We start from the raw sequence: 92,959 nt of genomic DNA on the forward strand, positions 1-92,959 counted from the left end.
CTCGTCAGCCCCGAAGCACAAAACCACTTTGCCAACGGCAACAACGAGTGGCCCGTCGTCAAAGGCTTGAAGCTGGACAACCCTGCCCTCAAAGCCATGACCGGCGGCAGCTTCAAAAGCGAGCTGGTCCCTATCAGCGCAGTCGGTATGAATCAAATCAAGGTGCAACAAATGTTGGACCGTGTGGGGTTCAAGTAACACCTGCATCACGCGCCGCACAGCAAGTGCGGTGCTCAGCACTTAGGCGCCAAATATAGAAATTTTTGCGCCTGTTTTCTCGGCCAGCCAACAAACCCCGTGTTTGTCGCCCTACGTGCAAGGGCGTGTAGCCAGCCTCTGATCACAACTGCCGACTTCGTTCGGCGACTACTTTCGGAGCTTCTTCCATGGCGACCACTCGTTCGCGGCTCAACCGACGCCGCCTGTCTTTCGCTGCGCCTCGCACCACGCAAGCCGCGCAGACCCGCAAACTCTTGCCCTTGGGTGCCATGTTGTTGGCGGCCAGTTTTGCAACGTCTGTGCATGCGCAAGATGAAAAAACGCTCAACACCGTCACCGTGCGCGAAAAAGCCGAAGTGGCCGAAGGCAAAGACAGCCTGCGTGCCACCGACACCCGCATTGGCAAAGGCCAACAAAAGCTGCGTGACATTCCGCAATCCATCACCGTCGTCACCGAGCGCATGATGGACGACCGCAACCTCGACACTGTCAAAGACGCGCTCAAGCAAACGGCGGGCATCACATTCCAAGCGGCCGAAGGTGGTGAAGAAGACATTCGCTTGCGCGGCTTTGCACTCTCCACCACGGGCGACATTTTTGTGGACGGCTTGCGCGACCCCGCGTTTTACGACCGCGACACCTTCAACCTCGACCGCGTCGAACTCTTGCGCGGCTCGGCCTCGATGTTGTTTGGCCGCGGCTCCACCGGTGGTGCGGTCAACATGGTCAACAAAGTGCCGCGCTTGATGGACGAAAACCAAATCGACATGACTGTGGGCAGCCACAACCACCGCCGCGTGGTGGGCGACTTCAACCAACAAACCGGTGAGAGCTCGGCCCTGCGCGTGAGCGCCATGAAAACCACCGCCGACAACAACGGCGCAGGCAGCAGCATCGACAAACAAGGCTTGGCTGGCAGCTACCGCTGGGGCATTGGCGAACGTGATGAATTCACCGCGAGCCTCTACCGCTTAGAAAACAACAACGGCATCAATTACGGCATGCCGTGGATCAAACCCACCAGCGCCAGCCCAGTCAGCGCCACCACTTTGTTGCCCGTGAGCTCCACCAGCAACTACGGCATGGCCAGCGACTACAACAACGGCACAGCCACCTACGCCACGCTGGCACACACGCACCGCTTTGACGGCGAGACCGAACTCACCACCCGTGTGCGCCGCGGCGCTTACACGCGCGACCAACGCGCCAGCACGATTCGCTTAACCGCTGGCGAAGACTTGTCTAACTTTGGGGCCAACACCACACTCACGCGCGGCACGCAAAACAAAATTCAAGATCTTGATTCGGTTTACCTGCAAAGTGATCTGAGCGCCAAATTCGACGCACTCGGGATGCGGCACGAATTGCTAAGCGGCATCGATGTGGCGCGTGAGCAAAAAACTGTTTATGCCGCACGCACCGCCGCCCAAGGCTTGGGCGGCGTTGACCTGGTCAAACCCAACACCACCATTGGCACCCCTGACGACGGCGCTTGGGTCAATGAAGGTTCACGCGTTTTGCGGGTGAACAACCAATACACCTCTACCGCTTGGGGCGCGTACGCACAAGACTTAGTGCAAATTGCTCCGCACTGGAAGCTATTGGGTGGCTTGCGTTACGACAGCTTGAGCGGCAACTACGACACGTTTGCAGCACCGGCCGCCAACGCCAGCAACGGCACGTTGACCAATTACAAAATGAACGTGGGCGAATGGAGCAAACGCGTGGGCGCTTTGTTCCAACCCAGCGAACGTGAGTCGTATCACTTATCTGCCGCCACCTCGTTCAACACCTCGGGCGATGCCTATTCTTTGGGGGCAAGCAACGCCGATGTGCCGCCCGAACAAAGCATCAACTTAGAGCTGGGTGCCAAGATCGATTCAGCCGACAAAAACTTCACCACGCGCTACGCCTTGTTTCGCTCCACCAAACTGCACGAGCGCAACACCGACCCCTTGGTCGACGTGGCCGTGTTGTCAGGCAAGCGCCACGCCACGGGTTTGGAGATGGATTTCACAGGTCGCATCACACCGCGCTGGGAGGCTTATGGCTCGTTCATGTGGATTCCAGATGCACGCATTGACGAAGCCTACAAATCGCCCACGGGCAGTGACAACGAACGCACCGGTGCGCGCCCCTCGCTCACGCCACGCGTCAGCGCCACGCTGTGGAACACCTACCAAATCAATGGCCAGTGGCGCGTGGGCGCAGGCCTGAACCACCGCGGTGCGCAAACGCCTAACCGCAACCCCGGCTGGGAAGCCCCCGCCTTCACCACCACCGATGTGATGGCCGAGTACCGCGTGGACGAGCAGCTCACCTTCAAAGGCAACGTGAGCAACCTGACCAACAAGCTTTATGCAGACCAGCTTTACAGCGGCCACTACGTGCCGGGTGCGGGGCGCTTGGTGCAGGTGACGGGCTCTTACAAGTTTTAAGTTTCAAAGGACACAAACATGCTGCTGACCTTGCCCGATGTGCTGTCACCCGAACAGCTATGCCAAGCCCGCGCTTGGCTCAAAGACGCGCCGTGGGAGCCTGGCCTTGGCACGGCTGGCCGTCAAGCGGCAATGGTCAAACATAACGAGCAACTGCCGCAAACTTGCGACGCAGCGGTAAACATTCGCGAAATGGTGCTCAAGGCACTCAACGCCAACCCCACCTTCTTCTCGGCCACGCTGCCGAAGAAAATTTACACACCGCGCATCAACCGCTACGCGGGCGACAGCAATTACTTTGGCAAACACATTGACGGCTCCATCCGTATGCTGAGCCACGACAAACGCATGCGCACCGACATTTCGTGCACTGTGTTTTTGAGCGACCCCGACAGCTACGACGGCGGCGAGCTGACCATTGCCGACACCTATGGCGAGCAACGCATCAAGCTGCCCGCAGGCAGCATCGTCATTTACCCCGGCACGAGCTTGCACGAAGTCAAACCGGTCACACGCGGTGAACGCTTGGCTTGCTTTTTTTGGATTGAAAGCTTGGTGCGCAGCGACGAGCAACGCCGCTTGTTGTATGAGCTGGACATGAGCCTGCTGAGCTTGCGCACCCAATACGGCGAGATTCCTGAAGCAGTCACGCAAACCGGCGTCTATCACAACCTCTTGCGCATGTGGGCGGACACGTGATGCTGCAATTCACCTATGCGCACGCGCAGCGCACAGCCCCTGCCGTGGTGCTGTGTGTGATGGCCTTGCATGTGTTGGCCATCGGCGCATTGCTGTTGCCACCCGCAGCACCGCGGCTCGACAGCCCCAACAGCGTGGCAATAGAAATGGTGCTGACCCCCACCAGCCACACGTCCCCGACGGCGCCAGCGGTCATGCCGACACCAAAAGTCACAGCGAAGCCTGAATCCGCCTCGACAAAGGCGGCGGCAACGACGACCAGCGCAGCAACTGCAACCCATGCCTCCCCGACACCAGCCACGGCTCCGCCCAGCACGGATGGGACACAGACCCCGGTGGCGAGCTCTGCGGCAGCGTCAGCCCGTCCACCCTCCAGCCATTCCGGCACACCTGCCTTCAGCCTGCCCAGCAGTGAAGCACAGGGTTTGAACAATCCTCAACCGGTTTATCCGCGTCTTAGCCGACGCTTGAACGAGCAAGGGCAAGTGCTCATTCGTGTGCTGGTGGCCGCCGACGGTTCGCCGCAGCAAGGCGAGATCAAAACCAGCAGCGGTTTCGACCGCTTAGACCAAGAAGCCCTGCGCACCGTGCTGCGCTGGCGTTTTGTGCCAGGCCAACGTTTGGGCGTGCCAGAAGCCATGTGGTTCAACGTCCCCGTCAATTTTGTTTTGGAATAACTTTTGGAAACTGTCATGGAAAACCAACCCGGCATCTTGAATTTTTGGCAACAAGGTGACGTCATCACCCACATCGTGGCATTGCTCTTGATCGGCATGTCTGTGTTGTCGTGGGTCGTCATCGTCATGAAGGTGCTCGATATCGTGCGCTTGAAACGCATGGCACAACACATCGAATCGTTTTGGCACAGCAGCAACCTGGACGAAGGCTTAACCGCCTTAGATGGCACCGCCGCGCATGTTGCCAACACCAACCCGTTTTACAGCTTGGCCAAACAAGGCCACGAAGCCTCCGCTCACCACCGCGCCACACAAGAACAGCTGCACGACAGCTTGGACGTGAGTGATTGGGTCACCCGCAGTTTGCGCAATGCGATTGACGACTCGACCGCCCGCTTGCAAGCTGGCTTGGCGGTGTTGGCGTCCATTGGTTCTACTGCGCCATTTGTCGGTTTGTTCGGCACGGTGTGGGGCATTTATCACGCACTCATTGGCATTGGCGCTTCGGGCCAAGTCGGCATGGACCGCGTGGCGGGCCCGATTGGCGAAGCGCTGATCATGACGGCCTTGGGGCTGGTGGTGGCGGTGCCTGCGGTGCTGGGTTACAACGCCTTGGTGCGCGGCAACAAATTCATCTTGGGCCAGCTCAATCGCTTTGCACACGACCTGCATGCCTTTTTGGTCACAGGTGCACGCGTGGGCCAACGCGACAAAGCTGGGGTTTGACCATGTCCTTCTTACCCGCCCACGACGATGACGAGGTGATGACCGAAATCAACATGACGCCGTTGATCGACGTGATGTTGGTGCTGTTGATTGTGTTCATCTTGGCCGTACCTGCCATCCACAGCGCGATTCCCTTGACACTGCCACGCACCAGCAGCGCAGCACCGCAACAGCACGCCGAGCCCGTGCGCTTGGACATCGACGCGCAAGGCCACGCCTATTGGAATGGCCAAGCTGTCAAAGACGACACGCTCAAAGTTCAAGCCCAACAAGTCGCCGCACACGAGCCTCAGCCCGTGGTTCAGCTCAGCGGTGACCGCGCCGTGCCCTATGAACGCGTGCTGCAAACGCTCAGCACGTTGCAAAGCGCAGGCTTGGCCAAGGTGAATTTCATCGCGCAAAAGCCTTGATGCGTCTTCCGTAAAGCCATGAGCACTCACCCCCCAGCATCGGCCTCAAAGGCCACGTCAGCAACGCAACATGCGCCTGCGCCCGTCACGTCCACCATAGCACCACTGCGCGTGGACAGTGCCGCGCTGATGGGTGGTCAGCGGATGCTAGAAATCGTACATTTAGGCGAGGTGTACCGCCTGCAAACCACGCGTTTTGGCAAGTTGATTTTGACCAAGTGATGACACAAAGACCGCTTGGCGCAAGGTTGTCTCAATCGGTCTCATTGAGACAAACAATCACCAAGCCATGGTTTCTTGGCTAACATTCACCTCAATGAGTTCGACTCATTCGATAGTTTTTAACAACCCAAAGGAATCCACATGTCTTTGATCAACACACAAGTTCAGCCTTTCAAAAACCAAGCTTTCCACAACGGCAAGTTCATCGAAGTGACCGAAGCCACGCTCAAGGGCAAGTGGAACGTGTTCATCTTCATGCCAGCCGCTTTCACCTTCAACTGCCCCACCGAAATCGAAGACGCAGCTGACAACTACGCTGCGTTCCAAAAAGCCGGCGCTGAGGTGTACATCATCACCACCGACACCCACTTCTCGCACAAAGTGTGGCACGAGACTTCGCCTGCTGTGGGCAAAGCCAAGTTCCCATTGGTCGGCGACCCTACACACAAGTTGACTCGCGCTTTTGGCGTGCACATTGAAGAAGATGGCCTGGCTTTGCGCGGCACGTTCGTGATCAACCCAGAAGGCATGATCAAAACCATGGAAGTCCATTCCAACGAAATCGCCCGTGACGTGTCTGAAACACTGCGCAAGTTGACGGCTGCTCAGTACACCGCCGCCAACCCAGGCCAAGTGTGCCCAGCAAAGTGGAAAGAAGGCGCGAAGACTTTGGCTCCTTCCATCGACTTGGTCGGCAAGATCTAATTTTTTCCTTCCAGATCGCACCTTGCGCAAGCAAGGCGGCATCTGGAACACCCTGCAACCGCAGGGCGTTGAGCGCAGCGCACACCCGTCACAAGCTGGCGTGCGCTGTACCCAGCGAATCCCACCCCACATCATCACCAAGGTCCGCGTGTTTCAAGCGTGGCCTAGGGTTTTTGCACCCTGAAATAGGAGAACACCATGCTCGACGACGCGCTCAAAGCCCAACTTCAACAGTACCTCGCCCTGCTGCGCCAGCCCATTCGCTTGATCGCCTCGTTGGACGACAGCGAAACAGGCCAAGACATGGGCGAATTGCTCAACACCATCGTGGGCCTGTCTGACAAAGTCACGCTCGACACATCGGGCACCGATGCACGCACACCATCATTCGTGGTCGTGCGCGAGAACGAAACACAAGGCGTGCGCTTTGCAGGCTTGCCTCTGGGCCACGAGTTCACCTCGCTGGTATTGGCTCTGTTGTGGACCGGCGGCCACCCCCCCAAGGTGGAACAAGATGTGATTGACAGCATCAAGACGCTGGACGGTGACTTCAACTTTGAGGTCTACATGTCCCTGAGCTGCCACAACTGCCCCGACGTGGTGCAAGCACTCTCGCTCATGGCCATCGTCAACCCCAAGGTCAAGACGGTGGTGATTGAAGGCGGTGCGTTCCAGAAGGAAGTGGAAGAGCGCCAAATCATGGCCGTGCCCATGGTGTTCTTGAACGGCCAAGTGTTTGGCTCAGGCCGCATGAGCGTGGAAGAAATCGTGGCCAAGCTCGATACCAATGCCGCGGCTCGCGATGCCGCCAAACTCAACGAGAAAGCCCCCTACGACATGCTCATCGTTGGCGGTGGCCCTGCCGGCGCGGCGGCTGCGGTGTACGCCGCACGCAAAGGCATTCGCGTGGGCGTGGCGGCAGAGCGCTTTGGCGGTCAAGTCAACGACACGATGGCGATTGAAAACTACATCTCGGTGTTAGAGACCGATGGCCCCAAGCTCGCGGCCGCCTTGGAAGCCCAAGTGCGCCACTACAACGTGGACATCATGAACTTGCAGCGCGCCGACAAAATCGTGCCTGCCACCGCGGTGGGCGGCTTGATCGAAGTGCAAATGGCCAACGGCGGCGTACTCAAAGCGCGCAGCGTCATCTTGTCCACCGGCGCACGCTGGCGCAATGTGAACGTGCCCGGCGAAGCCGAGTACAAAAACAAAGGCGTGGCCTATTGCCCACACTGCGACGGCCCGTTGTTCAAAGGCAAGCGCGTGGCGGTGATTGGTGGCGGCAACTCAGGCGTCGAGGCAGCGATTGATTTGGCAGGCATCGTCGAGCACGTCAGCTTGGTGGAATTTGCCGATGCCTTGAAGGCCGATGCCGTGCTGGTCAACAAGCTCAAGAGCTTGCCCAACGTGAGCATTCATGTGAACGCGCAAACCACCGAAATCACCGGCGACGGCCAAAAAGTCAACGGCCTGAGCTACAAAGACCGTGCCACCGAAGCCGTGCATCACGTCGAACTCGAGGGCGTGTTTGTTCAAATCGGTTTGGTGCCCAACACCGAGTTTTTGAAGGGCACTTTAGAGCTGAGCAAGTTCGGCGAGATCGTGGTGGACGCGAAGTGCCACACCAACTTGCCCGGCGTGTTTGCCGCAGGCGACGTGACCACCGTGCCGTACAAGCAGATCGTGATCGCAGCAGGCGAAGGCGCGAAAGCGGCTTTGTCAGCCTTTGACTATTTGATTCGCCAGCCCGTGGTGGCTTAAGGCGCAGAAGCCTTGGGCTTGAGGGTGAGCAACTCCACATCCACTTGGTCTTGCTCACGCTGCGGCTCTTGAACCACCTTCGGTCCTAGCCCCAGCACGCGCAGGTCTTCGTGGCTCCAAAGCCAAAAGAAGACGTTGGCGGCGAGAAGCACCCACGTGGCGTTGCGCCAAAAAGTATTGTTTTTCATACCGTCGTTCGAGGTCGCACACTCACCTCAGCGCTGGTGATCGCCTCTTGGCCTTGCTCGGTGTCCACCAGCAAAGCACCGCTTGCATCGACCCCACGCGCAATGCCAAAACGGCCATCGCTCAAGCTGACGGACATGTCTTGCAAGGCATCGCGGGCGTTGAACGCATTTTGCAAGGGGGCGAAACCGCCTAGCTCAAACGCCAACAAAGTGGCCAACAAGGGCGTTGCCACCTTGGCCAAGGCCTCAGGTGCGCTCATGCCCGTTTGCAGGTCTTGCAGGCCCAATGGCGCGGTCGACAAGCCCTCGGCTTGCGGCGGCGCGATGTTGATGCCTACCCCCACCACGCAATAACGGGTTTGGGCGGGTGGCGAGCCCCATGCAGCGCTGGACGCAGACGGCGCAGTGGCATGACCTGTGGCAACTGCCGTTTCAATCAAGATACCGGCCAACTTGCCCCAGCCCTGCGGCGTACCCGGACGGGCCACCCACAAATCGTTGGGCCACTTCAAGCGCACGCCTAAGTCACCTTGCGGGTCTAGGCTGCGTGCCAAAGACAGGCCCACTGCCAACGACAAGCCAGACCAATCCTGCGGCGTCAGGAGCAAACCGAGTGAAAAAGTCAGGGCGCTGCCTGCTTCACCATGCCAAGCACGGCCTAAACGACCACGACCTGCTGTTTGCGCCTCGGCCACCAGCAGAACAGGGTCGGTTTGCCCTGCCCGAGCGCGGCGCATGAGCTCGGTGTTGGTGGAGTCGATGTTGGGCAACACCTCCACCGTCAAGCCCGGCAACAAGGCCACCATCGCCAGCCACAGGTCTTCAGCGGGCCAAATCAGGGGCGTGGTGAGCTTAGACATGCACGGGCAGGGTAGGAGCAGCCACGACGCGCGATCAGCGCTTTTTCGCTTTGCGGGCTTTGGGGGCGGCGGACAGCTCTGCCGACGATGCCAGCAAAGTGCCACGGCAGGTCTTAGCGCCACACCAACAGGGGTACTCCGCTTTGAGCTTGTCGGTCATCGGCTCGTCAATCACCAAACCGTAGTCGTAATTGAGTTCTTCGCCCGCCAAGATGTTGCGGCGGGCTTTGATGAAGATACGGCCATTGATCTCATCGGGCTCGCAATTGGGCTTGCACGAGTGGTTGATCCAACGCGAAGAGTTGCCGCCGTACTTGGCGTCGATCACATGACCTTCGTCGATGTGAAAGTAAAACGTGTGGTTGGGATCTTGCGGATCGTGCGGGTGGCGGCGCAAGGCCTCTTTCCACGTGATGATCTCGCCCACATATTCAATGATGGTTTCGCCTTGCGCAAAGTCAGAGACCGCAAACACGCCCTTGCCGTGCACGCCAGAGCGGCGAGTTTGAATACGTCGACCGGAAATGGGGGCAGGGGCTTTTGTGGACACGGATTTTTTTCTGTTAACTTAAATACATGCGCATGTGTGCGTGTGCGCCCGTGGGCGCGCGTGCGCACGCGAGAGACGCAAATTGTAGTGGTGAGTTTTCTAAGGAACGTTGAAATGAGTAAAACCCTCGTGATTGCCGAAAAACCTTCGGTCGCGCAAGACATCGTGCGCGCACTCACGCCTGTGGCGGGGAAGTTCGAAAAACACGACGACCACTTTGAGAGCGACACCTATGTGGTGTCCAGTGCCGTCGGTCACTTGGTGGAAATCCAAGCGCCCGAAGAGTTCGACGTCAAACGCGGCAAGTGGAGCTTTGCCAACTTGCCCGTCATTCCGCCTTACTTCGATCTGAAGCCCGTCGAAAAAACCAAGACGCGTTTGAACGCCGTCGTCAAACTGGCCAAACGCAAAGACGTGACCGCCCTCATCAACGCCTGTGACGCGGGCCGCGAAGGTGAATTGATCTTCCGTTTGATCGAGCAATACGCAGGCGGCAAGAAACCGCTCGACAAGCCCGTCAAACGTCTGTGGTTGCAGTCCATGACCCCGCAAGCGATTCGCGATGGCTTCGACTCCTTGCGCAGCGAAAAACAAATGCAAGGCCTGGCCGATGCCGCCCGCAGCCGCTCGGAAGCCGACTGGCTGGTAGGCATCAACGGCACACGCGCCTTGACCGCCTTCAACTCGCGCGAAGGTGGCTTCTTCTTGACCACCGTGGGCCGTGTGCAAACGCCAACCCTCAGCGTGGTGGTGGAGCGCGAAGAACAAATTCGCAAGTTCGTCAGCCGTGACTTCTGGGAAATTCACGCCGCATTCAAGGTGGAAGCGGGCAGCTACCCCGCCAAATGGTTCAACCCCGAGCACAAAAAAGACGCCGAAGACGCCGAGAAAAAACACGACCGCGTGTGGAGCGAAGCCGAGGCTTTGGCCATTGCTGACGCCGTGCGCAACCAGCTTGCCACCGTCACCGAAGAAAGCAAGCCCACCACCAAAGCCAGCCCCGGTTTGTTCGACTTGACCTCGCTGCAACGCGAAGCCAACGGCCGCTTTGGCTTCTCGGCCAAAACCACCTTGGCGCTCGCGCAAAGCTTGTACGAACGCCACAAGGCACTGACTTACCCACGTACCGACTCACGCCATTTGCCTGAAGACTACGTGCCCGTGGTCAAGCAAACCTTCGAGATGCTGGCTGACAGCCCCATGAAGCACTTGGCCCCCCACGCCTTGGTGGGCCTGAACAACAACTACGTGCGCAAACTGCCCCGCGTGTTTGACAACAAAAAGGTCAGCGATCACTTCGCCATCATCCCCACCTTGCAGGCCCCCAGCGGTTTGTCAGACGCCGAGCAAAAGCTGTACGACTTGGTGGTGCGCCGCTTCTTGGCGGTGTTCTTTCCCAGCGCTGAATACATGGTGACCACGCGCATCAGCACCGTCAAAGCGGCGGGCAAAGAGCACAACTTCCGCACCGAAGGCAAAGTGCTGGTCAACGCCGGTTGGATGGCCGTGTACGGCAAAGATGCCGCACAAGAAGCCACCGACAACGAAGAAGACGGCAAGACGCTCGTGGCCTTGACAGCAGGCGAGTCCGCCAAAAACGAATCGGCGGACGCCAAAGGCCTCAAAACCCGCCCCCCCGCACGCTACAGCGAAGCCACCTTGCTGGGCGCGATGGAAGGCGCAGGCAAATTGGTGGAAGACGACGAGTTCCGCGAAGCCATGCAAGAAAAAGGCTTGGGCACACCTGCCACGCGTGCGTCCATCATCGAAGGCTTGATCAACGAAAAATACCTGCTGCGCGATGGCCGCGAAATGATTCCGACCGCCAAAGCGTTCCAGCTGTTCACGCTGCTGCGCGGCTTGGGCGTGGAAGAGTTGTCCAAGCCCGAACTCACGGGCGGCTGGGAACACAAACTGTCGCAAATGGAGCACGGCCAATTGAGCCGAGAAGCCTTCATGCGCGAGATTGCCGAGATGACCGAACACATCGTCAAAAAGGCCAAAGAGTTTGACCGCGACACCATCCCCGGTGACTACGCCACGCTGAAAACACCGTGCCCCAAATGCGGCGGCGTGGTGAAAGAAAACTACCGCCGCTACGCCTGCGTGGGCAAAGACGGCACGGCGTCTGACTCCGGTGAAAACGGCACGGGTTGCGGCTTCTCGATCAGCAAAATTCCAGGTGGCCGCACCTTTGACGTGGCCGAAGTGGAGCAGTTTTTGACGGACAAAAAAATTGGTCCGTTGGAAGGCTTCCGCTCGAAAGCGGGCTGGCCATTCACCGCCGAAATTGCCCTCAAGTACAGCGAAGAAGATCAGAACTGGAAACTCGAATTCGACTTCGGCGATGACAAAAATGGCGAGTCGGGCGAGATCGTTGAGTTTGGCGATACCCCCAGTTTGGGCAACTGCCCCAAGTGCGGCAGCCCCGTGCACGAACACGGCAGCAACTACGTGTGCAGCAAAGCCTTGCCCACACACGCACAAGCCACACCGAGCTGCGACTTCAAGAGCGGCAAGATCATCTTGCAGCAACCCGTCGCGCCTGAGCAAATGACCAAGTTGCTGAGCGAAGGCAAAACCGACTTGCTCGACAAGTTTGTGTCCATGCGCACGCGCCGTGCCTTCAAAGCGTTCTTGCAATGGGACGCCGAGGCCGGCAAAGTCAACTTCGCCTTCGAACCACGCACCAGCAAGTACCCGCCCAAAGGTGGCAAAACGCCCACGACCAACGCGCTGATCAAAGCTGCTGGCAAAAAAGTGCCCGCCAAGGCCACGAAAGCCAAAGCTGAAAAGCCTGCCAAGGTGGCCAAAGAGAAAGCACCGCGCAAAGTCACCGCCGGGTATTTGCCCAGCGCCGACCTCGCCGCCGTGATTGGCAATGAGGCCGTGGCCCGCACCGAAGTGATCAAAAAACTGTGGGACTACATCAAGGCCAACGGTTTGCAAGACGCCACCAACAAACGCGCCATCAACGCGGACGCCAAACTCAAACCCGTGTTTGGCAAAGACCAAGTGACCATGTTTGAACTCGCCGGCATCGCAGGCAAACACCTGCGCCCCGTGGGTGAGTAATTCTGGTGAACCAACAAGAGTGAACGCATGCCTTTGAATGCAGCCCCCGACAGCGCCCTGCTGATCGCCACACCACAGACCATGCACTTCAGCGACGTGCTGGCCCTGCAAAGTGGCGCCAGCCTGCGCGACTACACCCTGGCCTATGAAACCTACGGCACCTTGAACGCCGACTGCTCCAACGCCGTGTTGGTGTGCCACGCGCTCAACGCCTCGCACCACGTGGCGGGCGTCTATGCAGGCCAAGACAAAAGTGAAGGCTGGTGGGACAACATGATTGGCCCCGACAAGCCCGTCGACACCAACCACTTCTTTGTGATTGGCGTCAACAACCTCGGCTCTTGCTTTGGCTCCACCGGCCCCATGCACACCAACCCCGACACGGGTCGCGTCTACGGCGCGGACTTCCCCGTGGTGACCGTCGAAGACTGGGTCAACGCCCAAGCCTTGTTGCTCGACCGCTTGGGCATCGCCCAACTGGCGGCCGTTTTAGGCGGCAGCTTAGGCGGCATGCAAGCCCTGAGCTGGACGCTGCAGCACCCCGAGCGCGTGCGTCACGCCGTGGTGGTGGCCAGCGCGCCCAACCTCACGGCGGAGAACATCGCCTTCAACGAAGTGGCGCGTCGCGCCATCGTGACCGATCCAGACTTTCATGGCGGCCACTTCTACCAACACGGCGTGGTGCCGCAACGCGGTTTGCGCATTGCGCGCATGGTGGGTCACATCACGTACCTCAGCGACGATGTGATGAACGAAAAGTTCGGACGCCAACTGCGCGATGCAGTAGTTGGCAGCGCCACCGGCTACAAGTACTCGACGCAAGACGTGGAGTTTCAAATCGAAAGCTACCTGCGCTACCAAGGCGACAAGTTCAGCGAGTACTTTGATGCCAACACCTACTTGCTCATCACCCGAGCCCTCGACTACTTCGACCCAGCCCGCACCTACGGCGGCGATTTGTCAGCGGCGTTTGCGCGCACCGCTGCGAAGTTTTTGCTGGTCAGCTTCACCACCGACTGGCGCTTCTCCCCTGAGCGCAGCCGCGAGATGGTGCAAGCCTTGCTCGACAACCAACGCGATGTGAGCTATGCCGAAATCGACGCCCCCCACGGCCACGATGCCTTCTTGCTCGACGACGCCCGCTACATGAACGTGGTGCGCTCTTACTTTGAACGCATCAGCAGCGAGTTTTCTAAGAGCGGCGCGCAACCCGCCTTGACGGCACACACCGGAGGTGCCGCATGACGCACGACAACTTGCTGGCCATCGCCGCGCTGGTGCCCCACGGCAGCCGCGTGCTCGACCTTGGCTGTGGCGACGGCGCTTTGCTGGCCCACCTGCAACAACACAAGGCCTGCACCGGCTACGGGGTAGAGCTAGACGACAGCAACGTGCTCGCCTGCGTGCAACGCGGCGTGAACGTGTTGCAACTCAACCTCGACAAAGGGCTGCGTGTCTTTGGCGATCAGTCGTTTGATGTGGTGCTGCAAATCGACACTTTGCAACATTTGCGCAATGCGGAAACCATGCTGCGCGAAACCGCGCGCGTGGGCAAAACTGGCATCGTCGCCTTCCCTAACTTCGCACATTGGCCCAACCGTTTGAGCATTCTGCAAGGCCGCATGCCCGTGACCAAACGCTTGCCCTACCAGTGGTACGACACGCCGAATATTCGCGTGGGCACGTTTGCCGACTTTGGTGTGCTGGCCCACAAAAACGGACTGCGCGTGCTCGACGCGTTCGGCCTGCAAGACGGCCAACGCGTCGATGTGTGGCCCAACTTGATGGCGGGCACTGCCGTCTTTAAATTGCAAAAATAACTCAGGAGTTGCAGATGAATGCACGCGCCCCCGCCCTCGACACCCACGCCTTGCTGCAATCGGTGACCCAAGCGTGGGACAGCGACATCGTCGCGCAGCTCACCGACTACATCGCCATTCCCGCCAAGTCGCCCGCGTTTGACGCCGACTGGGCGCAGCACGGCCACATCGACCAGGTGGTGCAACGCGCCGCCGATTGGGTGTTGGCGCAAAAAGTAGCGGGGCTGTCGCTAGAAGTGATCCGTTTGCCCAACCGCACGCCTGTGCTGTTCTTTGAAGTGGCCGCGACCCGCCCCAGCGACGCGCAGAGCGAAACGGTGCTGATGTACGGCCACCTCGACAAGCAACCTGAGTTCAGCGGATGGCGCAACGACCTCGGGCCTTGGACGCCTAAATTTGAAGACGGCAAGCTCTACGGGCGCGGCGGCGCGGACGACGGCTACGCCATCTACGCCAGCATCGCAGCCATCCAAGCACTCAAAGCACAAAACACGCCCCACCCGCGCATCGTGGGTTTGATTGAGACCTGCGAAGAATCGGGCTCTTACGACTTGCTGCCCTACGTGGACGCCCTGCGCACGCGCTTGGGCAACGTCGGCTTGGTGATGTGCCTCGACAGCGGCGCGGGCAACTACGACCAGCTGTGGCTCACCACCAGCTTGCGCGGCATGGCCAGCGGCGTGTTGAAGGTGGAGGTACTCAGCGAAGGCGTGCATTCAGGCGATGCCTCGGGCGTGGTGCCGTCGAGTTTTCGCATCATGCGTCAGGTGCTGGACCGCTTGGAAGACAGCGCCACAGGCCGCTTGTTGCCTGCGCAGTTCCACGTCGAGGTGCCCGCTGACCGCTTGCGCCAAGCACAGGCCACCGCCGCCTTGCTGGGTGACGAACTGTACAAACGTTTTCCTTGGGCCCACCACGACTGCGGCGGCGCCAACTTGGTCACCTTGCCCATGACGCAAGACCCGCTGCAAGCCCTGTTGCAGCGCACCTGGGCACCCACGCTGAGCGTCACCGGCGCCGAAGGCCTTCCAGCCTTCAAAGACGCTGGTAATGTGCTGCGCCCCTCCACGGCCTTCAAGCTCAGCCTGCGCTTGCCACCGCTGGTGAACGCCGCCCAGGCCGTGCAAGACCTCAAGGCCTTGCTCGAAGACAACGCCCCTTACCAAGCCAACGTGACCTTTCACGCCGAAGGCTCAGCCAACGGCTGGAACGCCCCCACCTCCGCGCCTTGGTTTGAACAAGCTTTGGATGCAGCCAGCTTGGCCCACTTCGGCGCACCTTGCGCCACGATTGGCCAAGGCGGCACCATCCCGCTGATGAACATGCTCAGCCAAGGTTTCCCCAAAGCGCAAATGATGGTGTGTGGCGTACTCGGGCCCAAGAGCAATGCCCACGGACCGAACGAGTTCTTGCATGTGCCATTTGCCACGAAGCTCACGGCCGCGGTGGCGCAAGTGATGGCGGCGATGCCTTAAGGCGTCAAAGTCAACAGCGCCAACGCGCCCAAGGCCGCGGTTTCGGCGCGCAACACGCGGTTGCCCAAGCTCACGGCCGCAAAGCCTTTGGCGCGGGCTGCGGCGTCTTCCGTATCGTTCAAGCCGCCTTCGGGACCGTTAAGCAACACCCAAGTTTTTGGCATGGGTGAGGCAGGCATTTCAGCCAGGGCTGCCAATGCCGTGGCATTTTCATGTGACGCATCGGAAACCTTCTGCGCTTCCATCAGAGCTTGCATAAGTGCGTTCAACGGCTGCGTGCTGGCGTGCAGCGACAACACGGCGTGCACAGTGACCTCACCGCCTTGCGAAGCATCGCTTGGTGCCGTTGTCGTTTGTTGTGCGCCAACCGTTTGGCGCGCCAGCCAAGTGTCCAAACGCTCGGGCAAGTCGATCACAGGCACGCGGTTGCGCCCGCATTGCTCGCAGGCGCTGGCCGCGACGGCTTGCCAGTGGGCTTGTTTTTTCTCGGCACGTTCGCCGGTCAAGCGAATCACGCTGCGCTCGGTCATCAGCGGGGTGATGCGGTGCACGCCGAGTTCGGTGGCTTTTTCAACCAACCAATCCATGCGCTCGTTGGCGGGCATGCCGACCGCCAAATGCACACGCTGGGCGGCTTCTCGCTCTTGGGCGATGTGCTCGCGCACGACCACGCGCACATCGCTGCGGCCCATGTGCTCGACCTCGGCGATGTACTCACCGCCCTCGCCGTTGAACAAGGTCAGCGTGTGGCCAGGCTGCATGCGCAGCACTTGCACATGCCGAGCGGCGGTGGCGGGCAAATCCAGCACCAAACCGACGGACAAGGGCAGGGGACAGTGAAAACGCGCCATGTTTAAACCTTGCGACCAGGGGTGAGGCGCGGGAAGGCCAAGCTGATGGCGGGCTCGGTGCCCTCGACCTTGTCGATCAAACGCAGCAGGGGCGTGAGCTCGCTGTATCGGCTGGCGGTTGAGCGGATGTAGTGGATGAAACGCGGCGCATCGGCCAAGTACTTGGGCTTGCCATCGCGCAAGGTGAGGCGGGCGAAGATGCCGGCCACTTTGAGGTGGCGTTGCAGACCCATCCATTCCACAGCGCGGAAGAACTCGCCGAAGTCTTGCGACCAACCGTCATGGTCCATCAAACCGACTTTGCGGGCGCGCTCCCAATAGCGGATGGTGATGTCGAGCACAAAGTCTTCGTCCCACGTCAAAAAGGCATCGCGCATCAGGCTGGCGATGTCGTAGGTGACGGGGCCGTAAACGGCGTCTTGAAAGTCCAACACGCCCAAGCGAGACTCTGCGGGGTCACGCGGCATCATCAAGTTGCGGGGCATGAAGTCGCGGTGCACGTACACGCTGGGCGCGGCCAAATTGCGTTGAACGATGGTCTCAAAGGTTTTGCCCAACATGTCGCGTTGGGTACTGTCGAGCTGCAACTGGCGGTGCTGGGTCAAATACCAATCGGGGAACAGCGACAGCTCGCGTTTCAACAGCGCGTCGTCGTAGGCGGGCAGCACGCCGGGGCGGCTGCTTTGTTGCAAGGCCAGCAGGGCGTCGAGCGCGCGCATGTACAGGCCGTGGTTGGCTTGTGGGTTCTCGCGGTCGATGACCTCCATCATGGTTTGATGGCCAATGTCATCGAGCAGCATGAAGCCTTGGGGCTCGTCCCACGCCAAGATGCGGGGCACATACAAGCCGGCGTCTTGCATCAAGCGTGCAATGCGCACAAACGGTTCGCAGTTTTCTTTGTCGGGCGGGGCGTCCATGATGACGCACGACGGGGCAGCCGAGCCGGGCGCTAAATCGACCCGAAAGTAACGCCTGAAGCTGGCATCGGCCGACGCGGCACGCACGGTGGCGGGCAACACGCCGTGGGCCTGCGCGAGGGGCTGGAGCCACTGATGAAATGCCGCCGCGCGTTCGGGCTGAGCCCATTCAATGGCGGGGAAAGAGGGGGTGCCCGAAGGCTGGGAGTTAGGCTGAGTGCTCATGGATAATCTAAATTCTACAAATCAGCCTCGGTCGGCCCATTTTTGGGCGCATCTTGACCTCGCGCTGTGCTCTTTTTAAGGTTGTCCCGCGTTCATGTTGCTGCCCGATTTTCCTCGCCGTGCTTGTGCCTTGTCTTGGCTGGCGTTGGGCTTGCTGAGCAACGGCGCTGTGTTGGCGCAAGCGCAGAGCGCCGAGCCCGCCGTGAGCGCACCGCCTTTGGTGCTGCGGCCCAGCAGTTTGCTGCAAGAAAAAATCACCGACGACACACGCCAGCAATTGCCCTCGTTTTTGCAAAGCGACAGCGTGAGCGGCCGCACCGATGTGCAATCGGTGCTGGACGGGCATGTCCAATTTCGCCGTGGCGATTTGCTGCTCAAAGCCGATCACCTCGAATACAACCAAATTGAAGACCTCGCCAAAGCACGTGGCAACGTGTACATCAACCGCGCCGGCAACGTCTACCAAGGGCCCGCGCTCGATTTGCATTTGGATGCCTTTGAGGGCTTTTTCACGCAACCCAGCTACCAGCTGCTGAAAAACAAAGCACACGGGCAAGCGGAGCGAATCGACTTCATCGACAGCGCCAACACGGTGCTCTACAAAGCCGACTTCACCACCTGCCAACGTAAGCCCGGCCCGAGCTGGATGCCCGATTGGTTTTTCAAAGCCGACAAAATCACCTTGGACACAGACCGCAACGTGGGCGTGGCCGAAGGCGCGTCGCTGCGATTCAAGGGTGTGCCCATCTTGCCCGTGCCCTCGGTGGCGTTTCCGCTGAGCGAAGAGCGCAAATCAGGCTTGCTGCCGCCGACCATTGGCGTGGACAACATTGGCGGCTTGGAATACACGCAGCCGTATTACATCAACCTCGCGCCCAACCGCGACGTGACCTTCTTCCCCACGTATTGGAGCAAGCGCGGTCTGAACTTTGGCACCGAGTTCCGCTACCTAGAAAGCGCAGCGCCACAGCCGGTCTTCCAAGGCCAACTGCGCTTGGACTACATGGAAAAAGACCTGCTGCGTGAATCGCGCCGCTGGAGCATGCAATACAACCACACGGGCATTCTCAACCCCAGCTACGCCGGTGGACAACTGGGCCTGACGCTGAGCATGAACCGCGTCAGCGACGACGATTATTGGAAAGACTTTTCCCTGATCGGCAACTCAGGCATCCAGCGCTTGCTCAACAACGACGCCAACCTGAACTGGACCGACGGCACGTACAGCACCGGCATGCGCGTGCAACGCTGGCAAACCTTGCAAGACTTGACGAACGCCAGCAACCGCATCACACCGCCGTTTGACCGTGCGCCGCAGTTCACGGCACGCATGCAGCGTCACAGCGTGGGTGGCTTTGATTTCAGCGTGGACGGTGACTTGACGCGCTTTGAGTCGATCCGTGACATTGACTGCACGGCCGCATCCAGCAGCACGACCTACAACAACTGCGCGCCCAACGCCAACCGTGCCGTGTCGTGGGTGCAGCTGAGCCGCCCCTTTGTCTCGCCCTATGGCTACATCACGCCCAAAGTGCAAATGCACGGACGCAGCTATCAATTTGATGGCGGCTTGCCCAACGCGCAGTTTTATGGCGCACACCAAGGCCAAACCGGCGCTAGCGTGACGGTGCCCACCTTCAGCCTTGACAGCGGCATGGCCTTCGAGCGCAACAGCCGCTGGTTTGACCGCGCATGGGTGCAAACCTTGGAGCCACGTGCGTTTTATGTCTATACGCCTTACCGCGAACAAAACTACCTGCCCAACTACGACTCGGGCGGCAATGCCTTCAACTTCGCCAGCATCTTCACCGAGAACGCCTTTGGTGGACATGACCGCATCTCCGACAGCAAGCTCTTAACGCTGGGCCTGACCTCGCGCCTGCTCGACCCCGAAACTGGCGCTGAAGGCGCCCGCTTTGGCGTGGCCCAACGCCTGCGCATGCAAGAGCAGCGCGTGACCTTGCCGGACGACCCGACCGCCAAATCCGGTATCAGCGAAATCTTGGCCGGCGCCACGCTCAACCTCAACCGCACGTGGGCCTTGGACTCTGCCGTTCAGTACAACCAAAAAACCTCCAACATGCTGCGTCGCATGGTGGCCGGACGCTACAACCCAGGCTCCTACCGCGTCATCAACGCCGCAGTTCGCACGCAAAACGACGAAAACGGTGAACCGCTGTCCAAACAAGTTGACGTCGGCTGGCAATGGCCTTTGCATGACCTGTGGGGCGGCGCCGACGATGACAGCGCCGAAGGCCGCGGTTTGGGCGAGGGACGTTGGTACAGCGTGGCCCGCCTGAACTACAGCCCGATGGACAAACGGGTGGTCGAGTCCATCATTGGCTTCGAATACGATGCAGGCTGCTGGATCAGCCGCGTGGTGACCGAGCGTTTGCAAGTGGCCGATGGTTTGGCCCGCCAACGCTTGTTGTTCCAACTTGAATTTGTAGGCTTCTCGCGCATTGGCACCAACGCCATGGGCTCGCTGCGCACCAATGTGCCGCGCTACCAACCGTTGCGCCAGCCTTCCATGACACCTAGCCGCTTCGGCAATTACGATTGATGTTGACCATGCCCAATTTCCTCCAGCGCACCGCGCTTTGCTCTTGCCTGCTGTTGGCGTTGCTCACGCTGACTGGCCTAGGTGCCAACGCGCAAACCAACAGCGCCGCTGCCTCGTCAGGGCGCAACTTCATCGTGGCCGTGGTCGACACCGCGCCCATCACCAACCTCGACGTGCAACGTCGCGTGGCACAAATGCGCCAGCAGATGACCGCACAAGCCCGCAGCGCCAGCACCCCCGCCAGCCTGATGCGCGAAGCCTTAGAGCGCTTGATCGATGAAAAAGCGCAACTGCAATTTGCCAAAGAAACAGGCGTAGACGTCGATGCCGCTGCCGTTGAACAAGCCGAGCAACGCTTGGCTGCGCAAAGCCAAATCACGGTCGACGAGCTGCACAAAAAGGCCAAGGCCGAAGGCACCTCCATCACCCAATTGCGCCAAGACCTGCGCGATCAACTCACGTTGCAACGCTTGGCTGAACGCAATGTGCCAGCGCGCATCAAAATCAGCGACGTGGAAATTGCGCAAGCCATGCAAGAGCGCCAAACGCAAAGCGCCAACACCAACCCCACGGTCGAGCTGGGTCACATCTTGATCGCCGTCCCAGAGACCGCCAGCCCTGCGCAAGTTGCTGCCTTGCAAGCCAAAGCTGAAAGCACACTCGCCCAACTGAAAAAAGGTGAGAGCTTTGCCGCCGTGGCCAAAGACGTGTCGGAGGGCGCCGAGCGCGACAAAGGTGGTTTGATGGGCGCACGCCCTGCCGACCGTTACCCGTCCCTGTTTGTCGACGCGACCCAAAAGCTGGCCGTGGGCGAGCTCAGCAACATCGTGCGCTCCGGCGCTGGTTTTCACATCTTGAAGCTGGTCAGCAAGCAAGGCAACGCGGTGGCCACCATCACCGAAACGCGTGCTCGACACATCTTGTTGCGCTTGAGTAGTCAACTCAGTCCTGCTGCTGCACGTGCGCAGTTGGCCGGCTACAAGCGCCAAATTGAAGCGGGCAAGGCCGACTTTGCCAAACTGGCCCAAGAGCATTCACAAGACGCCAGCGGCCCCAATGGGGGTGACTTGGGATGGGTCGCGCCGGGCATGTTTGTGCCTGAGTTTGAAACCGTCATGAACGCCCTGAAGATTGGCGAAATCGCAGACCCCATGGTGTCGCGCTTTGGCGTGCATTTGATTCAAGTGCTTGCACGCCGCGAAGCGCCCATCACCGAGCGCGAATTGCGTGAATTGGTGCGCAACAAATTACGTGACAGCAAGTACGAAGAGACCTACCAAATCTGGGCGCAGGAAATGCGCGGTCGCGCCTACGTCGAATACCGCGACGCCCCGCAATAAAGCACAAAGCACACCTTGAAACACATTGCCCGCAAACGCTTCGGCCAGCATTTTTTAACCGACGGCGCCATCATTGAAGGCATCATCGATGCCATCGCCCCCCAAGCCGGTGAGCCCATGGTCGAAATCGGCCCCGGCTTGGCAGCGATGACGCAACCCTTGGTCGAGCGCTTGGGTCACCTCCATGTGATCGAGCTAGACCGCGACTTGGCTGCGCGCCTGCGCGAACACCCACACTTGAGCGTGATTGAGTCGGATGTCTTGCGGGTTGACTTCACCCAGCTGGCCGCAGCGTTGAAGGCACGCAAGTTGCGCGTGGTGGGCAACCTGCCGTACAACATCTCGTCGCCCATCCTGTTTCACCTGCTCGAGCACGTGGCTGTGGTGCAAGACCAGCACTTCATGCTGCAAAAAGAGGTGATTGACCGCATGGTCGCCAAGCCCAGCACCAGCGACTACAGCCGCCTGAGCGTGATGCTGCAATGGCGCTACGACATGGAAAACGTGCTGTTTGTACCGCCTGAGTCGTTTGACCCACCGCCTCGGGTAGACAGCGCGGTGGTGCGCATGGTGCCGCTGGCTGCGCCCCCCATCATCAATGTCAAGTTGATGGAGGAGATGGTCAAAATCGCCTTCAGCCAACGCCGCAAGCTGTTGCGTCACACCTTGGGCCGCTGGCTAGAAGGGCGCAATTTTGCAGGCCAGTTCGATGTGCAGCGCCGCGCCGAAGAGGTACCCGTCGCTGAATACGTGGCGTTGGTGCAAAGCCTTTGAAACAAAAAACCCGCCTGCAGTGACTGCGGCGGGTTTTGTTTTTCAGCACAGCGGTTCGTCTGAACCGCAAGCCGCGTCTTAGGCGGTGGCCGCTTGCCAGTAACCCGCGTTGAAGGGGCTGCTCATGCGCAAGGCCATGGGCGACACGTCCACCAGTTTGTCTGTCGGCATTTTTTCGCCGTCTTCCAAGCCATCTAAGCTATCGAGCGCAACACCGGCCTTGTCAACCGATGGCGCACGCGCCACGGAGAACGAGTAGAAGCAGCGGAACGGCACTTTGCGATCCGACCAAAAGTCAGAGGCTTCGCGAAAGATGTCCAGCAGCTGTTCGCGGGCTTCTTTGTCAAACTTGGCGTGAGCGGGAATGTGCTCCAACACCACGATGAAACCAGGCTGGCTGCCAGACTTGTGCAACACGTCGGTCAAGCCATCCGACAAGGAGTCAAAGTTTTTGCTGGCTTGGGCTGAAAACGTGAACTCTTTCGCAATCAGATCCAAAATGTCTTGTTTGCTTTGTGTTTGTGCCAGATTGGCATACAAAAAGTGATGGCCCAAGGCTTGAGCAGCCTCTTGCAATTGGGGCACGCGGAAAGCGCGGATCGACTGAACGATATTCGTCTTGACAGTACGCAGTGGCATATCTATCGCCGTTTCTTGTAACTAGGGAAATTTTGAAGTAGCTCTTCGGGTAAACCCGAAAAAAGTGAAGCGCAAGTGTTACAGAAACGCTACAAAAAAGCAAGGGCCCGCCCAAATCTGAGCGAGCCCCGAGGGTTATTACTTAAATTCAGTAAATTTAGAGTAGGAAAACCCGAATCACCTCAACGCACGGCGCTGGCATCGGCCACCGTGAGCGCCGTCATGTTGACGATACGACGCACCGTGGTGCTCGCAGTCAAGATGTGCACAGGCTTGGCAGCACCCAACAACACGGGGCCAATGGCAATGTTGCCGCCAGCCGCTGTTTTGAGCAGGTTGTAGGCAATATTGGCCGCATCTAAGTTTGGCAACACCAACAAATTGGCGTCCCCAATCAAGGTCGTACTGGGCATTTGCAAGCCACGTGCATGGCCATCCAAGGCCACATCGCCGTGCATTTCGCCGTCAATTTCAAGCCAAGGCGCCTTTTTCTGCACCAATGCCAGCGTTTCGCGCATTTTGATGGCGGAAGGCTGGTTGCTGCTGCCAAAGTTCGAGTGAGACAACAACGCGGCTTTGGGATGGATACCAAAACGACGCATTTCCTCAGCCGCCATGACCGTGATCTCGGCCAACTGCTCAGCCGTGGGGTCGTAGTTGATGTGCGTATCGACCAAGAACACTTGGCGATCGGGCAGCAACAAACCATTCATACACGCATAGGTGCTGATGCCTGACCGGTTGCCGATCACTTGGTCCACATAGTTCAAGTGGGTGTGCGGGGTGCTCCAAGTGCCGCAAATCAGGCCATCGACCTCGCCTTTGTGCAGCATCATGGTGCCAATCAGCGACAAACGGCGGCGCATGTCGATCTTGGCCAACTGCTCGGTGACGCCTTTGCGGGCGGTCATCTTGTAATAGGTTTGCCAAAAATCGCGATAGCGGTGATCTTGCTCCACATTGACCACTTCGTAGTCCACACCTTGCTTGAGGCGCAGGCCGAAGTTTTCAATGCGCTGCGCAATCACGGCGGGGCGGCCAATCAAGGTGGGCTTGGCCAAGCCTTCGTCCACCACGATTTGCACGGCGCGCAACACGCGCTCTTCTTCGCCCTCGGCGTAGCACACGCGCTTTTTGCTGGCACGCTTGGCGGCCGCATAAATCGGCTTCATGATCGAACCGGAGGCATACACAAAGCCTTGCAGCTTCTCAATGTAGGCTTCCATGTCTTGGATGGGGCGCGTGGCCACACCGCTGTCTGCGGCGGCCTTGGCCACGGCAGGAGCAATCTTCATCATCAAACGTGGATCGAACGGCTTGGGGATGAGGTACTCAGGGCCAAAGGCCAAAGTCTCTCCCGCGTAAGCAGCGGCCACCACTTCGCTTTGCTCGGCTTGCGCCAATTCAGCGATGGCGTACACCGCGGCAATTTCCATCTCGTCGGTGATGGTGGAGGCACCCGCATCCAACGCACCGCGGAAGATGTAGGGGAAACACAGCACGTTGTTCACTTGGTTGTGATAGTCGCTGCGACCAGTGGCAATGATCGCGTCATCGCGCACAGCCTTCACTTCTTCAGGCGTGATTTCTGGGTTCGGGTTGGCCAAGGCCATGATGATGGGCTTAGACGCCATCTTCTTGACCATCTCTGGCTTCAACACACCGCCCGCAGACAGACCCAAGAACACGTCCGCACCTTCGATGATGTCGCTCAAGGTGCGTGCATCGGTTTTTTGTGCGAACTGGATCTTGTCTTCGTCCATCAACTCGGTGCGGCCTTCATAGACCACGCCCGCCAAGTCGGTGACATAAATATTTTTGCGAGGCATGCCCATTTTGAGCAACAGGCCCAAACAAGCCAGCGCTGCCGCGCCCGCGCCAGAAGTGACGAGCTTGACGTTTTTGATGTCTTTGCCCGCGACCTTGAGGCCGTTCAAAATAGCCGCGCCCACAGTAATGGCGGTGCCGTGTTGGTCGTCGTGGAAGACGGGAATCTTCATGCGCTCGCGCAACTTGCGCTCAACGTAGAAGCAATCGGGCGCCTTGATGTCTTCGAGGTTGATGCCACCAAAAGTGGGCTCCAACGACGCAATGATGTCCACCAACTTGTCGAGGTTCTTCTCGTCAATTTCCAAGTCGAACACGTCGATGCCCGCAAACTTCTTGAACAGAACGCCCTTGCCTTCCATCACGGGCTTCGACGCCAAGGGGCCAATATCGCCCAAGCCCAGCACCGCGGTGCCGTTGGTGATCACGGCCACCAAGTTGCCACGGCTGGTGTATTTGAAAGCGTTGTTGGGGTCTTTGACGATCTCTTCGCAGGGCGCCGCCACGCCAGGCGAGTAGGCCAACGCCAAGTCGTGCTGGTTGACCAGTTGCTTGGTGGCGTGGATCGCAATTTTTCCAGGGGTGGGGAACTCGTGGTATTCGAGGGCGGCACGGCGTAATTCGGCACGGGCCTCAGCGCTGTTGTGGGAGGGGTTTGAGCTCAATGAAATCTCCTAATAATGCAAGGGGTCGCTGCTTCTGTGACGAAGCAACAACCCCGAGCTGGTCGTTTCATTTTAGGCCCGCCATCTACCCCACTGATGGGGGGATGTGCTTACGCAAGTGACGACGCTTTTTACTTATTCACAAAAGTGAACTTAAGCGGTCACCAGTTTCGCTTGCTCCATGCGCCGACTGGTGCTGCTGCCGCTCAGCACAAAGCCACGCACTTGGCCCTCTGCTGCGACGAAATGCCACAGCCCTTCGTCGACCGCTTGCCAAGCACCCGCCGTGCCCGGCGCGGCGGACGCCACCACCAAAGGCAGCGCAGGGGTTTTGATGGCCACAGGCATCAGCGGAAACTGCACCGCCGTGGGCGTGCCCGCCAAAGTTTGCGCCAAGGCTTTACCCGCATGCATGATCGGCAACACATACGGCAAGGTGCGCGCCGCGCCTCCCACCGAATCCGATGCGTATTGCGTGTTGTCACCCAAGGCATACACATGGGCGGCGCTGGTTTGCAGCTGCGCGTCCACCACAATGCCGCGCTCGGTGGTCAAACCCGCCGCTTGCGCCAAGGCCACGTCGGCACGCAAACCCACCGCGCTGAGCACCACGTCCACCTCGGTCTGTTGGCCGTTGGCAAAAGTCACCACCAAGCCGTCGTCCAAGCGGTCCACCGTTTGGACCGATGTGCCGAAGCGCCATTGCACGCCCAGCGCCTGCAGGGCCGCTTGCAATTGCGCGCCCACCGCCTCGGGCAACAAAGCCGCCAAGGGCACGGCGTTGGGATCGACGACCTGCACCGCGTAATGCTTGGCCACCAAATCGTTGGCAAATTCGCAGCCGATCAAGCCCGCACCGATCACCAACACCCGCGCTTGAGGCGACAGGCTTTGGCGAAACACGGTGTAACTGGCCAAGTCGTTGACGGACATGACCTCGGCAGCCGCGTTGCCACCAAGATCCAAACGAATGGGGTGCGCGCCCGTGGCCAAGACCAAGTCGCGGTAAGTCAACACCCCTTCCGAGGTGTGCACGGCTTGCGCCTGCACGTCCAAGCGCGTGATGTGGGTGTGCGCCATCACCGTCACATTCAGGGTTTCACGCATCTGTTCCGCAGGCATGGTGACCAACTGGGCTGGTGTGCGCCCCTGCGCAAGTGCAGTCGACAAGGCGGGCTTGCCATAAAAGTCGCCCGTGTCAGCGGTGACCAACACCACCGGCGTGATGGCGTCGAGTTTGCGAAATTCGCGCACCGCAGTCCACCCTGCCAAACCCGACCCCACGACCAACACGGGGCCGTCTGGGTGACGTTGTGCCGTCATGGTCGGCCCCTTAGAAATCGACCAATTCGAAATCGGCTTTGGCAACGCCGCACTCGGGGCAAGCCCAGTCTTCAGGCACATCGGCCCAAGCGGTACCAGCGGCAATGCCGTCTTCGGGTCGGCCTGCGGCCTCGTCGTACACAAAACCGCAAACGATGCAGACGTATGTTTTGAAAGTAGGAGTGCTCATGGTGTGCTTTCTTTGAATCTTGAAATGATTGAATTGAATTTTCGTGGGATTTGTAAGGCCCTTTGCCGGCGCCTAAATCGAGCTTGGCAAGGCGTTAAGCCTGTGCCGTCACTTTGTTGAGCTGCGCTTGGTAGTGGTTGGCGTGGCGCTCTTCCACCTTGGCCAGGGCGGCGAAACGCTTTTGGGCCTTCACCAAGGTGGCTGTGAATTGGGCCGCGTGCACTTTGGACTCTTCAATTTGCTCATCCATCTCGGCCACAGCCGCCGCATTGCCCTCAGCTTCGGCGGTTTTGCGGAAGGTGGGGTACATCTCGGTGTACTCGTAGGTTTCCCCGCCGATGGCAATTTGCAAAGCCTTCGCTGGCGTCAGCGTGGCCTTGGGGTAGAGCAAGTCGAGGTGGCCAAAGGCGTGCATCACTTCTTGATCGGCCGTTTCTTCAAACGTGCGTGCGGTTTCTTCATCGCCCATTTCGCGTGCAATCTTGGCGAAGTAGCGGTACTTGATGTGGGCCATCGATTCGCCAGCAAATGCAGCTTCGAGGTTGGCCATGGTCTTGATCTCGGGGCGGGTTTGTGCAGTCATTTGGAACTCCTTCAGTTAACGAAATTAATCGGGACAGGAGGAATGATAGGCACAAACAATTGATTTGACCAATTGAAAAAATTGAACCAATCGATAGCGTCTATCAAGGTGCTCGAAATTTAAAGCCATCGACGCACTCGGTTGCAGTAGGCTGAGTAATCGTCGCCATGTAACGCTGCCAGATGCACTTCTTCCAAACGTACTTGTATTTGCATTAATAACTCGCCAGCCACCAAAGCCACTAGCGTTACCGTGGTTGGCAGCACAAACAACAAGCCCAGCAAATTCACTCGCATGGATAAAAAAATGGGGTTTCTTGAAACGCCAAACAGACCTGTTGATACAAGCCTAGTTTTGTTTGCTGAATCGATACCGATTCGCCATGAGTTACCCATTTGGTACTGCGCAATCAATAACCACGCCAGTGACGCCATCAACAAGCACCAACCGCCCCATACAGCAGTTGATGATGCGAACAATGTCAGAGGAACGAGCATCTCAAACCAAGGGGCGCCCAGTGATTGAAAAAGCACAGAAACGGCAATCAATGCCATCACCCACTTAAACGCGCGCCCCACATAACCATGCGCGTTGTCTTCTTGAGGCAAAACCACTGGATTAAGCTTTGTTCGTTGATAAACAACCCACGAGCGCCAAGCAAACGCAAAGAAAAAATAACTTACGAAATAGACAAACAACGTCATTGCGACTCCGGATAGTAAAAATAAAACTATCGTATTCAAAATACGTTGTCCTCAGTCTTTCTAAGGATGTCTAAAAATCAACCCCGCATCAACGCCTCAATCTCTTGCGCAAGCACAGGCACACCCCGCGTGATGAGCTCGCAGCCGTCCTCGGTGACGATGGCATCGTCTTCAATGCGGATGCCAATGTTCCAAAAGGCTTCGGGCACATCGTGCGCAGGGCGCACGTACAAACCGGGCTCAATGGTGAGCACCATGCCTGGGCGCAAGATGCGGCTGGGACGATTGACGATGGTTTCGCCAGACAGCGGGTCTTTGCGAACGCTGTGTTCCTCCGCTTCAACAGGCTCCACATAACTGCCGCAGTCATGCACATCCATGCCCAGCCAGTGACCCGTGCGGTGCATGTAAAACGGAAAGTAAGCGCGTTGCTCAATCACGTCTTGGGCGCTGCCGTGTTTGGTTTTGCTCAGCAAGCCAAGGTCTAACAAGCCCTGCGCCAGCACTTGCACGGTGGCGTCGTGCGGGTCGGTGAACCGTGCGCCCGCATGGGTCGCGGCCACGGCGGCGTCTTGGCTGGCCAGCACCAAGTTATACAGATCGCGTTGCGGTCCGGTGAAGGTCCCGTTGGCGGGAAACGTGCGGGTGATGTCAGAGGCGTAACCGTCGAGCTCGCACCCCGCGTCGATCAACACCAACTCACCATCGCGAACAGGCGCCGCATCGGCGCGGTAGTGCAGCACGCAAGCATTGGCGCCTGCCGCGACGATGGAGGTATAGGCGGGGAACTGCGAGCCATGCATGCGGAACTCGTGCAGCAACTCGGCGTCCAAGTGGTACTCGCGCACATCTTGGCCTGCCCGCAACATGCGGGCGCTGGTTTGCATGGCGCGAACATGCGCTTGGGCACTGATGCGCGAAGCGCGTCGCATGATGTCTTGCTCGTGCGCGTCTTTGATCAAGCGCATGTCATCCAACGGGCCGCACAAATCCCGCTGCATGGCGGGACATGCCACACCAAAACGCACGCGCGCACGCACAGCGTTGAGCCAACCATCCACGCGTGTCTCCAACCCTTTGTGGGTCGCAAACGGGTACCAAACGGTGAGTTGGTTCTCGAGCAATTTAGGCAACTGCTTGTCCAGCTCAGCCACAGAAACCGCGGCATTCACATCCAACGTGGCCACGGCGACATCGGGGCCGAGTCGGTACCCATCCCAAATTTCGCGTTCCAAATCTTTGGGTTGGCAAAACAAGGTGCTGCGGCCTGTGGCGTCGATGACCAACCACGCATTGGGTTCGGTAAAGCCCGTCAAGTAATAGAAGTAACTGTCGTGGCGATACGGAAAATCACTGTCGCGGTTGCGCGCATGCTCGGGCGCGGTCGGGATGATGGCCACGCCACCATGGCCCAACTGGGCGGCCAAGCGGGCTCGACGGGCTGCGTAAAGAGAAGGGCTGGTAGTCATTTGGGGATTGTAGGAGTGGGATGTCATCAGCGGATCTGATGCGCGGCTCTGTGTAGATGAGAAATAAAGTGACGAATGGCAGGGGACACCGCAGAACTGCTGCGGATGATGATGCCCACGCTCAGGGCAAGCCCCGTCTCTTCTAACGGGACTCGAACAATGTTTTGCCCCAGTGGATGGGCGATGATTTGCTCAGGCATCAACCCCAACAAGTCCGCAGAACCAAGCAACGCCAGCAAGGCCAAAGTGGAATTCACCATCGCGCCAGCTGGCGGAGGTGGAAGGCCGTGTGTCTCAAATAGACGCGAGACATAGCCTGTTTGTTGCGAGTTTCCCGTGTAGATCCAAGCTTCATTTGCCAAATCTGCCAATTTCTTGGCTCGGACATGGCGACTGCCTTTTCGCGCGACAACCACCATGCGTGTTTCCATCAAAGATTCCGTGATGAATTCACCCAGCGGCAAGCCCTCGGGTATGCCGCCCACCACCATGTCCACCTCGCCTTTCCTGAGTTTTTGAAGTTGCTCCACAAACATCTCTTCACTCACGCGCAATTGAATTTCAGGAAACGCGCGGCTGTACGTTCGCAGTGTCTCGGGAATCAGCAACATCATGGCAACGGGAACCGCAGCGACGTTCAGATTGCCCTTCATCTGCCCACCCATTTGTTGAATCAACTCGGTGGCCGTCGCCAACTCACTGACGACTTTCAACGCATGCTCAAACAACACTTGACCTTGCGCCGTGGGCCTCACGCCTTTGGAATGACGACGCAATAAGGGGCTAGCGAGCTCCAACTCAAGCTCGCGAACGAGTTTGGTCAACGCAGGTTGAGACACGTGAAGACGGCGCGCAGCCGCACGCAAACTGCCCTCTTCAATGGCGGCCACCAAGGCCTGTAAAGCAGTGAGTTTGATGGCGTAACCCCTAAAAAGCGATAACAAAATGATATCGCGAGCTTGAATCTGACATCTGTGCAGGACGTCCTAGGTTTTTCACAATCACGCTGCATTTGAAAACCCGACATGACCCTCTCAAAAATCAGGAGCTCTCACACATGATCCGTCGCATTCTTTCTGTTTTGGCGCTCAGCCTCACGCTCACGGCCCAAGCTCAGACCTTCCCGTCCAAACCCGTTCGCATCTTGACCCCATTCCCCGTGGGCAGCGGCCCCGAAGGCGTCGCGCGTTTGGTGGCCGATAAGCTCTCCAAAACTTGGGGCCAACCCGTCACGGTAGAGAACCGCCCCGGTGGCAATGGCTTCATTGCCATCGACGCCTTCAAGCGCGGCGCGACCGACGGCACCGACCTGATCCAGCTCGACAACGTGCACCTGACGGCCTACCCGCACCTGTTCAAAAAGTTGCCCTACAACGCCGCGGCTGACTTTGATGTGCTGCTGCCGCTGTTCAAGACCTATTTCTTCTTCACCACGGCGACCGATAGCAAATACAAAAACGTGGGCGACCTCATCGCAGACGCCAAAGCCAACCCCGGCAAGCTCAACTACGGCTCCTGGTCGGTGGGCAACCCCGTGCACTTAGGCTCGGCCTTGTTCGAAACCGTGACCGGTACCGAGATGCAACACGTGGTTTACAAAGAAACCAGCCAGCTCTACACCGGCGTAGCCACCGGAGAATTGGCCTTTGCGATGGGCACCAGCGCCACAGCGGGCCCGCTCTACCGTGCGGGTAAGCTGAAATTCTTGGCGATTGCCGCGCCCAAGCGCCTGCCCGCTTACAAAGATGTGCCCACCGTGGCCGAGGCCGGTGGCCCCAAGGACTTTGAAGTCAGCGGTTGGACCGCGATCGCTGCGCCCAAGGGCCTGCCCAAAGCCGTGGCCGACAAGATCAACGCCGACATCGCCAAGGCCCTGGCCGAGCCCGATGTGCGCGAGAAGTTTGTCTCGTTCGGCTACGAGCCTTTCACGCCCACACGCGAGCAGTTCAACGCCTACATCCAGGCCGAATCGACCAAGCTGGCGGCTGTGATCATCAAGGCCAAAGCAGCCCTCGACTGACCCAGCGCAGAAAGCAACACATGGCACGCATCGTCGGAGGCATTGGCGCCTCGCACTCGCCCACCATCGGTTTTGCCAAAGACACCGGCAAGCACAACGACCCGGCGTGGAAGCCGATTTTTGATGGCTTCGACGCCATCCGAGACTGGGTGCATGCCAAGAAGATCGACGTGATCTTCATGATCTACAACGACCACATTACATCGTTCTTCCTCGACCATTACTCGGCCTTTGTGCTGGGCATCGACGACCGTTATGTGGCCGCTGACGAAGGCGGTGGCCCACGTGATGTGGCCCCAGCCATGGGGCACTTGGGGCTGTCGCAGCACATCGGCATGTCACTGGTGGCCGACGAGTTCGACATGTCGTTCTTTCAGGGCAAGCCGGTGGACCACGGGTTTTTGTCGCCGCTGTCCATGCTGGGTGACGAGCGCGGCCCCTGGCCCGGCCAGGTGGTGCCGCTGCAAGTGGGCGTGCTGCAACTGCCCGTGCCCAGTGCCAAACGCATGTGGAAACTGGGTCAGGCGCTGCGCCGCGCCATCGAGAGCTACCCCGAAGACCTGAACGTGGCCATCATGGCCACGGGCGGGTTGTCGCACCAGGTGCATGGCGAGCGTGCGGGTTTTTTGAACGAAGCCTGGGACAACGAATTCCTCAACCTGCTCGAAAAAGCCCCCGAACAACTGGTGAACATGCGCATCGCCGAGTACGCGGCCAAGGGCGGCATGGAAGGCGCCGAGGTCATCATGTGGCTGATCATGCGCGGCGCGCTGTCAGATCGGGTCCAGTTGGTCCATAAACAGACCTATGCGCCCTCCATGACCAACATCGCCACGCTGGTGTTCGAAGACCTAGGCGACGAGCCCGATGCCGCAGTCGTCGAAGCGCACCGAAAGCACATGGGCTATGAGCTAGAAGGCGCGAGCAACCTGCAAGGCACCTACCCCTTCACGCACGCACGCAGCCACGCCAACTTACGCATCAACCGCTTTTTGCATGCTTTGACACGGCCAGAGCATCGCGCGCGTTTTATGAATGACTTTGAAGCGCTGGCCAGCGAGCACGGTCTATTTGAAGAAGAAAAAGACTTGATTCGTGGCCGGAAGTGGATCGAAATGATCCGCCGCGGTGTGATTTTTTTCGTGCTCGAAAAAATGGCGGCTGTGTTGGGTGTGTCCAACCCCGAGGTCTACGCCGCTTTCCGGGGTGAGACCATCGAGCAGTTCCAAGCCACACGCAAGGTGTCCATGCGTTACTCGGTGGCAGGGGGTGACAAGGTCAAGGCCATCGACAAGTCTTGATTCGCTTGAGACTCAGCCCTCATTGAGTTGCGCCAATCGCTGGGGCGTCCCCACATCCGTCCATGCCCCCGCGTAAAGCGACGCACTCACCGCCCCTTGATCCATCGCTGCGCGGAGCATGGGTGCCAAAGGGGCTTTGATGCCCGCTGGATTACCCGCAGGAATGTCACACCAAGCGGCTTCAAAAAACGCGCGTTTGTACAACGCAATGGTGCTGAAGGTGAAGCGCGGGGCTTCGCCCACCGCGGCAGGTGCGGTGAGCTTGGGCAAATTCAGCGCCAAACCCTCAGCCGACACACCAAAGTCACCGCCCACGTTGTGCGCCGGATTGGGCACCAGCCACACATGGGCCAGCTGTGGGCTGGCTTTGAAACGCTCAAACGTGTGTGATGAAAACTCAAATTCGGGCGCAAACACATCACCTGCGGCCCCCCAAAACACATCGTCCAATTGGGGCAGGGCGCGAACAATGCCGCCTGCGGTTTCAAGCGCACCGCCAAAATCTACGCCCTCGTGGGAGTAGCGCAAACGCAGGGGCGCCCAATTGGGCGTGGCCAACACATCGCCAAAATACTGCGGTATTTGTGCGCCCAGCCAATCGGTGTTGATGAGCAACTGCTGCACACCTCCGCGCTGCAAACCTTCCATGGCCCATTGCATCAGCGGCTTCCCGCGCACGGCCAGCATGGGTTTGGGGTGTGCATCGGTCAACGGGCGCATGCGCTCACCACGTCCTGCGGCGAGCAAAAAGGCAGTGGCTTTGCGAGGCTCGGAGGCGGCGTCAGCGGGGGAAATAGAGCTAAAAGTCGTGTTCACAACCGCAGTGTAGCGAGGGGGTCACGCGGCCAAGAACGGTTCGGTCAGGCTGGGGTAGGGCGGCTCGCTAAAATCTTCGTTTTCCCTTATTACCCCACCGGAGCCGCCTGACATGGCAAACACCCAACAAATGGCCAGCGCAATTCGCGCCTTGGCAATGGACGCTGTACAACAAGCCAACTCAGGACACCCCGGCGCGCCCATGGGCATGGCCGATATGGCTGTCGCTTTGTGGGGCGACCACCTGCGCCACAACCCCAAGAACCCCCATTGGTTGAACCGCGACCGCTTTGTGCTGTCCAACGGCCACGGCTCGATGCTGATTTACGCCTTGTTGCACCTCACCGGCTACGACTTGCCGATGGACGAGTTGAAAAACTTCCGCGTGTTGCACAGCAAAACTGCGGGCCACCCTGAAGTGGGCGTGACCCCTGGTGTCGAAACCACCACCGGCCCCTTGGGCCAAGGCATCACCAACGCGGTGGGCATGGCGCTGGCTGAAAAGCTGTTGGCGTCGGAGTTCAACCGCGAAGGTCACGACATCGTCGACCACCACACCTACGCCTTCATGGGCGACGGTTGTTTGATGGAAGGCATCAGCCACGAAGCGTGCTCATTGGCAGGCGCTTGGAAGCTGAACAAACTCATCGCCCTGTACGACGACAACGGCATTTCCATCGACGGCCAAGTGGCCCCTTGGTTTGCGGACAACACGCCTGAGCGTTTCAAAGCCTATGGCTGGCAAGTCATCGGCCCCATCGACGGCCACGACGCTGCCGTGGTCAGCCAAGCCATCGCCACCGCCAAACTGAGCGCTGACAAGCCCACCTTGATCGTGTGCAAAACCAGCATCGGCAAAGGCAGCCCCAACCGCGCGGACACCGCCAAGGCCCACGGCGAACCTTTGGGCGCCGACGAAATTGCCCTGACCCGCGCCGCCATCGGCTGGAACCACGCGCCGTTTGAAATGCCCAAAGAGGTGTACGCCGATTGGAATGCCGCCGCCAAAGGCAAGGCCCAAGAAGCCGAATGGAAAACAGCGTTCGCTGCCTACAAAGCCGCTCACCCTGCCTTGGCCAAAGAACTACTGCGCCGCATGGCCGGCGAGTTGCCCAAGAACTTTGCACAAACCGTGGTCGACACCGTCATCGGTGCCCACACCAAAGCCGAAACCGTGGCCAGCCGCAAGGCCAGCCAATTGGCACTGGAAGCCTTCACCGCCGCCTTGCCCGAGCTCTTGGGTGGCAGCGCCGACTTGACCGGCTCCAACCTGACCAACACCAAATCCACCCCCAACCTGCGCTTTGACCTGGCAGGCAACGTGGTGAAGAACGAAGTAGGCGTCGGTGGCCGTCACATCAACTACGGCGTGCGCGAATTCGGCATGGCCGCCATCATGAACGGCGTGGCTTTGCACGGCGGCTTCATCCCTTACGGCGGCACCTTCTTGACGTTCAGCGACTACTCACGCAACGCCATCCGCATGGCGGCGCTGATGAAGCAACGCATCATCCATGTGTTCACCCACGACTCCATCGGCTTGGGCGAAGACGGCCCGACACACCAGTCCATCGAACACGCGGCCTCGCTGCGTTTGATCCCTAACTTGGACGTGTGGCGTCCCGCTGACACAGCCGAAACGGCCGTGGCATGGGCTGTGGCTTTGCAAAACAAAAACAAGCCGACGGCCTTGCTGTTGAGCCGTCAAAACCTGCCTTACTTGCCCAAAGGCGATGTGGTGGCCACCAAAGCCACCGAAGCTGCTGGCGACATTTCGGGCTTGGACGCCATCAACAAAGGCGCCTACGTGTTGGCAGAACCCTCGGAAGTGGGCCTCAAGAAAAAGGCGCAAGCCGTCATCTTGGCCACGGGCTCTGAAGTGCAATTGGCATTGAAAGCACAAGCCTTGCTGGCCGCGCAAAAGATTGCGGTGCGCGTGGTGTCGGTGCCCAGCACCACCACCTTCGACCGCCAAAGCGTGGCCTACAAAGCCGCCGTGTTGCCCGCTGACGTGCCCCGCATTGCGGTGGAAATGGGCTCGACCGATGGCTGGTGGAAATATGGCGTGTCGGCCGTGGTCGGCATTGACACCTACGGTGAGTCGGCCCCTGCGCCGGTGTTGTTCAAACACTTCGGCTTCACCCCTGAGAACGTGGCTGAAACGGTGCAAGCCGTGTTGGCCAAATAAGCAAGTTTTTTGATTTTTAACTTTAGAAGGGTAATTCCATGACTATCAAGATCGGTATCAACGGCTTTGGCCGTATCGGACGTATGGTGTTTCGCGCTGCCGTGCAAAACTTCCAAGACATCGAAGTCGTTGGCATCAACGACTTGTTGGAGCCTGACTACTTGGCTTACATGCTCAAGTACGACAGCGTGCATGGCCGCTTCAAAGGTGAGGTCTCTGTGGACAACGGCGCACTGGTCGTCAACGGCAAGAAAATTCGCCTGACCCAAGAGCGTGATCCTTCTGCCTTGAAGTGGAACGAAATCGGCGCCGACATCGTGATCGAAGCCACCGGCCTGTTCTTGGACAAGCCCACCGCTGAAAAGCACTTGGCCGCAGGCGCCAAGAAAGTGTTGTTGTCTGCGCCTTCCAAAGACGACACCCCCATGTTCGTGTTCGGCGTGAACCACGCCACATACGCTGGCCAAACCATCGTGTCCAACGCCTCGTGCACCACCAACTGCTTGGCGCCTGTGGCCAAGGTGTTGAACGACAAATGGGGCATCAAGCGCGGTTTGATGACCACCGTGCACGCTGCCACCGCCACACAAAAAACCGTGGACGGCCCTTCCAACAAAGACTGGCGCGGCGGCCGTGGCATCTTGGAAAACATCATCCCTTCCAGCACTGGCGCAGCCAAAGCGGTGGGCGTGGTGATTCCTGAGCTGAACAAAAAGCTGACCGGCATGTCGTTCCGCGTGCCCACCAGCGACGTGTCTGTTGTTGACTTGACCGTTGAGCTCAACAAAGAAGCCTCTTACGCCGAAATCTGCGCTGAAATGAAAGCCCAGAGCCAAGGCGCTTTGAAAGGCGTGTTGGGCTACACCGAAGACAAAGTGGTGGCCACTGACTTCCGTGGCGAGCCATGCACCTCGGTATTCGATGCCGATGCAGGCATCGCACTGGACAGCACCTTCGTCAAGATCGTCAGCTGGTACGACAACGAGTGGGGTTACTCGAACAAGTGCTTGGAAATGGTGCGCGTCATCGCCAAGTAATCAGCCTCTGCGCTGAGCACCTCGCGTGCTTGGCGGCTGAAGAACAACGCCAGTGCTGCGAAGCCCTGGCGTTTTTTTATGCCAGCAACACCAGCACGCCCAACACCACAAACACCACCGCGCTGATGCGGTGTACCCACGTCAGCGGAATCAGGCGCGTGATGCGCTCGCCAAACCACACCACGGGCGCATTGGCCAACATCATGCCCAGTGTGGTGCCGGCGACCACCCACCACCAAGCGTGGTATTCGGCGGCCAACATGACGGTGGCAATTTGCGTTTTGTCGCCCATCTCCGCCAAAAAGAAGGCCACCAAGGTGGTGCCAAACACGCCGAATCTGGGGGCGATGGCCGTGTCGTCCTCGTCCAATTGATCGGGCACCAACATCCACGCCGCCATGGCCAAAAATGACACGCCCAAACCCCAGCGCAAATACGTGGGGTTGATCAATTGGGTCAGCCACGCGCCCAAGCTGCCCGCCAACGCGTGGTTGGCCAGCGTCGCGGCGAAGATGCCCCACACGATGGGCCAAGGCTTGCGAAATCGCGCCGCCAAAACCAAGGCCAAGAGTTGTGTTTTATCGCCCATTTCGGCGAGCGCGACGATGCCCGTCGAGATCAAAAAAGCTTCCAACATTCATCCCAAAATGACAAGACGCCCAACTCAGGCGGTGCCGATCCAAATGATCGACGACCGAGGCGACTCTGCCCAGTTTAAGTGAGCGCGTTTGTGCGTTAGATTACCCACGACTGCCCTTCACACACACAGGATCTTGATATGTCCCACGGAATCGAAATTCATCCCCGTCACGAAGCGTTCGCCGAAGGCGTGCGTGCTTTAAGTGGTTTGCCCTCCTCCGTCATCAGCGACGTGATGGGTCGCTTGGTCGGCACCACAGGTCTGCATCCGGTCAACCGTTCGACCGTCAGCGTGTGCGGCAACGCCTTCACCGTGCGCGTGCGCGCTGGCGACAACTTGCTCATTCACAAAGCCTTGGACATGTTGATGCCGGGCGACGTGTTGGTGGTGGACGGTGAGGGCGATGTGTCGCGCGCCCTGGTTGGCGAAATCATGATGACCTCCGCACGCACACGCGGTGCCGTTGCGTTTGTGATGGACGGCGCCGTGCGCGATGTCGATGCGTTTGAAACCCATCAATTTCCGTGCTGGGCGCGCGGCGTGAATCTGCGCGGCCCCTACAAAGATGGGCCGGGCAGCATCAACGTGACCGTCAACGTGGGCGGCATGCAGGTGAACCCCGGCGACATCATCGTGGGCGATGCCGATGGCTTGGTGGCGGTGTCGCCTGCACAAGCGCTAGAGATTGCCCGCTTGTCCCACGACAAAGTGGCCCATGAACAGGCCACGATTGCTGAAATTCTCAATGGCACGTATTCATCGGCTTGGGTCGATGCTGCGTTGAAAGCGAAAGGTGTTTGACATGACACATGCCCCACATCCATTCACCCGCCGCAACGCGCTGGTCGCCGCTGCCCTCTGCGCCTTGTCAGGCCTGTCTTGGGCGGCTTACCCCGACAAGCCCATCAAAATCATGGTGCCTTGGGCCGCAGGCGGTGCCACCGATCAAATTGCGCGCATGTTGGCCCAACCCCTGTCGCAAGCCATGGGCGTGCCCGTGGTGGTGGACAACAAGGGCGGGGCGGGAGGTGTCATTGGCACGCAAACGTTCGTCAAAGAAAAAGCCGATGGTTATGTGCTGCTCTTGGCCACCAGCTCCACCAACGCGGCGGCACCGCACTTGTACAGCAAGCTCGGGTTTGACCCCGCGGCCGACTTCTCGCCCGTGGTCGCCCTATGCGAAATACCCAACGTCATGGTGGTACCCGCCAAGTCACCGTGGAACAGCCTGAAAGACATCGTGAGCGCCGCCAAGCAAGCACCGGGCAAGTTCACCTACGGCTCTGCGGGCATCGGCGGCTCGCAACATTTGGCAGGCGCGCAGTTCAAAACGGCCGCCAACATCGACATCCAACATGTGCCCTACAAAGGCAGCGGCCCCGCCGCACAAGACCTGATTGCCGGCCACCTTGACCTGATGATCGACACCGGCTCATTGGGCAGCATTCGTGGTGGCTTGCTCAAACCCATCGCCGTGGCATCCAGCAAACGCTTGACGGCCCTGCCCCAAGTGCCCACCTTCAACGAAGCCGGCACGCCCATGCTGGCCTCGGCTTGGTACGGCGTGATGTTGCCCGCACGCGCGCCTGCCGAAGTGGTGGAGCGCTTGAACACCGAGCTCAACAAACTGCTGAAACAACCCGACATTCGCCAACGCCTCAGCGACATGGGTGCAGAAGTCATGGGTGGCACCTCCAGCGAGTTTGCCAAGTTCACGTTGTCTGAAATCAAACGCTACGAGGGCATCGTCAAAGATTCTGGCGCGCCCAAAGAGTGACACACCGCATGATGGCGACAAGACTGCCCGAGGTGCTGATCAGCGAAGTGGGTTTGCGCGACGGCCTGCAATCGGTGAAGGCCACCATGGCCACCGCCGACAAGCTGGCGTGGCTTGATGCCTTGGTGGCCGCTGGTTTGCAAGAGCTTGAAGTGGGCTCGTTTGTACCCGCCAAGCTGCTGCCGCAAATGGCCGACACCGCCGAGGTCGTGCGCCACGCGCTCACCCACTCCGGCCTGACCGTGATGGCCTTGGTGCCCAATGTGCGCGGCGCAGAAGCGGCCTTGCGTGCGGGGGTGCACAAACTCACCATTCCGGTGTCGGCGAGCGCGGCCCACTCCATGGCCAATGTGCGCAAGACCCGGGAAGAGATGGTGGCCGAGGTGCGCGCCATCGTGGCACTGAAAAACCAACTGGCACCACACGTGAAAGTAGAGGCTGGCATTTCAACCGCCTTTGGCTGCACGCTGCAAGGCGACGTCAGCGAAGACGACGTGGTGTGGCTGGCCGAATCGGTGGTGCAAGCGGGTGCCGATGAAACGGGTCTGTCTGACACCACGGGCATGGCCAACCCCGCACAAGTGCGCCGCTTGTTCCAGCGCGTGCGCACGGCCATTGGCGAACGCACCGGTGCCGCCCACATGCACAACACGCGTGGCCTCGGCCTCGCCAATTGCTTGGCCGCTTATGACGTGGGTGTGCGCACCTTTGACAGCTCACTGGCAGGCTTAGGCGGCTGCCCTTATGCGCCAGGGGCCTCGGGCAATGTGGTGACCGAAGACTTGGTCTTCATGTTCGAGGCCATGGGCATCCACACCGGTGTCAACCTTGAACGACTCTTTGCCGCACGCGCCCCGCTGCAACACGGCCTGCCCCACGAGCCGCTGTACGGCATGACGCCCGAAGCCGGTTTGCCCAAGGGCTGGATTTAAATTCATACACACCATGCACACCGAAACCCCCTCTTTGCCCTACACCGGCCTGCGCGTCGTTGAGTTCACCCACATGGTGATGGGCCCCACCTGCGGCATGGTGCTGGCTGATTTGGGGGCCGAAGTGATCAAGGTCGAACCGATTGGCCACGGCCGAAACGGCGACGCCACGCGCCAGCTCTTGGGCTCTGGCGCGGGGTTTTTTCCGATGTTCAACCGCAACAAAAAAAGCCTCGCGCTCGACCTTCAAACGCCCGAGGGCAAAGAAGCCGCATTGCGCTTGATCGCCACCGCCGATGTGGTCAGCGAGAACTTCAAACCCGGCACCATGCAAAAACTGGGGCTGGATTACAACAGCCTCAAAGCCCTCAATCCACGTCTGATTTACGTCAGCCACAAAGGCTTCTTGCCCGGCCCCTACGAGCACCGCACCGCCCTCGATGAGGTGGTGCAAATGATGGGCGGCTTGGCCTACATGACGGGCCGCCCCGGCGACCCCTTGCGAGCGGGCACCAGCGTGAACGACATCATGGGTGGCCTGTTCGGTGCATTGGGCGCGATGGCCGCTCTGGCGCAACGCGAGAAAACAGGCTGCGGCCAAGAAGTGCAAAGCGCCTTGTTTGAAAACAATGTGTTCTTGATGGCACAACACATGATGCAATTTGCCGTCACTGGCAAAGCGCCTGCGCCCATGCCTGCACGCATTTCAGCGTGGGGCATCTACGACATTTTCAAGGTCAAAGACGACGCGCAAATTTTCTTGGCTGTGGTCAGCGATGGCGCTTGGGTCACCTTCTGCAATGCCTTTGGCTTTGCCGACCTCAAAGCCGATGAACGCCTGCGCACCAACAACGGTCGCGTCACGAACCGCGAATGGATGATGCCCATCTTGCGCGAACGCTTGCGCGTGCACAGCGCCGACATGCTGGCCACCACCTTTGAGGCCCAAGGCTTGCCCTTCGCCCCCATCACGCGCCCCGAAGAACTGCTGGACGACCCCCACCTCAACGCCAGCGGTGGCTTGGCCCCCATCACCTTGCCCGATGGCCGCGAAACCAAAACCGTGTTGATGCCGGTGCTGCTCGACGGCCAGCGCTTGGGCGTGCGCTTGTCGCCACCGAAGTTGGGTGAACACAACGCCGAGTTGTTGGCAGCGTTGGGTTACTCAGCGCAAGAAATCGCCCAACTCAGCCAGCCCACCTGAGTCGCACGGACTACTCCACCGCGATCTTGGCGTCGCGAATCACGCGCGCCCACTTCTCGGTGTCGCGCTTGGTCCACTGCAACACCTCGTCGGGTGAGCCCGCATGCAACTCGGTGCCCGCCGGTTCAATCTTGGCGATCAAAGCCGGATTTTTCAAGGCACGACTCAGCGCCTGGTTGATCTTGTCCACCAAAGCAGGCGGCGTGGCCACGGGCGCGTACATGGCGTACCACGTGGAATACTCGTAACCCGGCAAGGCCGCCGACATCAGGGGCAATGATTTCGTCGCGGGGGTGTTGCTGGGCGCCGTGGCCGCCAACACGCGGATGTAGCCCTTGTCGACCAAGCCCTGCAAGGAAGGCAAGCTGCTGAACAATGCTGACACTTGGCCCGAAATCAAGTCATTCACCGAACCCGAACTGCCTTTGTAGGGCACATGGATCACGTCCGTTTTGGACATGGCCTTGAACATCTCCATGCCCAAATGCGAGGTGCCGCCGGTGCCTGCCGACGCAAAGCTGATTTGCCCCGGGTTCGCACGCGCGTAGTCCATCAATTCCGCCACTGTTTTGATGGGTAATTTGCTAGACACCACCAAGACATGCGGCGCCGTTGAAATGGTGGACACGGGTTTGAGCTTGGCAATCAAGTCCGACCCACCGTGCTTGCTGAGCAAGGGCTGCAGCACCACATTGCCAAACGCCGCCAAGAGCAGCGTGTGACCATCGGGCTCGGCCCTCGCGACGGCGCCCAAAGCAGGAACGCCCATGGCCCCGCCCGAGTTCTCCACCGTGACCGCTTGCTTGAGATCGGCCGTCAGCGTTTGTGCCAGCTCACGCGCTACCAAATCGGCAGGACCGCCTGCGGCATACGGCACCACAAGCTTGATGGTTTTGGTGGGCCACGTTGTGCTGCTTTGGCCATGGGCGGCAAAGGACAGCGCCAACACACAAGACCCGAAAAGCAGCGACTGGATGCGCTGAAGCTTGTACGCAGGGAACATGAAAGCTCTTTCTGAAAGTACACAAACGGAAGTGCTTGTGCCCATCGGCCTAGCCTACGCGGGTGTCACACCAAACACACGCAAATGTGTGACACACCTCGCGACGAAATGCTGCCCTCAATACACCGGCTGGTGCTGCTTCAGGCTGTCGATGACTTCCGCCGTCAGCACAAACCCCGCCCCATACTTTGCGGCCAATTCAGCGCAGCGCTTGGCAAACGCCTCCACACCTTGACCGTAGATGAACTGCAGCGCGCCACCTGTCCAGGCCGGAAAGCCGATGCCGAAGATCGAGCCGATGTTGCCGTCGTGCACCGAGGTCAGCACGCCTTCTTGCAGGCAGCGGGCGGTCTCCACCGCCTGGCGGTACAGCAGGCGGTCCTTGATGTCTTGCAGGTTGAGCGCCACGTCGGCTTTTTCAAAGCGGGTTTTCAGTTCAGGCCACAGCACTTTTTTCTGGCCAGCGGGGTAGTCGTAAAAACCACCACCTGCGGCGCGGCCGGGGCGCTTGAGTTCTTTGACCATGCGCTCCACAAACAGCTCGCCAGGTGTGGCGGTGTAGGTCTTGCCTTCTTTGGTGAAGTCTTCACGGGTTTGGTCGAGCACATGCACCGACAGCGACAGCGCTGTTTCGTCCAGCACGGCCAGCGGGCCGACGGGCATGCCCACTTGCATGGCCAGGTTTTCGATCACGGGGGCGGGGATGCCCTCGCCCAACATGGCCGCGCCTTCCATCACAAAGGTGCCAAAGGTGCGGCTGGTGTAAAAGCCGCGTGAGTCGTTCACCACAATCGGCAGCTTGCCCAGCGCCTGCACATAGTCATACGCACGGGCGATGGTTTCGTCGTCGGTCTGTGCGCCGCGAATGATCTCCACCAGCTGCATCTTGTCGACGGGGCTGAAGAAATGGATGCCGACAAATTTATTCGCATTGGCGCTGGCTGTGGCCAGGCCGCTGATGGGCAAGGTGGAGGTGTTGCTGGCAAAGAAACCACCTTCGACGAGCATCGGCTCGGCCTCTTGCGTGACGCGGGCCTTGAGTTCGCGGTTTTCAAACACGGCTTCGATGATCAGGTCGCAACCTTTCAGGTCAGCAGCGCTGGCGGTGGGCTGGATCAGTGACAACAAGGCCGCTTGTTTGTCCACCGCCATGCGGCCTTTGTCCACGCGTTTTTGGGTGAGCTTGTGGCTGTAGGCCTTGCCTTTTTCAGCGGCCTCGACGCTCACGTCTTTCAGCACGGTGGCGATGCCCCGGCTGGCTTGTGAATACGCAATGCCCGAGCCCATCATGCCCGCGCCCAAGATGCCCACCTTTTGCGGCTTGTAGCGCGGCGCAGCCTTGGGGCGGCTTTGGCCGCCCTTGATGCTGTTCATGTTGAAGAAGAAGGTGTTGATCATGTTGCGCGCCACCTGGCTGGTCATGAGACCTGCCAGATATCGGCTTTCGATGCGCATGGCGGTGTCAAAGTCCACCATCGCGCCTTCAACCATGGCGGCCAGCGCCGCTTCGGGTGCGGGGTAGAGGCCGCGTGTTTTTTGCTTGAGCACGGCTGGGGCCACGCTCAACATGCCCGCGATCTTGGGGTTGCTGGGGGTGCCGCCGGGCATCTTGTAATCCTTGCGGTCCCACACATGCTGGGCGGCTTCGGGCTGGCCTTGCGATGCATCGATGTAAGCCAAAGCGCGTGCACGCAATTGCTCGTCGCTGTCCACCAACTCATGCACCAAGCCGAGCTTGACCGCTTCGTCGGGGCCAAACAATTTGCTTTCCAGCACATAAGGCTGGGCGGCCAGCAGGCCCAGCAGGCGGGTCATCTTGGTGATGCCACCCGCGCCAGGAATCAGACCCAGCGTGATTTCGGGCAAGCCCAATTGGGTTTTCGGGTTGCGCGTGGCGATGCGGTGGTGACCCACCAACGCCACTTCCCAACCGCCCCCCAAGGCCGAACCATTCAGGCAAGTGACCACGGGCACGCCCTGTGTTTCAAGCGTGCGAAAGCATTGTTTGATGCGCTGAATTTCAGCAAAGACACGCGGACCGTCTGTGGCCTGCGAGCGCATCACGCCCTTGAGGTCAGCGCCGGCAAAGAAGGTGGACTTGGCCGACGCCAAAACGATGCCTTTCAGGCCTGCCTTGTCTTTCAGCACTTGCTCGGTCGCTTGCGCAAAGTCTTCTTGCCATTGCAGGCACATGGTGTTGACCGGCGAGCCTTGCTCGTCAAAGGTGAGGGTGGCGATGCCGTCGGCCAGTTCGTAGCGCAGTGTTTTCAAAATGATGTTGCTCATGGTGTTCTTTTCCCAATCAAACGCGTTCAACGATGGTGGCAATGCCCATGCCGCCGCCCACACACAAAGTGGCCATGCCATAACGCAACTTGCGGCGGTGCAGCTCGTCAATCAAGATGCCCATGATCATCGCGCCCGTGGCCCCCAGCGGGTGGCCCATGGCAATCGCGCCGCCGTTGACGTTGACCTTGTCGTGCGGCACACCCATCTCTTGCATGAACTTCATGGGCACGGCAGCAAAGGCTTCGTTGATCTCGAACAAATCGATCTGATCAATCGTGAGGCCCGCCTTGGCCAGTGCCTTGCGGGCAGCAGGCATGGGGCCTGTGAGCATGATGGTCGGGTCAGCGCCCGACAGGGCCACCGACACGATGCGGGCACGCGGCGTGAGGCCATGGGTTTTACCAGCGGCCTCTGACCCGATCAGCACCGCCGCTGCGCCGTCCACGATGCCCGAGGAGTTACCCGCGTGGTGCACATGGTGGATGCGCTCGACCTGCGGGTAGCGCTGCAAGGCCACCGCGTCAAAACCCATCGCGCCCAGTTGCTCGAACGAGGCTTTGAGGCCGCCCAGTGTTTCCACCGTGGTGTTGGGCTTGATGAATTCGTCTTGCGCCAGGATGACTTGGCCCAGCTTGTCTTTGACCGGCACGACCGAGCCATCAAAGTAGCCCGCCGCACGCGCGGCCGTGGCGCGCTTTTGCGATTCGACCGCAAAGGCATCCACATCGTGGCGGGTGAAGCCGCTCAGGGTGGCGATCAGGTCAGCGCCAATGCCTTGCGGCACAAACAGCGTGGCGCTGTTGGTCTCGGGGTCTTGCGCCCAAGCGCCACCGTCCGAGCCAATCGGCACGCGGCTCATGCTCTCTAGGCCACCGGCCACCACCAAGTCTTCCCAGCCGCTGCGCACTTTCATGGCGGCCATGTTGACCGCTTCTAACCCCGAGGCGCAAAAGCGGTTGAGCTGCACGCCCGAGCAACGCCAGTCCCAACCTGCAACCAGTGCCGCCACTTTAGGGACCACCGAACCCTGCTCACCAATGGGTGAGACCACGCCCATGACCACATCGTCCACCGCAGCGGTGTCAAGCTGGTTACGACTTTGCAGCTCGCGCAACACGCCTGCCAACAAGTTAACGGGTTTGACCTCATGCAGACGGCCGTCTTTTTTGCCCTTGCCACGCGGCGTGCGTATGGCGTCATAAACAAATGCTTCGCTCATGAATGTCTCCTGAATGTCATCAAGGGTTAGACCCTGTGTTGCTGGAATTTCGAATCAGTATACTTTTTACAAAGCAAACGCTCTGTATAAATAAACCCTAGTTTTTTGCAAGGAACCGCCATGATTGAACGCACGCTTTTTACCCCCGACCACGAAGCCTTCCGCGACAGCTTTCGCCGCTTCATGGACAAAGAAATTGCACCCCACCATGAAGCTTGGGAAGAGCAAGGCTATGTGGACCGTGCGGTATGGCACAAAGCGGGCGAAAACGGCTTTTTGTGCATGACCCTGCCCGAGGCCTATGGCGGCTCGGATGCCGACAAGCTGTATTCGGTGGTGCAGATGGAAGAGCTGTCACGCGCCGGTTTCAGTGGCATTGGCTATGGTTTGCACAGCGAGATCGTCGCCCCTTACATCCTGCATTACGGCACCGAGGCACAAAAACAAAAATACCTGCCCAAGCTGACCAGCGGCGAGATGGTGGGCGCGATTGCCATGAGCGAACCGGCTGCGGGCTCAGACCTGCAAGGCGTCAAAACCACAGCCATGCTGCAACCCGATGGCACTTACCTCATCAACGGCAGCAAGACCTTCATCACCAACGGCTGGCACGCCGATCTGGTGATTCTGGTGGCCAAGACCGACCCGGCCGCAGGCGCCAAAGGCACCAGCCTGTTCCTGATTGAGCGCGGCATGCCCGGCTTTGAAAAAGGCAAGCGCTTGAAGAAGCTGGGCCTGAAAGCCCAAGACACGTCTGAGCTGTTCTTTGACAACGTGAAGGTCAGCGCCGACCAGCTGCTGGGCGGCACCGCCATGCAAGGCAAGGGCTTCATTTGCCTGATGGAGCAGCTGCCTTGGGAACGCCTGCAAATCGCGATTGGTGGCATTGCCGCAGCGCAAGCGGCCATCGATTGGACGGTGCAATACGTGAAAGACCGCAAGGTGTTTGGCCAGGCCGTGGGCAACTACCAAAACACACGTTACACCTTGGCCGAGCTGCAAACCGAGGTGCAAGTCGCCCGCGTTTTTGTGGACAAGTGCAGCGAACTGTTGCTGCAAGACAAGCTGGACACGGCGACCGCCAGCATGGCCAAGTACTGGTGCTCGGACCTGCAATGCAAGGTGATGGACGAATGCGTGCAGCTGCACGGCGGCTATGGCTACATGTGGGAATACCCCATCACCCGCGCCTATGCCGACGCCCGCGTGCAACGCATCTATGGCGGTACCAACGAGATCATGAAAGAAGTGATCTCGCGCAGCATGGGTTTGGCGGGGCGCTGACAATACAACCCGTGACAACCCCAGACACCACCACCAAACGCGCGCGCGGTCGACCCAAAAAAACCGAAGACGAGCGCGACGACGGCAACCGCCGCCAAGCCCTCATTTCGGCCGCTGCGCAGCTTTTCAAACTTAAAGGTTATGACGCCACCAGCACGCGAGAAATCGCCACCAAAGTGGGTATGCAAGCGGGCTCGCCTTTCTACCATTTCGGCAACAAGCAAGACTTGCTGTTGGCGGTGATGGTCGAGGGCATGAAGCAGGCCATTGCGCGCCAACACCGCGTGCTCGATGCCCTGCTTTTACAAGCCCCGCACACCACGCCACGGGCGCGATTGCAAGCACTCGTGCGCCATCACTTTGATGTTTTGCTCGGCCCTGACAGCGACTTCATTCCCGTCATGTTGTACGAATGGCGCTCACTCAACCCCACACAAAGCCAAGCCATCACCGCCCTCAAAGACGACTACGAGGCCGCTTGGATTCCGGTGTTGCAAGCGCTGCATGACAGCGGAGATTTAAGAGCGCCGGTGGGCTTGGCGCGGCTGATGATTTTTGGGGCACTCAACTGGTCGGTGCAATGGTACGAAGCACCGCTGGCAACGGCGAACAAGCGCCAAGCCGCCAAACACGCCACCTTGGATGACCTCACCGCAGCGGCGTTGGATTTGTTTTTAATGACGCCTGCTGCGCAAAGTCTGTGAAGGCAACTCGGCAAACAAGGCTTTGTAATCTTGCGCAAAACGTCCGAGGTGAAAAAAGCCCCAACGCATCGCCACATCGGTGATGGACGCGTGAGACTCGCGACGCAACAGTTCACGCCGCACAGCGGCCAAGCGCCGCAAAGTCAAATAACGGCGTGGGCTGACACCAAAGGTCTCACGAAAGGCACGCTCTAAGCGAGACAAACTCGTGCAAGCGGCTTGACACAAGTCTTCCATGCGCACGGACTGCTCATCGCGCCCCTCCAAATACAACTCTGCGCGACGCACCACATGATGACGTTCGGTAGGCCCCAGCGGCGTCTCGACCGACCCTGCTGCGCTCAAACGCGCGAGCTGTGCAAACAAGCCATCCACCAGTTGATCATGGGCCCATGCGACGGCTGCACTGTCGTAGGTTTCGGCGCTGGGCATGGGGGCCAAAACGGGGGCCAAACTGGCTAAGGTGCGGTACAACTCCGGTGCCTCGCCCGCATTGATGCGATGGGCTTGACTCGGGCTGTAGGCATGCACAGCCAAGCCCGCTGCGTCTAAGCGCTCACGCGAGACTTGCACCGACAACCATTGCGCTTGCGGCGGCAAAGCAGCCAACAACTCGCCGCGTTCAGGAAACACCACGATGTCACCCGTCAAGGCACTGGCCCCCTGCAAACGCCAGTCGCCTTGGCCCTGCAAGGCCATGGCAATCGTCACGCGGTCGCGGCTCAAATCCCCGCGCGCCAAAACCGACAAGGTGTAGCGCCCCCAATCCACCCAACTCTCTGGCGCGGCGGTGTGCGCGATTTGTCCACTGAACTGCCCACACTCCAATTGCACATGCTCTAGCACGCCATCCTGAATGGCCACACTCATCACCTCCGGATCGAAGTCGAGCATGTGCGTGGCCCGCAAAGAAGCAGGCGAGGCAGAAGATTCACACAGCAAGGGCATGCCCATAAAGCAAGGAGTAGGCGTTGAAGCGCTTCATAAATTTATTAAATTTGAGGTTAATCAAAAGCCCTGCCATCGGGCATGCAGGATTTCCCTAGGTGCCAACGCAGCAATCTCACGAAAAACGGATAGTGGTCACCGCAAGGTGTTTCTAAAGTGAAGACATACCACTGGGAGACCACATGACCAAACAACATTGGCTGGCGAGCTACGGCAGCATTCCGCACCACATTCAGCCCCAGGCTTACAGCTCCATGCTGGCGATGATGGAAGCCGCCATGCAGCGCTTCGCGAACTTACCCGCCGTACGCTGCGCCGGTCAAACCCTGACCTACGCCGACCTCGACCGACTTTCGCGAGACTTCGCTGCTTACTTGCAAACCCATTTAGGCATTCGCAAGGGCGACCGCATCGCCGTGATGACCCCAAATTTGCTGGCCTTTCCCATCGCGTTTTTAGGCATCTTGCGCACAGGCGCCGTGCAAGTAAACGTGAACCCGCTGTACACGCCACGCGAGTTGGAACATCAACTCAACGACGCGGGTGCGCAAACCATCCTCGTCTTCAACGGCGTGTCTGCCACCGTGGCCGAGGTGATGGCCAAAACTCAACTGCGTCATGTCATCACGGCGGGTGTGGGTGACGGCAGCGGCGCGAACTTGCCGAGCCCACCCGTCGATGCACGCCTCACGCACGCCGTGGCGCTGACCGAGGCCTTGGCACAAGGTGCGCACATGAGCCTCACACCGGTTGACGTGCAAAGCGACGACTTGCTGTTTTTGCAATACACCGGTGGCACGACGGGCCTGTCCAAAGGCGCGGCCTTGTCACACGGCAACTTGGTGGCCAACACCGAGCAATTCAAATGCTTCATGCCGCAAGCGCTGCGCCCCGGCGAAGAGGTGATCGTCACCGCCATTCCGCTGTATCACATCTTCGCGTTGATGGTGAACTTCATCACCTACTTCTCAGTCGGCGCTGACAACTGGCTGGTGCCCAACCCGCGCGACTTTGACAGCTTTGTAGGCACCTTGAAAGCCGCACGCCCGACGGTGTTCATGGGCGTGAACACCTTGTATGCCGGACTGGTCATGCACCCCGCCACGCGCGAGGTCGATTGGTCGCGTTTGCGTTTGGCGGGCGGGGGTGGCGCGGCTGTGATTGGCGCGGTGTCGGACAAGTGGCAAGCCATCACCGGCACGTTCATTCGCGAAGGCTACGGCTTGTCAGAAACCGGTCCGGTGTTGAGCTTCAACCCCTCACACATCCAAAGCTTTAACGGCACCACGGGCCTGCCCATGCCCTCGACCGACATCAAATTGTTGGATGACCAAGGGCACGAAGTGGCCCTCGGACAAGAAGGTGAAATTTGCGCCAAAGGCCCTCAAGTCATGCGCGGGTATTGGAACCAGCCCGAGGCCAATGCTGCGTCATTCACGCCTGACGGGTATTTCAAAACTGGCGACATTGGCACCTTCGATGCTCAAGGGTTTTTGAAAATCGTGGACCGCAAGAAAGACATGATTTTGGTGTCGGGCTTCAACGTCTATCCCAATGAAATTGAAGCGGTGGCCACCGCATGCGCGGGCGTTGCTGAATGTGCGTGCGTGGGCTTTGCCGATGACAAAACGGGCGAAGCCGTCAAGCTGTTCGTGGTCAAGTCAGCCAACGCAGCCCTGAGCGAAGACGATCTGATCGCGCATTGCCGCCAATCGCTAGCCGCCTACAAAGTTCCCAAAGTCGTGCGCTTCGTTGAGGCGCTGCCCAAGTCCACCGTTGGAAAAATTTTGCGTCGCGAATTGCGCGATGTGGCTTAACGCCTTCAGCCCTGAATTCAGAAAGAACCTCATGAAGAAAATCAACACCCTGTTCACCACCACCGTTTTGGCGCTGGCCACACACGCCGCTTGGGCCCAAGCCCCTGCTGCACCACAAGCCAAAGACGCCACCGCAGCCACGCGCGCCGCCAACCAAAGTGCACGCGCCCAAATGCCCTTGGGTGACAAGCAGTCGTTTGAAGACGCCAAGCGCGGCCTGATCGAATCGGCCACCGACCAGCTCATCTTGGGCCCCACCGGCCGCCCCGTCTGGACGCTCAAAGGCTATGAGTTTTTATCGAAAGAAGACGCGCCCGACACCGTGCATCCTGGCCTGTGGCGCCATGCCCGCGTGAACATGGCGAACGGTTTGTTCAAAGTGACCGACCGCATGTACCAAGTGCGTGGCTTTGATTTGTCGAACATGACCATCATTGAAGGCGACACGGGCTTGATCGTGGTCGACCCTTTGGTGTCCACCGAAACAGCCAAAGCAGCGCTTAATTTGTTTTACAAACACCGCCCCCGCAAACCCGTGGTGGCCGTGATTTATTCGCACAGCCATGTGGACCACTTTGGCGGCGTGCGCGGCGTGGTCAACGGCGACGATGTGGCGGCAGGCAAAGTGAAAATCATTGCGCCGGCAGGCTTCATGGAAGAAGCGGTGGGGGAGAACGTGATCGCGGGCAACGCCATGTCACGTCGTGCCATGTACCAGTTTGGCATGCTCTTGCCGCGCAATGAAAAGGGCCAAGTCGATGCGGGTTTGGGCAAGCCCACAGCACCAGGCACCATCAGTTTGATCGCCCCCACGCAACTGATTGAAAAGCCCGTGGAGAAGCATCGCATCGATGGCATTGATATCGTCTTTGAACTCACACCCGGCGCCGAAGCCCCCGCCGAAATGATCATGTACCACCCCCAATTCAAGGTGTTGAACATGACCGAGATCGCCACCCAAAACATGCACAACCTCTTGCCCATGCGTGGCGCGTTGGTGCGTGATGCCCTGTCGTGGTCCAAGTACATCGGTGGCGCGCTGCAACGCTACGGTGACAAAAGCGACGTGATGATTGCCCAACACAACTGGCCCGTGTGGGGTGGCGACCGCCTGCAGCGCACACTGAAAAACCAGCGCGACACCTACAAGTTTTTGCATGACCAAACCGTGCGCTTGATGAACCACGGTTACGTGGCGTCTGAAATTGCTGAGAACATTCAAATGCCACCGAGCTTGTCGCAAGACTGGTCCACACACCCGTTTTATGGCCACCTGAAACACAACATCAAAGCCATCTACCAACGTTATTTGGGCTACTACGACGGCAACCCCGTCAACCTCGAAGCCTTGCCCCCCGCACCCGCAGCCAAGAAAACCATCGAGTACATGGGCGGTGCCGATGCCGTGCTCAAACGTGCGCGTGAAGACTTTGCGCGCGGCGAATACCGCTGGGTGGCACAGGTCACCTCACAGCTGGTATTTGCAGACGCTACCAACCAAGAAGCCCGCACCTTGGGGGCTGAAGCCTATGAGCAGTTGGGTTACCAAATGGAGTCCGCCACCGCACGCAACGCGTTCTTGCAAGGCGCCGCGGAGTTGCGCAACGGCGTGCCTAAGTTGCCCTCGTTTGTCTCGGCCTCGCCCGACGTGATTCGTGCGCTGCCGCTCGACATGTTCTTTGACTTCTTGGGCGTGCGCTTGAACGGTGACAAAGCGCAAGGCAAAACCATGGCCTTCAACTGGCACTTCACAGACACCCAGCAAAAGTACGTGCTCAACCTTGAAAACAGTGCGCTGACCTACATGGCAGATGCCCAAGTTCCCAACGCCGATGCGACCTTGACACTCAGCCGCGCCACGCTGGATGACATCTCGTTGCAAAAAACCACCTTCCCTGCGGCACTGCAAGCAGGCTTGATTGTGGTCTCCGGCAAGCGTGAAAAAGTGGGGGAATTGCTGGGCATGTTGGAGTCGTTCAGCGTGGGCTTCCCCATGGTTGAACCTCGCACCCCGCGCTAAGGAATCACCATGGACCAAAGCTATGACTACATCGTGGTCGGTGCGGGCTCCGCAGGTTGCGTGTTGGCCAGCCGCCTGAGCGAAGACCCCAGCGTCAGCGTCTGCTTGCTGGAGGTGGGCGGACCCGACAGCAGCATGCTGATTCACATGCCCGCAGGCATCGTGGCGATGGTGCCCACCAAGATCAACAACTGGGCCTTCAACACCGTGCCTCAACCCGGCTTGAACGGCCGACGGGGCTACCAGCCGCGCGGCAAAACCTTGGGCGGCTCCAGCTCTATCAACGCCATGCTGTACGTGCGCGGCCACCGCAGTGACTACGACCATTGGGCCTCGTTGGGCAACACCGGTTGGTCTTACGACGAGGTGCTGCCGTATTTCAAAAAGTCAGAGCACAACGAAACACACCAAGACGCGTTTCACGGCCAGGGCGGTCCGCTCAACGTGGCAGAGTTGCGCCAAGCAAGCTCACTCAATGCGATGTTTTTGGAATCCGCGCATTTGTGTGGCATTCCGGCGGTCCACGACTACAACGGTGCCACGCAATTCGGCGCGTTCATGTACCAAGTGACGCAAAAAAATGGCGAGCGTTGCAGCGCAGCCAAAGGCTACCTCACCCCGAACTTGAACCGGTCGAACTTGACCGTGATGACCGGCGCCTTGACGCAAAAAATTGTGTTGGAAGGTCGCCATGCTGTCGGTGTCCAAGCGCGCGTCAAGGGACAAGACTTCACGCTGAAAGCGCGTCGTGAGGTGCTGCTGAGTTCGGGCGCTTTTGGCTCACCGCAGCTGCTGCAACTCTCAGGCATCGGGCCTGGGGCGTTGCTGCAATCGAAGGGCATTGCCACCGCCGTCGACTTGCCCGGCGTTGGCCAGAATTTGCAAGACCACATTGACTACGTCTTCAGCTACCGCACAACCAGCAACACCGATACCTTGGGGCTGTCGCTGCCAGGCGCCGTCCGCGTGATGAAGGGCATCGCGCAATGGAAACGTGAGCGTCAAGGCATGATGACGTCGTCGATTGCCGAATCAGGTGCGTTCTTTCGCAGCCGCCCCGACGTGGACGTGCCCGACCTGCAACTGGTGTTTGTGCAAGGCATCGTCGATGACCACGCACGCAAACAGCACCTCGGTCATGGCTACAGCTGCCACGTCACGGTGCTGCGTCCGCAAAGTCGCGGCACGGTGGAAATTGCGTCACCCGACGCCTCCGACCACCCACGGATTGACCCCCAATTTTTAAGCGCCTCCGCAGATTTCGACACCCTGTTGGCTGGGGCTCACGCACAACGCCGCATTCTCGATGCATCACCCTTTGATGGGGTGCGTGGCAAAGCGCTTTACGCGCTAGATCAAAACGATGCACGCGCCGTCGAACAAGACATTCGCAACCGCGCAGACACCCAATATCACCCCGTGGGCACTTGCAAAATGGGCCACGATTTGATGGCGGTGGTCGACGATCAGCTGCGGGTGCACGGCGTGCAAGGCCTGCGGGTGGTGGATGCGTCGATCATGCCCACCTTGATTGGCGGCAACACCAATGCGCCCACCCTCATGATTGCGGAGAAGGCGGCGGACTTGATTCGCGCTGCGCACTGAGCGTCTGCCCCATCGCCCAACGGCAGGCCAGTGCACCCCACACGCTGGCCATGCCAACGCCTAGCGCAAGCAGCAGTTGCTCAGCGTCTAGCGATGCAAACTTAAGCGGCTCGACAAACCACGGCACATACAGGCATGACAACACGCCCGCAAGCGTGCAGCCCATCACCCAAGCCGACACATCGTTGCGCACGCTCAAACCTTGCAACAGTTGCCCCGCCTGTGTGCGGTTGACCCACATGAGCATGATGTTGGACATGACCAAGGTGGTGAAGACCATGGCACGGCTGTGCGCAGGTGACAAACCCAACGCCAACACATACGTCACTCCGGTGGCGACCATGACCGACAAGCCTTGACCGAACGCCCCCAGCACAGCGCGTGTGCCAAAGAGCGGGGCGTACCGATCGCGCGGCGGGCGTTGCATGACATCGGCATCGGCGGGCTCGTTTTCAAAGGCGATGGAACACGAGGGGTCGATGATGAGTTCTAGCAATGCAATATGCAGCGGCATCAACAACGGTGGCAACGCAAACAACATGGGCACCAAGGCCAAGCAGGCAATTGGAATGTGGATGGCAAAGATGTAGGCCATCGATTTTTGCAAGTTGCCATAAATGCGTCGTCCTGCGCGAATGCCCTGAACAATGGAGGCAAAGTTGTCGTCCACCAACACCAAAGAAGCGGCTTCGCGGGCGACATCGGTGCCACGCAAACCCATGGCGACACCGACGTGCGCGGCGCGCAGTGCGGGCGCATCGTTCACACCATCGCCGGTCATCGCGACCACGTCCCCGTTGCGTTTGAGAGCCTCCACGATTCGCAGTTTTTGATGGGGGGAGATGCGCGCACACACACGGGTCTCGCGAATCGTCTGACTCAGCGCCTCATCCGACATCGCATCGATGTCATCACCGGTCAAGGTCACGCCGCTGCGCAGGCCCGCTTGGTTAGCGATGACGCGCGCCGTCGCAGGATAGTCACCGGTGATCATGATCACCTGAATCCCTGCCGAGTAAGCATCTGCCACGGCTTGCGGAATTTCTGCCCGCAACGGGTCGCTCAGCCCCACCAAGCCCAACCACGCAAACTCAAAGTCGTGCTCAGACGCGGGCCAGTCATGGCCTTCAAACACACCTTGCGCCACAGCCAATACGCGCAAGCCTTGGGCCGCCATGTCATTCACCGCGTGGGCCCACTGCGCTTGAAGCTCGGGCGACATGTGGCACAAACCCATCACCGCTTCAGGGGCACCTTTCGCCGACACCGTCTGCACATCGCCTTCGCGGGCCTGCCAAACATGCGACATGGCGCGCAACGCGGGGCTGAGGGCATAGGTTTGCACCAAGCGCCAGTCGCGGTGCAGATGCTCGGTGTCCTGTAAAAACTGTTGGCCGAGCTGATGAAACGCCACTTCCATCGGGTCAAACGGGCGCTCGGCGCTGGCCAAAATCGCGTGTTCCACCAAACCGTGAAACGCCTCGGGCAAAACCTCATCTGGCTTGCCTTTGACGCTGAGTTGGGCCAAGTTCAACACGGTGGGTTGGTGCGCGTTGCCCACGGCCAAGGCCGATACCGTCATGCGGTTTTCGGTCAAGGTGCCGGTTTTGTCGGTACACAACACGGTGATCGCGCCCAAGGTTTCGATGGCATTGAGGCGGCGGGTCAGCACACCTTCTTGCGCCAAGCGACGCGCCCCCAAAGCGGGCATCAAAGCCAAGACCACGGGGTATTCCTCGGGCAAGATGGCCATCGCCAAGGCGATGCCCGACAACAACGCAGGCACCCACGCGCCATCTCGCAGCCCCAAGGTGAACACCATCACCCCACACAAAAAGAGTGTGATGAATGCCAACACTTTGACCAACTGCGCTGTTTGCTCTTGCAGCGGTGTGACCTCGTCTCCGATTTGATTCAGTGTGGCGCCGATGCGGCCCATTTGACCGCGCATACCCGTGGCAGTCACCCGCAAGGTGCCGTGCCCACGCACCACAAACGTGCCCGCAAACACAGTCGGTTGATCGTCGCCACCGATGGATGGTTTTGCTGCGGCCGCCGCATCAAAGTCAGCACCGAGTTTGCCAACCGTGACCGATTCACCCGTCAACATCGACTCGTCGACCAGCATTTGGTCCGCTTGAATCAACCAGCCATCTGCGGCGATGCGATCGCCCTCTGAGATCAACAGCCAGTCGCCCACCACGACCTCGCGTGACGGAATTTTCAGACGCTGCCCATCGCGTACCACCTGTGCAAAAGGTTGACTCAATTGGCGCAATGCATCAATGGCAGCTTCTGATTTGCCTTCTTGATAAAACGTCAACACCAACACCGCCAAGACGAACACACACAGCGTCACACCCTCGGCCAAATCACCCAAGACAAGATAAAGCACAGCCGCCAGCACGAGCAGCGCAAACATCGGCTGACGCAACATACCCCACAAGCGGCGCAGCAATCCCAGACGATGCGTGGCATCGAGCTCATTCGGACCGTCGATGGCGAGTTGTTCGCGGGCTTGCTCAGCGGTCAGTCCGGTGTGTGGTTCAAATGTGTGTGTCATTTCGAAATGATGCACCGTAACGTCGGCACAACCCTCCACCATGTTCATCTTTCATACATTTACTTGCAACTCTTTGTACGGTAAAAAACAGTCACGCACCATCTTCTCGGCTAGATTCAAGTGCGTTTATTTTTAAAGGGGAACTGCCATGATTCAAAAAACAGCTGTATTCACACACATCGGCCTTGCAACGTGCACCGTTGCGGCTTTGTTAACGGGCTGTGCCACAGCAACCCCTGAGCAAAAGGGCGCCGGTACGGGGGCACTGATCGGTGCCGTGGCCGGCCAAATTTTGGGCCACGATTCACGCTCTACCGCCATCGGTGCGGGCCTGGGCGCTCTGGGCGGTTATGTCTGGTCGAAGAACATGGAAGACAAAAAACGCGCCATGGAACAAGCCACGGCAGGCACGGGCACGGTGGTCACACAAACCGCAGACAACCAGCTCAAGCTGACGATTCCGAACGACATCTCGTTTGACACGGGACGCCATGACATCAAGCCCAATTTGCGCCCGATCTTGGACCAATTCGCCCAAGGTCTCGCCCAACAGCCAAGCACCGAAGTGCGCATCATCGGGCACACCGACAACACAGGCAGCGATGCGGTCAATAACCCACTGTCACTGAACCGGGCACAAAGCGCACGCGACTATTTGGTGTCACGCGGCGTGAGTGCCAACCGCATCACCATCGATGGCCGCGGCGAGCGCGAACCCATTGCCGACAACTCAACCGAAGCCGGTCGCGCCCGTAACCGTCGGATCGAGATTTTCTTGGCTGAACGTGCACAGGGGCGGTGACGATAAGATTCGACCTATGAAACATCGCTGCGCCCTCCAGTCACCTCCACTGAAATGATGTCGTGACTTCGCCGCTCTCCGTCGACCAATGGCTACTGTTTCTTCAGATCGCGGAGTGCGGCAGCTTGACGGTCACTGCTGCGGCACGCGATGTAGCGCAATCGGCCATCAGCCGTCAGCTTGGCGCCATCGAACGCGCGTGTGGCGGAAAGCTCTTTGAACGCACGGCGCGCGGTGTGCGCCTGAACGAGATCGGGCAGCGGCTCTACCCGCGCGTCAAGACATGGGTGACGGCGGGACAACTCCTCACCGAAGACGCGACGGGCTTGCTCAGAGAGCCCGCTGGGGTGGTTCGCATCGGCATCATCGACTCTTTGGCCGAATCGCTGTGTGGTCCGATCCACGCCAAAATGGAACGCCTGTTCCCCAAGGTCCGGTTGCATTTGGTCAGCGGCATGAGCGGTCGCGTTTCTGCTCGCCTTGAAAACGGAGAGCTCGACATCGCGCTTTTTTCCGAAAACACACGAGGTCGCAGTGGAAGAGGAGACGGTATTGCCAGAATGCCGCATGTCTTGATCAGCGCACCCGGAGACCCGTTGACGGCCGCAGAGACGATCCCGTTCGACCAGTTGCACAACATGCCGTTGGTCATTCCAGGTCGCCCCTATGCTTTTCACAACGTTCTAGAGCATTGGGCTGGACGTCGCGGCATTCAACTCAACATCCGACTCGAATGCGACAGCCTGAATCTTCAAAAGAAATTGGTCGGCGCTGGTGGTATTTATGCCATCGTCGGCATGAGCGCCATACGCGCGGAAGTTGCGCGGCATGAACTGCAGGCGGCCCGCATCGTCCAGCCGAGCTTGGACCGCAACATCGTGCTGCGGCTTTCGTCACACGCGGCACCAACGGAGGCATGCCAAGCAGTTCACGCCGTTGTGAGCCGTCATGTGAAACAAGTGTTGCCCACATTGACGCAATGGATGTCCGAAGGACATCAGCCTTAGCGAATCGGCATCAGTCAGGTATATCTTCAGAAGCATGGGTCTCGTGCTTGTCGAGGTAATACCTGACGAAAAATCGCGGCATAAGATCACAAAGTGCTTGGCAATGTGAGCCCTGTTTCGGCACATCAATCACGGAGACACCCCATGAGATTCGTCACTGGTCGATCGCTGCGTTTGGGCGAGGGCTTCACGCAAGCCCCCTTCAAGCGTCGCACCTTGCTTCACGCGACATCCGCAGCCCTAGCCGCAGCCATGTTGCCCACAACCGTTCGGGCGCAGTCCCTCTATCCAACCAAAGCCATCACGCTGATTGTCCCGAACCCACCCGGTGGCAACACGGACATCTTGGCCCGCATTTTTTCGGTGCCGCTGGCCAAGGCACTCGGCCAGCCCGTGGTCGTTGAAAACCGCGCAGGTGCTGGCGGCGTGATCGGCATGACGGCCGCAGCCCGCGCCACCGCCGATGGTCACACCCTCGGGCTTGGCAACCTGAGCGACCTGGTGGTGAGCCGTTACGCGCAGCCCAACGTGCCCTACGATCCGGCGAAAAACTTTGCCCCAGTGTCGACCTTGGCGAAAGTGTCCATCGTCGTGACTTGCCTGCCGACTTTTCCGGCGAAGTCGTTTCAGGAATTTCTGACACTGGCCAAGGCCAACCCGGGCAAGTACAAGTGCGGCACGGCAGGCAATGGCACCATGGGCCATCTGTGCCTCGAAGCGTTGCAGGCAGCGGCGGGTCTCGACATCGTGCATGTCCCGTACCGTGGTGGTGCGCCAGCGCTCAATGACTTGCTCGGCGGGCATATTGATTTGTTGATTGATGGCAGCGCCTTGTCGCAGGTCAAGGCTGGCAAACTGAAAGCGCTCGCCGTGACCGCTGAACGCGTTGCGGTGCTGCCGAACGTGCCCACGATCGGGGAATCGGGCGTGCCGGGCTTCTCGTTCGGCAACTACTGGGGCTTGCTGATGCCGGCCGGCTCGCCCGCAACGGCAGTGACACGGATCAATGCCGAGATCAAGCGCCTCTTGGAGCAGCCTGAAATCCGCCAGCAACTGGAAAGCGCAGGATTCTCCCCATTCGCATCAACGCCCGTGGAGTATGGCCAAGCGTTGCAAAAGTCTTACGAGCAAATTGGTCAACTCGTGAAAAAGGCCAAGATCACCTTCGACTGATCCCCAGACACCAAGCGGTGCCTATTGAATTCAAGACACATGGCAAACAAACCCAACGTACTCCTGATCCTGGCCGATGACATGGGGTTCTCCGACATCGGCTGTTACGGCAGCGAGATTGAAACGCCCCACATCGACCGATTGGCCGCAGGGGGTGTGCGTTTTTCACAGTTCTACAACACAGCACGTTGCAGCCCATCTAGGGCCTCGTTGTTGACGGGCTTGCATCCGCACCAGACGGGAATTGGCATCCTCACGAAAGACGATCGCCCGCATGGTTACCCGGGCTCTCTCAATGACCGTTGCATCACCGTTGCTGAAATTCTGTCCGACGCTGGGTATGCGACATCTCTCGTTGGGAAGTGGCATCTGGCCTCGAACATTCGGCAGGTCAACGATGCATGGCCGACGCGACGCGGGTTCGGTCACTTTTACGGAACGCTCGCGGGGTCGTGCTCGTATTTCCAGCCCGCATCACTCACGCGCGGTGAACGCAACGTCGAAGCTGAAGCGACGGAAAAGTCGGACTACTACTACACCGACGCGATCACCCAAGAAGCCTGCGCCTTTGTGCGTGAACAGTCAGAGGTCGGCCAGCCGTTCTTCATGTATGTCGCCTACACCGCGCCGCACTGGCCTTTGCAGGCGAGCGAAGAGGACATCGCCAAATTCCGTGGCCGTTACGACGAAGGCTGGGATGTGCTGCGTGAACGGCGAATGCAGCGGCTGCGTGAATCCGGCCTGCTGGCGGATGCGGTGAAGGAATGCGAGCGCGATCCCGCGGAGCCTGCCTGGGAAGATGCGCAGGACAAAGCTTGGGAGGCTCGTCGCATGGAGGTGTATGCAGCGCAAATACACCGGATGGACCAAGGAATCGGCGGCATTCTGGCCACACTCGAAGAAACGGGTCAGCTTGAGAACACCCTGGTGTTCTTCATGTCGGACAACGGGGCTTGCGCTGAAGTGCTTCCGCTGGACGGCAGTGCCGAAGCGTTTATCAAGCGCAGGCCGGACCTCGATCGTCTGAAGCCACGCAATGGCCGTGATCTGAAGGTCGGCAACGAACCGGCCATCGTTCCGGGTCCGGAGGACACCTATGCAAGCTATGGCCGCGCTTGGGCCAACCTGTCCAATACGCCTTTTCGGCTCTACAAGCGCTGGACGCATGAGGGGGGCATCTCCACCCCCTTGATCGTGCACTGGCCTGCAGGTGGACTGATCAATGGCGCCATTGTTCGGGCACCCTTTCAGCTCACCGATGTGTTGCCAACCATCTTGGAAGCCACGCAAGTCCCCTACCCAGACAACAACAGGGTCCGCGATATTCCGCCAGGCGAAGGCTGCAGCCTCCTGTCGGCTTTGCGCGGCCACCAGCCCACCGACCACACCTTGTATTGGGAACACACCGGCAACGCTGCGATCCGTCGCGGGCGCTGGAAACTGGTGCGCGAGTATCCCAACCCTTGGGAGCTTTATGACATGGACACGGATCGGGCCGAGAACACGAACCTAACGACACAACAGCCGGTCATCGTCGACGAACTGATCGCGCAGTGGAAGACCTGGGCTCAACGGGTGGGGGCGGTGCCGTGGGATGACGTGTTGGCGGGTTACCGCGCCGATGGAAAAGACGAGGCAGAAGCGGCCGGTTGATCGGCCTAGAAACTCAAAATCCAAACCCAAGGGAAAGCATCGCCTTCATACGTGGCTATGGCGATTTCCCTCCGTCAATACGGGTGGCCAGTGATGGCTCAATGGGTAAATAACGTCCTAAGACAGTCGTACCAATGGATGCACGGTCAACGCCATTGAAATACAAAGTTGAATGACGTTTAGCAAACGCGCCACCACTTAAATCCCCAAATTGCGGCAATCCCTCTCCATTTGGTGCATTTTTTGCTTAAATCCGGTGCGCCTCTTTGGAGGCCGCCAAATACGCACCAAAAAAGAACATTTAAGACAGGGAAATAGTTATGGACGCACACAAACAGGGCGCGGATGCTTTGTTCATTCTGCTCGGCGCAATCATGGTGCTTGCCATGCACGCCGGCTTCGCATTTTTAGAGCTGGGCACAGTTCGGAAAAAAAACCAAGTCAACGCCTTGGTCAAAATTTTGGTGGACTTTTGCGTGTCCACCGTGGCTTATTTTGTGGTCGGCTATGGCGTGGCTTACGGCGCGAGTTTCATGGTCGGCGCGGAATCATTGGCTGATAAAAATGGCTATGAGTTGGTGAAGTTTTTCTTCCTTCTGACCTTTGCCGCAGCCATTCCCGCCATCATTTCGGGCGGTATCGCAGAACGTGCCAAATTTTGGCCACAACTGTTGGCAACCGCCGTGATTGTGGGTTTTGTGTACCCCTTCTTTGAAGGCATTGCATGGAACCAGCACTTTGGCTTTCAAGCATGGCTGAAGGCCTTCACCGGCGAAGAGTTTCACGATTTTGCAGGCTCTGTGGTCGTGCACGCCGTGGGCGGCTGGATTGCTTTGCCCGCGGTGCTGTTGCTTGGCGCACGCAGCAACCGTTACCGCAAGGACGGCGCGATTTCGGCGCATCCCCCTTCAAGCATTCCATTCCTCGCTTTGGGCGCATGGATTTTGATCGTGGGCTGGTTTGGCTTCAACGTGATGAGCGCACAAACTCTGGACAAAATTTCAGGCTTGGTGGCGGTCAACTCATTGATGGCCATGGTCGGTGGCACATTGGTGGCCTTGCTCTTGGGCAAAAACGACCCAGGCTTTGTGCACAACGGCCCCTTGGCCGGCCTGGTGGCTGTCTGTGCGGGTTCTGACTTGATGCACCCCATGGGCGCCTTGGTGGTGGGCGCTGTGGCCGGTGCCATCTTTGTGGTGATGTTCACCTTGACCCAAAACAAATGGCGCATTGACGATGTGTTGGGCGTGTGGCCCTTGCACGGGCTTTGCGGCACTTGGGGTGGCATTGCCGCCGGTATTTTTGGTGCCCAATCGATGGGTGGCTTAGGCGGCGTGAGCCTCACGGCTCAATTGGCAGGCACGGTACTGGGTGTGGCTTGGGCGCTGCTAGGTGGCTTTGTGGTCTACGGCGTGCTGAAAATGACACTCGGTTTACGCATGAGCCAAGAAGAAGAATTTGAAGGCGCTGACCTGTCTATCCACAAGATCAGCGCGTCGCCAGACCGGGAATCGAGCTGGTAAGCCGCATGAATTGTGGTTTTTCAGAGATTTATTCGTTCGAATACTGGAAAACGCTTGGTTTTATGGGGTGCTTGTGCCCCATAATGACCGTTGCCGTGTTTAAACCTGAGTTTTGACACGGTGTATTTGGTGATCGGTCAGTTTCGGTTCGGGACTCCATCGCTTTGTTTTTGTGTTTTAAGGAGTCCCTTTCATGGGCAATAAATTGTACGTCGGCAACTTGCCGTATTCGGTTCGCGACAGCGACCTCGAGCAGTCTTTCGGACAGTTCGGTACTGTGACCAGCGCTAAAGTCATGATGGAACGCGACACCGGTCGCTCCAAAGGTTTTGGCTTTGTGGAAATGGGCAGCGATGCCGAAGCTTTGGCTGCGGTTGAAGGCATGAACGGCGCACCTTTGGGTGGTCGTAGCCTCGTGGTGAACGAAGCCCGTCCAATGGAGGCACGTCCTCCCCGCACTGGTGGCGGTGGCTACGGTGGTGGCGGTGGCGGCTACGGTGGTGGCGGTCGCGAAGGCGGCGGCGGTGGCGGCGGTTTCCGTAGCCCCTACGGTGGCGGCGGTGCTGGCGGTGGCCGTAGTGGTGGTGGCGGCGGCGGTGGTCGCGGCGGCTTTGGCGGCGGTGGCAACAGCTACTGATCTGCTTAACTGCACATCAAAAAGGCTCCCTCGGGAGCCTTTTTTTATGGGTTCGTTTTTTCAGCTACTTGAGATCTCGGCGCAATCGTGCCGCGGACACGGCCATGGAGTTGGATCACACGGTCTAGGTTGTCGTAATCCATGCGATCTGCGGTAAAGCGATCCCCTGTGCCACGCAACATCTCAACAGGCAAATGCGAGCGCACGTTCTCTGTGTTGGCAAAAAGATGCAAGAAGTCACTGCGCAACTCGGTACGGGGCAACACCACGCCTTGCGGTGTTTTCGCCGCTTCCCGCACGATCTGCGCCTTGTTGAACAGCTGCGCTTCTGAACCATCCGCATTGATCACACCACGTTCAGCCCTTGAGATGGTGAGCCGACCTTCTGAAGAAAAGGCTCGAATGTGGGGATGGTCAATTTCAAGCGTGTCGGTGTCAGGGTAGTGGCGACCTTCAGCACCCAAGATTTCACTTTTAAGTTTGCCGTCGGCACCGAACACCCTCACAGAAAAATCGCGCATGAAGTAATCAGGAACATGACGCGGCGCGGACTCTAACTCGACCTCGCCCATGACGGGTGTGTTGCGCACCAACCAATACGTAGACAGCGCCATCAGCGCCATCAAAAAAATGGGAAAGTAGACCGCAAGGTGGTCCCACGTTTGACGCAACCGCGCCCAAACGGATCGCGACACGGGCGCTTGGCTCATGCGAGGTGACCGTGTAACAACTCAGCGTAGCGTCCCGATGCGACCACCAACAAATCGCAAAACTCACGCGCAGCGCCGTGCCCCCCTTCACGTTGGGTCACGTAATCGGCAATGGCTTTGACTTCGATGTGCGCGTTGCTTGGTGCGCAAGCAAAGGCCGCCAAACGCATGACCGCCATGTCGGGCCAATCGTCGCCAATGTGTGCGGCCTGCGACCAGTCGAGGCCCAGTTGGGTCAATATTTCTTGAGCGGCCGGTGCTTTGTCTTCGGTGCCATAACGCACATGCTCAATGCCCAAAGCTTTGAGTCGGGTGCGCAGCGGTGCACTGTCACGCCCTGTGATCACGGCCGGTGTGATGCCTGCTTTTCTCAACATCTTCAACCCATGGCCATCAAGGGTGCAAAAGCGTTTGATGGTTTCACCACTTTCCGTGAAATACAAACCGCCATCGGTGAGCACGCCGTCTACATCAAAGAATGCCACGCGCACGCCTTGGGCACGCAAGAGCAATGCAGGGTCAAAGTTGAGGGCAGGTGTGGGCATGGCTGTTTGTGAACGTTGTGTCATCAGATCACCTTCGCGCGCATCAAATCGTTGGTATTCAAAGCGCCGCAGAGCAGGCCTTGCGCGTCAATCACCAGCACGCTGGTGATGCGGTGCAACTCCATCAACTCCGCGGCTTCTGCCGCCAAAGCTGTGGCACGCACGGTGCGTGGCTGAGCATGCATCACTTGCTCAGCCGTGAGTTGACGCATGTCGGTGCCCTTTTCAATCAAGCGCCGCAAATCGCCATCGGTGAACACGCCCAACACCTTGCGCTGTGTGTCCACAATCGCGGAAGCGCCCAGTCCTTTGGCGCTCATCTCGCGCATCAGTTCGCTGAAGGTGGCGGTGGGCAACACATGGGGCACGTCGTCACCACTGCGCATCACGTCGCTGACGTGGGTGAGTAAGCGTCGGCCCAAAGACCCGCCGGGGTGAGAGCGTGCAAAGTCTTCGGCACGAAAACCACGCGCGTCGAGCAAGGCAACGGCCAAGGCATCGCCCAAGGCCATTTGAGCGGTAGTGCTCGCAGTAGGGGCCAAGTTCAACGGACACGCCTCTTTGGCTACGGCACTGTCGAGCACGATGTCGGCATGCTTGGCCAAGGTCGATTGCGCGCCACCGGTGATGGCGACCAAGGGCACACCTTGACGCTTGAGCACGGGCAAGATGGCAGCGAGTTCATCGCTCTCACCACTGTTGGAAATCGCAATCACCAAGTCGCCGTCTTTGACCATACCGAGGTCGCCGTGGCTGGCTTCGGCAGGGTGCACAAACATAGCGGGCGTGCCGGTGGACGCCAAGGTGGCGGTGATCTTGCGCCCCACATGGCCGCTTTTGCCCATGCCCATGACCACCACACGGCCGCTGACTTTGAGAATGGCGCGTACCGCCAGCACGAAACTAGGTGACAAGCGGTCACGCAAGTCGCGCACGGCGTTGGCCTCGATCTCCAACGTGTCGTGGGCCAGTTGCAAAATGCGTTGGTCGTCCACGGGCGCGGCTGTGGGGGCGTGAGTTTGGATCATGGTGCGATTTTATCGGCCAGGTGCCGGTTTATTTGCCGATGCAAAAGCTCGAAAAGATCACGCCGAGTAAATCATCGGAAGAGAACTCACCGGTGATGGTGTTCAGTGCGTTTTGACTCAATCGCAGTTCTTCGGCCAACAGGTCCAACGCGGGGATTCGCGCTTGCAAACACGCATTGGCCTGATGCAAATGCGCGTCGACCTCGCGCAGCGCTTGCACATGACGTTCACGCGCCATGTAAAGACCCTCCGCGCTACCGCCTTGCCAACCCACGACTTGGAGTAAATGTTCACGCAAAGCGGGCAACCCATCACCGGTTTTGGCAGATAGGCGCAGCGTGAGACGTGTGGCAGCAGAAGGCCTGTCGCTTGCCGTCTCGCCCTGCGCTTTGCTTTCAGCTAAAGCTTGGCTTGTGGCGATGTCTGCGCTCACACCCTCGCTGGCATCTGCCTTGTTCCACACATGCAGCACGGGCACATGGGCGGCCACCGTTTGCTGCAGGGTGGCTCCAATGTCGGCGTCTGCGGTTTGGTAGGCATCGTCGCTTTGACGGGTGAGGTCATGCAAAAACAAGACAGCATCCGCTTGACCAATTTGATCCCACGCGCGCGCAATGCCAATGCGTTCAACCTCGTCCACATCGGGGTGATCGCGCAGTCCAGCCGTGTCGATGACGTGCAGCGGTACGCCTTCGATTTGAATGGTTTGTTGCACCACGTCGCGCGTGGTGCCCGCAATGGGCGTGACGATGGCCAACTCTGCCCCCGCCAAGGCATTGAGGAGTGAACTCTTGCCTGCGTTGGGTTGCCCCGCAATGACCACGCGAATGCCTTCACGCAGCAACGCGCCTTGACGGGTTTGCTGCGTCACGCGCAAAAGGTTGGCTTGCAGGCGATCAAGTTGGCCTTGGGCGTCGGCTTGTTTCAAGAAGTCGATGTCTTCTTCTGGGAAGTCCAAGGTCGCTTCGACCAACATGCGCAAGTGAATCAAGGCATCGCGCAGCTGATGAATTTCGGTTGAAAACGCACCCGCGAGCGAACGGCTGGCACTGCGCGCCGCAGCCTCGGTGCTGGCATCGATCAAATCAGCCACTGCTTCGGCTTGGGCCAAGTCGAGCTTGTGATTTAAAAAGGCACGCTGTGTGAATTCACCGGGTTGGGCCAAACGCAAGCCACGCAACAAAGGGCGTTGTTCAGCGTCCAATTGTGCTGCGACGCTCAGACAACGCGCCAACAACAGTTGCAGCACCACAGGCCCGCCGTGGGCTTGCAGCTCCAGCACGTCTTCACCTGTGTAGCTGTTGGGGCCGGGAAAGTGCAGGGCCAACACATGGTCAATGGGTGTGCCATTGGCGTCAGGAATAGGCAAATACGTGGCTTCACGCGGTTTGAGGCTGCGCCCACACAAGGCTTGCACCACGGGGGCCAACCCTTTACCGCTGAGTCGCACGATACCGACCGCACCTCGACCGGGCGCTGTGGCTATGGCAATGATGGGGGCGTCGTGTTGTGAAAGCATGGGTGGATTGTCCAGAAAAAAACCCGCCACCCTTTCGGACGGCGGGTTTTCAAATTTTTGAAAGCTGTCAAGCTTTCAAGTTTTGAATTAGAACTTTGGCAAATTGAATTGCGGTGGCACGCCCATACGGGTGTTGATGAACCACTGCTGTGCAATCGACAACACGTTGTTGGTGATCCAGTACAGCACCAAACCTGCGGGGAAGAAGAAGAACATCACGCTGAAAGCCAGCGGCATGATCCACATCATTTTGGCTTGCATCGGATCTGGTGGTGCGGGGTTCAAAGCCGTTTGCAACAGTGTTGTCAACGTCATCACCAAAGGCAAGATAAAGAAGGGATCGGGCGCTGCCAAGTCATGGATCCAACCCACCCATGGTGCGTTGCGCATTTCAACGGTAGACAACAACACCCAGTACAAGGCGATGAACACGGGAATCTGAATCGCGATAGGCAAGCAACCACCCATGGGGTTGACCTTCTCTTCGCGGTAAATCTTCATCATCTCCATTTGCATTTGTTGTGGGTTGTCTTTCAGGCGTTCACGCATTTCGGTGATGCGTGGGTTGACCGCCTTCATCTTGGCCATGCTCTGATAGGCGTGGGCATTCAACCAGTAGAAACCTGCTTTGAGCAACAACACCAAGGCCACGATAGACCAACCCCAGTTGCCTAAGATTTTGTGGATTTGATCGAGCAGCCAATACAAAGGCTTGGCCATGATGGTCAGCCAGCCATAGTCTTTGACCAATTCCAAGCCTGGGTACAGAGCTTCGAGTTTTTTCTCTTCTTGCGGACCTGCATAAAAAGTAGCGGCAACGCTTTTGGTTTCGCCGGGTTTGATGGCGTCCAACGGGGCAATCAAGGTGGCGCGGTAGCAGCAGTCAGCCATGGAAGAACCAATGTCCACGGCGTCCATCGAAATGTCACGCTTCAAACCGTCGGGCAAGATCCAAGCGCTGACAAAGTAATGTTGAACCATGGCGATGTAGCCATTGGCCGATTGCTTTTCGATGTCGACCTTTTTCTTTTTGATGTCAGAAAATTCCACTTTTTGGTACTTCTTGGCGTCGGTGTAAACCGCAGGGCCCGTGAAGGTGGAGTAGAACGACGACTCACCTGCGGGCTTGTTGCCATCACGAACCAATTGGAAATACAACTGAGGCGACACCTCTTGTGCGCTGGTGTTGACGATGTCGTGTTTGACCGCCATGTCATATGCACCACGCTTGACGGTGTAGGTTTTCACCAATTTCACGCCACCTTGTGCGGCTGATTCGAACGTGATGTTCAGTTCTTTGGCATCACCTTGCAATGTGCGTGCGCCTGGCAAAACTTTCATCACACTCTTGTGTGTTGGCATCGCCACGCCTGGGGTACTGGCAATCAAACCCGTTTGAGCCATGTAAATGCGCTCTTTGCTGTCGTCCAACAAGACCACGTTGTGACCAGGATGCTGCACATCGGCTTGGGTCAAGAACTCCACACGCGCCAAGGTACCGCCTTCTGTGTCAAATGTGAGTTTGAGCACATCCGTTTGAACCTCCACCAACTCTTTAGGAGCCGACGTTTGAGCTTCCGTGACAGGCACGGTACCGGGCTGAGCAGCCACAGCAGCGGGAACGCCAGCGGCTTGAGGCACATCAGAAGCAGGCTTTGCGACTGCTGCGACCTGTGCTTGTTGCGCTGGGTTAGGAAAGAAAGTGGCTTTGTGGCCATTAAAGACCTGCCATTGGTCCCATAAAAGGACCATGGAAAAGCCAAAAATCACCCATAAAATGGTGCGGCGAATGTCGTTCATGGAGAGTTCTTTCCGGAGTTGGAAGATGTCAAAGAAGTCAAAAATGCAAGCGGTGTAGGCGGAACAGGGTCTTGCCCACCCACGCACCATGGGTGACAACGACCCAAACGGCGCAGCGTCAAATAGCTGCCATGCGCTGCACCGTGTTGTGACAAAGCTTCAAGCGCATAGACCGAGCATGTTGGCTCAAATCGACATGCCGAACCGAGCCAAGGACTGAGAAACAGTCGATAGGCTCGAACGCATCGGATGAGGAACATTTGCATCATGGCGAAATAACTTTGCCAAACAACTGTGTCAGTTCTTCGCGAACTGCAATTTTCAAGGCATCCGAAGACGCGCTGATGAATTTTTTGTTGTCAAACGTGGTGCGTAAGCGCACGACGTAGGGTGTTGGCATCAGCTTGTCTGCAAACTCTTGCGACACACTGTGAATCTGACGCCTGATCAAATTGCGCGTCACGGCGCGTTTGGCCCACCGCTTAGGCGTCAAAGCACCCAACATCAAAACATCGTGCAAAAACAGGGCCGGAGTTTTTTCAAACTCTGGCCCTGCCAAATTGATCTGCGTTGGACGCCATTGATGCAGCACAAAATGCGGTGTTCTTGCGACACTGCCTGCTGCCATGACAGCCTGAAACTCAGTCCACTGTGTCAGACGTTCCACGGCGCTCACGTCGCGGGCCTGTTCAGTGGTTTGAGAATTAGACAGCCAGACGCTTGCGGCCCTTGGCGCGACGTGCGTTGATCACAGCACGGCCGCCACGTGTTTTCATGCGGACCAAGAAACCGTGTGTACGGGCGCGGCGTGTTTTAGAAGGCTGGTAAGTGCGTTTCATGATGATTCCAAATATCTAGACCCTGAAGATCAGGGAAACCCGTGATTATCTCAAATTTTTAAGCCCCTCTGAATTTTCTTGCTTGATGGGATGAACTGAGCTGGTTTCAAGGCTTAAAAATTTTTACCGTGACCTGTGGATAAAAGTTTGATAAAGTGCGTTTTCGCGGGAATTTTTACCCAGCTATCCACAGAAAAATAATTCATGATTCAGGGTCTCCCTTCCTCTGCCGCAGACGGTTTACCTTCAAATTCAGGCGATGGTTTATGGCAAACCTGTGTCGACCAACTCGCGCAAGAACTCCCAGAACAACAGTTCAACACCTGGATCAAACCCCTGCAAGCCACAGTTGCTGAAAATTTCAGCAAAGTGGTTATTTTGGTGGGCAATCGCTTCAAACTTGACTGGGTTCGTGCCCAATACGCCAACCGCATTGCTGCACTTTTGCACCAACTTTATGGCCAACCAATTCAAGTTGAGCTGGCGATCACACCCAAAGAGGCCCCTGTTAAAACAAGGGTTGTGTCGTACACACAAGAATTGGAATCGCTGCCTGAAAGCTTTGTCGGCATCGAAGAAGCAGCCCCCACTGGTCCTCGCACACGTCTCAATACAGCGCTTACTTTTGATAGTTTGGTCGAAGGTACTGCCAACCGCATGGCACGGGCTGCAGCACTGCATGTGGCCACCATGCCTGGACAGTTGTACAACCCCTTGTTCATTTACGGTGGCGTTGGCTTGGGTAAGACCCATTTGATGCATGCGGTGGGCAACAAAATGCTCGCAGAACGTCCAGATGCCAAAGTTCTCTACATCCATGCTGAGCAATTTGTGTCAGATGTGGTGAAAGCCTACCAACGTAAAACATTTGACGAATTCAAAGAGCGTTACCACTCCCTAGATTTGCTGCTGATTGACGACGTTCAATTTTTTGCCAACAAAGAAAGAACACAAGAAGAGTTCTTTAACGCCTTTGAAGCGTTATTGGCGAAAAAATCGCACATCGTCATGACCAGCGACACCTATCCCAAAGGGTTGACAGACATTCACGAACGTTTGGTTTCGAGGTTTGACGCAGGCTTGACCGTCGCCATCGAACCGCCTGAACTGGAAATGCGCGTTGCCATTTTGATCACCAAAGCACGCAACGAAGGTACAGAGATGCCCGAAGAAGTCGCTTTCTTCGTCGCTAAAAACGTGCGCTCCAACGTGCGTGAGTTAGAAGGCGCCCTGCGCAAGATCTTGGCGTACTCACGTTTCAACCAAAAAGAAATCTCAATTCAGCTCGCGCGTGATGCGCTCAGAGATCTGCTGTCGATCCAAAACCGTCAAATCTCTGTAGAGAACATCCAAAAGACAGTCGCGGACTATTACAAAATCAAAGTCGCAGACATGTACTCCAAGAAGCGGCCCGCTTCCATTGCGAGACCTCGCCAAATTGCGATGTACTTGGCCAAAGAGCTGACTCAAAAAAGCTTGCCTGAAATTGGCGAGCTGTTTGGTGGACGTGATCACACGACTGTTTTGCATGCCGTTCGCAAAATTGCTGCTGAACGTTTGCAACTCACCGAACTCAACCAACAGCTTCATGTGCTCGAACAGACACTAAAAGGCTAATTTTTTCAACTTCGCATAACCCTGTGGATAATTTTTGAACAACACACCAGTTATCCACAGGCCAAAGCAATCCACCAAAGTTATCCAGTTTTGAGAGACAGCAGAAAAGCAAGCTTGCCAACACCCTTCAAAGTGATCCAAGTCCTTGAAAAAAAAGAGGAAAATGCTGTTTTCCACAGAAACCTGCTGTGCTTATCTACTACTACTACTTTAAATAAAGAAAACAAGAGGAAGAGATGATCGTTCTGAAAGCTACGCAAGACAAAGTTTTGGCCGTATTGCAATCCGTTGCTGGCATCGTTGAACGTCGTCACACATTGCCCATCTTGGCCAATGTGTTGATTCGTAAAACAGGCAGTTCATTGCAATTGACCACCAGCGATTTAGAAATTCAAATACGCACAACCGCTGAACTCGATGGAGACGCAGGCAACTTCACCACGACTGTGGGCGCACGCAAGTTGATCGATATCTTGCGCACCATGCCTTCCGATCAAACCGTGAGCTTGGAATCCAGCCAAAGCAAATTGATTTTGAAAGGCGGCAAAAGCCGTTTCACATTACAAAGCTTGCCAGCAGAAGACTTTCCTTTGGTGCAAGAGGCCGCTAACTTCGGTCCGGCTTTCAGCGTGCCTCAGAAAACCTTGAAAGAGTTGTTGAACCAAGTCTCTTTCTCGATGGCTGTGCACGACATCCGTTACTACCTCAACGGCATCTTGTTTGTCGCAGAAGGCAAGCAACTGAGTTTGGTGGCCACAGACGGTCACCGCTTGGCATTTGCATCAGCCTTGTTGGATGTGGAAGTGCCACGCCAAGAAGTCATCTTGCCGCGCAAGACAGTTTTGGAAATGCAGCGTTTGTTGAGCGACAAAGAAGGCGCCATCGACATGCAGTTCGCCAACAACCAAGCGAAGTTCACGTTTGAAGGCATGGAGTTCGTCACCAAGTTGGTCGAAGGCAAGTTCCCCGACTACAACCGTGTGATTCCTAAGAACCACAAAAACACCATCACCATGGGTCGCACAGCCTTGCTGGCGACTTTGCAACGCACGGCCATCTTGACCAGCGACAAGTTCAAAGGCGTTCGCCTGAATTTGGAGCCCGGTGTGTTGCGTGTCGCGTCTAGCAACGCGGAACAAGAAGAGGCCGTGGACGAACTTGAAATCGACTACGGCGGTGACGCCATTGAAATTGGCTTCAACGTGACCTATTTGATCGACGCTTTGACCAACATGGACCAAGACATGGTTCAGGTGGACTTGGCCGATTCGAACAGCTCTGCGCTCATCACCATTCCTGGCAACGACACGTTCAAGTACGTGGTGATGCCGATGCGTATTTAAGCGCCACTGATCATTTTTTTCCCGACAGAATTCGCAGCGCCTTGTGCGCTGCGCACGAAGATTTGCTATGACCGAACCTACTCAAATTCCTGAAACTCCCATCACACCTCCAGCCGGTGAAGGCTATGGCGAAGGATCGATCCAGATCCTTGAAGGACTTGAGGCCGTTCGTAAGCGCCCAGGTATGTACATTGGCGATACGTCGGATGGTTCAGGTTTGCACCATTTGGTGTTTGAGGTGGTCGATAACTCGATTGACGAAGCTTTGGCAGGTCATTGCGATGACATCGTGGTCACCATCCACAGCGACAACTCCATCAGCGTGACCGACAACGGTCGTGGCATTCCAACCGGTGTGAAGATGGACGACAAGCACGAGCCCAAGCGCAGTGCCGCCGAGATTGCTTTGACCGAACTGCATGCAGGCGGCAAGTTCAACCAAAACAGCTACAAGGTGTCGGGTGGCTTGCACGGTGTGGGCGTGTCATGCGTGAACGCGTTGTCTAAATCTTTGCGTTTGGTGGTGCGCCGCGAAGGCAAAGTGCATACCTTGGAATTTTCCAAAGGCTTCGTGCAAAACCGCATCATCGAGGTCGTGAATGGCGTGGAAGTTTCGCCCATGCGCATCACAGGTGAAACTGAGAAGCGCGGCACGGAAGTGCACTTCTTGCCAGACACCGAAATCTTTACCCAAAACACAGATTTCCATTACGAAATCTTGAGCAAGCGTTTGCGTGAATTGAGCTTCTTGAACAACGGTGTTCGTATCCGTTTGATGGATGAACGCACAGGCAAAGAAGATGACTTTTCTGGTGCTGGTGGTGTCAAGGGTTTTGTGGACTTCATCAACTCTGGCAAAAAAGTGTTGCACCCCAACGCTTTTCATTCCGAAGGTGAACGTCCTGCAGAAACATATGGCGGTATTCCTGGCACCAGCATTGGGGTGGAAGTCTCCATGCAGTGGAACGACGGCTACAACGAGAACGTGCTGTGCTTCACCAATAACATTCCACAGCGCGATGGTGGCACCCACTTGACGGGTTTACGCGCAGCCATGACACGCGTGATCAACAAATACATCGAAGAGCACGAGTTCGCCAAAAAAGCCAAGGTCGAGGTGACCGGCGACGACATGCGTGAAGGCTTGTGTTGCGTGTTGTCGGTGAAAGTGCCTGAACCCAAGTTCAGCAGCCAGACCAAAGACAAACTGGTGTCGAGCGAAGTGCGCGCGCCGGTGGAAGACATCGTGGCCAAAGCCTTGGGTGACTATCTGCAAGAGCGTCCCAACGACGCCAAGATCATTTGCGGCAAGATTGTCGAAGCTGCGCGTGCACGCGAAGCAGCCCGCAAAGCCCGTGAAATGACACGCCGCAAAGGTGTGCTCGATGGCATGGGCTTGCCCGGCAAGTTGGCTGATTGCCAAGAAAAAGACCCAGCGCTCTGCGAAATCTACATCGTCGAGGGTGACTCCGCCGGTGGCTCTGCCAAGCAGGGTCGTGACCGCAAATTCCAAGCGATCCTGCCATTGCGTGGCAAGATTTTGAACGTCGAAAAAGCGCGTTACGAAAAGTTACTCACCAGCAACGAAATCTTGACGCTCATCACAGCCTTGGGTACCGGCATTGGCAAAGCCAGTGCGGAGTCAGGCAAGTCAGCGACCGATGACTTCAACGTCGACAAATTGCGTTACCACCGCATCATCATCATGACCGACGCGGACGTGGACGGTGCGCATATCCGTACGCTGTTGCTCACGTTCTTCTACCGTCAAATGCCTGAGTTGGTGGAACGTGGTCACATCTACATTGCACAGCCGCCGCTTTACAAAGTCAAAGCTGGCAAAGAAGAGCTTTACTTGAAAGATGCGTCTGCACTTGATGGTTTCTTGTTGCGCATTGCATTGAAGGAAGCCAGCATCACCACCGGTGGTGACAATGCACAAACTTTGAGTGGCGACACCTTGGCCGAATTGGCGCGCAAGCACCAATTGGCAGAAGCTGTCATTGCACGCTTGAGCGGTTTCATGGATGCCGAAGCGTTGCGTGCCATGGCCGATGGCGTGTCTGTCAACCTCGACACCGTGGCTGATGCACAAGCATCCGCTGAAGCGATGCAAGCCAAGTTGCGCGAGTTGGGCAGTGGCTCAGAAGCGTCGGGTGAGTTCGATGTCCGCACCGACAAACCCATTTTGCGCATCAGCCGCAGCCATCACGGCAATGTCAAGAGCAGCATCATCACGCAAGACTTTGTGCATGGCGCCGACTATGCTGCATTGGCCGAAGCCGCACAAACTTTCCGTGGTTTGTTGAGCGAAGGTTCACGTGTGCAGCGTGGCGAAGGTGAGAAGGCCAAAGAAGAAAAAGTCAGCGATTTCCGTCAAGCCATGAAGTGGCTGATTGGTCAAGCCGAAAACGCCACTGCCCGTCAACGCTACAAGGGTTTGGGTGAGATGAACCCTGCTCAGTTGTGGGAAACCACGATGGACCCCACCGTGCGTCGTTTGCTGCGTGTGCAAATCGACGACGCGATCGAAGCCGATCGCGTGTTCACCATGTTGATGGGTGACGAGGTGGAGCCCCGTCGTCACTTCATCGAAAACAACGCCTTGCGCGCTGCCAACATCGATATTTAATCGCGTCGACCCTTCCAGCGTGCATGCTCTGGGAGGGTTTCAGCGTCAAACACCTTTTGTTGTTCGACGCTCAGTTGGTTGTAAAACGTGCGTGTGGCTTCGGTGCGTTGTTTGATGTGGGCCTGCATCGCTGCCAGATTGGCTTCGTGCGTGGCATTCATTTTTTCCAGACGTTCAGGCGTGCTCAGCTTGGCCATGGCATCACGGTCCATAGGCTGTCCCAGAGGCTTCGCAGGGGCCTGCATGCTTTCAACAAATGCTTTCCAAGCAGGTTCTTGTGCCGGTGCCAAATGCAATTTGGCTTTGAGCTCAGTCTGACGCTTTTCCCAATGCTTGACCATGCGCTCATGCATCTGGCCCTCATCGTGGTACATGCCCATTCCACCCATCATGGGCTGGGCTTGCGCTGAGACCGTCGCTGCCAATGCCGTGCTGGCAAGCAAAACGGTTAACGCAAAACGGGGGATGTTCAAACGGTTCATAGAAGTTCCTTGAAGTGAAAGGCGAGATGCCTCTGTCAAGTACTTACTGTGAACCGTCTATGTGTCGCGTCTGTGCGTTAAATAACAACTTGGGTAAAGTTGTGTAAGTGCGCCAAGGGTTTTTAACCCATCAAGCCCGCACGAAAGTCGTCCACTGCTTGAACGAGTTCTTCACGCGTGTTCATCACAAACGGGCCATATTGCGCAATCGGCTCGCCCAAAGGTTGGCCGGCAATCAAGATGGCCCGCGTGCTGGCTTGGGCACGTAAGACAACACCATCGCCTTCGTTGCTCAAAATGGCCATGCGTTGGATGGGTACAGCCGTCGCTTGATCACCGTGAACCACGTCCAAGCGACCTCGATAGACGTACACAAACGCGTTGTGCGTGCGGGGCAGCGTTTGTTCAAAGAGTGTGTCGTTTGTTGGCGGAAACTGCAGGTCCAAATACATTGGATGTGTGTGTTCCCGTTGCACCGCACCTTCGACCCCATGTGAGGCACCTGCAATCACACGCACCAACACATCGTTGCCTGTGGTGACTTCAGGGATGTCATCGCTTTGAATGTCGCGGTAGCCGGGTGTGCATAGTTTGTTTTGGCTCGGCAAGTTCAACCAAAGTTGAAAACCTTCCATCACGCCCTCTTCTTGCTCGGGCATTTCGCTGTGGGTCAAGCCACGTCCAGCCGTCATCCATTGCACGCCACCGTTTTGCAGCAACCCTTCGTTGCCTGCACTGTCTTTGTGACGTATGCGCCCAGCGATCATGTAGGTCACGGTTTCGAACCCACGGTGCGGGTGGTTGGGGAAGCCCGCAATGTAGTCGTCGGGCTTGTCGCTGCCAAAGGCGTCGAGCATCAAAAATGGGTCTAAGCGTTCTTGCAAGTCATGCGAGAGCACGCGTGTCAAGCGCACACCTGCGCCATCTTGTGTGTTTTGGCCTTGCACCAAGCGCTCGACGCCGCGGCCTTGTGTGACGGCGCTCATGCGACGGCGTAGCCTTCTTCAGCGATCACATGGGCCACGGTTTCACGGCGCTGCTCTGTCTGAACCACCACTTTGTCGTGGCTTCGATCGATCTGAACTTGAGCTTGTGCATCCAAACGCAACACGGCTTTTTTAACCGCCATTTCGCAATGCCCGCAGGTCATGCCTTGAACTTGAAAAGTATGTTCCATAAGTCGCTCCTCATAAAGATGTAACCTTACCGCATGAATGAATTGTCCTGCGATATCGGTATTGGTGGCATGACTTGCGCTTCGTGTGTGGCCCGTGTGGAGCGCGCGATTGCCAAAGTGCCAGGTGTTCAATCGGTCAGCGTCAATTTGGCCACGGAGTCAGCCCGCGTGACGTGGGCAAATCCAGCGCCCAGTAGTGATACAGCCACCAATCCTGACGCAGATATTGCCTCAGATGCCCAAGCACAACAAGCCCGTTTGCGACGTGCGGTCCGTGATGCGGGTTATGAGCCCCTCGCTGCCGAATACTTAGAACTTGCCCCTGTCGGACCTTGGGTGGGTTTTTTACCCGTGGCCATTGGCTTGCTGCTGAGTGCACCTTTGGTCTTGCCCATGTTGGGCGATGCCTTGGGCCAGCATTGGATGCTGCCTGCGTTGTGGCAATTTTTGTTGGCCACGCCTGTGCAATTCGTGCTCGGGGCGCGTTTTTACAAAGCGGGTTGGCATGCCTTGCTGGAAGGCAGCGGCAACATGGATTTGTTGGTGGCCTTGGGTACAACGGCAGGTTGGGCCTTGTCGGTTTGGCTATGGCTCAGTGCACCGGCAGGGCCGATGGTGCATTTGTATTTCGAAGGCTCAGCCGTGGTGATCACGCTGGTACTGCTGGGCAAATGGTTGGAAGCGCGTGCCAAGCGTCAAACGACCGATGCCATTCGCGCATTGCACGCCTTGCGGCCCGAACGTGCACGCGTCATTGGCTTGGAGGGTGAGATTGAAATTCCTATTGACGAATTGCTGGTGGACGATCGCGTGGTCGTTTTGCCGGGTGAGCGTTTTGCAGCGGATGGCGTGGTTTTGGAAGGTCAAACCCAAGTCGATGAATCTATGCTGACAGGCGAGCCTTTGCCCGTGCCTAAAACCGTGGACGCACATGTCACCGGTGGCAGCATCAACGGCGAGGGGCGCGTGGTGATGAAAGTGACGGCGACCGGAACAGCCACGGTGCTGGCCAACATCATCCGATGGGTGGAAGACGCCCAAGCGGCCAAGGCACCCATTCAGCGCTTGGTCGATCAAGTGTCTGCCGTCTTCGTGCCCGTGGTGTTGGTGTTGGCCGTGTTCACCTTGGGGGGCTGGTGGTGGACAGGCCACAGCGTGGAGGTGTCGCTGATCCATGCGGTGGCGGTGCTGGTCATCGCTTGTCCTTGTGCTTTGGGCTTGGCCACGCCGGCGGCCATCATGGCCGGTACCGGTGTGGCAGCGAAATTTGGCATTCTGATCAAAGATGCGCAAGCCTTAGAAATTACGCACCGCGTGGACACGGTAGCGTTTGACAAAACAGGCACGCTCACCGTCGGTCAGCCGCGTTTGTTGTTCACCGACAGTCTCGATGCCAGCTGGTTGGCGTTGGCTGCCAGTTTACAAAGCGGCAGCGAACATCCTTTGGCTCACGCGGTGGTGCAGGCCGCCACGGCCCAAGGGTTGAGCTGGGTGGCGCCGACCGATGTGCGGGCTGTGCCTGGCTTCGGCAGCGAGGGTTTCGTGGAAGGTCGGGCGTTGTTGTTGGGTAGCTTGCGGTGGATGGATGTGTTGCAGGTTCCAGAAGGCCCATGGCGGGCTCAGGCGGCCGCATGGCAGGCACAGGGTGCTTCGGTATCGGTTTTGGTCGAACGCACGCCACAGGGCCTCCTAGCCCGTGCCGTGCTGGCCTTTGGTGACGAACCTAAGCCGGGCGTGCAAGCCGCCTTGGCTCAACTGCGTCAGCGCGGTTTGCGTTTGGTCATGATTTCTGGCGACAACCCAGGTGCAGCGCAAGCCATGGCTGCTCGTTTGGGCCTGCGCACAGACGAAGTGCATGCCAATGTCATGCCCGGCGACAAGGCGGCGTTGGTGCGTCAGCTGCAGCTCAACCCCGACGGCCCTGCGCATGTGGTGGCTTTTGTGGGCGATGGCATCAACGATGCGCCTGCTTTGGCTGCTGCTGATGTGGGCCTCGCCATGGCCAATGTCAGCGTGCAGGGTCAAGGTGGCGGTACGGATGTGGCCATGCAGGCCGCAGGCATCACGCTGATGCGCGGGGATGTGGCGTTGGTGGCCGGCGCGCTCGACATTTCGGCGCGCACCGTGGCCAAGATTCGGCAAAACCTGTTTTGGGCCTTTGCTTACAACGCAGCGGGCATTCCGCTGGCCGCCATGGGTTACTTGAGCCCTGTGGTGGCAGGGGCGGCCATGGCGCTGAGCTCGGTCAGCGTCATGACCAACGCTTTATTGCTCAAGCGTTGGAAGCCTTAAAGCAAAAAGCCACAGCATGTCTGCTGTGGCTTTGTGCATCGCGTTAAAGCGGCTTAAGCTTCTTTGGGGGCATGCAAGGGCTTGTTTGAGAACCAAGCCACATACAACGCAGGCAACACCACCAAGGTCAGTAGCGTGGCGGTGACCAAGCCACCGATCACCACAATGGCCAAAGGCCGTTGTGTTTCAGAGCCAATGTCGTGGCTCAATGCCATGGGCAGCAGGCCCAAAGCAGCCAGCATGGCCGTCATCAAGACCGTGCGCAGACGCTGCAAGGCGCCTTCTTTCACTGCGTCAATCACGGTGTAGCCCGCATTGCGCAGCTGCTGAAAGACCGACAGCATCACCACCCCGTTGAGCACCGCTTGGCCTGACAGCGCAATGAAACCAATGGCCGCAGACACGGACAGCGGAATGCTGAAAATCCACAGCGCCACAAAGCCGCCAATCAGCGCCAAAGGCACGTTGATCAAAATCAGCCCTGCCGTTTTGAACGAGCCAAATGCGTCAAACAGCAACACGAAGATCAGCAACAGCGAGATCGGCACCACCACGCCCAAGCGTTGCATGGCGCGCTCTTGGTTCTCAAACTCGCCTGACCACGTGACAGCGTAGTTGTCGGCCACCTTCACGTTTTTCTCAACGCGTGCCTTCATGTCCGCCACGACCGAGCCCATGTCGCGGCCTTTCACAAAGATGCCAATCGCCATCGTGCGACGTCCGGCTTCACGGGCGATGTTCATCGCGCCGCTGCCTTGGCGAATGGTGGCCACGTTCTCTAACGTGGCGTAACCACCACCGGGCAGTGCAATGGGGGTGGTGGGCAAGTTGGTGACGGTGCGCTTGTCACCCGACAAACGCAGCACCACGGTGAACTTGCGCTCGCCTTCCCAAATTTGGGTCGTGGCGCGACCGGCCAAGGCCGACTCAATCACGTCTTGAATGTCGCCCACATTGAGACCCAACCGCGCGGCACGGTCACGGTCAATGTCGACGATGAGTTGCGGCACTTCACCCAAACGGTCAATCTCGGCGCGTTGCACCCCCACGACCTGTTTGAACTCGCGTTGCATGGCTTCGGTGGTGCGGCGCAGTTCCCCCAAATCGTCCCCCGAGACCTTGACCACAATTTGGCCCTTGATCTGCGAAATTGACTCCAACACGTTGTCACGAATCGGCATGGAGAACGCGGGGTCGACGCCGGGGATGATGGCCAGTTTTTGGTCCATCTCTTCGATCAGCAAATCGCGCGTCATGCCTTTGCGCCATTCTTCGACCGGTTTCACGTCCACGAACACTTCGGCCATGCTGAGCGTTTTCGGGTCGGTACCGTCTTCGGGCTGACCCGCTTTAGAAACGACGGTGCGCACTTCAGGAATGGTCATCAGTTGCAAGCGCGCTTTGCGCAGCACTTTGGTGGCTTCTTCTTGCGAGACGCTGGCAGGCATGTCCCAGTTCACCCAGAACGTGCCTTCATTCAGTTCCGGTAAAAACTCGGAACCCAAATGCGCGGCGGCCACGACCGACAAGGCAAAGCCACTCAAGGCAATCACCACGACTTGGCGTGGCTTTTCGAGCGCCCAGTTCAGCACGGGTTCGTACACGCGCTTGGCCCAAGACACTACGCCGTTGTCGCCGTGTGGAATGCCCTTGCGCAGCATCCAATAAGCGAGCAAAGGCACGAGGGTGAGCGAGAAAATCAAGGAGCCAATCAACGCCGTCGTCACCGACAACGCCATGGGTTGGAAGATGCGGCCTTCATGGCGTTGCAACGCAAAAATGGGGATGTGTGCCGCGATGATGATGAGCATCGAGAACACGGTGGGACGCCCCACCTCGCTGGCCGCGTTGGTGATGAGGGTGCGACGCTCTTTCTCGTTCATGCCTTCACCACGTTCGGCCAAACGGTGCATGATGTTTTCAATCACGATCACCGCACCGTCCACGATGATGCCGAAGTCCATCGCCCCCAAGCTCAGCAAGTTGGCGGGCACGCCCAAAATCTTCAGGCCCAAAAAGGTGGACAACAAGGCGAGTGGAATGACCACCACCACGGCCAGTGACGCACGCATGTTCGATAAGAACAGATACAGCACCAGTGACACCAGCAGCGCACCCTCGACCAAGTTTTTGAACACGGTGGTGAGGGTTTTGCCCATCAACCACGTGCGGTCATAAAACGGCACGATCTGCACGCCCTTGGGCAGCACGCGGTTGTTGAGGTCGTCGATTTTCTCTTTCACGCCTTTCAACACCACGCTGGGGTTTTCACCTTTGCGCATGATGATGATGCCGGTGACCACATCGTCGTCCATGTCTTGGCCGACAGTGCCCAAGCGAGGTACTGCGCCGATGGCGATGTGGGCCACGTCGCGCACCAACACCGGCGTGTTGCCGCGCGAGGTGACGACGATGGTGCCAATGTCATCTGCCGAGTGCAGCAAACCAATGCCGCGAATGGCGAACTGTTGCGCACCTTGTGCCACGTAGCTGCCGCCCGCGTTGGCATTGCCGCGACCGAGGGCGTCTTGCAGGTCTTGCAGGGTGAGTTTGAAGGCGCGCAGTTTTTGCAAATCGGGCTGCACTTCGTATTGCTTGATGAAGCCACCCATGCCCACCACATCGGCCACACCCGGGATCTGGCGCAAGGCACGCTCCACGGTCCAGTCTTCGATGGTGCGCAAGTCGGTCGAGGTTTTGCCGTCGCCTTTGAGGCGGTAGCGCATGACTTCACCGACGGGGGTGGCGTTGGGCATCACATTGGCTTGGACGCCCGGTGGCAAGTCCACGCCGCTCAAGCGTTCGTTGACTTGCTGACGTGCCAAGTTGACTTCTGCTTTGTCGTCGTACGTGACCACGGTGAAGGACAAACCAAACTGCGTGTGCGAGAACACGCGAATGGAGTTGGGCAAGCCCGACAGCGCCACCTCGATGGGCAACGACACCTCTTTTTCGACTTCTTCGGCAGCGCGTCCTGGGTAGAGCGCAATCACCGTCACTTGGGTGTCGGTGACGTCGGGGAAGGCTTCGACGGACAGGTTTTTAAAGGCGAACACGCCCGCCATCACAAAGAGCAAGGTGCCCAGCAGAATGAACAGCGGCTGGTTCAGCGCGTAGTGAATCAGACGTTTCATTTCTTCTCCGCCGTGGTGGCCGCAGGCGCGCTGGCCGCGGGTTGGCTACCGGGCGCAGGGGTGTGCTGCATGGCTTCATCTTGGGCGTTGCGGAATTCGCGGGCCAACAACAAGCTGTTGTCTTTCACCACCAAGTCACCGGCTTGCAGGCCTTGGACAACCAACACTTCTTGCAGACCTTCGTAGCCGAGTTTGACCAAACGTGGCTCAAACACACCGGGTTCGGTTTGCACATAGGTCCAATGCTCGGTGCCACGCAATTGCACGGCGCTGGCTGGTACCAGCACGCCAGCGGCCAGCTTGCGTTCGATGCGGGCGGTGCCCAACATTTCAGCTTTGAGCTGGCGTTGGGCGTTGTCGATCACGGCGCGAACTTTGATGGTGCGCGTGTTGCTGTCGATGAAGTCGCCTGTGGCGGCGATCTTGGCTTGGAAAGTTTGACCGGGGAAGTTGGGCAAGGTCAGGGTGATGGTGGTGCCGGGTTTGAGCGAGGCCACGTCAGATTCGTGGGCGTCAATTTGCACCCACAACACGCTGGGGTCACTGACCACAAAGAGGGCTGGGTTGCCAGGGCCGCCTTGGTCGGGGCGTACTTCTTGGCCCGCGCTCAAATTGCGTTCCACCACCACGCCGCGCACGGTCGAGGCCAAGCCCAGTTGTTGGTTCACACCGTTGCTTGCGCCGTAAAGGCTGGTGCGTGCATGGGCGCGCGCGACTTCGGCTTGGGCGCGTGAAGCTTCGGCCTCGGCTTGTTCGAGGTCTTTGCGCGACACGATGCCGGCTTCAAACAGTTCGCGTTGGCGCAACCAGTTGCGTTCGGTCAACCGGGCATCGGCTTGGGCTTTGGCCGTGTCGGCTTGGGCCGCGCCAAACTCGGGCGATGCCAGTGTGGCCAGCACTTGGCCGACTTGTACGGTTTGGCCAATGTCGGCATTCAGTTGTGCAACTCGCCCTGCAAACGCGGGGTAGATGCGCTGGGTGCGCTCTTCGTTCCACACCAAACGCGCAGGCAACTCAATGGTCACGCTTTGTGCGGCAACGGCAGGTGCTGTGCTCAGCAAGGCGAGTTGCGGGTGACCAGCGGGAAAGCGCAGCTGTTGACCCTGCACGATGGGTTGGGGTGCCGCGGCATGGCGTGGCGCTTCTTGGCCGCTGAGTGTGTAACCCAGCACCAGCAATGCGACCACGGCCGCGATGGCCCCGTAGCGCTTGGCAGGTGTATTCAGAAAGGAAGAGGCTTTGTCGGTCATGGTGTTTGTGTGTTCAGACATGTTGTTCTTTTAGCGGCTGACGTTCGATGTGTGGTCGGTGCTGCTGTGGGTGTTGGCGGTACGCAGGCCCCACACCACGCTGGATTTGGCGTAATCAGCGCGGGCAAATGCAGCCTCGATCAGCGTGCTGCGCAGTGTGCGGCGGGCGTCGATCAGGTCGGTGAGTGACAAAGCGCCTTTGGCGTAAGCCAACTCGGCTTGTTCGGCCACGCGGCGTGCACGGGGCACGATGTCTTGGGCGTAGAGCGTTTCACGTTGCAAGGCGGTGCGGAACTCTTCGAGTAGGCGTTGCAACTCGGCGCGGGCGTCTTGTTTGGTTTTTTCGGCCAAGTCTTGGGCTTGGGTGAGCTGTGCTTGGGCGCGGCCAATTTCGCCTTCAAAGCCGTAACCCCATTGCAGGGGAACAGAGAAGCGCAACTCGAGGCTGCGGCGGGACACGCGTGGGTCGTGGTCCAAGCTGCTGCCCACGGTGACGTCGGCTTTTTTCTGAGCCACGGCCAAGTCGAGGGCCGCTTGCGCAGCGGCGACGCGCTCCAATGCGGCTTTCACATCGGGGCGTTGTTCCACCCAAGTTTCGGGCACGGTGTTGCTGAGTGCGTCGGTGGGCAGCGCAGGCCAATCGGCCGCAATTTGCCAGCGGGCGAGGTCGATGCGCAAGGCGGTGAGTTGGCCCAGCAGCAACACGGCACGCTGTTGGTCTAGCTGTGCGCTGTGGGCGTCGGCTTGGGCGCGTTGGGCTTCTATTTCGAGGCGGGCCGCGTCTTGCGCGGACAGGTCACCGGCTTTGAAGCGCAGACCTGCACTTTTGGCGAGCACCAAGGCGCTGTTGGAGAGCGTTTGCATTTCTCGGTTGCGTTCTTGGGCAGCCAGCAAGTCAAAGTAGGCGGAGGCGGCGCCGGCTTGTTGCATTTGCAGCATGTCTTGCAGGTCTGCTTGCGCGGCATTGGCCAGACGACCGGTGCTTTGGGTGCGCAAGGCGCGTTTGCTGCCGCGTTCCCAAGTCCAGTCAATGCCACCGGACTTGTCGATGTTCTTTTGACCAAAGGCGCCCGGACCGACGCCTTGGTTGCCGTTCACGCCGTTGTCCAAATATATTTGGCTGGTTTTGGCAGTGAAGACGGGAAAGGGCGCACGGTCAGCGGCCAACACATCGGCTTTGGCCGCTTCGGCGGCTTGACGCGTGATGGCCACGTCTAAGTTGTTGCGGGCGGCCTCTAAAACGCGGTTCAGGCCCAGTGTTTCGGTGGCGGTTTGCGCCATCACATTGCCTTGGCTGAATGCCAAAACGGCCACGAGGGCCGCGGCCCTCGTCGTGGTCACGGCGGTGCGTAAAGTGTGGCGGGATGCGGCCTGTAAACGGCGCAAGCGCAGGTTCTGTCGTATGCTCATGTCAGGTTTATCGCCGATCCTCCCTGACCAATTCCTGACCACGCAGTGGCATCGGTCTTTCTTCATTCTTTTTGTCTAAACCCGTGCGAATTTTGCTCATCGAAGACGACGCCGTGTTGCAAGCGGTGATGCTGCGCAGCTTGAGCGATGCGGGCCATCGCGTGGACGCGGCCAGCCACCTCGAAGAAGCGGCGCATTTTTGGCAGGTCCAGAGCTACGACGCGGTGCTGTTGGACCTGAATTTGCCCTTGAACGGCCAAACCCATGCCGCGCAAGGCAGCGGCTTGCAACTGCTGCGCAACGTGCGTGCCCGTGGCGATCGCACCCCTGTGCTGGTGCTGACGGCGCGCAACCGCACCGACGAGCGCATTGCGGGTCTTGACGCGGGGGCCGATGACTATTTGGGCAAGCCCTTTGATTTAGAAGAGGTTGAAGCCCGTTTGCGTGCTTTGGGCCGACGCGCACAAGGCGCGGACGATGTGGAGCGTGTCGGTCGCTTGGCGTTGCACCGCAAAAACCGCCGCATCTTGCTGGGCGAGGACGATTTGGCCTTGCCTGCACGTGAATTTGAGGTGCTCTGGGAGCTGATGACACCGCCGGGCCGTGCGGTGAGCAAGCGCATCTTGTCTGACAAGCTGTCGGGCTTTGACGAGGCTTTGGGCGACAACGCTTTGGAGGCCTTCATTTCACGGCTGCGTAAAAAACTGGCAGACAGTGGGGCCACCATTCGCACCTTGCGCGGTATTGGTTATGTGCTGGAGGCGCCGCGTGACAACGCCTGATCGACTGCACCTCAAGCCCTCGTTGCGCAACCGCTTGTTGCGCCATGTGTTGCTGCCCTTGGCGCTGACCTGGTTGATTGGCTCGGCGTTGGTCGTAGGGGTGGCCTCTTACTTTATGCAACAGGCGTTTGACCGCGCCCTCTTGGACGATGCCTACTTGGTGGCCAGCCATGTACGACGCACGGCAGATGTCGGTGTGGGTGGCTTAGAGCTGAGTTTGTCTGCACAAGAGATGAGCACGGTCTTGTTTGACCAAAGCGAGTCGTTGTACTTTGCGGTGCTGCGTCCGGATGGCTCTATGTTGGCTGGGCATGCGGGCTTGCGTCCGGCGACTTTGAATGGCACGGCTGCTCCGCAATTTGATGCATTGGATTATCAAAATCACATGCTTCGCAGTGTGACCATTCACCGTCAGCAGCCGTCCGACTTTTATGTGGTGATGGCCCAGACCACCACCAGCCGCGATCGTTTGTTGCAGCGGTTGTTGGTGTTTTCGATTGCGCCGCAGGTGCTGTTGTTGATGGGTTTGGCGGCTTGGCTGCAGCGTGCCATTGAGACCGATTTGGTGCCTTTGGCGCAGCTTGAGCGCGCTTTGGGACGCCGTGACGCGCGTGACCTCACGCCTGTGCCCGTGTCGGCCAGCACGCGCGATGTGCAGCGTTTGGGGCAGGCGATCAACGGCTTGTTGGGGCGCATTGCTTTCAGTGTGCAAGCGCAACGCGAGTTTTCGGGCAACGTGGCGCATGAGTTGCGCACGCCCTTGGCAGGCATCCGTGCGCTGGCTGATTACGGCTTGCGTCATCCCGATCCACAAGTGTGGCGCGAGCAGTTGGCGGGCATCGCCAAAAGCCAAGCCCGTGCCAGCCATTTGGTAGACCAGCTCTTGGCGTTGGCGTTGGCGGATGAGTCGCACCAGAGTTTGGTGCAAGAGCCCGTGTTCTTGGATGCCTTGGTGGGCGAGGCCGTGTTGCGGTTTTTGCCCCGCGCCGACGCCGTGCAAGTTGATTTGGGCGCGCGCGGTGTGGACCGTGCTGTGCTGGTCATGGGCAACGCCGCGTTGATCGAAGGCGTGCTGAACAACTTGTTGGACAACGCCTTGCGCTACGGACGCGACGCGTCTGGCGAGAGTCGCATCACCGTGTCGGTGGTGGACGCCCCGCAGGCCGTGGTGCTGTCGGTCACCGACAACGGGCCAGGGGTGTCTCAAGCGCAGCTCACGCAACTCTCGCGCCGTTGGGTGCAAGGCTCGGCTGGCGAAGCGTTGAAAGAGGGCTCGGGTTTGGGCTTGGCCATCGTGAGTGAATATGTGCGTTTGTTGGGCGCCCGCGTCGTCATGCAAAACGAAAGCCCCCACGGCCTGCGCGTGACCGTCACGTTTGAAAAACCCGCCTTGTAAAATTGCGGTCTGCTAGGCAGGGCGGCGCACAGCCCCTGCATCCCCCCAAAGGTTGGTTTTATGTTGTATCCTGAAGAATTTGATGTCATCGTCGTTGGCGGTGGCCATGCCGGCACGGAAGCCGCGCTCGCGTCTGCGCGCATGGGCGCCAAAACATTGCTGCTGTCACACAACATCGAAACCTTGGGTCAGATGAGTTGCAACCCGTCTATCGGTGGCATTGGCAAAGGCCACTTGGTCAAAGAGGTGGACGCATTGGGTGGTGCCATGGCGTTGGCCACGGATGAGGGTGGTATTCAGTTCCGTATTTTGAACAGTTCCAAGGGGCCTGCGGTGCGCGCCACCCGCGCCCAAGCTGACCGCATTTTGTACAAGGCCGCCATTCGCCGCATGTTGGAAAACCAACCCAACCTTTGGCTGTTTCAGCAAGCGGTAGACGACTTGATGGTGGAGGGCGACCGCGTGGTCGGTGCATCTACGCAAGCGGGCATACGCTTTCGCAGCTGTACCGTGGTGTTGACGGCGGGCACGTTCTTGGATGGCAAGATTCATGTGGGCTTGAACAACTACGCGGGTGGCCGTGCGGGTGACCCACCGGCGGTGAGCTTGTCTGCGCGCCTCAAAGAGTTGAAGTTGCCACAAGGACGACTGAAAACCGGTACACCACCGCGTATCGATGGCCGCACGATTGACTTCAGCCAATGCACAGAACAGCCCGGCGATGGCGTTGCCTCACAGACTGCGACGGGCGCACCGTCGGCCGGTGTGTTGGGCGACGTGCCTGTGTTCAGCTTCATGGGACGTGCGGCGATGCACCCGCAACACATGCCTTGCTGGATCACGCACACCAACCAGCGCACGCACGACATCATCCGTTCGGGGTTCGACCGCAGCCCCATGTTCACCGGCAAGATCGAGGGCGTCGGCCCACGCTATTGCCCGAGCGTGGAAGACAAGATCAACCGTTTTGCTGACAAAGACAGCCATCAAATCTTCTTGGAGCCAGAAGGTTTGACCACCCACGAGTACTACCCCAACGGCATCAGCACCAGCTTGCCGTTCGATATTCAGTACGAATTGGTTCGCTCCATGAAGGGCCTGGAGAATGCCCACATCATCCGCCCCGGCTACGCCATCGAGTACGACTACTTCGATCCGCGTGAGCTCAAGCGCACGTTTGAAACCCGTGCCCTCGGCGGTTTGTTCTTTGCCGGACAGATCAACGGCACGACGGGTTACGAAGAGGCGGCCGCGCAAGGTTTGTTTGCGGGCATCAACGCCGCGCTGCAATGTCGCAGTTTGGCGGGTGCGCCTAACGACTTTGGCGGCGCATGGATGCCGGGCCGTGACCAAGCCTATTTGGGCGTGATGGTGGACGACCTCACGACCAAGGGTGTGACCGAACCTTACCGCATGTTCACCAGTCGCGCCGAGTTCCGTTTGCAGTTGCGTGAAGACAATGCCGACATGCGCTTGACCGAGGTTGGCCGTCAAATGGGCTTGGTGGATGATGCTCGCTGGGAGGCGTTTAGCCGCAAGCGTGATGCTGTTTCACGTGAAACAGAGCGACTCAAGTCTACTTGGGTGAACCCACGCAATCTGTCTGCTGCCGAATCTGAGCGGGTGATGGGCAAGGCCATTGAGCACGAGTACAGCTTGGTGGACTTGTTGCGCCGTCCCGATGTGAGTTACAAAGGCCTGATGTCCCTCGATGCTGGCAAGTACCAGAGTGCCGAGCTGATGGAGGCTTTGGCTGCGGGTGACGTTTCACGTGAAACAACACGTGCCGTGATTGAGCAGGTTGAGATTGCGGCCAAGTACTCAGGCTACATCGACCGCCAGCGTGATGAGGTGCAGCGTGCTGCCCAGTATGAAAACCTGCGCTTGCCCGAGACATTGGATTACACGCAAGTCACGGCCTTGTCGATCGAGGTGCGTCAGCGCTTGACCCGTTACCGGCCTGAGACTCTGGGTCAGGCTTCGCGCTTGTCCGGCATCACACCAGCGGCTATTTCTTTGTTGCTGATTCATCTCAAACGTTCTCGCGTGAAGGGTTTTGCGACGGAGGGTGCTGTGGATGCCGAGGTGCCTGTCGGTGCTTCTGCGGGGGCAAACTGAGATGCATCCGTTGTCAGAAAAGCTGCGTGTCGGTTTGCAGGGCTTGGGCTTGCTTGTCAGCGATGAGCGCCAAGCCCAGTTGCTGGCCTACATGGATTTGATTGCCAAGTGGACCAAGGTCTACAACTTGACGGCGGTGCGCGATGCAGACGAGATGCTCACGCACCACTTGCTCGACAGCTTGGCGGTCATTGCGCCATTGCGGCGAGAGTTGGCCAAACTGCCACTAGGCGAGGGTGTTGATGCATCTGCTGCCACATACCGTTTGTTGGATGTGGGCGCGGGGGCGGGGTTGCCGGGTGTGGTCATTGCCATCACTTGCCCAGAGGTGCAGGTCACGTGTGTGGATACGGTGGCCAAGAAGGCTGCGTTTGTGCAGCAAGTGGCTGCCACATTGCGTTTGCCCAATCTCAAAGGTTTGCATGCGCGTGTGGAGTCGCTCACGCAACCTTACGACGTGGTTTGTTCGCGCGCCTTTGCTTCCTTGGTTGATTTCACGACTTGGTCTAAGTCGGCCTTGGCGTCTCACGGTGTGTGGATGGCGATGAAGGGCAAGCACCCCGACCAAGAGATGGCTGCCTTGCCGGATGGGGTGAATGTGTTTCACGTGGAACAGCTCCATGTGCCTGGTTTGGACGCGGAGCGCTGCATCGTCTGGATGCGGGGTTAAACTGCCCCCTCTTCTGTTTTTGAGGTTTCCATGTTCGGTATTGCCGACTACGGCGCTTTTGTCGTTGCCATCCTTGTTTTTTTAGCCATCCCTGGCCCGGGTAACTTGGCCTTGTTGACGGCCACAGCCAAGGGCGGTGTGCGCGGTGGCATGGCAGCGACCTTGGGGGTGATCGCGGGCGACCAAGTGTTGCTCTGGTCCGCTGTCGCCGGTGTTGCGGCATTGCTGGTCGCCAGTCCTTCGGTGTTCTCTGCGGTGCAGTGGGCTGGTGCGGCGTATTTGGTGGGGCTGGGCTTTGCGTTGTTGAAGTCCAAGTTGGGCGATGCGCCTGTGTTGAACATGACGCCGCACCATTACTTTCGGCAAGCGCTTTTCATCACGGTGTTGAATCCCAAGGCCATTGTGTTTTACATGGCGTTTTTCCCGTTGTTTGTGACGCCTGCCATTCATCAAGGCTTGCTCACCTTTGCCGCGATGTCTGCGACCATTGCCGTGTTGACCTTTGGCTATGGCTTGGTGGCTGTTTTGCTCGCGCACTTTTTGGCTGCGCGTGTGCGTGCCAATCCCCTCATTGGACAGGTGCTGAACAAAATTGCGGGTTTGTTGCTCATTGGTTTTGGCCTCAAGTTGGCTTTTTTCAAGTAATTTTTTCTCTTTTCACGAAAGCCCGTCATGGCCAAAATTTTCTGTGTTGCCAATCAAAAAGGTGGTGTCGGTAAGACCACCACTGCCGTCAATTTGGCGGCGGGCTTGGCCAGCGTGGGGCAGCGTGTTTTGATGGTGGACTTAGACCCTCAAGGCAATGCCACCATGGGCTCGGGTGTGGACAAACGCCAGCTGGCTTTGTCGGTTTACGACGTGTTGCTGGAGTCTGCCAGCATCGTGGAAGCGCGTGTGCGCAGCAATTGGGGGGACGAAGGCGCGCGTGCCAAAGCAGCCACCTACGATGTGCTGGGTGCCAACCGTGATTTGGCCGGTGCCGAAGTGGAGATGGTTGACCTCGAGCGTCGCGAGAACCGACTCAAACTGGCTTTGGCCAGCGTCGACAAAGAGTATGACTTCGTGCTCATCGACTGTCCGCCTTCGCTGTCCATGCTCACGCTGAATGGCTTGTGCAGCGCGCACGGCGTGATCGTGCCCATGCAGTGCGAGTACTTTGCGCTGGAAGGGTTGACCGATTTGGTCAACACCATCAAGCAAGTGCATGCCAATCTCAACCGTGATTTGAAGATCATTGGCTTGCTGCGCGTCATGTTTGACCCGCGCATTACCTTGCAACAACAAGTCAGCGATCAACTGCGCGACCACTTTGGTGACAAAGTGTTCAATGCCGTGATCCCCCGCAATGTTCGTTTGGCCGAGGCGCCTAGTTACGGTTTGCCAGGCGTGGTGTTTGACCCGTCCGCCAAAGGCAGCCAAGCCTTTGTGGAGTTTGCGCAAGAGATGGTGGACCGTGTCAAAGCCCTCTGATTCGCCAGCGGCGAATGCGCAAATGTTTCCCCAAGTTCTCCTTTTACCCGGCTGGCACAACAGCGGTCCTGAGCATTGGCAAAGCCTGTGGCAAGCTGAGCATGGTTATGCGCGCGTTGAGCAACACAGCTGGGACCGGCCCTTGCGCGGCGACTGGTTGTCGCAACTCGAAGAAGCCGTGTTGCAACACCCGCAAAGCGTGCTGGTGGCGCACAGCCTAGGCTGTCTTCAAGTGGCTGCATGGGCTGCGCATTCGCGTAACACCCACCGCGTCAAAGCGGCTTTGTTGGTCGCACCTTGTGATGCGGAGCGCCCTGAAATGCAGAACACGCTGCACAGTTGGCAACCCATCGTGCGTGATCGATTGCCGTTTGCCAGCATTGTTGTGACCAGCCGCGACGACCCGTATTGCAGCTTTATGCGAGCCAGTGCACTGGCTCAAGCGTGGGGCTCGTCGATGGTGGATGGCGGCATGTGCGGTCACATCAACGCCGACTCTCGCATTGGCAACTGGCCGCAAGGCCACGCACTTTTACAACAATTACTCGGCGGATTCAAGGACGAAGTGCAACAAAGATGAACTGGTTATAGGTGGCTGAGGATGCGAGAGCATCATGGCCGCTTTAACCGCCAAATCGAAATTGCCCAATGTACAAGCACCTCAGCCGAGAAGAACGATACCAAA

The 92,959-nt window shown here is 58.3% G+C and carries 80 protein-coding genes and 1 pseudogene (1 of these 81 running past the window's edge); 47 read left to right on the forward strand and 34 right to left on the reverse strand.

Annotation, left to right across the window (positions count from 1 at the left end):
* The 10 genes from RMS95_RS06200 to ahpF form a co-directional block, all read left to right on the forward strand.
* On the forward strand, positions 1-198 hold the 3' portion of the coding sequence (locus RMS95_RS06200; protein ID WP_310644536.1) for an extracellular solute-binding protein. 873 nt of this gene lie to the left of the window's left edge; 198 of the gene's 1,071 nt are visible here — the last part of the coding sequence; its start codon lies off the left edge, out of view; the stop codon is at positions 196-198.
* 188 nt (positions 199-386) lie between these two features.
* The gene (locus tag RMS95_RS06205) at positions 387-2,657 is read left to right on the forward strand and encodes a TonB-dependent siderophore receptor (protein ID WP_310644538.1); all 2,271 of its coding nucleotides are present in this window, start codon (positions 387-389) and stop codon (positions 2,655-2,657) included.
* Positions 2,658-2,675: 18 nt separating this feature from the next.
* Positions 2,676-3,356 carry a Fe2+-dependent dioxygenase gene (locus RMS95_RS06210; RefSeq protein ID WP_310644539.1) on the forward strand — a complete coding sequence of 227 codons (681 nt, stop codon included), beginning with the start codon at positions 2,676-2,678 and terminating at the stop codon, positions 3,354-3,356.
* Positions 3,356-4,033 (forward strand): TonB family protein, encoded by a 678-nt coding sequence (locus RMS95_RS06215; RefSeq protein WP_310644541.1) that lies wholly within the window; start codon positions 3,356-3,358, stop codon positions 4,031-4,033. The genes RMS95_RS06210 and RMS95_RS06215 overlap by 1 nt, the downstream gene beginning before the upstream one ends.
* A 15-nt stretch (positions 4,034-4,048) precedes the next feature.
* Positions 4,049-4,759 carry a MotA/TolQ/ExbB proton channel family protein gene (locus RMS95_RS06220; protein ID WP_310644543.1) on the forward strand — a complete coding sequence of 237 codons (711 nt, stop codon included), beginning with the start codon at positions 4,049-4,051 and terminating at the stop codon, positions 4,757-4,759.
* A gap of 2 nt (positions 4,760-4,761) precedes the next feature.
* Entirely contained in the window at positions 4,762-5,169 is a 408-nt protein-coding gene (locus tag RMS95_RS06225) for a biopolymer transporter ExbD (protein WP_310644545.1), read from the forward strand.
* An 18-nt stretch (positions 5,170-5,187) separates the two neighbouring features.
* On the forward strand, positions 5,188-5,391 hold the full coding sequence (gene hemP / locus RMS95_RS06230) for a hemin uptake protein HemP (RefSeq protein WP_310644547.1): 204 nt from the start codon (positions 5,188-5,190) through the stop codon (positions 5,389-5,391).
* Positions 5,392-5,532: 141 nt separating this feature from the next.
* Complete coding sequence (ahpC, locus tag RMS95_RS06235; RefSeq protein ID WP_281788896.1) at positions 5,533-6,096, forward strand: alkyl hydroperoxide reductase subunit C; 564 nt, start codon at positions 5,533-5,535, stop codon at positions 6,094-6,096.
* Positions 6,097-6,118: 22 nt separating this feature from the next.
* A complete protein-coding gene (locus RMS95_RS06240) occupies positions 6,119-6,280 on the forward strand; it encodes a hypothetical protein (protein WP_310644549.1) in 162 nt (53 codons plus the stop codon).
* A gap of 14 nt (positions 6,281-6,294) precedes the next feature.
* Positions 6,295-7,860, forward strand: coding sequence for an alkyl hydroperoxide reductase subunit F (ahpF, locus tag RMS95_RS06245; protein WP_310644551.1), 1,566 nt, complete (start codon positions 6,295-6,297; stop codon positions 7,858-7,860).
* Here ahpF and RMS95_RS06250 read toward each other — a convergent pair.
* Genes RMS95_RS06250 through RMS95_RS06260 form a run of 3 tightly spaced genes read right to left on the reverse strand, consistent with a single transcriptional unit; the run spans position 7,857 to position 9,458 of the window.
* Positions 7,857-8,048 carry a sporulation protein gene (locus RMS95_RS06250; protein ID WP_310644552.1) on the reverse strand — a complete coding sequence of 64 codons (192 nt, stop codon included), beginning with the start codon at positions 8,046-8,048 and terminating at the stop codon, positions 7,857-7,859. The genes ahpF and RMS95_RS06250 overlap by 4 nt on opposite strands.
* The gene (locus tag RMS95_RS06255; protein WP_310644553.1) at positions 8,045-8,908 is read right to left on the reverse strand and encodes a biotin--[acetyl-CoA-carboxylase] ligase; all 864 of its coding nucleotides are present in this window, start codon (positions 8,906-8,908) and stop codon (positions 8,045-8,047) included. Before RMS95_RS06255 ends, RMS95_RS06250 begins: the two co-directional genes overlap by 4 nt.
* Positions 8,909-8,942: 34 nt before the next feature.
* Positions 8,943-9,458 carry an SET domain-containing protein-lysine N-methyltransferase gene (locus tag RMS95_RS06260; protein WP_310644555.1) on the reverse strand — a complete coding sequence of 172 codons (516 nt, stop codon included), beginning with the start codon at positions 9,456-9,458 and terminating at the stop codon, positions 8,943-8,945.
* 114 nt (positions 9,459-9,572) lie between these two features.
* On the opposite strand from RMS95_RS06260, the gene RMS95_RS06265 reads away from it, so the two are divergent.
* From RMS95_RS06265 to RMS95_RS06280, 4 genes are read left to right on the forward strand one after another with little or no spacing between them, the layout of a single operon-like run.
* Positions 9,573-12,533, forward strand: a complete 2,961-nt coding sequence (locus RMS95_RS06265) for a DNA topoisomerase III (RefSeq protein ID WP_310644557.1) — start codon at positions 9,573-9,575, stop codon at positions 12,531-12,533.
* Between the two features lie 27 nt (positions 12,534-12,560).
* Positions 12,561-13,778: a homoserine O-acetyltransferase gene (locus RMS95_RS06270; RefSeq protein WP_310644559.1), complete on the forward strand. Its 1,218-nt coding sequence runs from the start codon at positions 12,561-12,563 to the stop codon at positions 13,776-13,778.
* Positions 13,775-14,353, forward strand: coding sequence for a methionine biosynthesis protein MetW (metW, locus tag RMS95_RS06275; protein ID WP_310644561.1), 579 nt, complete (start codon positions 13,775-13,777; stop codon positions 14,351-14,353). The genes RMS95_RS06270 and metW overlap by 4 nt, the downstream gene beginning before the upstream one ends.
* A 14-nt stretch (positions 14,354-14,367) precedes the next feature.
* Entirely contained in the window at positions 14,368-15,828 is a 1,461-nt protein-coding gene (locus RMS95_RS06280) for a M20 family metallopeptidase (protein WP_310644563.1), read from the forward strand.
* Here the strand turns inward: RMS95_RS06280 and RMS95_RS06285 are convergent.
* Positions 15,825-16,679 carry a 16S rRNA (uracil(1498)-N(3))-methyltransferase gene (locus tag RMS95_RS06285; RefSeq protein WP_310644565.1) on the reverse strand — a complete coding sequence of 285 codons (855 nt, stop codon included), beginning with the start codon at positions 16,677-16,679 and terminating at the stop codon, positions 15,825-15,827. The genes RMS95_RS06280 and RMS95_RS06285 overlap by 4 nt on opposite strands.
* A 2-nt stretch (positions 16,680-16,681) precedes the next feature.
* Complete coding sequence (locus RMS95_RS06290; RefSeq protein ID WP_310644567.1) at positions 16,682-17,821, reverse strand: phosphotransferase; 1,140 nt, start codon at positions 17,819-17,821, stop codon at positions 16,682-16,684.
* Positions 17,822-17,915: 94 nt separating this feature from the next.
* On the opposite strand from RMS95_RS06290, the gene RMS95_RS06295 reads away from it, so the two are divergent.
* From RMS95_RS06295 to rsmA, 3 genes are read left to right on the forward strand one after another with little or no spacing between them, the layout of a single operon-like run.
* Complete coding sequence (locus RMS95_RS06295) at positions 17,916-20,384, forward strand: LPS assembly protein LptD (protein ID WP_310644569.1); 2,469 nt, start codon at positions 17,916-17,918, stop codon at positions 20,382-20,384.
* A gap of 8 nt (positions 20,385-20,392) precedes the next feature.
* Positions 20,393-21,724 carry a peptidylprolyl isomerase gene (locus RMS95_RS06300; RefSeq protein WP_310644571.1) on the forward strand — a complete coding sequence of 444 codons (1,332 nt, stop codon included), beginning with the start codon at positions 20,393-20,395 and terminating at the stop codon, positions 21,722-21,724.
* Between the two features lie 15 nt (positions 21,725-21,739).
* Entirely contained in the window at positions 21,740-22,498 is a 759-nt protein-coding gene (gene rsmA / locus RMS95_RS06305) for a 16S rRNA (adenine(1518)-N(6)/adenine(1519)-N(6))-dimethyltransferase RsmA (RefSeq protein WP_310644573.1), read from the forward strand.
* A 249-nt stretch (positions 22,499-22,747) separates the two neighbouring features.
* On the opposite strand, the pseudogene RMS95_RS06310 reads toward rsmA, so the two are convergent.
* The 8 genes and pseudogenes from RMS95_RS06310 to RMS95_RS06345 form a co-directional block, all read right to left on the reverse strand.
* A pseudogene (locus tag RMS95_RS06310) lies at positions 22,748-23,137 on the reverse strand (barstar family protein); the annotation flags it as partial.
* A 182-nt stretch (positions 23,138-23,319) separates the two neighbouring features.
* Complete coding sequence (locus RMS95_RS06315) at positions 23,320-25,629, reverse strand: NADP-dependent malic enzyme (protein WP_310644575.1); 2,310 nt, start codon at positions 25,627-25,629, stop codon at positions 23,320-23,322.
* A gap of 153 nt (positions 25,630-25,782) precedes the next feature.
* A complete protein-coding gene (locus RMS95_RS06320) occupies positions 25,783-26,952 on the reverse strand; it encodes an FAD-dependent oxidoreductase (protein WP_310644576.1) in 1,170 nt (389 codons plus the stop codon).
* 10 nt (positions 26,953-26,962) lie between these two features.
* Positions 26,963-27,142 carry a rubredoxin gene (locus RMS95_RS06325; RefSeq protein ID WP_310644578.1) on the reverse strand — a complete coding sequence of 60 codons (180 nt, stop codon included), beginning with the start codon at positions 27,140-27,142 and terminating at the stop codon, positions 26,963-26,965.
* A 94-nt stretch (positions 27,143-27,236) separates the two neighbouring features.
* The gene (locus tag RMS95_RS06330; protein ID WP_310644579.1) at positions 27,237-27,725 is read right to left on the reverse strand and encodes a rubrerythrin family protein; all 489 of its coding nucleotides are present in this window, start codon (positions 27,723-27,725) and stop codon (positions 27,237-27,239) included.
* Positions 27,726-27,844: 119 nt separating this feature from the next.
* Positions 27,845-28,429 (reverse strand): isoprenylcysteine carboxylmethyltransferase family protein, encoded by a 585-nt coding sequence (locus tag RMS95_RS06335; RefSeq protein ID WP_310644581.1) that lies wholly within the window; start codon positions 28,427-28,429, stop codon positions 27,845-27,847.
* A 77-nt stretch (positions 28,430-28,506) separates the two neighbouring features.
* Complete coding sequence (locus RMS95_RS06340; protein WP_310644583.1) at positions 28,507-29,898, reverse strand: aminopeptidase P N-terminal domain-containing protein; 1,392 nt, start codon at positions 29,896-29,898, stop codon at positions 28,507-28,509.
* A gap of 26 nt (positions 29,899-29,924) precedes the next feature.
* Positions 29,925-30,842, reverse strand: a complete 918-nt coding sequence (locus RMS95_RS06345) for a LysR substrate-binding domain-containing protein (RefSeq protein WP_310644585.1) — start codon at positions 30,840-30,842, stop codon at positions 29,925-29,927.
* Between the two features lie 113 nt (positions 30,843-30,955).
* On the opposite strand from RMS95_RS06345, the gene RMS95_RS06350 reads away from it, so the two are divergent.
* Together RMS95_RS06350 and RMS95_RS06355 are read left to right on the forward strand one after the other, a co-directional pair.
* Positions 30,956-31,918: a tripartite tricarboxylate transporter substrate binding protein gene (locus RMS95_RS06350; protein WP_310644587.1), complete on the forward strand. Its 963-nt coding sequence runs from the start codon at positions 30,956-30,958 to the stop codon at positions 31,916-31,918.
* 20 nt (positions 31,919-31,938) lie between these two features.
* Positions 31,939-33,219, forward strand: a complete 1,281-nt coding sequence (locus tag RMS95_RS06355) for a gallate dioxygenase (RefSeq protein WP_310644589.1) — start codon at positions 31,939-31,941, stop codon at positions 33,217-33,219.
* A gap of 12 nt (positions 33,220-33,231) precedes the next feature.
* Here RMS95_RS06355 and RMS95_RS06360 read toward each other — a convergent pair whose 3' ends face one another.
* Positions 33,232-34,014, reverse strand: a complete 783-nt coding sequence (locus RMS95_RS06360) for a nucleotidyltransferase family protein (RefSeq protein ID WP_310644684.1) — start codon at positions 34,012-34,014, stop codon at positions 33,232-33,234.
* A gap of 133 nt (positions 34,015-34,147) precedes the next feature.
* Here RMS95_RS06360 and tkt point away from each other — a divergent pair, with 133 nt between their 5' ends.
* On the forward strand, positions 34,148-36,223 hold the full coding sequence (tkt, locus tag RMS95_RS06365; RefSeq protein ID WP_310644590.1) for a transketolase: 2,076 nt from the start codon (positions 34,148-34,150) through the stop codon (positions 36,221-36,223).
* 38 nt (positions 36,224-36,261) lie between these two features.
* Entirely contained in the window at positions 36,262-37,260 is a 999-nt protein-coding gene (gene gap / locus RMS95_RS06370; RefSeq protein WP_310644591.1) for a type I glyceraldehyde-3-phosphate dehydrogenase, read from the forward strand.
* 76 nt (positions 37,261-37,336) lie between these two features.
* On the opposite strand, the gene RMS95_RS06375 is transcribed toward gap, so the two are convergent.
* On the reverse strand, positions 37,337-37,894 hold the full coding sequence (locus tag RMS95_RS06375; protein WP_310644686.1) for a TMEM165/GDT1 family protein: 558 nt from the start codon (positions 37,892-37,894) through the stop codon (positions 37,337-37,339).
* A 144-nt stretch (positions 37,895-38,038) separates the two neighbouring features.
* Here RMS95_RS06375 and RMS95_RS06380 point away from each other — a divergent pair, with 144 nt between their 5' ends.
* From RMS95_RS06380 to RMS95_RS06395, 4 genes are read left to right on the forward strand one after another with little or no spacing between them, the layout of a single operon-like run.
* Positions 38,039-38,701: an RraA family protein gene (locus tag RMS95_RS06380; RefSeq protein WP_310644593.1), complete on the forward strand. Its 663-nt coding sequence runs from the start codon at positions 38,039-38,041 to the stop codon at positions 38,699-38,701.
* 1 nt (position 38,702) lies between these two features.
* Positions 38,703-39,677 carry a tripartite tricarboxylate transporter substrate binding protein gene (locus tag RMS95_RS06385; protein WP_310644595.1) on the forward strand — a complete coding sequence of 325 codons (975 nt, stop codon included), beginning with the start codon at positions 38,703-38,705 and terminating at the stop codon, positions 39,675-39,677.
* 8 nt (positions 39,678-39,685) lie between these two features.
* A complete protein-coding gene (locus RMS95_RS06390) occupies positions 39,686-40,609 on the forward strand; it encodes a hydroxymethylglutaryl-CoA lyase (protein ID WP_310644596.1) in 924 nt (307 codons plus the stop codon).
* A gap of 13 nt (positions 40,610-40,622) precedes the next feature.
* Entirely contained in the window at positions 40,623-41,813 is a 1,191-nt protein-coding gene (locus RMS95_RS06395) for a CaiB/BaiF CoA-transferase family protein (protein ID WP_310644598.1), read from the forward strand.
* Between the two features lie 10 nt (positions 41,814-41,823).
* Here RMS95_RS06395 and RMS95_RS06400 read toward each other — a convergent pair whose 3' ends face one another.
* The 3 genes from RMS95_RS06400 to RMS95_RS06410 all read right to left on the reverse strand — a co-directional run bounded on the left by RMS95_RS06400 (position 41,824) and on the right by RMS95_RS06410 (position 46,324).
* Positions 41,824-42,816: a tripartite tricarboxylate transporter substrate binding protein gene (locus RMS95_RS06400; protein WP_310644600.1), complete on the reverse strand. Its 993-nt coding sequence runs from the start codon at positions 42,814-42,816 to the stop codon at positions 41,824-41,826.
* Between the two features lie 117 nt (positions 42,817-42,933).
* Positions 42,934-45,087, reverse strand: a complete 2,154-nt coding sequence (locus RMS95_RS06405) for a 3-hydroxyacyl-CoA dehydrogenase NAD-binding domain-containing protein (RefSeq protein ID WP_310644688.1) — start codon at positions 45,085-45,087, stop codon at positions 42,934-42,936.
* A gap of 31 nt (positions 45,088-45,118) precedes the next feature.
* Positions 45,119-46,324: an acetyl-CoA C-acetyltransferase gene (locus tag RMS95_RS06410; RefSeq protein ID WP_310644602.1), complete on the reverse strand. Its 1,206-nt coding sequence runs from the start codon at positions 46,322-46,324 to the stop codon at positions 45,119-45,121.
* Positions 46,325-46,444: 120 nt separating this feature from the next.
* On the opposite strand from RMS95_RS06410, the gene RMS95_RS06415 reads away from it, so the two are divergent.
* Both RMS95_RS06415 and RMS95_RS06420 read left to right on the forward strand, forming a co-directional pair.
* Positions 46,445-47,608 (forward strand): acyl-CoA dehydrogenase family protein, encoded by a 1,164-nt coding sequence (locus RMS95_RS06415; RefSeq protein ID WP_310644603.1) that lies wholly within the window; start codon positions 46,445-46,447, stop codon positions 47,606-47,608.
* Positions 47,609-47,619: 11 nt separating this feature from the next.
* Positions 47,620-48,312 carry a TetR/AcrR family transcriptional regulator gene (locus RMS95_RS06420; RefSeq protein ID WP_310644604.1) on the forward strand — a complete coding sequence of 231 codons (693 nt, stop codon included), beginning with the start codon at positions 47,620-47,622 and terminating at the stop codon, positions 48,310-48,312.
* On the opposite strand, the gene RMS95_RS06425 is transcribed toward RMS95_RS06420, so the two are convergent.
* Complete coding sequence (locus tag RMS95_RS06425; protein WP_310644605.1) at positions 48,283-49,260, reverse strand: helix-turn-helix transcriptional regulator; 978 nt, start codon at positions 49,258-49,260, stop codon at positions 48,283-48,285. The genes RMS95_RS06420 and RMS95_RS06425 overlap by 30 nt on opposite strands.
* A gap of 182 nt (positions 49,261-49,442) precedes the next feature.
* Between RMS95_RS06425 and RMS95_RS06430 the strand changes: the two genes are divergently transcribed.
* From RMS95_RS06430 to RMS95_RS06440, 3 genes are read left to right on the forward strand one after another with little or no spacing between them, the layout of a single operon-like run.
* Positions 49,443-51,077: an AMP-binding protein gene (locus tag RMS95_RS06430; protein WP_310644607.1), complete on the forward strand. Its 1,635-nt coding sequence runs from the start codon at positions 49,443-49,445 to the stop codon at positions 51,075-51,077.
* Between the two features lie 31 nt (positions 51,078-51,108).
* Positions 51,109-53,097 carry an alkyl sulfatase dimerization domain-containing protein gene (locus tag RMS95_RS06435; protein ID WP_310644609.1) on the forward strand — a complete coding sequence of 663 codons (1,989 nt, stop codon included), beginning with the start codon at positions 51,109-51,111 and terminating at the stop codon, positions 53,095-53,097.
* Positions 53,098-53,106: 9 nt separating this feature from the next.
* On the forward strand, positions 53,107-54,702 hold the full coding sequence (locus RMS95_RS06440) for a GMC family oxidoreductase N-terminal domain-containing protein (protein ID WP_310644611.1): 1,596 nt from the start codon (positions 53,107-53,109) through the stop codon (positions 54,700-54,702).
* On the opposite strand, the gene RMS95_RS06445 is transcribed toward RMS95_RS06440, so the two are convergent.
* Entirely contained in the window at positions 54,656-57,265 is a 2,610-nt protein-coding gene (locus tag RMS95_RS06445; RefSeq protein WP_310644613.1) for a cation-translocating P-type ATPase, read from the reverse strand. The two genes, RMS95_RS06440 and RMS95_RS06445, sit on opposite strands and share 47 nt — an antisense overlap.
* 148 nt (positions 57,266-57,413) lie before the next feature.
* On the opposite strand from RMS95_RS06445, the gene RMS95_RS06450 reads away from it, so the two are divergent.
* From RMS95_RS06450 to RMS95_RS06475, 6 genes are all read left to right on the forward strand, one after another.
* Positions 57,414-58,067, forward strand: a complete 654-nt coding sequence (locus RMS95_RS06450) for an OmpA family protein (protein WP_310644615.1) — start codon at positions 57,414-57,416, stop codon at positions 58,065-58,067.
* A 62-nt stretch (positions 58,068-58,129) separates the two neighbouring features.
* Positions 58,130-59,074, forward strand: coding sequence for a LysR family transcriptional regulator (locus RMS95_RS06455; RefSeq protein WP_310644616.1), 945 nt, complete (start codon positions 58,130-58,132; stop codon positions 59,072-59,074).
* Between the two features lie 144 nt (positions 59,075-59,218).
* Entirely contained in the window at positions 59,219-60,247 is a 1,029-nt protein-coding gene (locus tag RMS95_RS06460; protein ID WP_310644618.1) for a tripartite tricarboxylate transporter substrate binding protein, read from the forward strand.
* A gap of 39 nt (positions 60,248-60,286) precedes the next feature.
* Positions 60,287-61,900 (forward strand): arylsulfatase, encoded by a 1,614-nt coding sequence (locus tag RMS95_RS06465; protein ID WP_310644619.1) that lies wholly within the window; start codon positions 60,287-60,289, stop codon positions 61,898-61,900.
* 320 nt (positions 61,901-62,220) lie between these two features.
* Positions 62,221-63,423: an ammonium transporter gene (locus RMS95_RS06470; protein WP_310644620.1), complete on the forward strand. Its 1,203-nt coding sequence runs from the start codon at positions 62,221-62,223 to the stop codon at positions 63,421-63,423.
* Positions 63,424-63,616: 193 nt separating this feature from the next.
* On the forward strand, positions 63,617-64,060 hold the full coding sequence (locus RMS95_RS06475; protein ID WP_310644622.1) for an RNA-binding protein: 444 nt from the start codon (positions 63,617-63,619) through the stop codon (positions 64,058-64,060).
* Between the two features lie 44 nt (positions 64,061-64,104).
* Here RMS95_RS06475 and lptC read toward each other — a convergent pair whose 3' ends face one another.
* From lptC to rpmH, 8 genes are all read right to left on the reverse strand, one after another.
* The gene (lptC, locus tag RMS95_RS06480) at positions 64,105-64,770 is read right to left on the reverse strand and encodes an LPS export ABC transporter periplasmic protein LptC (protein WP_310644624.1); all 666 of its coding nucleotides are present in this window, start codon (positions 64,768-64,770) and stop codon (positions 64,105-64,107) included.
* Positions 64,767-65,339, reverse strand: a complete 573-nt coding sequence (locus RMS95_RS06485; RefSeq protein WP_310644626.1) for an HAD hydrolase family protein — start codon at positions 65,337-65,339, stop codon at positions 64,767-64,769. Before RMS95_RS06485 ends, lptC begins: the two co-directional genes overlap by 4 nt.
* Positions 65,339-66,343, reverse strand: a complete 1,005-nt coding sequence (locus RMS95_RS06490; protein ID WP_310644628.1) for a KpsF/GutQ family sugar-phosphate isomerase — start codon at positions 66,341-66,343, stop codon at positions 65,339-65,341. Before RMS95_RS06490 ends, RMS95_RS06485 begins: the two co-directional genes overlap by 1 nt.
* A 28-nt stretch (positions 66,344-66,371) precedes the next feature.
* Positions 66,372-67,862, reverse strand: a complete 1,491-nt coding sequence (mnmE, locus tag RMS95_RS06495) for a tRNA uridine-5-carboxymethylaminomethyl(34) synthesis GTPase MnmE (protein ID WP_310644630.1) — start codon at positions 67,860-67,862, stop codon at positions 66,372-66,374.
* 87 nt (positions 67,863-67,949) lie between these two features.
* A complete protein-coding gene (gene yidC, locus RMS95_RS06500) occupies positions 67,950-69,662 on the reverse strand; it encodes a membrane protein insertase YidC (protein WP_310644632.1) in 1,713 nt (570 codons plus the stop codon).
* Positions 69,659-69,931, reverse strand: a complete 273-nt coding sequence (yidD, locus tag RMS95_RS06505) for a membrane protein insertion efficiency factor YidD (RefSeq protein WP_310644633.1) — start codon at positions 69,929-69,931, stop codon at positions 69,659-69,661. Before yidD ends, yidC begins: the two co-directional genes overlap by 4 nt.
* The gene (locus RMS95_RS06510; RefSeq protein WP_310644635.1) at positions 69,928-70,338 is read right to left on the reverse strand and encodes a ribonuclease P protein component; all 411 of its coding nucleotides are present in this window, start codon (positions 70,336-70,338) and stop codon (positions 69,928-69,930) included. Before RMS95_RS06510 ends, yidD begins: the two co-directional genes overlap by 4 nt.
* 28 nt (positions 70,339-70,366) lie before the next feature.
* Positions 70,367-70,501 (reverse strand): 50S ribosomal protein L34, encoded by a 135-nt coding sequence (rpmH, locus tag RMS95_RS06515; RefSeq protein ID WP_005798102.1) that lies wholly within the window; start codon positions 70,499-70,501, stop codon positions 70,367-70,369.
* A gap of 204 nt (positions 70,502-70,705) precedes the next feature.
* Here rpmH and dnaA point away from each other — a divergent pair, with 204 nt between their 5' ends.
* From dnaA to gyrB, 3 genes are all read left to right on the forward strand, one after another.
* Positions 70,706-72,118, forward strand: coding sequence for a chromosomal replication initiator protein DnaA (gene dnaA, locus RMS95_RS06520; protein WP_310644636.1), 1,413 nt, complete (start codon positions 70,706-70,708; stop codon positions 72,116-72,118).
* Positions 72,119-72,354: 236 nt separating this feature from the next.
* The gene (gene dnaN, locus RMS95_RS06525) at positions 72,355-73,461 is read left to right on the forward strand and encodes a DNA polymerase III subunit beta (protein ID WP_310644638.1); all 1,107 of its coding nucleotides are present in this window, start codon (positions 72,355-72,357) and stop codon (positions 73,459-73,461) included.
* 67 nt (positions 73,462-73,528) lie between these two features.
* A complete protein-coding gene (gene gyrB / locus RMS95_RS06530) occupies positions 73,529-76,093 on the forward strand; it encodes a DNA topoisomerase (ATP-hydrolyzing) subunit B (RefSeq protein ID WP_310644640.1) in 2,565 nt (854 codons plus the stop codon).
* Here the strand turns inward: gyrB and RMS95_RS06535 are convergent.
* From RMS95_RS06535 to RMS95_RS06545, 3 genes are all read right to left on the reverse strand, one after another.
* A complete protein-coding gene (locus tag RMS95_RS06535) occupies positions 76,090-76,575 on the reverse strand; it encodes a Spy/CpxP family protein refolding chaperone (RefSeq protein WP_310644642.1) in 486 nt (161 codons plus the stop codon). The genes gyrB and RMS95_RS06535 overlap by 4 nt on opposite strands.
* Positions 76,576-76,697: 122 nt before the next feature.
* Positions 76,698-77,561: a pirin family protein gene (locus tag RMS95_RS06540; RefSeq protein WP_310644643.1), complete on the reverse strand. Its 864-nt coding sequence runs from the start codon at positions 77,559-77,561 to the stop codon at positions 76,698-76,700.
* Positions 77,558-77,752 carry a heavy-metal-associated domain-containing protein gene (locus RMS95_RS06545; RefSeq protein ID WP_310644645.1) on the reverse strand — a complete coding sequence of 65 codons (195 nt, stop codon included), beginning with the start codon at positions 77,750-77,752 and terminating at the stop codon, positions 77,558-77,560. Before RMS95_RS06545 ends, RMS95_RS06540 begins: the two co-directional genes overlap by 4 nt.
* Positions 77,753-77,785: 33 nt before the next feature.
* Here RMS95_RS06545 and RMS95_RS06550 point away from each other — a divergent pair, with 33 nt between their 5' ends.
* Positions 77,786-80,044 (forward strand): heavy metal translocating P-type ATPase, encoded by a 2,259-nt coding sequence (locus RMS95_RS06550; protein ID WP_310644647.1) that lies wholly within the window; start codon positions 77,786-77,788, stop codon positions 80,042-80,044.
* A gap of 53 nt (positions 80,045-80,097) precedes the next feature.
* Here RMS95_RS06550 and RMS95_RS06555 read toward each other — a convergent pair whose 3' ends face one another.
* From RMS95_RS06555 to RMS95_RS06565, 3 genes are read right to left on the reverse strand one after another with little or no spacing between them, the layout of a single operon-like run.
* Complete coding sequence (locus RMS95_RS06555; RefSeq protein ID WP_310644648.1) at positions 80,098-83,178, reverse strand: CusA/CzcA family heavy metal efflux RND transporter; 3,081 nt, start codon at positions 83,176-83,178, stop codon at positions 80,098-80,100.
* Positions 83,175-84,449: an efflux RND transporter periplasmic adaptor subunit gene (locus tag RMS95_RS06560; RefSeq protein WP_310644650.1), complete on the reverse strand. Its 1,275-nt coding sequence runs from the start codon at positions 84,447-84,449 to the stop codon at positions 83,175-83,177. Before RMS95_RS06560 ends, RMS95_RS06555 begins: the two co-directional genes overlap by 4 nt.
* A gap of 9 nt (positions 84,450-84,458) precedes the next feature.
* Complete coding sequence (locus RMS95_RS06565) at positions 84,459-85,838, reverse strand: TolC family protein (protein WP_310644651.1); 1,380 nt, start codon at positions 85,836-85,838, stop codon at positions 84,459-84,461.
* An 83-nt stretch (positions 85,839-85,921) separates the two neighbouring features.
* Here RMS95_RS06565 and RMS95_RS06570 point away from each other — a divergent pair, with 83 nt between their 5' ends.
* Genes RMS95_RS06570 through RMS95_RS06600 form a run of 7 tightly spaced genes read left to right on the forward strand, consistent with a single transcriptional unit; the run spans position 85,922 to position 92,854 of the window.
* Positions 85,922-86,620, forward strand: a complete 699-nt coding sequence (locus RMS95_RS06570; protein WP_310644653.1) for a response regulator transcription factor — start codon at positions 85,922-85,924, stop codon at positions 86,618-86,620.
* A complete protein-coding gene (locus RMS95_RS06575) occupies positions 86,607-88,016 on the forward strand; it encodes a sensor histidine kinase (RefSeq protein WP_310644654.1) in 1,410 nt (469 codons plus the stop codon). The genes RMS95_RS06570 and RMS95_RS06575 overlap by 14 nt, the downstream gene beginning before the upstream one ends.
* A 60-nt stretch (positions 88,017-88,076) precedes the next feature.
* Positions 88,077-90,134: a tRNA uridine-5-carboxymethylaminomethyl(34) synthesis enzyme MnmG gene (gene mnmG / locus RMS95_RS06580; RefSeq protein WP_310644656.1), complete on the forward strand. Its 2,058-nt coding sequence runs from the start codon at positions 88,077-88,079 to the stop codon at positions 90,132-90,134.
* A 1-nt stretch (position 90,135) separates the two neighbouring features.
* Entirely contained in the window at positions 90,136-90,804 is a 669-nt protein-coding gene (rsmG, locus tag RMS95_RS06585) for a 16S rRNA (guanine(527)-N(7))-methyltransferase RsmG (RefSeq protein ID WP_310644658.1), read from the forward strand.
* Between the two features lie 30 nt (positions 90,805-90,834).
* Entirely contained in the window at positions 90,835-91,449 is a 615-nt protein-coding gene (locus RMS95_RS06590) for a LysE family transporter (RefSeq protein WP_310644660.1), read from the forward strand.
* 27 nt (positions 91,450-91,476) lie between these two features.
* Entirely contained in the window at positions 91,477-92,274 is a 798-nt protein-coding gene (locus tag RMS95_RS06595; protein ID WP_310644662.1) for a ParA family protein, read from the forward strand.
* 22 nt (positions 92,275-92,296) lie between these two features.
* A complete protein-coding gene (locus RMS95_RS06600; protein ID WP_310644689.1) occupies positions 92,297-92,854 on the forward strand; it encodes an alpha/beta fold hydrolase in 558 nt (185 codons plus the stop codon).
* The last annotated feature ends 105 nt before the right edge of the window (positions 92,855-92,959 follow it).

It is taken from the genome of Limnohabitans sp., assembly GCF_031539175.1.
Classification (GTDB): domain Bacteria; phylum Pseudomonadota; class Gammaproteobacteria; order Burkholderiales; family Burkholderiaceae_C; genus Limnohabitans.

Bases quoted from the DNA above. Each gene is read 5' to 3' on its own strand.
- RMS95_RS06205 (WP_310644538.1), top strand. From the start codon at position 387: ATGGCGACCACTCGTTCGCGGCTCAACCGACGCCGCCTGTCTTTCGCT.
- RMS95_RS06210 (WP_310644539.1), top strand. From the start codon at position 2,676: ATGCTGCTGACCTTGCCCGATGTGCTGTCACCCGAACAGCTATGCCAA.
- RMS95_RS06215 (WP_310644541.1), top strand. From the start codon at position 3,356: ATGCTGCAATTCACCTATGCGCACGCGCAGCGCACAGCCCCTGCCGTG.
- RMS95_RS06220 (WP_310644543.1), top strand. From the start codon at position 4,049: ATGGAAAACCAACCCGGCATCTTGAATTTTTGGCAACAAGGTGACGTC.
- RMS95_RS06225 (WP_310644545.1), top strand. From the start codon at position 4,762: ATGTCCTTCTTACCCGCCCACGACGATGACGAGGTGATGACCGAAATC.
- hemP (WP_310644547.1), top strand. From the start codon at position 5,188: ATGAGCACTCACCCCCCAGCATCGGCCTCAAAGGCCACGTCAGCAACG.
- ahpC (WP_281788896.1), top strand. From the start codon at position 5,533: ATGTCTTTGATCAACACACAAGTTCAGCCTTTCAAAAACCAAGCTTTC.
- ahpF (WP_310644551.1), top strand. From the start codon at position 6,295: ATGCTCGACGACGCGCTCAAAGCCCAACTTCAACAGTACCTCGCCCTG.
- RMS95_RS06250 (WP_310644552.1), bottom strand. From the start codon at position 8,048: ATGAAAAACAATACTTTTTGGCGCAACGCCACGTGGGTGCTTCTCGCC.
- RMS95_RS06255 (WP_310644553.1), bottom strand. From the start codon at position 8,908: ATGTCTAAGCTCACCACGCCCCTGATTTGGCCCGCTGAAGACCTGTGG.
- RMS95_RS06265 (WP_310644557.1), top strand. From the start codon at position 9,573: ATGAGTAAAACCCTCGTGATTGCCGAAAAACCTTCGGTCGCGCAAGAC.
- RMS95_RS06270 (WP_310644559.1), top strand. From the start codon at position 12,561: ATGCCTTTGAATGCAGCCCCCGACAGCGCCCTGCTGATCGCCACACCA.
- metW (WP_310644561.1), top strand. From the start codon at position 13,775: ATGACGCACGACAACTTGCTGGCCATCGCCGCGCTGGTGCCCCACGGC.
- RMS95_RS06280 (WP_310644563.1), top strand. From the start codon at position 14,368: ATGAATGCACGCGCCCCCGCCCTCGACACCCACGCCTTGCTGCAATCG.
- RMS95_RS06285 (WP_310644565.1), bottom strand. From the start codon at position 16,679: ATGGCGCGTTTTCACTGTCCCCTGCCCTTGTCCGTCGGTTTGGTGCTG.
- RMS95_RS06290 (WP_310644567.1), bottom strand. From the start codon at position 17,821: ATGAGCACTCAGCCTAACTCCCAGCCTTCGGGCACCCCCTCTTTCCCC.
- RMS95_RS06295 (WP_310644569.1), top strand. From the start codon at position 17,916: ATGTTGCTGCCCGATTTTCCTCGCCGTGCTTGTGCCTTGTCTTGGCTG.
- RMS95_RS06300 (WP_310644571.1), top strand. From the start codon at position 20,393: ATGCCCAATTTCCTCCAGCGCACCGCGCTTTGCTCTTGCCTGCTGTTG.
- RMS95_RS06320 (WP_310644576.1), bottom strand. From the start codon at position 26,952: ATGACGGCACAACGTCACCCAGACGGCCCCGTGTTGGTCGTGGGGTCG.
- RMS95_RS06325 (WP_310644578.1), bottom strand. From the start codon at position 27,142: ATGAGCACTCCTACTTTCAAAACATACGTCTGCATCGTTTGCGGTTTT.
- RMS95_RS06330 (WP_310644579.1), bottom strand. From the start codon at position 27,725: ATGACTGCACAAACCCGCCCCGAGATCAAGACCATGGCCAACCTCGAA.
- RMS95_RS06335 (WP_310644581.1), bottom strand. From the start codon at position 28,429: ATGACGTTGTTTGTCTATTTCGTAAGTTATTTTTTCTTTGCGTTTGCT.
- RMS95_RS06340 (WP_310644583.1), bottom strand. From the start codon at position 29,898: ATGACTACCAGCCCTTCTCTTTACGCAGCCCGTCGAGCCCGCTTGGCC.
- RMS95_RS06350 (WP_310644587.1), top strand. From the start codon at position 30,956: ATGATCCGTCGCATTCTTTCTGTTTTGGCGCTCAGCCTCACGCTCACG.
- RMS95_RS06355 (WP_310644589.1), top strand. From the start codon at position 31,939: ATGGCACGCATCGTCGGAGGCATTGGCGCCTCGCACTCGCCCACCATC.
- tkt (WP_310644590.1), top strand. From the start codon at position 34,148: ATGGCAAACACCCAACAAATGGCCAGCGCAATTCGCGCCTTGGCAATG.
- gap (WP_310644591.1), top strand. From the start codon at position 36,262: ATGACTATCAAGATCGGTATCAACGGCTTTGGCCGTATCGGACGTATG.
- RMS95_RS06380 (WP_310644593.1), top strand. From the start codon at position 38,039: ATGTCCCACGGAATCGAAATTCATCCCCGTCACGAAGCGTTCGCCGAA.
- RMS95_RS06385 (WP_310644595.1), top strand. From the start codon at position 38,703: ATGACACATGCCCCACATCCATTCACCCGCCGCAACGCGCTGGTCGCC.
- RMS95_RS06390 (WP_310644596.1), top strand. From the start codon at position 39,686: ATGATGGCGACAAGACTGCCCGAGGTGCTGATCAGCGAAGTGGGTTTG.
- RMS95_RS06395 (WP_310644598.1), top strand. From the start codon at position 40,623: ATGCACACCGAAACCCCCTCTTTGCCCTACACCGGCCTGCGCGTCGTT.
- RMS95_RS06400 (WP_310644600.1), bottom strand. From the start codon at position 42,816: ATGTTCCCTGCGTACAAGCTTCAGCGCATCCAGTCGCTGCTTTTCGGG.
- RMS95_RS06410 (WP_310644602.1), bottom strand. From the start codon at position 46,324: ATGAGCGAAGCATTTGTTTATGACGCCATACGCACGCCGCGTGGCAAG.
- RMS95_RS06415 (WP_310644603.1), top strand. From the start codon at position 46,445: ATGATTGAACGCACGCTTTTTACCCCCGACCACGAAGCCTTCCGCGAC.
- RMS95_RS06425 (WP_310644605.1), bottom strand. From the start codon at position 49,260: ATGCCCTTGCTGTGTGAATCTTCTGCCTCGCCTGCTTCTTTGCGGGCC.
- RMS95_RS06430 (WP_310644607.1), top strand. From the start codon at position 49,443: ATGACCAAACAACATTGGCTGGCGAGCTACGGCAGCATTCCGCACCAC.
- RMS95_RS06435 (WP_310644609.1), top strand. From the start codon at position 51,109: ATGAAGAAAATCAACACCCTGTTCACCACCACCGTTTTGGCGCTGGCC.
- RMS95_RS06440 (WP_310644611.1), top strand. From the start codon at position 53,107: ATGGACCAAAGCTATGACTACATCGTGGTCGGTGCGGGCTCCGCAGGT.
- RMS95_RS06445 (WP_310644613.1), bottom strand. From the start codon at position 57,265: ATGACACACACATTTGAACCACACACCGGACTGACCGCTGAGCAAGCC.
- RMS95_RS06450 (WP_310644615.1), top strand. From the start codon at position 57,414: ATGATTCAAAAAACAGCTGTATTCACACACATCGGCCTTGCAACGTGC.
- RMS95_RS06460 (WP_310644618.1), top strand. From the start codon at position 59,219: ATGAGATTCGTCACTGGTCGATCGCTGCGTTTGGGCGAGGGCTTCACG.
- RMS95_RS06465 (WP_310644619.1), top strand. From the start codon at position 60,287: ATGGCAAACAAACCCAACGTACTCCTGATCCTGGCCGATGACATGGGG.
- RMS95_RS06470 (WP_310644620.1), top strand. From the start codon at position 62,221: ATGGACGCACACAAACAGGGCGCGGATGCTTTGTTCATTCTGCTCGGC.
- RMS95_RS06475 (WP_310644622.1), top strand. From the start codon at position 63,617: ATGGGCAATAAATTGTACGTCGGCAACTTGCCGTATTCGGTTCGCGAC.
- lptC (WP_310644624.1), bottom strand. From the start codon at position 64,770: ATGAGCCAAGCGCCCGTGTCGCGATCCGTTTGGGCGCGGTTGCGTCAA.
- RMS95_RS06485 (WP_310644626.1), bottom strand. From the start codon at position 65,339: ATGACACAACGTTCACAAACAGCCATGCCCACACCTGCCCTCAACTTT.
- RMS95_RS06490 (WP_310644628.1), bottom strand. From the start codon at position 66,343: ATGATCCAAACTCACGCCCCCACAGCCGCGCCCGTGGACGACCAACGC.
- mnmE (WP_310644630.1), bottom strand. From the start codon at position 67,862: ATGCTTTCACAACACGACGCCCCCATCATTGCCATAGCCACAGCGCCC.
- yidC (WP_310644632.1), bottom strand. From the start codon at position 69,662: ATGAACGACATTCGCCGCACCATTTTATGGGTGATTTTTGGCTTTTCC.
- yidD (WP_310644633.1), bottom strand. From the start codon at position 69,931: ATGATGCAAATGTTCCTCATCCGATGCGTTCGAGCCTATCGACTGTTT.
- rpmH (WP_005798102.1), bottom strand. From the start codon at position 70,501: ATGAAACGCACTTACCAGCCTTCTAAAACACGCCGCGCCCGTACACAC.
- dnaA (WP_310644636.1), top strand. From the start codon at position 70,706: ATGATTCAGGGTCTCCCTTCCTCTGCCGCAGACGGTTTACCTTCAAAT.
- dnaN (WP_310644638.1), top strand. From the start codon at position 72,355: ATGATCGTTCTGAAAGCTACGCAAGACAAAGTTTTGGCCGTATTGCAA.
- gyrB (WP_310644640.1), top strand. From the start codon at position 73,529: ATGACCGAACCTACTCAAATTCCTGAAACTCCCATCACACCTCCAGCC.
- RMS95_RS06535 (WP_310644642.1), bottom strand. From the start codon at position 76,575: ATGAACCGTTTGAACATCCCCCGTTTTGCGTTAACCGTTTTGCTTGCC.
- RMS95_RS06540 (WP_310644643.1), bottom strand. From the start codon at position 77,561: ATGAGCGCCGTCACACAAGGCCGCGGCGTCGAGCGCTTGGTGCAAGGC.
- RMS95_RS06545 (WP_310644645.1), bottom strand. From the start codon at position 77,752: ATGGAACATACTTTTCAAGTTCAAGGCATGACCTGCGGGCATTGCGAA.
- RMS95_RS06550 (WP_310644647.1), top strand. From the start codon at position 77,786: ATGAATGAATTGTCCTGCGATATCGGTATTGGTGGCATGACTTGCGCT.
- RMS95_RS06555 (WP_310644648.1), bottom strand. From the start codon at position 83,178: ATGAAACGTCTGATTCACTACGCGCTGAACCAGCCGCTGTTCATTCTG.
- RMS95_RS06560 (WP_310644650.1), bottom strand. From the start codon at position 84,449: ATGTCTGAACACACAAACACCATGACCGACAAAGCCTCTTCCTTTCTG.
- RMS95_RS06565 (WP_310644651.1), bottom strand. From the start codon at position 85,838: ATGAGCATACGACAGAACCTGCGCTTGCGCCGTTTACAGGCCGCATCC.
- mnmG (WP_310644656.1), top strand. From the start codon at position 88,077: ATGTTGTATCCTGAAGAATTTGATGTCATCGTCGTTGGCGGTGGCCAT.
- rsmG (WP_310644658.1), top strand. From the start codon at position 90,136: ATGCATCCGTTGTCAGAAAAGCTGCGTGTCGGTTTGCAGGGCTTGGGC.
- RMS95_RS06590 (WP_310644660.1), top strand. From the start codon at position 90,835: ATGTTCGGTATTGCCGACTACGGCGCTTTTGTCGTTGCCATCCTTGTT.
- RMS95_RS06595 (WP_310644662.1), top strand. From the start codon at position 91,477: ATGGCCAAAATTTTCTGTGTTGCCAATCAAAAAGGTGGTGTCGGTAAG.
- RMS95_RS06600 (WP_310644689.1), top strand. From the start codon at position 92,297: ATGTTTCCCCAAGTTCTCCTTTTACCCGGCTGGCACAACAGCGGTCCT.